We start from the raw sequence: 81,538 nt of genomic DNA, 5'->3' as shown, positions 1-81,538 counted from the left end.
CAGTATTCTGATGTGACAAAACCTGAATCCTTGTAGTTGAAGTGTTTGTTCGCACTTATATTTTAACTACTTTGGACTCAGGTTTTTTATTTAAACAAAACTATGGGACAGCAGTGGAATGTCATGTGATTAAATAAATTACGTGACAGCTCCTCCCTTTTTCAAAGGGAGGTTGGGAGGGATTGAATTGATATTCCAAAAACATGTACTTAGAATATATACATCCTTAAAAATTAAAGTAAATAATGGCAATAATTAAAAATATTGATCTTGGTAGCCTAGAAAGTATTTGTAAAATTTTGGGTGATACCAATAATGGGATTTCAGGAACTGAAATTTCCAAATATCTTGCTGAAACAAGTATCAAAGATCCACAATTAAATTCTACAAAATGGAAACGTTTGTATGATGCTCTTAGTATCAAGCAAAGTGAAGATCGCTGTTCCAACAATGTTCTAGCATTTATCAAATATGTTCTACGCCCATCCCGACACATCCATAGAAAAGAATGGTTTGAAAATATAAGAACCGAACTAAATTATGTATTGTCATTTGAGGGCTTTGAACTAACTGAAAGTGGTGATATTAGAGCAACCGATAAAGTAAAAACTTTTTCCGAAGCTGAAGAACGAGCTCAAAATTTAAGAAAAATATTATTAGACCGAAAAATTCATTCTGACGTCCTTATTTTTTGCAAAGCTGAATTACTTGTCGATAATTATTTTCATGCTGTATTTGAAGCAACTAAAAGTATTGCAGAAAAAATTAGGATAAAAACCAACTTAACTACTGACGGTTCAGAATTAGTAGATAATGCCTTTTCATATAAAGGTAAAATTCCTTATTTAGCATTAAATAACCTAACAACTGAAAGTCATGAAAGCGAGCAAAAAGGATTCATGAATTTATTAAAAGGAGTTTTTGGAACTTTTAGAAACACTACAGCGCATGCACCAAAAATAACATGGGAAATCAATGAACAAGATGCCCTTGATATTTTATCAATGATTTCTCTTATACATCGAAAACTAGATAAAGCAATAGAAGCTAAAAAAATATACGAAGGATATTTTTAATCCCTCCTAACCTCCCTTTAAAAAGAGAGGAACTTCACGAATCAAACATCTTCATCAAATTCACGGCAAGTCCCCTTTTCAAAGGTAAGAAACTACGTTTCGTAAGAGGAGGATTCCAATCTTTGCCTAGCAACACAATATATCTGTTCCACCACCGCATCTATTTCAGCCAAAACCTGTCCATTATCAAACCTCAGCACTTTCAACCCCAACTGCGCCAATGCTTCATCCCTTACTCGATCAGCTTCTAATCCTTCAACAGTAAAGTGCTGACCACCATCACACTCGATAACCAAACTCACTGATGGACAGTAAAAATCCACAATAAAATTAAGAATCGGTTTTTGTCGATAAAACTGTAGTCCTAAAATTTGCTTACGCCTTATTCTTTGCCATAACAGCATTTCAGCATCGGTCATATTGTTGCGCAAATCACGAGATGGCTGTTTTAAGCTCTTATTGTAAGGTTGCATCTAAATTCTCTTTATTTTTAAATGTAGGAAATACATGCCTAGTCTAAGCATATCGCTTGGAACAAATACTGCTCTATATATCCTAAAGAATAATCTCTATTTTTCTCATCTTCTTTTAAGAATCTTGGCATAATATCCGCCAGAGAATAACAATGCACGAAACATCCTCATGAACACAACACAACTCTTTCTCGGTGTGATCTTTAGCTCAATTGGCTTAGGCTATTTTCTGTATGGCAAAAAGCAAAAAATGACCATACCTTTAACTGTCGGTCTAGTTTTAATGATTTTCCCTTATTTTATTGAAAGTAACGCATTACTAAGTGGTATCGGCTTACTTTTGTCTATTGTTCCGTATTTTTTACGCTTTTAATGTCACTCAAAATTAAGCTGTTCGAATTGAATCTCCACCACATTCCAGTGGTGCATCATCTCTCGTAGTACAATAAAGTAAATCAAACTAGAAAGACTATCATCAGCCACTTGAGACACATAGTACTCCCTGCGCTCAACAAAGGTATTGAAAGCACTTTCAAGTTGCACACGGTCAAGTTGCTGCTGATCTGGAAAAAATAATGCTAAAACCCTTTGGAATAAGCCATCTGAAGTCACGGCAGTCTTAGGTTGGGCATACTTCATCTGAACGGATTCTAACAACTCTTCAATCACATAAATCATCGACTCAATCGCAAGCTCATCCAACAACCCATGGCGCATACTGTTTGACTGTATAAAGCTTAAACCTTGATCTAGCTGGATATGCTGTCCATCCATTTCAAATGCAAGCTGATCTAGGCCGAATGAAAACTTGAGTACACCATTCAGATCCGTCATCGCTTCAATACTCCAAAGTCAAAGCACATACATTCAATGCCGTTATTACCGATCATAATCATCAGGCCGAAATGCAATCGCGCCATCTTCGTTTGATAAGATAACGCGATTAAAACTGAAGGTCAGCAGTATTTCGTTAGTTTGCTTGCGTCTTCGGTAAAAAGAAGGTTGCTAAACCAAGTAACGGCAATAACGAACACACGCCAAACACCCATTCAATGCCTTTGACATCAGCCAAATATCCTAAGCCTGCTGCGGCGATACCACTTACACCAAACATTAAACCAAACATCAAACCTGCAATCATGCCAACCCGTCCAGGAACGGCTTCTTGAGCATAGACCACCATTGCAGCAAAGGCAGAGGACAGTACTAAACCGGTGATAATAGATAGTACAGTCGTCCAAAATAAATTGGCATGTGGCATCATCAATGCAAACGGTGCCATGCCGACAAAAGACACCCAAATTACGGCTTTACGCCCAATTCGGTCTCCAATCGGCCCACCTGCAAATGTCCCCAGAGCCACCGCCGCTAAAAAGGCAAAGAGGTGCAACTGTGCATTTTGTAAACTGAGCTGAAACTTATGCATTAAATAAAAAGTGAAATAGTTACTGATGCTGGCGATGTACGTAAATTTGGCAAACATCAACACGCAAATAGTCGACAACGCGATGACGAGTTGACGTCCGTGTAGTTTGCTTTGCACTTGATGTGCTTTGGTCGCCAACTGTTTTTTACTGTGGCTAATGCTCCAACGGCTGACACCAAACAGCACCCAAATCGCAAGTAAGGCAAATACAATTAACCATGCCACGGCATGCTGTCCGAAAGGCACAATAATCAACGCTGCCAATAAAGGCCCAATCGCGGTACCTGTATTGCCACCGACCTGAAAGGTCGATTGGGCTGTACCAAAACGTCCGCCCGAAGCCATACGCGCTACACGTGATGCTTCAGGGTGAAAGGTCGATGAACCCACACCAATCAACGCCGAAGCCATGAGCAGTACAATAAAATTTGGTGAAAATGCCAACAGCAAAATACCACTAAAAGTCACCACCATACCGAGTGGTAGCAGATAAGGTTTCGGATGTTTATCGGTATAGAGTCCAATCCAAGGTTGCAGTAGCGATGCTGTGATTTGATAAACCAATGAAATCAATCCCACTTGTGCAAAGCTTAAGGAGAAATTGGTTTTCAGCATCGGGTAAATGGCTGGCAAAACGGCTTGAATCAAGTCATTCAGTAGATGTGCAACAGCTACCGCTCCCACAATTTTAATGATCATGCCTTGTGGTTGTTCATGAACCACAGCCTCACCAATACCATCTTTCATCTGTATTGAAGACGACATACCGCACAAACTCCGTGTATTTTTCATCAGATATTGATTGTAAAATGTCATTCATAAGACTATCTTCCAATAATCATCGTATAAGTGACAAATTTAAAACACGCATGCCAAACTCACTGATTCAAACTGAAATGTCTGAACTGGTCATTGGACTTTCTTCTGAACACACTTATCGGGAGATCACTCCTGCACATACCCATTCACGGGCACAGTTTCTATATGCTTCGACAGGAATGATTCAAGTGTTTACCCCAAATCATGTCTGGATCGTGCCACCGATGTGCGCGCTATGGATTCCGACCCATGTTGAGCATAGTGTGATTTCATTAAGCCGTGTAAAGCTTAATACGGCATTGGTTCAGGCCGATGCGGCTGCACTGCTGGGACAACAATGTTTTATTATTCGGGTCAGTAAGTTATTGCATGAACTCTTGATTCGGCTCAATGCAATTGAACACATTCCCCCCTCCGAACTGATCAGCTCAGATGAACTGTCTCGATCTTTACAGATTTTAATTTTTGATGAAATTCATAAGGCCAATCTGTTGCCCATTCAAATTCCGTGGCCACAAGACAAGCGTTTAATGAATATTTGCCAAGCCCTATTAAGTCGACCCGATCAATTAAAAGATTTAAGTGCGTGGGCAGATGAAATTGGCACCAGTTCCAGAACCTTGATGCGTATGTTTCAAAAGGAAACGGGACTGTCTTATCGGGCATGGATTCAGCAAATGCATATTGCTCAAGCGCTCACAAAAATTGCCAGTGGTGAATCCGTTGCGCGAATTGCAAGAGCTCTTGGCTATAGCAATCCGAGTGCGTTTAGTAGCATGTTTAAACGTCACTTAGGACAAACCCCGCAACAGTTTAAATATAAGGATGAATAGTTGTTTTTACTTTAAGCGGTGAGTCGATCGACAAATAAAATCCCATTGAGATGATCTATTTCATGTTGCACAATCCGCGCAGGGAAACCTTCAAAAATGCTTTCTAGCACCTCTCCCGTTAAGGTGTGATACACCACTTTAATGCTTTGCGCACGCTGTACCTGACCGCGTTCATTCGGCACGCTTAAACAGCCCTCTTCCCCCAAGGACGTTGCTTGAGAAAACTCTAGAATTTCGGGATTGACCATCACCACTGCATCCATTTCAGGTGCATCTGGATAACGCAAATTTGGACGTGAAGCCACAATAATGACCCGCTTTGAAATATACACTTGCGGTGCTGCAATACCTACACCATTTCGTTCAAGCATAGTCGCCAACATGACTGACGCCAGTTGCATAAGCCAATCACTATTAAATTCTGTATCCGCAACACGGGCGGCTTTCAGTCTTAAAACCTCTTCCCCTCGTTGTGCAACAGGTAAAATGACACTCATACTCAAATCCTAAATTTTTATATCTATTTATTTCTTTTTATACCATAAGCTTTTTATTTTATTGCAGTTACTTTTACTCTTTATATTTTATGACTAAAAATGATGAACACGAACACATCTATAATTTTTAGTTAATATGCAGCAAAGAAAGATTGATTATTCATCCAAAAAAGACTTTATTAAAATCAAATACAAACTTTTATTTAACTTTGGAAATACACACATGGATGCAACACCACGACTGACCCGAGAAGACAAACGTACCCTTGGGTTATCATCATTGGGTGGTGCACTTGAGTTCTATGACTTTGTTATTTATGTTTTTTACGCCAAAATTATTTCTGAATTGTTCTTCCCCGCAGGACTCAGCCCATTTTGGGCGATGCTGAATACTTACGGTATTTTTGCCGCAGGTTACTTCTTCCGTCCACTTGGCGGTGTAGTCATGGCGCACTTTGGTGACCTCATAGGGCGCAAGCGTCTATTTAGCTTATCTATTTTGCTCATGGCTTTACCCACCCTCATAATCGGGGTCATGCCAACCTTTGAAACGATTGGTTATGCTGCGCCGCTGCTCTTACTCCTTATGCGGGTGGTACAAGGCATCGCGATTGGTGGAGAAATTCCAGCGGCATGGACATTTGTTTCTGAGCATGTTCCTGCTGAAAAAATTGGTTTTGCCAATGGCTTACTCACAGCAGGATTATCTCTTGGCATTCTTCTTGGCGCTTTAATGTCGCTGTTCATTTCTCTTCAGTTTAGTGAAGCTGCAATTCATGATTGGGCTTGGCGTATCCCGTTTATTGTGGGGGGTATTTTTGGCTTAGTGGCTTTGTATTTACGCAGTTATTTAAAAGAAACACCCGTATTCAAAGCCATGCAAGCACGCAAAGAGCTATCCAAAGAAATGCCTGTTAAACAAGTCTTAGCCAACCATAAAACAGCGGTAGTTATTGCCATGCTCCTAACATGGTTCTTAACCGCTTGCGTGGTGGTCCTGATTTTGGCCATGCCAAACTTATTAGCGGGTGCCTTTGGCTTTGCACGTGGTGATGCTTTTCAAATGCAAAGTGCTGCAATCATCATGCAAATGTTAGGTTGTATACTCGCTGGGACATTGGCAGATCGTTTGGGTGCAGCCAAGGTTTTGATTTTTGGCTCGCTCGGTGTCGCTACTATTGCAACCATTTTCTATCACAGTTTGGGTGTGGTCAGTCCAAATACGGTGTTTGCGCTGTATATGCTGTTAGGATTTTTTTCAGGCACGGTTGGACTTGTCTCCTATAGTATGGTCAAGATGTTCCCTGCACCGATCCGTTTCTCGGGGATTTCGTTTTCCTACAATGTCGCCTATGCCATTGCAGGAGGCATTACACTGCCTTTGGTTCAATGGCTCAGTCTCTATAGCAAGATTGGGGCGATGTATTATATTTGGCTGGTCTGTTTGGTTTGCTTCTTCACAGCTTGGGTTTATCGAGCTCAGTTCGAGGCAAAACACTAAAATGATAAAACCCTTCAAACGAAGGGTTTTCTTTTTATGCAAGCTACTTTGAAAACATGAGGTCAAAACCTTTAGCTTAATGTTTCTGCGTGCAGATTTTGGCGCAGTTCATCTTCCACAATATCGAGTTCGATTTGGCTAAACTTACGAATTTCACCTTCGGCATGTTTTTCTAACATGCCACCAATCAACGGCACTTTCACTTTTACCGTCCATTCCAGTTGAAAATGGATCTGTTCATCATTGCCTGACACACTACGTTGGCAACTCGCTTCAAGAGGTAAATTCGGATCTAAGCGCACTTCTGAACTCAGTGCAGTTAAATTACTTACATCGGTACGATGTAAACGAAACGCATCTTTTAAAAATTTCTTCGCAATATCTGGAATATTGACATCCAAATTATACGCACGCTTGAGGGTATAAATATCGCCGACTTTACTCGATTCCAAAATTTCCAACTTCTCACCTGGAATACGACGACAAACATTTTCATGTAAGTTGATATCGGCTGCGAGTCGACGGAAATCATCCAATGAAACACCGTTGATGGTGGCATTGACGACAAACTGATGTGCCATAGCATTAAATCCTTTATTTTTGTTTTTGTAACCATCCATGCCCAGATCAGGACTGAAAAATTGGAGCTCGTTATTCTGTAGAAAGATCAAGCATAGACGATGATCCAGCACCGACTATATCGTGATCTGGATATCAATGTGTGCCATTCTGTATGACAATATGCTCTGCTATATGAATAAAAACCACACGTTCAAAACAGGCCAAGCGAATATCAAAATGCTCTGCCCCATCATCCAATCCTGTCACAGCCCAACTGGCGCTGCTAGGCAGTTTTTTTAACCATGTCGCCTGATAAAAGTCTGCAACCGAAGTAAAGTCCAAGTATTCCTTTGGACTCGCTTTTAAACGTTCGATGACTGACTCAAATTGAGCCAATTGTGTTTGTTTAAAGTCAATCAACATGCCCAAACCTAGGTACTTTTCAACTGTTGTTTATGACGTACCTGTGTCCATTGCCACCATCCAAAAGCCGCTAAGCCAACAAAGCCTGCATATAAGCCTGCGGTCAAGAACAAGTCTTTATAAATAAACATGCCCACATAAACAATGTCGACAAAGACCCACAGCACCCATGTCGCAATATGTTTACGACTGGTCCAATAGGTCGCCAACAGACTAAATGCTGCGAGCTGTGCATCCAGTAGCGGTACAGCAGCATCTGTCAAATACTTTAAGCTCAAACCAAATACTGCACCAGCCGCAGCGGCAAGTAGCATTTGCAAAATCACTTGCCGAGCTGTAATCGGTTCAATGCGAATCTCATGATCTTGTTGTTTACCTTTGAGCCAGTGATAAAATCCATAAAAGTTCACCACTACGAAGAAAAACTGCAAAATGGTTTCGCCATATAACTTATAGGTATAAAACAAATAGGCATATAACAAGAAAGCAACAAAGTTAAACCACCAACACCACATATTGCGTTTAATGGTCAAAGTCACCCCAATCAAGCTAATGATGACGGCAAATATTTCAAGGTTGGACATAGTCAGACTGACATGAGAACAATGCTGCTATTATGAAAAAAACACCACGAAAGGCAAGATAATTTCGTCCAATCTTACCTTCTACTTATTTGCGTGTATGTCTGACCTAACTGCTGAGTCACAGAATATATACGGATACGCTTTGACAGTTTTCTAACAATCGTTTAAAAACTTATAAAACGAAAGAGGAATAATCAAAATGTCAGAACAACAAGGGCGTGTCAGTCGCGAAATTCGTGGCTCGTTATTTTTAATTGGTCTAGACCGTGCAGCTAAACGTAATGCTTTTGATAGCTATATGATTCATGACTTATCCTTAGCACTCACTGAATATGAAGATGATCCTACCCTACGCTGTGCGGTGATTTTTGCTCATGGTGAACACTTTACTGCTGGCTTAGATCTGGTTGAACTACAGCCAAAATTAAGCCAAGGTATTTTCGACTTTCCTGCGTCACAAATTAATCCTTGGGGCACCAGTTCTAGACTGCGGACTAAACCCGTTGTGGTCGCAGTACAGGGCTTTTGCTTTACCGCTGGAATTGAGCTGATGCTCAATGCCGATGTGGTGATTGCAGATGTCAATACACAGTTTGCCCAAATGGAAGTTCAGCGGGGCATTTTACCCTTTGGCGGTGCAACAGTACGTTTTGTACAAGCAGCAGGCTGGAATAAAGCTATGCGTTATCTACTCACAGGGGATGGCTTCAATGCGCATGTAGCTCTCGATCTGAACTTAATTACCGAGGTTGTAGAAACATCCACGCCAAATTCTGCACTAGACCGAGCACTTACCCTTGCCGAGTCAATTGCACAGGCTGCTCCACTTGCCGTTCAAGCCACGCTTGCTTCTGCACAACAGGCAGCACAACACGGCGCAGACTATGCCTTTAGCCATTTACAAGAACACCTAACGCCTTTGCTAAAAACTCAAGATGTTCAAGAAGGTGTCATGGCCATGTTACAACGACGTCCTGCGCAATTCTCAGGAAAATAAGCAGTGCAAAATTACCGCCATTTTTATTTTCAACTTTAAAAGAGCCTGTTATGCATGCCACAGCCCGCTTAAACACACATCAAATTGAGAAGCAAACCATTCATTTTTCCGCACGGGATGCTTATGCACTGGTGGGAACCCGCTATCGTGCTCAAGGCCCTATCAAAGCAAACTTAATTCTTGCCAGCGCAACAGGCGTACCACAGCAGTTCTATCGTCGCTTTGCCGAGTATGCAGTCACTTTAGGTTATCAAGTCCTAACTTTTGATTATCGCGGTGTGGGGCTTTCTGCACCGAAGCAGTTAAAAGGTTTTAGTATGTCCTATTTAGACTGGGGACAATTGGACTTATCCGGTGCAATTGACTTCGTCGCACAAGACGGTAAACCCATTTTTGTGGTTGGGCATTCCTATGGTGGCCAAGCCTTAGGTTTAACCGATAATCATGACCAAGTTACTGCGATGTATTGCTTCGGTACAGGTGCAGGTTGGCATGGCTACATGCCGTTTCGTGAGAAGATGAAAGTCCATGTGATGTGGAATATTATTTTCCCACCCATGGTTGCACTTAAGGGTTATTTACCTTGGAGCATACTCAAAATGGGGGCAGATTTACCTGTCGATGTTTACACGCAGTGGCGAAAGTGGTGTAAAAATCCGACCTACTTTTTTGCAGACCCTGAACAACAGCATTTACTGGAACAGTATGCTCAGGTAAAGACCCCAATCTATGCTGTTTCAGCACTGGATGATGACTGGGCTCTACCCAACTCAAGGCATGCGTTTATGCAACATTATCGACAGGCAGATCTGCACTATCTCAACATTGAAGCCAGTGAATATGGCTTGAAAGAAATTGGACACATGGGATATTTCCGTCAAGGCGCTGAAAACATTTGGGATAACATGCTGAATACTTTTGATCGCTATCTATCATCTTCACCACACACCACTACGAAACTCTAAACGGAATAACAAACACCTATGCGCCCACAAAAACTCAGTAAAGAGCAAATCCAGCTCCACTGTATGCAAACTTTTAAAACACATGGTTATGCAGGCACCAGTATGGATTTGCTGGCAAAATCTTGTGGGCTGAGTAAAGCCGCTTTTTATTATTATTATCCAAATAAAGAAGCATTACTTTTGGATATTTTAGACGTTAGCCAACAGTATTTAAAAAATCGAGTCTTTAATATTTTAAAAAATAATCAAATCGAGTATTGCGGCCGCTTTGAACACCTCCATCAACAAGCCGTAACCTTTTTTAGTACAGGTGTACAAGGCTGTTTGGTGGGTATGCTGTCTTTAGAAATTCCTCATTTATCTGAAACAATACAGCTCAAGATTCGCTCTATTTTTCAAGACTGGGAAACCTCACTTTTTGACTATTTCCACCAAGTCATGCCTACGGTAAACGCAGCTTCTTTGGCCAAAATCAGTGTTGCCGATTATCAAGGGGCGATATTAATGACACGTTTAAACCAAGATGACTTTTATTTGACTCATGTTGCCGAACGAATTCTCAAACAGTTATCTATGGCGATACTCAACATTGAGCGCGCATAAGCAAAATCGTTAATCTCGAGTCCGATGGCTTTTTTTGTGCTCTCGCCCACTACGGTCAATATGTGTATAAAACATACCATAACGGCTCACATAATATTCCAATGACTGATCGTAAAAACTCCAAAAAATCGACCATTCGTTTAAGTCCATTTTACGGATTTGAGTCTGGGTTTTTGCAGGCATTTTGACCAACAAAGTACTTTGCATCAGTTCTGCATCTTCCTCAGCACTTAACAAAATCGCTTGATCTAAAAACAAGCTTGCAACATCATCAAACAGCACTTGTTCATAGGCATCAATTTCAATCACACGTTCAACTTGAGCATCACTTTCAATTTGGGTTGTCATCTGCGCTGATTGAACTTGCAACTCAGTTTCCTTTTTTTGCCGTTTTAAAAAACGCTGCTTTTTCTGAATTTTGATAACAATAATAGATGCTGCAACCAAAGCAATGAGTATGCAAATCATCAATAAAAAAGTTGCCATTCCCTGCTCTCGTAACAGATATATTCTTTTAAAATACAGCATTATTGTTCAAATAAACATCAAAACATCTGACCCTAGCGTGTGCTATTGCATACGAATCACGCTAATTATTCAGAAATAATCTTTAAATGTACGATCAATGCTCTTCATTCAACAAATACAATATTAATGCGAACAGCATCACAAAATTAAATTTTCAGCTCACAAAAAGACTATAAAATTTAATCAAGTCAATATAATCAAACAACACAGCTACATCGCGACTAACAATAATTCAATTTAGTAATCGTGTGCTCTAGCATGAAATAGCTGTTCATATAGCTCCAAGAAGAAAACATGATACGAGCAGCTCAGATTCAGGACATCCCTGAGATATTAAATGTCGTGCATGACAGCATTCGATCTTGTATCAAAGACCACCACCGTCATGAAAGTACAATTCAAGTTTGGTTAGAAAATAAGACCCAATCCAACCTGATAATGTGGATGCATTATAATGACAGTTGGGTTTATGTGATGAATCAGCAAGTTGTAGGTTTTATTATGGTGAGCGATCAAGGTCGCATTCTTCTTAATTATATCTCATCGGCAGAACAGCACCGTGGTATAGGTAAAGCCTTATTGAACACAGTCATTGAACATTTTAAAAGCAAAAAGATCCATCAAATTAGCCTTGAAAGCACGCAAACTGCGCTAAGCTTTTACCAAAGACACGGTTTCCAAATTCGTAGCCAATACACTTCTGATACAACCTCGATCCCCATGATTAAACAACTGTCATAAAGATGATTCGATTGGCATTTTCATTTGATCACGTCCCGCCTCTTTGGCTTCATAGAGTTTTAAATCTGCGGCTTTCATGAGGTCATGAATATTGGCATACGATGTTTGATGATCCATCCACGAAACCCCCATACTCAAAGTTACATAGCCTTTTTCATCTAAGCGGTTATGATGTTCAATATGCTCACTGCGCACTGCATCTAACACAGTTTGCATAATTTGGCGAATAATAACGATGGGAACATTATATAAAACAATTGCAAACTCCTCCCCGCCATAACGTGCTAAATAAGCATTATGTGGGAGTACTGCGCTAATGACTGCGACCAAGTTTTGCAGTACTTCATCTCCCTTTAAATGCCCATAGTAGTCGTTATATTTTTTAAAATAGTCTACATCCATCATGGCAAATGCCAAAGTTGCATGACTATTTTGCTGTGTTTCCATGAACCGCTTTTGAATTTCACTATTTAACGCACGGCGATTATAGGCCCCCGTTAAAGCATCTATTTGAATTTGATATTCTAGTTTTTCATTTAAATCATGAAGTTGTGATGTTCTTTGTTGTACTTTCATATCTAAAGAGCTATTCAATTCAATCAAATTATTATTCAAGCGCTCGGTATGATAGGTCTGATGCGCATAGTTTCGTGATTGCTGAAACATCACTAAAAGTGCATAAAGGCTCGTTGAAATAAAGGACAAATGAATCGAATCAATAACATGTAGAGTTAATAAGAAGTCATGGATAAACGATAAACACAATAGAATTACAGCACAAAAATTAAGCTTTGAATATTTTTGCTTGGTCTTTAAGGTAATATAAAAACCATAGGCAAAATTGCACAGAATCACCATGCTCAATAAGGCACTATAAAAAGCCAGAGGCTCAAAAACTTCCTGTTCGGATAAAAGTGTTATAACGACATTTAACGTCAGCACCAACATAGAAGCTGTATATATCCAATGGTGCAAATATTTCTGATCGAGTAAATACATATAACTCAAAAAGAACATGATCGCTAAATAGATAAATAAATACTCTAAGCGTATGCCCCACAACCAATTGATATCTAAAAAAGTGGTATAGGCATAAGGTGCTGTGAACAAATTATGTAAGGCTAAAAACAGAATAAAAATCCCGAACACAAAAATACTTTTGCTATTCCTCTCGTTTGAGCCACGGAAAATAGAAAACATCGTGGTGAACATTCCCACGCCAAATACTGCACCACAGATCATGGCTATGCTCATCATTAACTGCTGATAATGCCGATTAACTGTTTTAGCAACCCCGATATGCATAGGACTTTCAAGACCACCGCGTAGCTTATTAAAATTTGAAGCCTGTATGCTTAAAGTAAAATAAGGGCTGTCTGGTACAAAATAGGCAATACGTGGGGCATTTTCTGTCTGCTGTTGCATTACATTATCTGCGACATCTCCTAAACGAACGAGAAAGTCGCCATTTAGATAAACTCGATAAGCAGAATTTTGATTGGGGATTTGAATAGCTAAACGTCGACCAATAAATTCATCAGGAATTTTAAAATGACCAATAAAGGTACCATAATCAATATTACTACCTGTTAGCTCCTTAAAGGAAATAGGAAGCTCCGTTGTTTTTGATGCTAATTTTTGATTGGGCTGAGTAATGAGTTCATGGTCATAATAAGACCATATTCCATTTAAATAACTGGTTGTTTGCTCAGTAAATTGAATATTATTGACATTCTTTTGATGTAAATAATACTGCGCAGGCTCTGCTTCATATTGCGCCCACGTCGAAGGTATAAGACTTAAAATTAACAAACAGCTTAGAATAAACCAGATAACATGCTGTCTGCCTAATGAGCTATACAAAAGCGACTCTTCCCTTTAATACGCTCTGCCTACGAATTAATCTACAAATGTTTTTCTTAAAAACCAAGTGATTTTTACAAATGAATCAAATACATCCTTATAATTGATTCATTATCAACAATTCTGATTAGTCTCGTGTTTTTACATCATACAATTCAATTTCAAAAATCAAATTTGAATTGGCTGGAATCACTTTGCCCATCTTACGCTCACCATAGGCCAAATGTGACGGCACGATGAGTTTACGCTTGCCGCCCACTTTCATCCCCATAATGCCTTGATCCCAACCTTTAATCACACGACCTGTTCCGATCACCGTTTCAAAGTAGTTTCCTCGGTCTACAGATGAGTCAAACTTAGTTCCGTCTTCTAACCATCCGGTATAATGTGTGGTGATTAAAGCACCTTTTACTGCTTCTTTACCTTCACCAACAACTAAATCAATAATTTCTAATTCAGCGCTCATCTATTCGCTCCACTATTACTTTATAAATAAATTTTGTTGAACTGCTTGTTTATTGCAATTGAGTCCACTCAATCGTAGCTTGTGCATTGTCACCAATTAAAGTCCACTCACCATCCATCACGTTCAACTGCAGTTGCATGGTCCGTTCACAAAGGGCCTGAACCGCTTCTGTACTTTGTGCAGACAGTTGCCAAATTTCAACATTACTCAAAGTCTTTAGTTTACTGTTGCGTTTGTACCATTCATCAACAGCAGTGCCATAGGTCACAATAGCAACTTGTTTACAACGCGCGCTGGCTTTTTTGACTTTGTCTTCGTCAGGGTTTCCCACTTCAATCCATTTCACCAACTGACCTGTTAAGTCTTTTTCCCAAAGTGCAGGTTCATTGGTTTCAAAGAGGTCTTTGGTAAACTCCAAAGCCTTATCTGCAAAGCGTGCAAAAGCCAAAAGACGAACCATCAAACGTTCTATCGTCTCTGAAGGATGCAGAGCCAAGGTAAGTTGATAATCACCATATTGGTGAACGTCCATATTGGCAATATTTAAATCTGCCTTATAAATTGTAGCTTTAAGCGCCATAAATACCGTCCTCAAATTTGCCGAATAGCATATAAGATTTCAGCTCATTTTGCTTAAAACAATTTACCTCATTACTCAATACGACATGCAAATAATGCAGTTTCAAACATCAACCAATCTCTTTCGTTCTGTACAATCAACTCGATTCGGTTATCAATGCCTTCTTCGACATCCTGATAATTAAATTGCTTGGGATTAAAGTTAAATGCTTTCCAACCCTGATTGGTATGGAAAATCCCCTTAATCCTCCGCCAATCCTGCTGCTCACACAACAAATCGAGTAAATCATAAAAATCAAAAACCCAACGTTTTGGCATTTTCCAACCTGCCACACTATAGCCCTGCGCCGATTCTACATAGTGATAAGGCAGTTGCTTAATTTCAGGAAATTCCTGTTGATTTGCTTTTAATTGTTGTTGCACTTTCAGTAAAGGTTGGTTTTGACGCTTAGTCGCAACATAGTCAAAGTCAAGTTGTTCAAGCTGGATATTCCCCTGATCTGCCATAAGCCACTGCTGAGCATAAGCTTGATATTCAGTTTGTAGCTGCTCAAGAGCCTTTAAATCTGCACTTTGCATCTGAGCATAATGCGAAACAACGACGATCTGCGCTGCCTTCAACTGATCTTGATATAAGTTTTGTGCCGTCCACGTCTGATCATGTAAGCGTGAACCATCCAGCACAGTGACTGGCGCACGCATACGCAGAGTCGAATGCCAATGTGGTTCTGTCAGTTGCTCTAATAACTGTGCAGGGTGACCCAAGCCTGTCGGTTCAATAAACAGTCGATCAGGCTTTTGTTCTGAGAGCAATCGAGACAATGCTATTTGCATCGGAAGCTGACTACTACAGCATAAACACCCGCCTAATAACTCTTTAACTGCATAACCTTCACTTTGTGGCATAAGCTGTTGGTCGACACCAATTTGCCCAAATTCGTTCATCAACACTGCCCAAACTTCATGTTCAGGTTTTTGACTCAACAAATGCATCAGTAAGGTGGTTTTACCGGCACCCAAAAAACCTGAAATAATATGCGTTGGAACCGCCTGTTGCATCGCCATCAGTTTCAAAATTGTTCCACCTAATCTGAAATACTATAAAAACAGCACAATAAAATAAGCGATTATTTTAGTTTAAATGTCTCATTTTCTCACTTTAAATCGACGGCTTTACACACGCAACATATCAAAGTATGTATTTAAACTGGGCTTATTCACTCTTAGAAACCTTTATTTACATTTTATTCAACGTCAAAATGCACGGTTTGTTCCATTTCCATCGCCTTTGTATATTTTATGTGAGTTTTCACTCAAATATTTTGATCAATTTTTCTACATTTTCAGTTTTTTGACTCACAAAAAGCTTCTACTTGTTACTTAAAGCCTACCATTTTTTCATCATCTGTAGTTTTAGGTAAAGTGCATTTTTCACATTGTTGCTTCAATTGAACCTCGCATATTCAGACGCTAGCATGAAGCTCAGTTCAAATTGATGTGATGAACAATCTGAACTGTTTCTCTATAAAATATAAGGATGCCGAAACAATGAAACTTTCACACTTATTAATTGCAACATCTTTAACTGCTGCGAGCTTTACAACTTTTGCAGCAACTCAGGAAGCTCCTGCACAGGAAGATAAAGTCGTTGTATCTACTCAAGAAACAGCTGAAACTACTGACTTAAGTGCAAATGCACCTGCTTCAGAAGCCTCAGCAGAACAACCAAACCAAGAAAAAGCAGCTAAATAATTTATTACTTGCTGTAATAAAGCGACCTACTCTCCAGCATGATTACAGCTCTTATTTAGCACAATCAGAAACCAAGACTTATCCTGTCTTGGTTTCTTTTTTGCTGATAGATTTAAATCATAGAAATTAGTGATCATTTCAAGGTGAAAGCTTATAGTAGAAAACAGAATATTTTAATAATAAACAATAAACTACAAACCATACCAAACACAAAGTCTCATTATCTTTATACCCATGACCTACTATTGACTAGCTTGTTCTGCCTCATTTTTTCACCGTTAATAACTGTAAAAGTGAATTAAATGGACATTCGCAATGCGCAACACAGCAAATTACACAACTGAAGTCGCAATTCTTGGTGCTGGCCCTGTCGGTTTGACCATTGCCAACTATTTAAGTAAGCAAGGCGTACAAGTCACAGTCATTGAACAGTTAGATAGCTTAATTGATTACCCGCGTGCAATTGGGATTGATGATGAGTCTCTACGGACGATTCAGTCTTTGGGCTTAGTCGAACAGGTCTTACCACATACCACGCCGAATCATGCTATGCGTTTTTTAACGCCAAAAGGACGTTGCTTTGCAGACATCCAACCTTTAACCCGTGAGTTTGGTTTTTCGCGTCGGAATGCCTTTATTCAACCACAAGTAGACAATGTCTTATTACAAGGTCTAAAACAGTACGAGCAGACTCATGTATTGTTTTCCCGCCAATTGATTGAATTTAGCCAAGATCAAACTGGTGTCACTTTAAAGCTACAAACCGCAGATCAAACTGAAGAAATCATTCAAGCACAATACTTAATTGCATGTGATGGCGGAAATTCCATTATTCGTCGTACATTGAATATAGATTTTGCAGGTAAAACAGCACCAAACCAGTGGATTGTGATTGATATTGAAAATGACCCACTGGCAACACCACATATTTACTTATGCTGTGACCCTGTACGTCCTTATGTTTCGGCAGCACTTCCACATGGTATTCGTCGTTTTGAGTTTATGGTGATGCCTGGTGAAACTCAAGAAGAGCTCAGTCAGCCTGAAAATATTGCCAAACTATTGTCCAAAGTACTTCCAACAACCGATGGTATTGAAGTGATTCGTCAGCGTGTCTATACCCACAATGCACGCATTGCAGAAAAATTCCGTGTCGACCGTATTTTACTGGCAGGCGATGCCGCCCACATTATGCCTGTATGGCAAGGTCAAGGTTATAATAGTGGCATGCGCGATGCTTTCAACCTTGCATGGAAAGTTGCATTGGTTGTACAAGGCAAAGCATCTGCTGAATTATTAGACTCGTACCAAGTTGAACGTAAAGACCATGCCAAAGCCATGATCGACCTTTCCGTGATGGCAGGTCATGTACTGGCACCACCGAAAAAATGGCAAGGCTTTGTGCGTGATGGCATTGCTCATGCATTGAACTACATCAAACCGATTAAACAGTATTTACTCGAAATGCGTTTCAAACCTATGCCGAAATATCATGCTGGTGCACTAATCACTGATGGCAGTAAAACCACACCTGTCGGCAAAATGTTCATTCAACCACATGTTAAACTTGAATCTGGCAAAACTGTTTTACTCGATGAGGTTCTGAGCAATGACTTTGCCATCATCGCTTGGGGGGTAGATCCAAAGTGGGGACTCACACCAGCGCACATGCAACAATGGCAAAAACTGGGCGTCAAGTTTGTTCAAGTCATTCCAGCAGTGCAACTGGACAATGAAAAACGCCAAAAGTATGACGGGGTGATCACGGTAGGCGATCTGGGCACAGACATCCGCAGTTGGTTTGGTCAAACGACTGAGTCTGTGGTCATACTTCGTCCAGACCGTTTTGTTGCAGCATTAGCGATTCCACAGACCTTAAACACGGTTAGCCAACAGCTCTTTGCCAAACTGCATGTGAGCTAATGCCATATCACAAGGTTCTGGCACAATCCAGAACATAAAAAACCACGCTAAACCATAATGCTGATCCGTTAAGGGGTTTTGTACTAAACTCCTTAACTTTTTAGTTCTTTAAAGCAGAATCTTCTATACTCTAGATCAAATATTTATAGCTCAACTACTACTTTGGTTAAGCCCGAATGCCCCATCAGAATATATATTGGGTTCGCAAGAAAAGCGGCTTGTGGCGCATACCCCCGACTACACAAATCACCAAATCCCTTGTATTGATTCATAAATCGCAAACTTTATTTTTAAATCGTTTTACCTTGAGCAAGTACAAGTGACGTTTCTGCGCATCAAATAGCATCATACGTTTAAACTTAGATTCTCAAATAAAATGCCAGTCTATTGCTTAAGACTGGCATGAGCACTAAGGCACGGTTTTATAGTACTAAGTTTATTGGACTTAAAGCGCTTGTACCCATTCAACTCCCTGTACCGCATCGCGACTTTGAATCAACTGGATAAAAGGTTTAAATTCGTCGAAATATGGGACAATTTTGAAAGAAATGGCATAGATTAACCAATAGGCCAAAAACAAATCTGCGGCACTAATTTGATTGCCCAACAAATATGGCTTCGCCTGAGCTAAACCTACTTTTATAAACCGATAAATAGATGCTTCTGTACCAAAACCCAAACTTCTTTTTCTAGTCTCTAGCTGTTGTTCAGAAATGCCTAAACTTTTCACGTCCATAAACTCAGTGAGTGGTCCATGACAAAAGAATAACCATTTCAAATATTCACCACGCTTGGGGTCATTGAAAGCAGGCGCGAAACCTTTTTCGAGATATTTATCTGCCAAATAAGCAAAAATAGCAGGAGTTTCTGAAATCACCGAACCCTGATCCACTAAAAATGGGACTTTCCCCATTGGGTTCAAAGCCAAATATTCAGCCTCCGCTAAATCTGCATATTCGATATGAATAATTTCGACCTGATCTTCAATATCTAACTCTTTTAAAAACGGCAATACCGTAATGCCGCGAGAATGAACGTTGCTATACAGCTTCATTATTTTGAGCCTCTTAGATGGCGCTTTGAGTATGTTTTAAACATCATATAGCACAACTGTATGTGTATATTTTTAAGTAAAAAAACAACGACATAATAATATGACTGATTTTATTCACTGTTTTATCCCAATCCCTTTCCTGCCTTTACCAAGAGTACATTTTTTGGACGTGTTATCAGTGTTTTTTATTGTGCTTTAAGTCCTTTTTACTCTCACCATTATTTACGACATTATAAAAATAAATTTTCATCATGCTTAAACTAAACACAATTTGGTGTTGCCTTAGGCATAGATGGTAAATCAGGAAAATTAAACCACGATATCATCATGGACTCAGTTAAAGAGACAAAATTAGAAATCGCACTGTGTATTCGCAATAAGGCATCTTGAACATTTATACCTTCTGGTTCTGCTATATCAACCCTTTAGCCAGATCTTTATAAACCTCATACACTTGAAATGTTGATTTACCTAATGACCCTTTCCCCAAGTTCCAATATTCAAAAGAATTCTGGTCAGAACATGTCCATATAAAATTGCTCTTTTAATATTTTTAAAATAAGATCAATCGCAGGGTTTTTCTGCTGTTTACGGTAATTCGCATAGAGTCCAATCATCGGTAAAGGTTCAATTGTGTTCTTCGCTACAATTTTATCGCCCAAAAGTGGAATCACATACGCAGGTACAATACTCCACCCAACCCCCATCCCGACCAAATTCACATTCAGCAAAATATTGGTCGAGTGCTGGACAATATTGACATTCAGTTTCGAGTGTTTAAAAAAGTCTTGGATCAACTTATATAACTGTGGTGAAGCGGTTTCATCACTGATCACAAAGTCACGATCATTAAAGTGCTTAATGCTAATACTGCGCTGTTCAGCAAAAGGAGAATCTTTCGGCATAATCAGAGCTAAAGGCTCCTGAAAAACTTGAACATGCTCAAACTCTCCAGACTCATCTGGATAACGCGTAAATGCAATATCAATTTCACCTTTTTTCAGAGCATCAAGCTGGGCTGAATCTGTCAGGCTATGAAAGCTAATTTTTAAGTCTGGAAAATGCGCGCGAATGTTTGGCATGATGTAAGGAAACACTTTCATTTCAGCAACAGGTACAAAGCCAATATGTAAGTGATCTTTACTCATATTGGCAATTTGGCGTGCATCATAAATTGCCTTTTCAGCATACTCCAAGCTCAGTAAAGCTTGTTTTAAAAATGCTTTTCCTTCTTCCGTAAGTTCGACCTTACGATTGGTTCGAATCAATAGCTGCGCGCCAACCTCATGTTCCAAATCCTTAATTTGCTGGCTAAGCGAAGGCTGAACCGTACACATGCGCTGTGCTGCTTTAGTAAAATTGAGTTCTTCTGCAACAGCAACAAAATAACGTAAATGACGCAATTCCATAAAACGCTCCAACTATGCTTCTGACACCCGTCGTGTCGTTTTAGCCACTTTAAATTTGTAGATACATAACGTCAGCAGCACAATGGCTGCACAGATTAAATATGTAGTTTGAAAGCCTAAATGCGCAATCACCACACCTATCACAACCGAGCCAACAGCCATTCCCAAATCAAACAAAGTAAAAAAAGTAGAAATAGCATGTCCCATACGTTGTTTCGGTACCGACTGAATGGCGACCGTTTGAAAACAAGGAAATAACGAGCCGTATCCCATACCAATCAATACAGCAGATAACCATAACATCCATGGACTATTGACGATGCTGACCAGCACTAAACCCAATGCAAAACACAAAAATGAAGGATAAATCACAGCACTGGCGCCACGGCTGTCATAAATCTTGCCGACCCACGGTCGCACCAAAATCATCGACACAGCAAAAACCACGAAAAATAAACTGGTATAAGCCAATAAAGCTTTGGACTCAGTATATGTAGCAATGAAACTCATAATGCTCGAATATGCAAAGGCCGTGAGTAATGCAATTAAACCAATCGGCACTGCCTTGAGTTCAATAATGTCATACCAGCTCAAACCTACTCGTTCTTTAGTTTCGGGCACTTGAAGAGAAACAGATTCAGTAATTGGAATCAACCAACTAAAAATCAAACCAAGACTAATCAGCACAGTCAGTAGAACAAATAAATCATTAAAACTACTGTACTGCACAACGCTCAGAGCAATAAGTGGCCCAAAAACCACAGCCAAATTGGTAGACATGACAAAATAACCCATCCCCTCACCTTTGCGTTGTTCGGGTATAAAATCATTAGCAATGGGTACAGTTACAGTTGTTAAAATACTAAACCAAATACCATGTATAAAACGAATAGCAAGCAAGCTCCACATGCTGTCCACCCAAAGATAGCTAAAGGCAAAGCAGACAAAAAGTGATGCCGAAGCACGAAAGGAAAAAGCCTTCCCGAGCCGCTCCACAATCAACCCTGAAAACGGTCGCACTGCAATAGAGGACACCAAAAATAGGGTTAAAGCGAGACCTGCTTGCTTCACCGTCCCACCGAGTTCTTGCATGATATAAACGGGCAAGATCGTGAGTAATGCAAAGTAATACGTGAACAAGAACAGATTATTACACACACAAAGTATAAAATTTCTATTCCAAAGCGACTGCTGAGGCATTATCTATTCCTCTAAAAGCGCATGTCGCTGTGCAGGTGCAATTACCAACCGAACCAAATTGTGAATATAGGCGTCATCAGGCATACGGTTAAAAAAAATAATTTGATAATGAATCGGTCCATACAAAGTATCGAGCATCAACTCAAAAGGATAATCTGCGCGTACTTCACCACGCTCAATCGCACACTGAATTAATTTACGGGTTTGGACACGACGTGGCAGTAAATACTCTTGGAAAAATAACCCTGCAGCTTCGCGATGCTCTGCCATGACCACCAACAGTGCTCGCCCCACTGGATGATTCAAGGCCACTGCCAGTTTAGATAATTGTTGTACTAAGTTGTGCTCTAAACTTTGCTCAAAATCCAATTCAAAGACGGATTCGGTATGCAATTTAAATGCTTCAAAAACCAAATCAGATTTGTGCTTCCACCATCGGTAAATGGTGGATTTTCCAACTCCTGCACGTGCAGCAATATCTTCTATAGTGAACTGTGAATAATCTGCCTCTGACAAAGCTGCCAGTACAGCATTTAAAATGCATTGTTTTCGTTTAGAACCTTTCTCAACATTCATATCACACCAAAACGATACGCTACGTATCGTTTCATTTTATACTTAAAAATGCACTTGTGCTAATTTCTTTAATAAATAAATTTTAGACATAAAAAAAGGTCTCCTATATAGGAGACCTTTTCATTGCATTTAACTATGCGATGTTTTTTTATAAATACTGCACGAAGGGTGATGGTTTTCTTGTAAGCGCGCAACTTTACGTTGCTCAGCCGCTTCAAAACGACAACGCTTCCAGTCATTATCCAAGTTCAATGCAGGAATTTGTTTTGGCTTACCATTTTCATCGACCGCCACCATAGTAAAGTAACAACTGTTGGTATGACGTACTGTACGCTTTTGAATATTCTGCGCTTCAACACGAATACCGATTTCCATCGAAGTCCGCCCCACATGGTTCACACTTGCCAAGAAAGTAACCAACTCACCTACATGAATCGGCTCTTTAAAGTTCACTTTATCCACCGATAAGGTCACTACATAACTGCCAGAAAAACGACTTGCACACGCATACGCAACTTGGTCTAACAGTTTCAAAATGGTGCCACCATGCACATTTCCTGAAAAATTCGCCATATCTGGTGTCATTAAGACCGACATAGTGAGTTCAGACTGGTCATCTGCAGCCGCAGCAATTTGATCTAATGGGGACATCGCGTTCTCTAATTCGGAAGATAATAGGATATGTGGCGCTTATTATATCGGTTTTACAGACTAAATTTGGTAACAAAACCATCATTATTATTTATAGCGATTCTCCCATCATTCAAAAAAATATATATAAAGAAGACTAAGGTGTTGAATCTATAAGCCTTCTTGGTACTTCAACCAGTTTTCTATCACATATATTTGACTGTACAATTCACATTCAGTCGCATGAACATCGCTATATACAAGAGCACAGCCCTTAATTTCACCTATTCATTTGCCAAAATATATATCTACTACTGCATGCGTGCCTGAATCGCTTGAATATTCAGTTTCTGTTTATAATTTTTTTGAGCGAACACTTTTTGAATCTGTTGCAATTGAGCAACAGTTGCATCCTGCCCTGCTTTCATCGTCATTTCACGCCCACTCACATCAAAAATATGCACTTTCTCACGTAAGTCTGGCTGAATCACAATATCGGCATTTTTCAGCTCTATTTGCGCAAGGTTCTTTTGCATAATATTGATATTTTGGTTAAATAGCCCCCATACATTCGACGTTTCGGTATACATCGGCTGCGCTAAAATATCTACAGCAATAATAATATCTGCACCTAATTTACGCGCTACATCGACAGGAACTGGGCTCACTAAACCGCCATCAACATACTCATCTTCACCAATTTTAGTCGGGATAAACATGCTCGGAATGGACACCGATGCACGCACTGCTTGCCCTGTATTTCCATAATTAAAAACGACTTTTTTACCTTCTTTTAGTTGTGTTGCAACCACATACATCGGTGTTGGTAAACGTTGAAGAGGAACATCTTTGACCTGTTCATTAACATAGTCCTCAACTTTTTGACCATCAAAAAAACCTTTCATACCCAAACGAATATCACGTACATCATTGGCTTTCATATTGAGTGCAATTTCACGCAGTTCATTTGCGTTTTTACCACTGGCATAGAGGGAGCCCACTATACTACCCGCACTGGTTCCCACGATAAAATCAGGATGTATACCTGACTGCTCCAGTACTTGTATTGCACCAATATGTGCGTAACCACGTGCACCGCCACTACCAAGGACAAGAGCAATAATTGGCCGATTTTGCTCTTTTTTAAGCTGTTTAAAATTAATGCGATCGGTTCTTTCCTGAGCTTCGTTGGAATTATTATGTGTTGCACCAAGCTGATTTGACAGGTCTTGGTCTGCTTTTGGCATGCTTTGGCAACCAGCCAAGACAAGCAATGTAAGCGACAACAGGCTAATTTTTAATTTCAACATAATTCACCAACGCTAAGGAAGAAGAAAATTTTAAGCAACATAGTGTATGAAAATCCGTAGCCGTCTGACTGTTGTTTTTCGTAAAAGTGTGCATTCTCTTATTATAATTCTTTTCACCCTTTTAGTATCATCTGGTATGTGTATTCAGCTCCTGAACCGCATATTTAAACCTAAAGTGCCTATCTTTTTGTAGTCTAGTCACCTATTGGACTCCGTTTGGTCATAAATTTTGACTCATTAGAGCTCTTAAAATAGCCAAAAAATAATCATTCACTGACAATAAAATAAGTATTGAACGTCACTTTCTCTCTTGGTGAAGAGCTTAGAATGAGGGCAGATTCTTCCTATAAATCCTCTCCCGAGCCCTCTCCTTTAAAAAGAGAAAGAACTTTCATTGTGATTTCACTAGAGCTCAAAAAACGACGTATGCACGAACTCCATTGAAGATTCATTAATGTACGACTATTAGTGCATAAAAAAGCCCCTACCTGAAGTAGAGGCTTTCTGGCGAATTACCAAATGTCTGATTTGACTTTATCTTTAAATTTAGGATGGTTGTCTAATTTAAACACTGGCTCTTTCACTCCTTGTTTGAGCTGACCGATATAGTCCTTTAACAACATCAATAAGAATGGTGTTAATAACAAAATGGCAAACAAGTTAATGGTGGCCATGATGCCCATGAACAAATCCGCAGTGTTCCAAATAAGGGGCACACTCATCACTGAACCGAGATAGACCATAATCAAAACAAAGACACGGAAGACGAACATCACCTTGGCATTGTTATTGATAAATTGCACATTGCCTTCAGCATAGGCGTAGTTACCGATGACTGATGAAAAAGCGAACAAGAATAAAATCGTTGCAAGGAAGTCATCCCCCCATGAACCAATTTGGCTCTCTAGCGCCATTTGTGTTAATGCAACACCTTCAAACCCAGCATCGTGATACAGACCAGACGCCAAAATAATAATTGCTGTACATGAACACACCACAAACGTATCCACAAATACACCGAGCATTTGTACTAAACCTTGGTTTACGGGATGTTTCACATCTGATGCAGCTGCCGCATTTGGTGCTGAACCCATACCTGCTTCATTAGAGAATAAACCACGTTTAATCCCCATCATCATTGCCATGGAAACCATCGCACCGAAGAATCCACCTGCTGCTGCCTCAAACTCAAATGCTTTCGAGAAAATAAGCTGGAAGATATCGGGCAAAATAGCATAGTTAATAATGGCAATATAAAGTGCAACAACTAAATACAATATAGCCATAAATGGAACAAAGCTTTCAGCAACCTTCGCAATACGCTTAATCCCACCAAAGATAATCACTGCAGTTAGCAAGACTAAACCGAGCCCAACCCAAGACACCACAATATGAATGCCACCGAGTTCAAAAGCCAAATTAGCTTTGTCCCAACCCCATGCATGTGCTGTTGCACCTGTAATGGCATTGGCTTGTACTGCGTTAAACACAAAACCATAGGTTGAAATTAATGCTACAGCAAAAACTACGCCCAACCATTTTTGCTTCAGGCCTTGAGTAATATAATAAGCAGGACCTCCACGAAACTGTTTATTCTCTTGGTCACGTACTTTAAACAATTGTGCTAAAGATGATTCAACAAAAGCTGAGCTCATGCCTAAAAATGCAGTCACCCACATCCAAAAAACTGCACCCGGTCCACCAATCGCAATTGCGATCGCAACACCAGCGACATTACCCACACCAACACGGCTTGCAAGCCCCGTTACAAAAGCTTGAAAAGGCGTAATGCCATGGTCATCATCACATTCCTTACGGCTTGATTTCATCACCTTGATGCTGTGTAAAAATAAGCGAACCTGCACCGCACCCGTAATTAGCGTGTAAAACACACCAACTGCAACCAGAAAAACCACTAAAAAGTCCCACAGAGGTCCATTCAGTGTATTCACCCACCCGAGTAATGTTTCATTTAACTGATCATTCATCTCGACTTCCTAATTATTGTGAAAGACTAAAAAGCAAAAAAGCCCTAGTTTCCTAGGGCAAATCGCAAATTCAATTAGCTAAAAAACTGCAAAATAGACTGAATAACAGCAACGTTAATCAAGTCTACAAAGAAGGCGCCACATAAAGGAACAATTAAGAATGCCTTATGAGAAGGACCATACATGTTGGTAATGGCTTGCATGTTTGCCACTGCTGTTGGTGTTGCACCCATACCAAAACCACAGTGTCCTGCAGACAATACAGCAGCATCGTAGTTTTTCCCCATTACACGGAAAGTTACGAAGCCCGCATACAATGCCATAGTAATTGTTTGCGCACCCAAAATAACAACCAGTGGACCAGCCAAGTCAGCCAACTGCCATAATTTCAATGATAATAATGCCATCGCAAGGTAAAGTGATAATGATGCATTACCAAATACATCAATCGCACGATCAAAGATTTGAACTTTAAAAATCCCTTCCAATACATTACGTAAAATCACACCACCAGCAAGCGCCCAAACGAATGTTGGCAACTCAAGCATTGTGCCTTTCATCTGACCTGTCATAAAGTCAGCAAAAGCCAAACAGCCTGCGAACAAACCTAATGTAGTAATTGCATTATCAGCTGTGATAAGACGAACCCGATGCGGATATTCAAATGGTACATATTCCGTTGAGCTAATCTCTGGTAAAGGCGTATTATCACTTCTTTCAATCTGCTCATTGGTACGTGGTGTCGCTAATTCATAGCGGTTAATAAGTAGTTTTGCTAAGGGGCCACCAATTAAACCACCAATAATTAGACCAAAAGTTGCACTCGCCATACCTAATGCAAGTGCACCTTGAATACCATGCTTAACTTCTAAAATTTCACCCCAAGCACCCGCAGTACCGTGACCACCAGTTAAGGTAATTGAACCCGCAATTAAACCAATCAATGGATCAATACCTAATAGGGTTGCAAGGCTAATGCCCACGAAATTTTGTACCACAATAAAGGAAGCAACAGCCATTAAGAAAATAATAAGACCGATCCCACCTTCACGTAATTTGGAGAAGTTTGCACTTAAACCAATTGAAGCGAAGAAAATCAGCATAAAACTGGTCTGTAATTCACTACTTGTAGTAATGCTATAGCCCCAAAGACTATGTACAAGCAAAGAGATAATCGCAGCGACCAAACCACCTGCTACAGGCTCAGGAATGTTGTAGCGTTTCAAGAAATCAATTTTATTAACCAAGAAGCGACCAAGTAACAAAACAATGACAGCAGCAATCAAGGTATAAAATGCGTTAAATGTAAATTCCATGACAATTGTCCATAAAGCTGATGCTTAGAGTTGTTATCTGGCTAATAAATAAGCCACTGAATCCATTGATACTTCAAGATAGATTTCGTAAATCTGAGTCAAACTCAGTCTTGCGTATGAAAATTCAGGCAATGGGTAAATTGGTAACAACTAAGCGATCTGATGCATAACATATTCAGCTCTACCGATGAGTAAACTGAAAGAACGTAATGCCCAATAATTTTTGGACACAGATACGATTTTTTGACTTAAGTCACAAAAATCGCCCCATACTGGCTTAAAATTAACCAATAAAAGCACAATACGAGTGAAAGACCGACATTATGCAGATTTTTTATAGATAATCTTTATTTTTTTACAATAATTTTTAACTATTTCCCTTATTCTTTTTCTGTCTTAATACTAAAATCTATTTTCACTCATTATTTAGCCTATATAAATTTTCTATGCTTTCTAAAAAACAAAACAGAAGCTTAAAGCTCCTGTTTTGTTACTACAGTTTTCGATTTTAGAAGTTATATTTCGCCATAAAACCAACACGGTTGTCTTTGTAGCTATTTCCTGCAAAGGTATCGCGTTTACCATTGATATATTCAACACCTAAGTCCAATGGCTTAACTGGTGAATAGATAAAGTTAATCCATGCTTGGTAAACTTCTTCATTTGCTGCTGGATTTAAAGTTGCGTAATCCGTACCATCATCCGCAAACAGTGCGCCATAAGCTAAAGTCGAACGTAATTTTTCGTTGAACTTATATGTACCACCGACCTGCACACCAAATGCTTCATTTTGCTCGATGTTACCATTTGCTGGATCTACGTAGAATGCTGTATTACTTCCATATAGGTAATTACTATTACCTTGTACATAAGATACATCTGCACTTAGTTTTAGCGGGTCAATCACTTGATAATTTACACCAGCTGCCACACCCCAACCTGTTTTATCATCGCCTGATGCATCAGACTTATATTGCTCTACTAAGCCGCGAACAGATGCATTTGCTTTACCATCTGCAAAACCTTGCGTTAATTTTGCAGTTAATACAGGTAAGCTATATTTTACATCTGAAGTAACGTTTGCTGTATTAGTCGCATTTCGAGCTGTTGCAGAACTATTACCTTCTTCAGCAGCAAGGAATAATTTGGTTGCAGGCGCTAAATTAAAGCCATAACGAACTTGTGGAATACGTGCCGTACCCCCACCCACGTTGGTCCCAAAATCAATCATTTCTGGCGCATGGTTAGACAGGAAGTTAGAAGTGGTTTGACCAAATAACCAGTTGTTATAGGTTAAATACGCATGGCGAATACGTAGTGCTTCATTTGTTCCAGCAAAGTCAACTTCAACCTTACCGCCAAGCTTATTATCACCACCAACATTGGTATTGAAATCCAAACCTAAACGCGTAGTTTTAGCAGTTGCGCGAAGCTTGTCTTTGGTTTGACCATCTGAACTAGACACTTTATTGAAGTCATCATCCGCACCCTCAATAATGTAGTTTGCATCGCCACGAACAAAACCATATAGGTTAATGTCAGCACCTGACTTAGATTTAAATGAAGACAATGCTGACTCAGGCTTCGCAGGTGGTGCTGGCTGTGCTTTGACTTGTTGAATCTGAACGGCTTGTTGTTGTTGAACTTGTTGCTGCTGTTGCATTAAAGCTTTTAACTCAGCAACTTCAGCGCGCAATTGAGCAATCTCTTGTTGTTCTTTCGTTGCTGCATGAGTCGTTGTCATCATCAACGCGGCAACACTGAGTGCTAGGCTTTGAGCGACAAATGGCTTTTTAGTGAGGGCTAAACGCATACGCAAGCTTCCTTTATTACATAGTTAGTGGTAAGTCAAAAATTCCATTTCAGTAAAATTTACTATACAAAAACCATTCCATTTCGGTCTCTTTATGTATAGAACAATCTTATAAAGATGAAAAATCGCACATTTCGATGTTTTTGGATATGATCTTTTATTACTTTTGCAACTAAAGTCTAATTAGAAACCTTCTAAACTGGAATAAGCATCACACTTCATCTGCTTTGAATTATGAAATTACAATTTAAAAATGTTTTTGCAATAATTAAGTAACAATTCTTCATATATTCTTAAATATAGACTGAGTTTTCGGTGATATCTATATTTTTTTCTTATAACTAAAGTCTTAGTTTGATTGATAACCACATGCTGCCAAATAAGTGGTCAAAACTACGTCTTTGCATAAAAAGTAGGATAATTATGACGCAGCAGATGTCCGATCTTGTCGATCAAGCAATTCGCTCACGCCATTCAGTTCGTGCCTTTACAAACCAAATGGTTGAGGTACAAACCCTTAAAGATATTTTACACGTCGCCAGCCGAGCACCATCAGGGACCAACACACAACCATGGAAAGTGTATGTGGTCACTGGGAAAAAGCGCGACGAAATAGTTGAACGTGTTTGTCATGCGCAACTTGAGCTTTTTCAACATCCTGAAAAAGCAGCACAATACCAAGAAACTTTCGCTTATTATCCTGAAAACTGGATTTCACCCTATATTGACCGTCGTCGCGAAAATGGTTGGGGGCTGTATGGATTACTCAACATTCAAAAGAATGAAAAAAGTAAAATGGCTCAACAGCAACTCCGTAATTTTCAATTTTTTGATGCACCTGTGGGCTTATTTTTTACAGTCAATAAAGTCATGGGCATTGGGTCTAAAATGGACATTGCCATGATGATGCAAAATGTGATGGTTGCAGCCAAAGCACGTGGCTTAGACACCTGCCCACAAGCAGCATGGAATCACTTTCATTCTATCGTACTGGGTATTCTTGGTGCATCATCAGATGAAGAATTAGTCGGCGCAATCGCTTTAGGTTATGCAGACCCAGAACACATTGTGAATAGCTTTATCACACCACGGGTCCCTGTAGACGAGTTTGCTGTTTTTTTAACTGACGAATAGAGATCACAGCTTTCATTTATCAAAAGAGACTGATTACAGTCTCTTTTTTATACATTTAAATGTCTCAGACTTAGGCTTTTATCCCTTCGTCTTGCCCAAGTTTGAATACATAATATAAAGCCAGTAACACAAAAATAGCCATGACAATGGCCATATTTAAAAGTGCAGACCAAACTAAGAAATTTAGAATCACGCCACAAAGTAAACCACATGCAAATTGCATACTGCCCATGATCGCACTAGCCGTTCCAGCACGAGCGCCTTGCTCAGACATTGCAATTGCCATTGCATTTGGTCCCGTAAAACCAATCGCTGCAACAGCTAAAAACATACCTGCACACACAACAGATAAAGGTGCTGTTGCCATGCTTCCTGCTATTAACAGCAAAATAACCCCTAACAATTGCAAAGCACTCCCTAATTTTAAACGTTGAAATACATTTAAACTGCGTGCTAAACGTTTATTTAAAGTTGAGAAAAGCATGATGCCAACCGCATTCGCACCAAAAGCATAGGCAAAAATTTGCTGGCTCAAACCATACCCGTCCATTAAAATGGCAGCTGAGGCACTGATATAACAAAATAAAACCGCGCCAGCAAAACAACCGACAAACATTGGTCGTCTAAAACTTGGATCTTGGAAAATCGCACTATATAAGTTGAGTACTTGATTGAAATTCAGTTTTAACCGACGCTTTGGATCTAAAGTTTCTTTAAAAAAGAAATGTACACAGCAGAGACTTCCCAAACCAACAAGCATCAATATGGCAAAAATACTGTGCCAACTACTAAAACTCAGCACCAAAGCGCCCAAACTTGGTGCAATAATTGGAGCAATGGTCGTCACAATCATCATACTGGCAAAAGCTTGTGCCGAAGCTTGCATATCCAAACGGTCACGAATTGCAGCACGTGCAATCACCACCCCGACACAACCACCTAGAGCTTGTAACACCCGCGCAGCAATTAAGCTCCATTCACTGTTTGCAAACACACACAGTAAACTGGCCACAATATAAAGGCTCAATCCAAAATACAGAGGCTTTTTACGCCCGATTCGGTCACTTACAGGCCCATAAATTAGCTGCCCAAGAGCCAAACCAAGAAAATATGCAGGCAAGCTGTTAGCAACCATTTGTGTGCTTACCCCGAAGTCATCTGCCATTTGTGGCAAAGCGGGTAAGTACATATCAATAGAAAGTGGGCCCAGTGCCGTCAGTGAAGCGAGTAAAAGAATCCAAGCGTTAGAATATTCCGCTTTTTCCTGTGTAGTTGACATAGGATTAATGTGTTTTTTAAAGGAGAGTTTGCAGACAAGTTTACACGCTCCATAGTATGATTTATACCTGAGCAAGTGAAATTTCACATATTCTCATATTTGAAAATTGTCTAACCCTAAAAGACAGATAAAGGTGCGCTTTGAAAGCATGGCTGACGAGCCTGAAACAGGCTACTTATAATACAACCTTTATGTATAACCTCCGCATGGTCATCACCTTTGCAGGAACCGCTTTTGTACCTTATTTTATGGGGTTCCAATTGGCAACTATTCCACTTACACTAGGTGCAGTTGCAGCGGGTTTAAGCGATATTGATGACCGCTTTTCCGTGCGCATCATGAACTTGATTTATACCTATATTGGTTTTTTTGTCACAGCCACCTCTATTTATTTTTTATTTCCGCACCCGATTTTATTTGCGCTAGGTCTTATTGTTTCCTGTATCGGTTTTATTTTACTGGGTTCATTGGGACGTCGTTATGCAACCATTTCATATGGTTGTTTGGTTATTTCCGTCTATTCCATGCTTGGTGTCGGTCTTTTTGACCAATGGTATATGCAGCCTTCGCTTTTAGTCATCGGTGCAATTTGGTATAGCCTGATTTCAACCATCAGTTTTTTGCTTTTCCCAGTGCGTCAAGTTCAAGATAACTTATCCAAATGTTATTCGTCTTTGGCCGATTTTCTCTTTGCCAAGTCTAATCTATTCGATGTCGATATGACGCCAAATAGTTATCAACAAAGTATGATTGAGCTGTCTCTGGAAAATGGCAAATTAATTGCGATATTCAACGACATGAAAACCGCTCTACTCACCCGTTTAAAAGGTGACCGTGGGCAGCGTGATACCCGTCGGAGCTTGCAATATTATTTTGTCGCACAAGATATCCATGAACGTGCAGATTCAGCACATATTGACTATCAGAAACTGGCTAAGATCTTTCAGCACAGTGATATCTTGTTTCGCTTTCAACGTATTTTATCCATCCAAGCCAAGGCCTGTAAGGACCTCAGTAGCAGCATATTAAACCGCCAAACCTACGTGCATAATAAACGCTTTAAACATGCGTTTGAAAACCTCCGCTTATCTTTAGAAAAGCTCAAAGATGAACAACAATATGACCAAATTTGGGTCAATGCCCTGTTTTCCTTATTTCAAAACTTAAAATCAATTGATGCACAGCTTCGTAACTTAGAAACTGAGCGCAATATCAAATTTGATAAAAGTAAGCACATTGAAAGTCAGCTCAAAGATGATGACCTCAAAGGTTGGGATGACATTGTGGTGCGGATTAAACAAAATCTCACGCCTGAATCCGTACTATTTCGACATGCAATACGGGTTTCGATTGTACTCTTGGTCGGCTATATTTTTGTTCAAGTAACCAATATTCAATATGGTTATTGGATTTTACTGACCGCTTTATTTGTCAGCCAACCCAACTTTAATGCCACCAAACGACGTTTGCGCTTGCGGATCATAGGTACATTGATGGGAATTCTTTTGGGTTATGCCATCTTGTATTTTGTCCCATCCATTGAAGGCCAATTGGTCATGTTAGTGATCAGTGGTGTCCTCTTTTTCGAACTTCGCAGTAAACAATATGCTCAAGCCACTGCATTTATTACTATTTTGGCTTTAATTAACTTTAATTTAGACGGCATGGGTTACGCCGCGGCACTTCCGCGGATGATTGACACCCTGATTGGCTGTGGGCTGGCGTGGTTGGGTGTGAGTTTTATTTTCCCCGATTGGAAATTTCGTCGTCTCCCCCGCACCATTTACCGCTCCCTTGCAGCACAATGCAATTATTTGGCTGAAGTAATTGAGCAGTATAAATCTGGACGCAACAATGGCTTGAATTATCGCGTTGTTCGTCGTGCGGCACACAATACCGATGCCGAAGTTGCTTCACTCATTTCAACTTTAGCCACCGAGCCTGACTTCGACCCCACTCAAAAAAGTTTGGCATTTGAATTTCTGTGTCTCAATCATACCTTTATCAGTTATATTGCGGCACTGGGTGCACATCGTGAGAAAATTGACGACCCACAAATTTTAGAATTGATGGATCGCGCTTTTGACAATATCCAAGGCGCACTGCTACGTGACGAAATGCCTGATTTAACTGCACAGAATATGCTTCAAACCATTCGTCAACGTTTAAGCCAAAATAATGAAGAAGATCAAAAAGCATTGATCATTTTGCAACAGCTGTCATTGATGTTTAGCATCCTAAATCAATTCAGTCGTTTGAAGCAAAGTTTGAGCCATGAACGGGATCACGAGGCTACAGAATTAGCTTCATTATAATTTGGGTGATTTTGGAACAATATACTCACTGAAATGCTCTAAATAATGCTAAACTTTTTGCAGTTTTAAATCTGTTACTTTCACTATGACCGCGAAAAATTTATACGCTTATACTTTACAGCCTGTGAACTATGAAATCACTGAGTCTGAACAACGCGATGCTCAATTAAAAATTTGGCGTAGCACAAACAAAATCAGCCTGAAAGCCTGGATCATCATGGGTGCAGTCGTTGCCCTTTCAATCCTCGGCTTAATTCTGCTTAAAAACTATTCCACAATTTTTTGTTGGGTTGCCATAGCCTGTGTTGTAGTCTATCTACTGGTCCGTAAATTCGGCCTAGAATGGTATGTAAAACGCAAAATGCATGAGTTTCCAGTACAGGAAATTAAAGGCATTCGCTTAGGTGTACAACCTCATGGTCTGGTTATGCGCCAACAAATGGGTATGCAGGAAGGTGTCGGTGCAATCAGTTGGAAAGATATTTATGAATGGTACAACACACCTGAGTTCTTATTGATTAAGTTTAAGGTGAAAGGCCAAGAAGGTGCTTACATCCTGCCAAAGCGCATGGATAGTAAAAACTTCTCATTTAATACGATCCGTACGCATTTAAAAGAAACTGTGGGTGAAGCTCAGCCGCTTTAATCGCTTTTTATTTTATAAAAAACCTCCTTATTTGGGAGGTTTTTTTATACCCTAAACCTCTAAATATAAATGATAATGAGAATAAATATTAATTGCTAAATCCATAGTATCTTCTTAATCTTCAGGTATAATTCGCGCACAACAAATCGCTCACGATCAAGTCTAGCCATGTTTAAAAAGACATTTTTCCAAGTGCATTGGTTTTTGGGAATCACTGCGGGTCTCATTCTATCTCTTATGGGTGTCACAGGTGCCATCTACTCTTATGAACAGCAAATCTTAAAGTGGATGAATCCTAGCAGCTATACCGTTCAAGCAAGTCAAAACAATAAATTAACCCCTGCTGAGTTGTATCTGCATTTCCAAAAGAATGATCCAAGCATCCAAATTAACAGTATTACCATTGCTCAAGAGCCCACTGCATCCAGTACAGTTAATATTGTGAAAGAAGGTGCACGCCGTGGCTATAACATGATGGTAAATCCATATACCGCCGAAGTTTTACCCGAAATCAAAGGTCGTGATTTTTTTAACTTTATTCAACAACTACACCGCACTTTAACAGTCGGTCCTGTGGGTAAGCAAATCACAGGTGCCTGCACCCTCATGCTCATCTTCTTTGTATTGAGTGGTCTGTACCTCCGTTGGCCCAAGCGTCACTCCATCAAACAATGGTTTTTTGTTAAGCCTAAATTGAAAGGACGCAACTTCATTTGGGATTTACATGCGGTTGTTGGCACTTGGGTGGTGATTTTTTATCTCATCTTGGCCTGTACGGGGCTGTACTGGTCCTATGATTGGTGGCGCGATGGCATGTTCAAAGTGCTTGGTGTTGAACGCCCGCAACCACAAATGCAAGAAGGCCCCCGTCCAAATGCAGGTGAAGCTCAAGGCCCACGCGGCGAACAAACGGGTGCTCGTGGTGGCGAGTCACGTGAGCAAGGTCGTGGCGGCCCACAAAGCGAGCACGCTACACATGGCGAACGTGGGCAAGGTGAGCATAAAGGCTTATCACCTCAACAAGTGCAAATTGCTTTAACCCAAACATGGACAGGCTTTAATGCACAAGTTGGTCGCGACTATTCAACACTGACCTTAAATATTCCGAAAAAGCCAGATGGCACACTTGAGCTTTCATTTGTAGATGCAATTCCACAGCATGAGCGAGCGCGAAATTCAGCAGTCTTTAATTATCAAACTTCAAAAATTGAAAAAATGGAGTTATATGAAGAAAAGAAGCTAAATGAAAAAATCATGAGCAGTATGCTTCCTGTGCACCGTGGTAGCTTCTTTGGCCCAATTTATCAATTCTTTGCCATGTTCGCATCACTAATGATGCCACTGTTCTTTATAACGGGTTGGATGCTCTATCTGAAACGTCGTAAACAAAAGAAACTCACCCAACAAGCACGTGGTGGAGCGTTGAATGTTACGGTTGATCCAAATGCGAAACCGTGGCTAATTGCCTATGCAACCCAAACTGGTGTGTCTGAGCAAATCGCTTGGCGTACTGCAACCAGCTTACAAGAAGCAAGACAGCCAGTAAGCGTAAAAGCGGTACAACACTTAACGCTTGATGACTTAAAAACTGCCGAACAAGTACTTTTTATTGCAAGTACTTATGGCACGGGTGAAGCACCTGACTTAGCTAGTAGTTTTGAAAAGAAATTTTTAAATACAACCTTGGATTTGTCACACCTGCACTATGCCGTATTGGCTTTAGGCTCTCAAGAATACCCTGACTCCTATTGTAGTTTTGGGCATCGCATTGACCATTGGTTAAAAGCCAATGGAGCGCATACTTTATTTGCAACCATTGAAGTCAATAATGCAGACAACAGCGATATTCAGCGTTGGAATAGTGCTCTTGCCTCTGCAACAAAACTTGAACTTCAAGCCATGAATATTGATAAAACCTTTGATCAATGGACTTTGGCACAACGTGAAGTACTCAATCCAAACAGTGTTGGCGCACATGCTTATAATATCGAGCTAAAAACCAACTTCGATGTTACATGGCAAGCAGGCGATATTGCTGAAATCCAACCTGGTAATAGCACAGCACGTATCCAAGCATTTATGCAAAAGCATCACATTGCAGCACAAAGTACCGTTGAATCCTTAGCTATTTCGATTGAGCAAGCACTTTGGGATAAAAACCTCAGCACAGAGATTGAGCCTTTTGCCAATTTGGAACATTTGCTAGAACAATTGAGTCTTTTACCTACACGTGAATACTCGATTGCAAGTGTACCGACCCAACAAGTGTTACGTTTGGTTGTGCGCCAACAGCAAGATTTAGAAGGTGAACTGGGCTTAGGTTCTGGTTGGTTAACCCAACATGCCGAGCTTCAGCAACCTATCGCACTGCGTATTCGTACCAATGAATCTTTCCACTTGATCAATGACAACCGTCCTATCATTTGTATTGGTAATGGCACAGGTATCGCCGGTTTAATGAGTCTACTCCATGCACGTACCCGCCTAGACTATACTCAAAACTGGTTGATCTTTGGTGAGCGTCAGCGTGAACATGATTTCTTCTATCAAAGTACGATTGAAGCATGGCAAACCACAGGCATGTTGCAACGCTTAGATTTAGCATTCTCACGAGATCAAGCAGAAAAAGTTTATGTACACCATAAACTGACTGAACAAGCCTATGAGCTTAAAATATGGGTTGAAAAGGGTGCCGTCATTTATGTCTGCGGTAGCATTAATGGGATGGCAAGTGATGTTGATACAGCATTGGTAGAAATCTTAGGCGAAGAAAAATTAGATCAACTCCGCCAAGAAGGTCGTTACCGTCGTGATGTTTATTAAACATTAAATCAAGATGAGAAAACCGAGCCACAGTGCTCGGTTTTTTTATATATAAATTTGCTAAAATCCATGCAAAGCCTAAACTCACAAGCCTACATGCAAAAATCAAAAAGAATCATTAGTTTTGTCATCGGTTCATTACTTTTCGCAGATGGCTTGTATTTTATTTTACAACTACGCTTTGATTTCGGCATTCTCCTGCCTTTGTTTATTGGATTAGGTCTGCTGATTTATGCACTCACCGCCCCTAGGCTTAGGGCTTATATTCAAACCAATAAAATCCGACAATCAATATGGCGTTACACTTGGGCTATTTTCTTGCTATGGATTTGTAGTTTAGCCATTTTCTTTCTCTTTTTAAAATTTTTAAATGAACAAAACATACCCCATGTCAATGCACCCGCCGTTTTAGTTCTTGGCAGTGGGCTAAAGCACGGTAAACCGAGTCCAACTTTAGCCAGTCGCTTAGATCAGGCAGCTCATTACGTAAAACAATATCCAGAAACTATTATTGTTGTAAGTGGTGGGCTATCTCCACAGCAAAACATCAGCGAGGCCAACGCAATGCGTCAATATTTGGTGGATCAACACCATATTCCAGCCCATCGCATCTACACCGAAGAACAAAGTACCAGTACAGAGTTAAACCTGTTCAATAGCAAAAAGATTTTAGCTCAACAACATATCTCTATTGAACAACCGATTGCGATTGTCACCAGCGATTTCCACATTCCACGTAGTCGTGCGATTGCAATTCGCCAAGGTTATCAATCACCCATCATGATCGGTGCTAGAACACCACTTGAAACTCGCTATAACGCATGGCTACGAGAGTATTTTGCCTTTATTAGCGGTTGGTTACTCAACGAATACTAAAAACAATATATTAATGCAGACGAATATGACGTGGTGAAGGCAATTGTAATTGCTTGAATAAATCAGGCTTTTGTATCGAAAACTGATACAGATAATTTTTAATATCTAATAATAATTTTTCAGGAGCAACCAAAACATTCTGCCCTTCTGGTGTTAAATTCATCGACACTGTCGTATTTTCAACACGTAAAAAAGGAATCACTTTTTCAACCAAGTCCGTTATACCAATACTCTGAATTTCATAACCCGCCCAATTATCTTTCACTAAAAGCTGTGCTAAGCCTTTACTCTGCCACATCGCAAATGAACGCTGTCCAGTTGGTGTAGCACAGAGTGCCCACCCATCATGATACAACGCCAAAACATGGCCCTGATGCACAATAGTTTCAATAAAAAGGCGATAAACTTGGAGAGGATCGTAAGCAGTATTTTGATTTTTAGATGCAGCTTTGCGTTGATATGGATTTCTCATAAATCTGTCATGTTTTAAAATTATTATTGCACAGAAGTGTATGAAAACAGCTTGATATAAGCAAGGTTTTTACGACTAGGGAATATGGTGGGCGCTGACGGGATCGAACCGCCGACATTCTGCTTGTAAGGCAGACGCTCTACCAACTGAGCTAAGCGCCCTTGAGAAGTAAAAATAGCATTGCTATTTTTATGATGCAAGAAAGAAATCTTGCTTGATTCCATTTACTAGCACAAGGGATCTAGGAAATGGCGCAGCGGACGGGGCTCGAACCCGCGACCCCCGGCGTGACAGGCCGGTATTCTAACCAACTGAACTACCGCTGCAACGGTAATTGCGAATGCAATTAGGGTCATTAAGCTTTACAGCTTGAATATGGTGGGCGCTGACGGGATCGAACCGCCGACATTCTGCTTGTAAGGCAGACGCTCTACCAACTGAGCTAAGCGCCCTGATTTAAGATTGTCAGTCTTAGATTTCAAATTTAAGCTCAGGAACTTAAATTTATATTTAAATGGCGCAGCGGACGGGGCTCGAACCCGCGACCCCCGGCGTGACAGGCCGGTATTCTAACCAACTGAACTACCGCTGCGTCGTAAATATGGTGGGCGCTGACGGGATCGAACCGCCGACATTCTGCTTGTAAGGCAGACGCTCTACCAACTGAGCTAAGCGCCCTGATTAAGATTGTCAGTCTTAGATTTTAAACTTAAGTTCAGGAACTTAAATTTAATTGATTTTTTGAATGGCGCAGCGGACGGGGCTCGAACCCGCGACCCCCGGCGTGACAGGCCGGTATTCTAACCAACTGAACTACCGCTGCATCGCAAAAAATCTGGTGGGCGCTGACGGGATCGAACCGCCGACATTCTGCTTGTAAGGCAGACGCTCTACCAACTGAGCTAAGCGCCCTCATTAAGGATTTTGTATAAATGGCGCAGCGGACGGGGCTCGAACCCGCGACCCCCGGCGTGACAGGCCGGTATTCTAACCAACTGAACTACCGCTGCACTTACACAAAGTCACTAATGTGGTACAAACAATATTAAAAATCTTAAGTGGCGCAGCGGACGGGGCTCGAACCCGCGACCCCCGGCGTGACAGGCCGGTATTCTAACCAACTGAACTACCGCTGCACGTAAGATCTTTAACGTAAAGGCTTGGTGGGCGCTGACGGGATCGAACCGCCGACATTCTGCTTGTAAGGCAGACGCTCTACCAACTGAGCTAAGCGCCCTTAACGTCTTTATCGTTTGTGAGGTGCATTATAGAGAATCTTTACAGGCTGTCAAACGCTTTTCGGCCTGTTTTCGTTTTTTTACAATCGAGTGATTAAAAAATAGGTCAAATGGTATAAAAACAAGGATTTTCTGTATGTTATTTAACAGATTCGTCTAATTTATTTTCTTAAACATGCCAGTCATTTTGGCTAAATCACGCAGTTTTGTTAAGTTTTAGCCTTTTGAATTAAGCCTAATAGTATTCAGTAAAATCACTTTGTTTATTTTTAATCCACATTTTAAATTTCAAGTTTATGTTCGGAAATATAAACCAATGCATTGCAATCAATCAGCTCAAATAATTCCATAACATCAGCATTACGCATACGAATACAGCCATGTGACATCGGCATCCCCATTGGCTCGGTATCAGGTGTTCCATGAATATAAATATAACGTTGATAGGTATCGCATCCTTCGCCGCGATTAAAGCCCTCTTCTAAGCCACTCAACCATAAAATCCGAGATAAAATCCAATCCCGTTCTGGAAACTGAGCCGCCAAATTGGGATCATAAACCTCCCCTGTCGGCTTTCGAGCAATAAAAACAGCATTTTGTGGTTGCTCAGCGCCATGCTTTTCAGCAATGCAATGCCACCCCCGTGGGGTTTTACCACTATTTTCAGTTTCGCCAATGCCATTTTTCCCCGATGAGATCAGATAAAATTTATTCTTTTTAGGCAGTGTTAAAGTCTGTTCAGCTAGATCAATCAAGACGTCTGCATCAGCAATCACATAAGACATCAGTTGTCCTCTATTTGTTTTTTATCTATCGACGTATTTGGTTCAGGGCGTAGCCATAGCCATATTGCAACAATTAACATAGTGGTATTGGTAAATAATTTGACTAAAAATGGCGCATTGGTAAAGAGCATAATCACCCCACTGATCAACATCATGATACTGGCAAACCATTTCGCCTTACGTGGTACAGTCCCATTGGCACGCCATGCCCTTAATGTTGCTCCGTATTTCGGATGATTCAGCAACCAAGCATCCATTTGTGGCCAACCTTTGGATGCAGCCCATGCAGCTAAGATTAAAAAAACAGTTGTTGGCATACCCGGCAAAAGCGCGCCGATAAAGCCTAGGATGACAAAGATCACCACTAAACAACGCCAAAACAACGTTTTCATACCACTTTCCTAAACACTGAATTGCGGTAGTATAAAGTGTTTTTTGGATTTATCCGTTGTCCTTCTGCATATTTCGCTTCTTTTTTAAGGCTCACACATGCATCTCATTTCACAGCATCAATTGTTTGAACCGTGGCTCCAATTTAAACATCCATTGGTTCGTCAGTTGGCTTTTGCTGTAGCAAGTCCAAACATTTTGTCTACGTTGCCGTTAGAACTCGATATACAACATACTTTTCATTTTCATCCCTCACAGATCTGGCAACAGCACTTTCAAACCTATTTACCTCGCCTTAAACAGCTCGATCAAGACCCGAAAGAACTTGAAGACTTTATGGTTCAACTGAAAAGTACCCGTCTAGGTCTGCGCTTTGAAATGTTCATGTGGTTTTGGTTACTGGATCATCGCTATCATGCATACGTGTTATTGGGGCATAGTATTCAAATCATTGATGGTTCACGTACTACGGGTGAGCTGGACTTTTTAATTAAAAATACCGAAACCAATCAAATCGAGCACTGGGAAGTCGCATTGAAATATTATTTAGGTGAAACAGATCTGAGCCTAATCACATGGTACGGTTTAAATCGTACTGATACTTTAAACCGCAAACTAAAACACTTTACTCAAAAACAGTTCCAATTCCAGCAAGCTTTAGATACTGACATTCAGATGCGCTATGCTGTTTTAAAAGGACAACTCTTTCTACCCTTAAAAAATAGTTTCGCGGATGTTGGTGATTTTAACCAATACTCTCTTCCGCATTGGCTCAATCCTGACCGGCGCTTGGGAATTTGGGGGACTACCATTCCCAAGGCCGATTTAAATTTTTTCCGCCTACAACGTCAAGAATGGATTTGCCCAAATGCTGTGCCAAGTAGTCTCACTGCCCACTGGTGGACCAATGGATTGTATTTACAAAATCAACACAATCAGTTTTATATGTACCGAAATTCGAGTTTGATTTTTACTTGATTTTGCAGAAGTTACTTTATACAAATATACATAAGACTACATATAGTTACCTATTTCATGTAAAACACTGCTACATTTTAATATGTTTATTTTTTAACCTTATAAAACATCAGAACAGAATCATTTGATGACAACACCAAAAATTTTGGAGATAAACATGAAGAAAATTATTGCTGGTTCACTTGTGATGCTTTTTGTTTTAACGGGCTGTAATACAGTTGCTGGCGTGGGTAAAGATGTATCCAAAGTGGGAGATGCTGTGACCAACTCTGCAGACAAGACTGCCGATAAATTATAATCTGTTCTAAACCCACATAGACCTTATCGTTTCGATAAGGTTTTTTTATTGCTAAGTTTCGCATTCTAGACATTAATCGCCTATTATAGTGCCGACTGTTTTATTGACTCTGAAATCCGCATGACCTCTTCTGCTACTCTCGATTTAAGCCTCCAACTTTTACGCCAGCCATCGGTTACTCCAGTTGACCACAACTGTCAAAATATTATGGCTGAACGCTTAGAAAAAATTGGCTTCAATATTGAATCTATGCGTTTTGATGATGTTGATAATTTATGGGCGCGCAAAGGCACTGAGTCTCCTGTATTTTGTTTTGCAGGACATACTGATGTCGTTCCTACAGGCAATTTAGACGCATGGAACTCCGATCCATTTGCCCCTGAAATTCGTGATGGTAAACTCTACGGACGTGGTAGTGCAGACATGAAAACGGCTTTAGCAGCTATGGTGGTTGCCTCTGAACGTTTTGTTGCAAAGCACCCTGACCACAAAGGGTCGATTGCATTTCTGATTACTTCTGATGAGGAAGGTCCATCTATTAACGGTACAGTTAAAGTGATTGAAACATTAGAAGCACGCAATGAAAAAATGACATGGTGCTTGGTCGGTGAACCATCAAGTACCCATCAATTAGGTGATATTGTCAAAAATGGTCGTCGTGGTTCATTAAATGCCGTCTTGACAGTCAAAGGAAAGCAAGGTCACGTGGCTTACCCACACCTTGCGATTAACCCGATTCATATGGCATCTAAAGCCGTTGCAGAACTTTGCGATACCGTATGGGATCAAGGTAACGAATACTTCCCTGCAACTTCTTTTCAAGTATCTAATATTCAAGCAGGTACAGGTGCAACCAATGTTGTTCCTGGAACGATGACCGTAACTTTCAATTTCCGCTATTCAACAGAAGTAACCGCAGAAGAGTTGAAAGCACGTGTTTTAGAGCTTTTAGACCGTCATGGTTTAGATTACGACATCAAATGGACACATTCAGGTTTACCTTTCCTCACCCCTGTTGGTGAACTGGTCAACTCTGCGAAAAATGCCATACGTAATGTAACTGGAGTTGAAACGGAACTTTCGACCTCTGGTGGTACATCTGATGGTCGTTTTATTGCTCCTACAGGCGCACAAGTTCTTGAACTTGGCGTTTTAAATGCCAGCATCCACCAAATTGATGAACATGTGAATGTCGCGGACCTAGAACCACTTGCTGAAATTTACGAACAAATTTTAGAAGGGCTTTTAGCATAAGACTTTCAATAAAAAAGGAACTCATCTGAGTTCCTTTTTTATTGAGTACAGATTTAAGTAGATAAACCTAAACTTGCCTGAATTTGATTTAAATTCGGGATGTGATACAACTCTTCACCCATACGTACCAGTTGAAACACTGTAGGGTCATTCGCTGGCGTTTCATCATCTACAATTTCAGAAATACGTAAACGAATCGACTTCGGCATCTCATTACACATTAAAGCAAAACGTTGAGACGCATCATCTCCTTCAATCACCAATGCCACACCTTCCGTCTGTTCAGGACGATTCACGGCATAGACGGGTAGATGTAGATCATGCCACTCTACAGTTTTAACCTGCGTATCACTATCGAGTGCAGACAGTACAATATTTTGTGGTAATAACATGGAATTTTTTCCATGGCATTCAATGATATAAGCATCAATAAAACCTGTTGATACCGTAATCAGATATTGCAACTCTTGCTGGCTGATTTGCTCATTCATGGTCTTTGAAACATTTGCATTCATTTATTTACCCCTGCTTTTCAGCAAGTAACTGCTGAATGTTGGCAAGTAATTCTGCTTCTTGGAATGGTTTGCCCATGTAGTGCGTCACACCCAAGCTGAAAGCACGTTCACGGTGTTTTTCACCCGTACGTGATGTAATCATAATGATTGGTAAGTTCTGATGAATTTCATGGTGACGTACCAAGTTGGTCACTTCGAAACCATCCATACGCGGCATCTCAATATCTAGTAACATCAAGTCCGGTTTAACATTCTCGAGTTGCTCCATAGCATCGACACCGTCTTTTGCCGTCACAATATCAAAGCCTTGTCGCTCCAATAAACGTGACGTTACCTTACGCACCGTCACTGAGTCATCCACAATCATGACTAATCGGCGTGTATCTTGATGGCGACCAAAATCACGTTGATCTGTTGCATGCGTGACACGCTTAGTACTGAGGATCTGACGTGCAATATTCTGACCGTCTAGAATCAAGCAAACATGTCCATCACCAAGAATCGTCGCACCCGCAATTGCACCGATACTTGCAAACTGTTGACCGATTGGTTTTACAACAATTTGTGCACGCGAACCAATCAACTGATCAACCAATAATGCAATCGTTTGTCCACTGTTCCCTTTAATTAAAAGTACTGGTAGTGAATGACCAATATTACTCAAACGAGGAATCGGCTGATTAGACAAGAACTCAGAGAGATAACGTAGTTTATAATTTACGCCATCAATTTTGAATTGGTCATCTTTACTATGGAAATAAGTATCTAAAGCCGTTGGAGCAATACGTACAATACGGTCAATCTGTGCCAATGGAATCGCATATTGTTGATCACCTGCTTTCACCATCAAGGCATCGCTCACCGCAACCGTGGTCGGTACGCGAATAATGAAGGTTGTGCCAGAGCCAATTTCCGATTCAACAGTAACATGCCCACCTAGCGCCTTAATTTCACTTTGTACAACATCAAGACCTACACCACGGCCAGAAATTTGCGTCACTTCTTTAGCCGTACTGAATCCAGGGTGGAAGATAAACTGTAAAATCTCCTGTTTATCTAGTACTTGGTCGGCTTTAATTAGGCCTAAGTTTAATGCTTTGGCTTTGATCGTACTTTCATCAATACCCTTACCATCATCTTTGAAGGTAACGATAACATCTGTTCCTTGGCGGCTAATGTTGAGTTCAATTTGACCAGTCACTGATTTTTTCGCAGCAATACGCTGTTCCGCATCTTCAATACCGTGGTCAATCGCGTTACGCAACATGTGCTCAAAAGGCGTAACCAACCGCTCAAGAATAGTACGGTCTAATTCACCTTCTGTATTGTGTACGATCAAGTCTGTCGGACGGTTCAAAGTCGATGCCGTCTGACGCACAATACGTTGTAAGCGCGGCAGCATACGTGAGAATGGAACCAAACGCGTACGCATTAAACTTTCTTGGATTTCTGCCTGAATGCGTGACTGTTGTAATAACAAGCCTTCAGCATCACGAATTTTCTCAGCCAAAGTGCTCTTAAAGTCAACCAAATCCGAAGCTGACTCAGCGAGAGATTTAGATAATTGATTCAACGATGAATATTGGTCCATTTCCAATGGGTCAAAGTCTGTATAACGCGAATTCTCAGAACCATGCTTCGCGATAATTTGGCTCTCAAGCTCACCTTCCATTCGACGCAACTGATCGGCCAAACGTTTAATGGCAAGTTCCATCTCGTTTAAGGTATTGCCAAGTTGACCTAAGTCCATCTCAATACGCGAACGGTTAATCGCATTTTCACCTGATAAATCAATCATTTTCTCAACCAAATCGGCTGAGATACGAATCATCTCATTACCACTATCCAAGTGAGTTGTTTCTTTCCACTCACCCATCATAGCTGGCGGTTCAGTGCCATCACCCTGTACAAACTCAAAACTTGGCGCTGCATTGAGCAAATCTATTTGCGTTACACGCGTCGGCAATTGGGCAATAACATCGACATAGTCAACAGATGCCAAACTATTTTTCAAACCATCATAATTACTAAAATCACGTTTGAATATGGCTTGCTTCAACCAGACAAACGCAGTTTGCAATAATGGGTCATAAACATTAGAACTAAAATTATGTACCGCAAATTGCTCAAAAATTGTTTCAAGTTCATAAGCAATTGCAGCAACTGGTTCGTTCTCTGCCATACGTGCGCCACCTTTTAAACTGTGGGCAGCACGTTGTAATTGAAGTAACACACTACGGTCACTACGCTGTTCAGTCCATTGCTTCAGTAAGCCATCGGTGGACGCTAAAATTTCTTCAGCCTCTTCCAAGAAAGTTTCTTCAACAATTGATGAAATACTTGTATCGTCAGTTTCATCCGTAGTTACAGCAACAAATTGCTCAGATGCGAGCAATTCACCTGATTCAACTGGCACAGACAAGTCTGCATCAAGTGTAATTGACTCACCCAAAGGAAGTGCTTCGTTCCCAGGGAAAGTTTGTGCATCAAAATCTATCGTCGATGAAGTCTCATCATCGCTGGTCTGTACAGCCACATCCTCAACCGATGCAATTGCCTCAGCTAGAGGTTCAGCAGCCGTCGCAGCCGTACCATCAACCAAAGTTTGTATATTGTGTAAGACATTGATGGTTGCTGTGGCTGGATAATCGACTTTCTCTGTTCGAATAACTTGAATACGGTCTGCGACATCATCCTGCACCAAACGAATGATGCTAATCAACTGTGGTGTTGTTTGAATTTGCTGACGAATCACACGCTCATAAATAGATTCTAATTCATGTGCAATTGAACCAATAAATGATGCAGAAATCATATTTGCACCACCTTTTAAGGTATGCAAATAACGCATTAAATTATTGAGTGCAGTTGTATCATTGCCATTTTTAGACCAAGTATTGAGATCTTGGTCCATACCCATCAATAATTCTTCGGCTTCTTCTAAGAAGATATCCAGCAAATCATCATCAAAGTCAGTATTTGAAGTGTTCGATTGTTTGTACTGATGATCGGACGCAATCTGTTGCGAAATTTGTGCAAGATCAAGACTTGGTTGAGATGTATTGCTCGCTACAATGCCTTCATCAACTGGCTCTACCGTTGCAGCTTCTACAGATTCGATATCTTGTTGTACAAAGGCTGTTAAGTCACTCAACACTTTATGAACATCATCGGTAAGGATGACACGTTGACCAGCAGCTAAGGTATCGAATAAGTGGATAAACTCTTGATGTGCCTGACCAAATAACTCATACGCATAATCCACATTGAGTAATTCTGGTTTTTCCAGTAAGGCTTGATAACTTGCATACAACTCAGAGGTAAACTCATGAATCCCTTGCGCAGCACGGTTATTTGTAAATTCTACCAGTTGTTTCGCTTGTTCACTCAAGTGCTGAATATATTCTGGATACTCTGCTTTTGCACGCTGATCAAACTCAAATTCTGTATCCAGTAAAAGATCAATATTTAATTCGATTAATTTTGAAACCATCCCTTGAGGGTTCAGTTCATTATCTATCTCTTCAAGACTAAAGCCATAGTTATCCCAAGCCGTACTAAAAGTTGAATAAATGACTTCAAGCTGCTCGTTACTACCACGCCCAAGAACATGTAAATAATCACGTACAAATTCGGCATACTGGGTGAGTAACGAAATTTCCTTAGAGGTTGAAACAATTTCTTCTTGCACCAGTGTTTTAAATAGATTTTCAACTTTTGAGCTAGCATTAAATACATGCTCAATTTGCGCCATAGACGAGCTACCACGCAAAGTATGTAAGGCACGGATTAACCCATTGTAATCTTGTACTTTAGTTTCATCAGCATTTAGGAATTGATCAATCGTCTCTAAGTGATCTTCCGCTTCTTCAATGAAGATCGACAATGTTTCCTCAAGAACTTCGTGTTCCGGATGATCAGAATTGATTGCAGCTTCTTCAAATTCAACGACACGCTCAATGCCTTCAGCATCACCAAGCTCCAACCCTGTTAATACATCATAATCATTTAAATGATTAGATAACTGTAGGAGCTCTTCTAGGGCAGGTTCTAAACTCTGATTTTGCTGTAACTGTTGACCAATTAAGACGAGAGGTCGCAAATCTAGCTCAGTTTGTTCGACATTCTTAAAAATGGGATACAGTTTATATTGATAAATTTTAAATACTGTTTTAGCAAATTTCTGAATTGTGGCAGAGATGGGTACTACACCTGAAATCACACGATTCAAGGTATCTTCAACTGCCCATGCGGTTTCGCCAGCTGACTTTGCTCCCACCATCCGACCAGACCCTTTTAAGGTATGGAAATGACGACGAATACTCACCAATGTCTCTTGATGTGTTGGTTCAGCGTACCACTTTTCGAATAATGGATCTAATTCAACGAAAATTTCTTCAATTTCTTCAACAAAAATTTCAAGAATTTCTGCATCTTGATCTAGATAACTATCTTCCGGAAGCGTTGTCGTTTCAACTAAATGTTTTAATATTTCTTTCATAGCTAGGCTTCTTGCGTTGTCAGCTACCCAAAACAGGTGCATAAACTTCATTATAACCATCACCAGAAACCTGACTTTGTAGACAAAGCCGGTTTAAGCTGATGTGATATCCTGATTTCGGCATGCCACTCAAATTTTGAGTCACATGCCTCCCCCAAAGCAAATGCTTAATCAGGTAATTTAAAGTCAGTTACAGACTCACGTAATGCTTCTGCCATGTTGGCAAGTTCGGATACCGAACGTGCTGTATCGAAAGTCGCACTCGTTGTTTGTGAGGTAATTTCTTGTACGACATTCATCGTCGTTGCAATATGACCTGCAGACGCTGACTGAAGTTTTGCAGCATCAGAAATGCTTGCAATCAATTTCGCCAAGTTACCTGATACGTTCTGAATCTCATCCAGTGCAACACCAGCATCTTTAGACAAGTTGGCACCGCGTACAACCTCAGACGTGGTTTGCTCCATTGAAATTACAGCTTCGTTGGTATCGGTCTGAATCGTTTTTACCAGTGTTTCAATTTGCTTTGTCGCTGAAGCTGAACGTTCTGCAAGACGCTGTACTTCATCTGCAACCACGGCGAAACCACGGCCTGCTTCACCAGCCATAGATGCTTGGATCGCTGCGTTTAAAGCCAAGATGTTCGTTTGGTCTGCAATATCGTTAATTAAGGCAACGATGTTACCAATTTCTTGAGAAGACTCACCCAAACGCTTAATACGTTTAGAGGTTTCTTGAATCTGTTCACGAATGATATCCATACCTTCAATTGAACGGTTTACAACATCAGCACCATTTGCTGCAATTTGTACAGAACGTTCTGCTACCACGGCTGACTCTTCAGCATTCGAAGATACTTGGTCAATGGACATTGCCATTTCATTAATCGCAGCAGATGCGCCCGCAATTTCTTGCGCTTGGTGTTCTGATGCTTCTGCCAACTGGTTAGTAATACCTTGTGTACTTGCCGTATATTGCGCAACCTCTTGAGAAGTTTCTGTAATACGAGATACTAGGTCACGTAACTGGTCAATCGCAAAGTTGATGGAGTCAGCAATGGCACCTGTAAAGTCTTCAGATACTGTCGCATGCGAACGTAAGTCACCATCTGCAAGGTCGGCAATCTCATCCAGCAAACGTAGAATCGCGTTTTGGTTACGGTCATATTCATCTTGAAGACGTGATACACGTTTTTTATCTGACTCGCCACGAAGTACAAGTAATTTGAATACACAGAACAAGAATGCGATCAGCGCTAAAATTAGACCCAATGCAGGAATCGCAATCGCTAAACCAGTACCACCTGATAACTTATTCAAATTGGTTAGTAACGTGTCTGATTGTTCAAAAATAGATGATGATGCTTGACGTACTTTAACGATTTGAGATGAGTTTTTTAGTACTGTTGCCGCTGCAGATTTCAATACATCATCATATTCAGACTGAATACTGGTTAGAGAGTCGCGCATTTCAGGATCATTAATCCGTTCCACACCTAAGTCAGCACTGCCATTTAACTGTGCTTTTAGGTAAGAAGCGAAAGTTTCTGTATCTGAGCTAAAGTCATCTGCAGATTCACGTGAGTTGTCTGAACCCGTCAATACCGAACCAATCGAACGAAGAATACGTTCAGCAATGAATACTTGGTTCTTTGCAATCACGACTTGGTTGGCTGGCACATTTTGACGTGCCATTTGGTCAACCATTAAGTTATATTCGGCCTGAATACCAGGAATTGTTTCACTAATTGCGATGTTGGTATCATACAATTGATTAATAATTTTTTGTTGTGATGCAATTAAATCAATATTTGCAGAAACATTCGTCCACTGCGCATCCACTTCACGTAATGCATCTGTACTTGCATGAATATCTTTAACAATTTCTAGGTTTTCAGCAAACGACTTTTGCGATTCGGTCAATTTTTTAATCGCTTCAGGCGTACCTGATGCTGTAGCTTCTGTCGCTTGACGTGAAATGGTTTGAGATAAAAGTCGTAACTCACCCACACTACGGGTAAATTCGTTATTTCGCGGTACGCTATAGAATAGGTACAACAGTAGGAAAATTGCTAAAACAATACAAAATGCTGCACCCAAAATTAATGGCTTGGACTTTTCACTATCACCAAATACACGTGAAAACTGTTCCGTCTGCGATTGAATTTTTGCTACTAAAGCATTTCCACCTGAGCGGTTCGTGCTTCCATCTGTATTTTTCTTTTTAAGTTTAAAGCCCATGCAGCTTCTCCCCGATTTACGCCCTTATATTTTCGTGCGCGACAATGATATTAATTTATAAATTTTATAGATGCGTTCATATACTTTGGATTGTCTAATAAGCGACTGAATAAGAAAACATGCCATTGTTGGTTATGTTGATGGAAATACCCTTGGCAATATTCTTTTAAGTTTTGATCTAAATCATCATGCTTAGAAAAAAAACTCTTCTTATTAAAGTGCTGAATCCCCAGAACCTGATCTACAACTAAACCGACATAGTGGTCATTGTGACTTATACAGAGTACTTTTTGAGTTGGTGAATACGTACTACGATGCCCCGACATGTAATGCGCCAAGTCAGCAACAGAGAGTAAACGTCCTCGAATATTTGCCAAACCGACAACCCAAGGTTGGGTATTTGGCACTAAAGTATATTTCGGAGGATAAATAACCTCTGCCACCTCACCTAATGGAGCAACAAAATATTGCCCCATCATTTCAAAAGCAATGCCCGACCAGCGGTTTACCTCATTTTCGTTTGAAACGTAGTTTTTATTGCCACGTTTAGCAAGTCGAAGTAATTCGATAAATCCATTTGCTGCCATAGAGCTTATCCTGCATTCAGGTGTTGCTTAATCACATCAATCAATTGGTTTTCATCAACAGGCTTAGTCAAATAATCACATGCCCCCTGACGCTTACCCCATACACGGTCAGTTGCCTGATCTTTAGTACTGACAATCACCACAGGAATGTGCTTTGTGGTTGCACCACGCGCAATTTGACGTGTTGCCTGAAAACCATTGACGCCTGGCATCACCACATCCATCAACACTAGATCAGGAAGTTCTGCCTGTGCCATGGTCACACCATCTGCACCATTTGACGCTTCAATCACCTCAAAACCGTGCTTCCCCAAAATTTCTTTAAAGCGGAATGTTTCAGTAGGTGAGTCATCCACAATTAAAATACGTGCCATAAATTTCCCCAATTACACTTATATTATTTATGCTGAAACGTGGTTACGAATCGCATTTAATAATTCATCTTTACTAAATGGCTTTGTTAAATATTCATCTGAACCTACGACACGCCCTTTGGCTTGGTCAAATAGACCATCTTTGCTAGAGAGCATCACGACAGGAATGTTTTGATAATTCTGTGAATTCTTGATTAATGCACATGTTTGATAGCCATCTAGACGCGGCATCATGATGTCGACAAATACAATATCAGGATTTGCTTCTGCAATTTTTGACAATGCCTCAAAACCATCTACAGCAGTCACAACCTCACAACCTTCGCGTTGTAATAATGTTTCGGCTGTGCGACGAATAGTTTTTGAATCATCAATGACCATCACTTTAAGATTCTGGAATTTATCGTCCATTTAATATGACCCTTCCCATTTTTAGAATGTTTGTAGAAACAGATTCGTAGACGTTTTACAAGTTACGTACACTTTTAACATATATTTACTTATATTTTCAACGAACAGTTTCAGCATAAAACCACACTTCATCTCCTTTTTAAGAACGGCTTCACACTTTCCGACACACGTCGATTTTTTTTTGACTGATTATATTTTTTATTCCTAAATTTAGGACTAATATAGCACCATTTATTGCTTTTAAATAAGTAATTTAGTCAACTTTAAATGGGGGTATCAATGCTTAGGGAGTTTAATTACAAACTTGCTTTGATCGTGAAAAAAATGATGACTGCAAAAGTCATTTTACTGACTTTGCTTAGTGTACAAAGCATCGTGGTCATGGCCGATCCGCCTAAAGCAGTCTGGTATCGTTATTACGATAGTAAAGGTATCGCCAATGTTAGTAGTACGGTGACACCGGATCATATTAGATATGGATATGAAGCACTCGATACGAATATGCAAGTGATTCAACGGGCACGGCCATACAACGCCAAAAAAGATGCACAATACGCACCCCAAGGAGCTATCGCTGCAAAGCAACGGGATGCTGATCTAAAACTAAAACGTGCTTATACCAACAGTCAAGTAGCAACAGAAAAACGAAATACGGCACTTTCTTATATTTTAAAACAAATTAAATTTCAACAAGATGAACTAAAGCAATTACAAAATGACCGAATTGGTTTTTTACGCCAAGAAAAAGAAAATATGCGTAAAGGTAAAAGTAATCCAAAACCACTACAAGATATGCTTGATTATAATTCAAAAAATATTGTGATGAAAAAAGAGCAAATACAGTCATTACAAAGTAACTACCGTAGTACAAAAGCCGAATACGACAGAATTATTGCTCGCTTAAAAACATTTGAATAATTGCACTTGATATAAGGACTTTATTTAATAAAGACAATATTGTGGTAAAAGGATCATAAGCTATAAAAGTATCTCTATTTTTCATTCCAACTCAGGCATGATTATACTTATTGCTCAATGTTTACCCTGCTGATCTCTTTACTCTACCAACTCAAAAATTGAACTTATGATTAATAAACGGTCAATCATTGCGTTCACGATGACTACAGCACAAATACTCTTAAAAGCCTCTCCCAATGAACGATAGTCGAAGTGAATCCTCCTCTCACGTTCAGGTTAAGGCCAAATACTGAATCATATATCAATGGCATATCCAGTGATTGGCCGTATCATTCCACTCTTGCTATTTACCTCAGTAATCGTTTCTATGATCTGCACTTCTTTAGATAACTTTAAGAACCTTATGCTGCGTCAAGTACATAAAATCATGTCATAATAATCCGCATTTCTCTGAGGTGACATCAACATGTCGCTTTATTTTTCATTGTATACTCTTTGACTTTCAAAGTTTAAAATTTTAGGACAGTTTCCATGCGCGCGAGTCGCTTTTTATTTGCAACGTTAAGAGAAACCCCAAATGACGCAGAAGTGATTTCACATCAACTGATGCTACGTGCTGGGATGATTCGTAAATTGGCTTCAGGTTTATATACTTGGCTGCCGATGGGCGTTCGCGTATTAAATAAAGTTGCAGCGATCGTTCGTGAAGAAATGAACAAAGCGGGTTCACTGGAAGTTTTCATGCCCGTAACGCAACCTGCTGCATTATGGGAAGAATCAGGTCGTTATGTCCAATACGGCCCTGAGCTCTTACGTTTTAACGACCGTCATGGCAACCCGTTTGTTCTTGGTCCGACACACGAAGAAGTGATTACCGATCTTGCGCGTAATGAACTCAAAAGCTACAAACAATTACCAGCAAACTTCTATCAAGTCCAAACCAAATTTCGTGATGAAATTCGTCCACGTTTTGGTGTAATGCGTTCACGTGAATTCATCATGAAAGATGCTTATTCTTTCCATGCAAACCAAGAATCACTGCAAGAAACCTATGACATCATGTATGATGCATACTGTAAAATCTTTACCCGTTTAGGTTTAGATTTTCGCCCAGTCCAAGCCGATACAGGCTCTATTGGCGGTTCAGGCTCTCATGAGTTCCACGTGTTGGCATCAAGTGGTGAAGATGATATCGCTTTCTCAACTGAATCTGACTATGCTGCAAACATTGAAATGGCTGAAGCCGTTTTAGTCGGTGAACGTGCAGCTCCAACTAAAGCTTTGGAAGTGGTTGATACACCAAATCAAAAAACCATTGCAGACGTCTCTAACTTCTTAAAATCTGATCCAGCTCACTCCGTTAAAGCCTTACTCGTTCAAGGGATCGTAACTGAAGAAGGCCAAGCAACACCAGTTGTAGCCTTGTTCTTACGTGGTGATCACGAGTTAAATGAAATTAAAGCTGAGAAACACCCGCGCATTGCCTCTCCATTAACTTTCGCAACTGAAGAACAACTTGCTACACTTGGTTTAACAGCAGGTTTCTGTGGACCACAAGGTTTAGTTGAAAAAGGCTTAACTGTAATTGTTGACCGTGCTGCATCTGTTCTTTCTGACTTCGTTGCAGGTGCAAATGAATTGGATAAACACGTTACAGGTCTCAATTGGGAGCGTGACGCACAGTTTACTGAAGTTTATGACCTCCGTAATGTAGTTGAAGGCGATCCATCACCAGATGGTCAAGGTACGCTACAAATCAAACGTGGTATCGAAGTAGGTCATATCTTCCAATTAGGTCAAAAATATTCAGAAGCTTTAGGCTGTAAAGTTCTAGGCGAAGATGGTAAACCATTCACTGTAACCATGGGGTGTTACGGTATTGGAGTTACGCGCGTAGTTGCTTCAGCAATTGAGCAAAATTTTGATGAAAAAGGGATTATTTGGCCTATAGCCATTGCACCATTTGAAATTGCGATTGTGCCAATGAACGCCCATAAATCTCCACGGACGCTGGAAGCAGCTGAAGCTTTATACACTGAACTTACAGCAGCAGGTTTCGATGTTTTACTGGATGACCGTAACGAACGTCCAGGCGTAAAATTCTCCGATCTTGAGCTTACAGGCATTCCTCATCGCATTGTAATTGGTGAAAAAGGCCTAGATGCAGGTACTTTTGAATATAAAGGCCGTCGTGATGCAGACTCTGTAAATATTTCGAAAGAAGAATTACTCGAAAAAATTGCAAAATAATTTCGAAATTAGAAATCCCGCACAGGTTGCGGGATTTTTTTGCAATTTAGTTTTTAGCAAAACTTTAATCCGCCATAACAGTTTGGCCTAAAATTTTGCCCCTGCAAGGTTAAGTTAGTCAATGGAAAATCCAATGTAGTCGTCATAGGCACATTACCAACAACAAGCGCAGAACCACCAACACATCCTGTCAAAAGATTGCCACAATTTCGTGGATTATCAGTCAAGTCTTTATTAATTCCCGCAATGGTTTGTTTTAGAACTTCATTGGTGATCGCCACTTTAGTCGTTGGGCTTAAACTGCCTAGTTCCACTTCATCTTCCATCGCTAACCACCAACCCTTATTTGCTCCGACGGCAGCTCCAGTCCATAAAACATCTTGAGATTGTAAGGACAATGAAGCAGGATTATTTAAATATAATGCATGAATTAAACCCAGACTTTGATTTACAGTAATGTCCGTTTTCAGGCCTGTAATATTACCTGAGACTTGTTTATCTAAATTTAATAGACCTAATACCTTCGCGGTTAGTTGTCCGCTAAAGTCAATTTGACCAACTGTACCACTGCCCTTCAAAGTCACGTCTTTCATTCGAGTTCCAGATACAATTGTAGAGTTAATAGTAAAAGGCGCCGAAGTAGAAGATAAGTTTAAATTATAATTATTAGAGGTATAGGAAATACTTTGACACGGATCTAAGAAGCCATCTTGGCATGTAGTCCCCGAACTGCTACCAAAGAGTCGTCCTTCAACGACCCCATTTATTGTTAAATTGGTATCTGCATAGGTCATACTGCGGGCTTCAGTCACAGCTGTGCCTGTTGCAGTTTTGGTTTTCATATAGCCACTAAATGTATTAATGCCATTCGGTGTCGCACTATTTTCCGTGCCAAGTGTCATTAAACCTTTAATCTTTTCAGCACTCAAACGAAAACCCAGTACTTCACGTGTGGCAGCAGAAGTCGGGTTTTTAATAGCGAATTGAATAAATGGATTTGTAATTAAGGCAGAAGTTGCTGCACGCTTATCAGCGGTATAGTTTGAGTTATCAGGAAGTCCACTCAGTGAAATATGATCTATATCAATATCACAGCTACTCGCGCGAATTGCATTATTATCACCACCACAGCCCAATTGTAGCTTTTTAATATTGGCATTCAATTCCATTTCTGCACTAAGAGCCAACTTATAAAAACCAATGTTTGATTGATTATATGTTTTCCCTTGTGCATCTGTTGTATTTGTCCCCTGCTGAAACTCGAGATTAATCAAAGATTGGCCTTCAATTTCTGAAAGTTCCTCATCATTTAAAGCAGTCATCGCATAACTTTGACTCAAACCCAAAGTTGCAGTAATCAAAACTGAGATTAAAGACTTATTCATCTTACTTATTCCTTGTCTTTCTTTTTATCGAGGAGTAATACCCAATGTGCTACGCATAGCTCCACCCGTAATGGCAATATCTGCAACTTTCTGCATTGTTCCTGTTGGAGACAGTGCAACTTCTGCTCTAAAGGCAGCCCCTTGTCCACCCACTAATGCCTTATGGTTAAATTGCACTTGGTTGTCGATGACAACTGAATCCTTTTGCATGTGAATTTTTCCATTAAAACCTAAGTGACCTTGCATTTTATTCAAGTTAATACTAGAGGTTTTAGAGGTTGTCCCATTACTGTCCGTATTGCTTAAACTAATAAAACTCCCTTTCTTACTTTCATTACTCTGATCTAAGCTACTTAAAGTATTAAATTCAAAATTTGATTTAAATGACAAATAATTGGTCTGAGGAGTTCCACCTATCGCCTCAAGCCCCGGAATAATGAAAAGCTCACCTTTACCATCCAACATAAATGCAATAGACGTCAGTACATCTTCTTTTCGAGAAAAATTATTAATCGGAACGACTTCTTTAGCACAAGTGCTTACACCTGCTGGACAGTTATATAAGGACCCAGGGAGTTGACCGATTGCTATTTCTGCACTGGCAGCAAATAATAAATTATCTGCTTTGATATAGATCTCATTCTCATTAAAACCAATAACACCATTGGCTTTAAAATATGAATCAATATTTCTTAAGCCTGCATAGTAGTTCACTTCTTCGCCATGCTGACTCATGGCACCATCAATCACAATAATAGACGTTGTTTTCGGATTACCTTGACTATCTTCCCCATAACCGTCTGTCGATACCGCAATGTCGTATCCTAAGCCGTCCTTAACAGTTCCAGCAGTATTGGTATATTTCTTTGCAAAAAAAGCAGCATTAGCATTCAAGTTGTAAATCGGAATACCTAAGCCCCATGTTCCCTCATTAGTGTTATTCACCGCGATTGAATTATCTGAAATAAACCGTGCTTTACGGGCAATCGCTTGAAAATCCATCCCACGCACGGCAATAAATGCCATGTTTGATGCATTCGCTGTCGGTGAAGGGTTGTATGTCAGCTCATAATTTTGTGCGCCCAATATATTCTTGATTTGATCATTAATCACAAAGCCCATAGCATTAGAACGAATGTTATTAATATAAATCTGACCAAAATCAATATAAGCATTTTGACTCGTTAAAGCTGAGTTAGGATCAGTAGATGTACGTACATTGAGTGGCGCTAAGTTTGAAAACTCAATAGCATAACTACCAGTTCCCGTATGTCCCAATTCAAATGTGGTTGGTGCTACAGCTCCAAGTAAACTATTTCCCGTACGCGTAAAATCGGCTGCAACGTTTAAATGCACACCACCCGCATTTTTAAAAGCATAACCCGTAGATGCTGTAGTTTCACTTTCTTGAACATTGCCATTAATCCGATTGACCGTATTAAACTTAGCAATCCCAGTCTGATCTGCATTGAACGCAATCTTGCCATTCGTTAATGCCCCCGATGCTCCGATTCGAATTAAATTTCGTTGAGTTGAGTTTTCTGAACCATAGCGCATATCAACATTTAAACCAGGGTTTGTTGCAGTACCACTGCGACTCCCATGCACATCGGTCTTATCTTCAACACGCCCAAGCACAATAAGATTATCACCAAGACTCCCTTTGGATGTGAGTACAATACCTTCAGCGTCATCAATATATAAATAGCCATCTGCCGATAAATTAAAGTTCAAATCTTTCAAAGTTAAATTTTGATCACCCTGCCCATAACTGATACTGGCATTTTGTAATTTAAAATCTAAATGTGCTTTCGAATCACGGTTGAATAAGCCATTTGTCGTGGTTAAATACACTTCAAAAGGTGAAATGGTTGATAACTTCAAGCTTCCTAAATTTTGATCGGTTTCACCTGTTGCACAATTCGGCGAACATACCAACATAATTTGAGCAGCAGTTGCGGTAAATGGCGATACACTGGCAGAAAGCTGTATGCCCACACCTTGTGTACCATTGGCTAATTGTGTAGTTCCAACATCGAAATCAAGTTTAGATTGAATATTGTTATAACCATTAGCAGCTTTAATCTCTATATTGTGTAAGCCTGTTTTGACGGGCATCTGGCCAACTTCTGCTGGGTCAACCCAATTTAGTTGCTTAATCTGAATTTTTGATGCTTCATGCGTAATAGAAATGCCATCTTGACCAGTCACATCACTTAAAGTTTGGTCATTTAAAGCCTGTAATGCATAGCTTTGATTCGCCGCGCAAATGCATAGTGTCAGAAGGTTTAATTTTATTATTTTATGCATTTCAATATCCTTTTGAAACTTTATGACTAGCAGCGACTACTCGCAGTACCTGAACAGTTATAGCTAAAGATTTTTAGATTTCCATCTAGGTGCAAATTCCCATGTACATTAAGCCCCATAAACCCTTGCTCTTGGCCTTTGTCGAAGTTGGGTACTGATTTGGTTGTGCCATAGCCATTGTAGGTTGCGGTATTAAAATAGCCCTGATCACCACTTTCAACTGAAAGACTAGCAAAGCCCAAATTACGGATTTTTAATGGTTTATCATCAAAAAACTTGAGTAGCATCGCAGTTTGTGGTTTTCCATCTCTATTCAGAAGTGTAGTCCCTTCCAGTGAAAATTTATCAATTTGCATCGTCCCTTGAAATTGCTTAAATACCAGCCATTTTTGCTGCCCATTTTCTTTATGATTATTTGGGGAAATCGCTATACGGCAGAGTTCTAATAAAGCACAGTCTTGGTTTGCTCGCATTTGATAATATGCTTCAGTCACAATTGCTCGCCCATTCGCATCAACTCCATTAGTCTTAGAGATAGAATTAAGACTCATGTCATTGGCATATTGATGGTTAATCGAGAGTGTTAAGCTTAAATCCGCCCCTCCCTGACCAGTAACACCCACCAATTCAGTATTATCCAGGTCAACCAAGCCAGCTTGAGATAACATCGGACTAGAGATCAACATGGCTATACATATTTTTTTAATCATGTCAGTCCCCTACAAACCTGTGGTCTTAATTTTAAAATGCTGAATCAACACACCATCAATAGCCACAGAACCCAAGTTCACAGGTGTTGCTGTTCCTGTTCCACGAAATACCACACCTGTAGAATTGGTCGCTGTATTGGCTTTTAAGGTGTTGCTGGTTGGATCACGTGTCACGCTACCGATTGAAATACTGCTGTGTGTTGCATTATTCCCTTGATAATTGACAGCTGTAGAGCCTGCACCTGTTTGTACGATATTTGAACCACAATACGCTACATTACAAGTTGAGCCTTTATATTCAGTACTGGTTCCACCTTCCACATCTGGATAATAGGTATAAATCTGTTTATATATCTCTGGAACTTTGGGTATACGGGTAACTTCAAGAATAATATTTCGCCCTTCAGAACCAACAACAAAAGGTTGGTACATATTCCCCAAAACCAAATTAATGTTAGGACTGTATAAATAAAGCCCCTCACTCGCATCAAAGATAGGAGCCAGTGAACGATCTAAAGCAGGAGTAACAGCAGTACCATCATTGGTTGTAGCTGTGCTGATTCGAAATGCTTTGGAGTTTAACAACGATTTATTCGCATCGGTATTTGCATAAACCAGCCCTGATGGATCATCATTCGTATTAATCCGAAGTAAGCTCGCCATCCCAAAAGTCTTGTTTTGTTGATCTAGGGCAGATGCTTGTGTCTGAAATAAACGTATTTGTGAACCATTTAGACTTAACCCATTGGCAACCGCTTGCAAACGAATGCGTTGGTCTACCCTCAAATCAGGATCTGCTGCCGCATTTGTTGTCGTTGGCGCACCAGTAATCGGATCGACTTTATTTTGAGAATTCCAACTCCGAGAAAAGGCATCTAACCATAAGCCTAATTTAATATTGTTATCTGTTTCACTGGCCAAAACTGTCGCCAAAGGGGCCTCTAGCCCCAGAAAACTCACATCAGCACTTGCATTTGACTGTTGAAATTGTTTAATACCCGTAGCAGTTCCTGCACGAAATAACCAAGGGTTAACGTCACTTCCCCATGTGAAGCCCTGATTGCTAAAACGGCTGTTGGCATTATTATCAGATTTTGAAAGAGCTAAACCATAAATGAAAATATCAGCCTTGGTTCGCTTCGTGGTCAGATCATCGGCATTTGTATACTTTGAATAATTTTCACCGATCGGGATAATCCGAATAAAGCCTGTATCATACTGTTGTGGATTAGCAACGCCTCGATTATAACTCGAAGCTGTCGACATATCATTAGGTCCCTGAAAGACCATTTTAAAATTTTCAGGAAGTAATGCAATGCCCTCACCTGTAGTATCCGCTAGATGTTCATCTGAGAGTGACTCAAGCGCAAAAGTAGACTGCGTCAGCATAAGTCCGACAAGACTAGCTAAACAGGATTTTTTAAGCCCTGTAGAATAAATACGATTCGTCATCTCGACCATCCTTATTATTTGATGCTCCGCATCTTTTATGTACTGCATCCTTTGCTTGGCATTCTACTCTGCGCACTATAATTTTTATTTGCGTCAACCAAAGCACCTTAAATTCTTAATTTATTATGCTGAAACTCACACTAAATGCAAAACCAACTGTCCGATAATATTTATTTTCCGATGAATGAATTGACATAAAAAAAGCGGATCAATGATCCGCTTTCTTATATATCAAAAACTTAGGTCTTCGGCAAAGTCACACCTGTTTGCCCTTGGTACTTACCACCACGGTCTTTATACGACGTTTCACACACTTCGTCAGATTCGAAGAACAACATCTGTGCAACACCCTCACCCGCGTATATACGTGCAGGTAGATTCGTTGTGTTCGAGAATTCTAAAGTAACATGACCTTCCCACTCAGGCTCAAGCGGTGTCACGTTTACGATAATACCACAACGTGCATAGGTTGATTTACCCAAACACACGGTCAACACATTACGTGGAATACGGAAATACTCAACGGTACGTGCTAAAGCAAATGAGTTCGGTGGAATAATACAAACATCAGCTTCAATGTCGATAAAACTTTTATCATCAAAGTTTTTTGGATCTACAATTGCCGAGTGAACATTGGTAAAAACTTTAAATTCACGTGCACAACGAACATCATAACCATAGCTTGATACGCCATAAGAAATGAGTTTTTGACCATTTTCATCTAAACGAACTTGGTTTTCTGCATACGGTTCGATCATGCCGTGTTTTTCGCTCATTTCGCGAATCCAACGATCAGACTTAATAGCCATTTATTCTTTCCAAAAATCTTAATTTCAATAATTGCGTTGTACTTTAACTGAAATCGCTTTCAATGAAAATAAGCACATCTATGTTCGCAAAGTTTCTGTCTTTAATCTTCAAATTAGAGGCTTAAAATCGCAGAATATCCCAATGGAATTGAAAAGGTCATCAATACAATCGACGCAGTTTTTTGTAAGTTGCATTGATTCAGCCAACGAATTTTATTGGTTGCTAAAATTGAGCCAATAAATGTCCAAAAAAAGGCAATCGGTATAATCAAAATCAAAAAAATCGACATGTGCGACAAATAATAATCCATATTTGTCCAAGCAATCGTTGGAAAAATGGCTGAAGCAAATAATAAGGCTTTCGGGTTAAGCAAAGTTGCGCAAAAGAGCTCTCGTGCACGAATGGTCGGCTGATTAAAGCTAACCTCGACATCTGCTGTACGCCATAATTTGATGGCCAAATAGATAATATAGCTCGCACTAAACAGCTTTAAAATAGTGGGTAACAATGGTAAGTGTGTAGACACTTTTCCAATGAGAAACCCCCATGCTGTGATTGAGATGAGATAGCCAAAAGCTTCTGCAGGAATAAGCCGCAATGACTTACGGATACCCACTTGAATGCCAGATGAAGCAAGTAAGGTATTAGTCGGTCCTGGGGTCAAAAGAATGGTTATGACTAAACCAATAAAAAACCAAGTGATCATATTCACAGACCCACAGATGTATTCTTATAAGATTAATAAGTCCCCTCAATGAAAGCAATCGAATTTAGTGAACCGAGATAACACTTTTTTTAATTTTTATTCAACAATTAGCACAAATGAGGCCTAAAACCTTTACCAAATCTAGCTTTCATAAATATGAAGTCATAGATTCTATTCTTTTTTTGAATCAATGGTTTTATAAATCAAATGGACATGACTAATGAAAAAAAACTATTCAAATGATTTTTAATCAATTACTTTTTAAATAATGCGTATTTTTATTCATCAATCTGATCACGTGAAGTCAAGGATAAAAGAGCCAAGTGAATGGCGTTGAAGATAATAAAACGAGGAAATTGTATAAAAGACAAACTCAGCTCATGCTATTCTCGACTGTCCTTATAAGTCTCGAAACACGCTCAAAAACAATAAAACCATTCCAGTACGTTCCACTACAACAGAAACCAGTGCACAAGCTTCGAGCAAATTACAAAACAAATTAGTCAACATCGCGACAGGTGGTGCATCTGCTCCATGTAATGTAATTAATATCAACTTGTTGTTTGAAATTTATAATAAAACTTATACTTTATATCCAAACTATGGGCAAATTTTGACATCAAAACCTCAGGCATAAAACCTTGACGGTTTAAAAGGAAAATACCTTACAGTGGGCACATAAAACTCTGGAGGCGACACGTCCAGACACATGAGTTTATATTCCCTGTATGGACCACGATTGTGAGTATTGTCTTTATCTCTGTGGTCGGTATTTTAGCGCTGGGGGTTACAGTTGAAAGTTCCTTTAAAATTGGTTTGAACTGGTTTTAGCGGATGTTCTTAGGTGCAGGTGCTTTATGTATGATTATCCCTGAAACTGTGACTGATATTATTGGGATTTTGATGGTGACTAGCATTAATATTTTGTAAGCCAAAAAACAAAATCAGCCCTATTCACTATCCTAAAAAGCAAAAAAGCCCAACTCATCAGGTTGGGCTTTTTTTATTGAGGCTTAATTTAAAAAATACGGGTTTGGTCTTTTTCAGCTTTCGGCAATGCTGCTACAATTTTTTCAGCAATTTGCATATAGCTGTCTGCTGCACTGTCTTCAACTAGAACCGAAGGCTTCCCTGCATCTGCATTTTCACGGATTTGTACATTTAAAGGCAAACGTCCCAAAAGCGGAATAGCATATTGCTCAGACAGTTTATCACCGCCACCCGTACCAAAAATTTGCTCTTCAAATCCACAATTTGAGCAAATATGGGTCGACATATTTTCCACTACACCCATGACTGGTATGTGTACGCGGTTAAATAATTCAATGCCTTTGGTGGCATCCATAAGTGCCACGTTTTGAGGTGTAGTCACAATCACCGCACCTGTCACAGGAATACGCTGCGCAAGGGTCAACTGAATATCACCTGTACCCGGTGGCATATCAATCATTAAGACATCTAAGTCAGGCCATAAGGTTTGATTGAACAGTTGCATCAATGCCCCTGTCGCTTTTGGCCCACGCCAAGCCACAGGAGTATTATGATCACCTGTTAAATGCCCAATTGATAACACTGCTAAACCATAGGCATCTAAGGGTACAAAGTTTTCCGCTTCAATCATCGGCGTTTTGCCCGCATTGCCCAACATGGTCGGAATACTCGGACCATAAATATCAGCATCCAAGACCCCCACTTTTAAACCTAGCTTTTGCAAAGCAAGTGCAAGGTTTACGGTGGTGGTCGATTTACCTACGCCCCCCTTGCCTGAGGATACCAAAATCACATTTTGAATACGTGGATGCTTCGGCACATCACGTTGTTGTGGCGCTGCTTTTTGAATGGGTGGATTGTTTGGGTCAGCTTCAACCGATGGTGCAGCGGCTTTGTTTGTTGAACCTGAAGCATCAATCACTGGGGGTAAATTGCTTTTCGGCGCAGCCTCTTTTGCTTGGCTTGAACAGCTCTCACCTTCAGCGTGTTGATGTCCGCAGCCACCAGATTTTTCTTTATGCCCCGTTTTTTGCTGAATCACATGCATATTTAATTCTTTGATACCACACGCTTCGAGTGCAATTGCCAAGTCATCATGGATCTGCTGTAAATCATCTGCTTCAGCAGGAAAAGTATTCAGGGTAATTTGCAGGATATTGCCTTGCACATTCACTTGAGTAATGCGGTCTTTCAACGCATGGTTTGAATTGGGCAAGATATAGTTTTGCAGTACTGTTTGGATTTCTTCTTCCTTTACCTCCTGCGCAGGAGAAAAAACTGATTTAAGAGAAGAAAGCCACGACATATATGTACTCCAAATTCGAGTATTCAGCTGAATGCTATAGTTTAACCACAAAACGAACTTAGGTTAAGTTAAGTCTTCATAGAATATGCAATGAAAACCGATATTCCTACCAAATCAGTTGGTTTTTTATTAGTAATCTTGTCAAACGCTAATATTTAGCTCTAGAACATTCAAAGTGAAATCAGTGAATTGTTTCAAACTTGAACGTAAAGAATTGTAATTTTCGACTCATCTCACCATTTAAGGTGATGTTTTTGCATAGCAAAATACCTATATTCTGTGGGTCTATAATGAAGCTATATGGAGAAAAACAATGAAATGGGGGATCGCTTTTATTTTCGCTTATTTGCTGTCGGGCCTAAGTTTTGCCGATACATCAACCAACTCGTTTAGAACTCCTACGGGTCAAACCGTGACCATAGGCGACCAAGTTCAGGACATGCAGAAAAAAATCAACTTGTCACCGACTTCAATGGTATCTAAACCGCTAAGCACTGCTCCCGACAGCCCTATGGAAACAGTATATATCTATGAAATACAAAACTTTCGCTATACCATTCGTACCGTGAATAACCAAATTCAAAGTATTACATGGTTTAATTTAGACACAGACCCTGCATCATATACACAGCCTGTGCAGTAACATTTAGGTTATAACAGTCGGCTAGCTAGTTAACATTAAGCTTGGTCGTCTTTTTTAAACTTTTGCAGTGTTTCTGTGGCTTTCTTTTTCAATTCGTCAAACTTTTCAGTGGCTTGCACCTTAAACTCTTCCAGTTTAATTTCAGCCTCATGCTTTAACTCTGTAGCTTTAAGTTTAGCCTCATCCAGTTTATGTCCTGCTTCAACTTTAAAATGATCCAATTTCTCCTGCGCGACTTGTTTCGCATGCTCAGCTTTGGCTTGTGCAGACTCCAACTTTTGCTCAAAGGCTGCATTAGCTTCAGCTTTACTTTCTTCTACATTCTCTTTTAAGTCAGTCAGTTGCTTTTCAGCATCAAGCTTGGCTTCAGTGGCGTGATGCTTAACATCTTCCAGCACTTTCTCACCTTCAAGTTTTGCCGCTTCAGCTTTTAACTTTAAGTCTTCACTCAGTTCAGTCGCTTTGGTTTTTAAATCATCGAGTTTATTATCATTCGTCATGTCACAGCCCTCTTTCGTATTTAAAATTTTGCTTAACTCAGAGTTATACCTTGCTTTTTAAGTGCTGACGTCATTTGCATCATTTAGAAACAATAGATGTACAGGATGCATCAATTTTAGATCCATCCTATACTTTTATACGGAACAAACTAACGCTTTAAAGTACTGATAAAACTGATGACTGCAAACAGCCAAATAAACAAAATGAAACTGCGTGCTTGAGTGAAATGGGTCACGTCCGCACCGTGTACCATATTATGACGGCTGGCGGTGACACTAGAACTCGCATCCATTTTCAATGCTTCAAGGCTCAAGAAATACGGATTGATTTCACTGGCAATTTTGACTTTATGCCACAGGCTTTTGACTTCATGGCCTTTCAAGCCCGGCACGATTTTATAGACATCGACAAACTTGGTTTGATTTTGCTGTAAATAACCATGCTCAACTAGGGCATCCGTCAAAATCCCTTCAATTTGACCATAAAGAACCGTAATACAACCGGCATAACACTGCTGTTGATACAGTTTTAAAGTTTCTTCAATCACGCTGCGGCGTTGGGCTTGGAATGCCCCCAACTCCATTGCATCATAAGCTTCAAGCAAAGTCGCTTGGAAATAGCCCGTTTGGATTAAATCGGGCAAGTGAAACTCAGTCATATCCGCTTCTTTTTCATTGGCCATTTGCCAGAAAAACAACAGATTGAGCACGTCATTGGCGATTGGTTCATCACTTTCATACTCAAGTTGATCGGCCATGATTGCAAAGTACGGATCTTCAGACTCGAGCTGACGGAGTGACTCGACCAATTGTGCATGTGGTCGACTGCCCATTGAAGCAAGGTAGTGTTCAGCTTGGTGTAAAAGTTGATTGCCCAGTAATTTAGTCGCTTGTGGATTTTGCGGAATTCGGGTCACGGCTTGGTCGAAATCAAAATCATCGTCAATCATGGACGGCATACTCTTAAAAACGGGCTGAATCCACGTATTATCGCTGTTATTGGCGCATGAATATAGAGAAAATACACATTAGTTTTAAGCTGCATAATTTGAGTTTTTAACAATCCATTCAATCTTTCATGAAAAGATCAACAAACTATTTTATGTCGTTTTAAACCATGTATTTCCGATTATTTTTTCACTGTCTTGCTCAAATTAATGATTGCTGCTCAATCTAGCACTCAATTCATACAAGCTTTAGCCTCATTTGAAAACTTTTCACCGATTCACTTGTGCAAGTCGTGGCTATCTAAGGTAAAATCGTTGACCTTATATAAAATACGAATGAGAGAGTCATATCCGTGCGTAATATTTTAGTCACTAACGCCCTACCATACGCCAATGGCCCCATCCATATGGGACACTTACTCGGTTATATCCAAGCAGATATTTGGGTTCGTGCCATGCGTGCAATGGGACACGATGTGACTTATGTATGTGCGGATGATGCTCACGGTACAGCCATCATGCTACGTGCCGAAGCCAATGGCATCAGCCCAGAAGCACAAATCGCCAATGTTCAGAAAGAACACATTCGTGATTTTGATGGTTTTGGTGTGCATTTCGATCACTATGATTCAACCAATAGTGATGAAAACAAAGCACGCTCTTCCGAGATTTATATTAAGAACCGTGAAGCAGGCAATATTGCCATCCGTCCTGTCAATCAGCTGTTTGATCCTGAAAAAGGCATGTTCCTGTCTGACCGTTTCATTAAAGGCACATGCCCAAAATGTAAGTCGGAAGATCAATATGGCGATGCGTGTGAAGTCTGCGGTACAACCTACAATGCGACTGAGCTTTTAAATCCGAAATCGACTTTGAGTGGTGCGACGCCTGTAGAGAAATCTTCAGATCATTACTTCTTTAAACTGCCGAATTTCTCAGAATACCTACAGAAATGGACGCGTGACCAAGGTCGTTTACCTGTTTCGATTGCCAACAAACTAGATGAATGGTTTGAAGCAGGTTTATCAGACTGGGATATTTCACGTGATGCACCGTATTTCGGTTTTGAAATTCCAGATGCGCCGAACAAATATTTCTATGTTTGGGTCGATGCGCCGATTGGTTATATGTCGAGTTTTGAAAACTACATCAAGACTAAACGTCCTGATTTAAGTTTTGACGACTTTTGGAAGAAAGACTCTGACAAAGAAGTCTATCACTTCATTGGTAAAGACATCGTTTACTTCCATGCACTGTTCTGGCCTGCAATGCTTGAAGGTGCAAACTACCGTACGCCATCGGGTTTATTCGTCAATGGTTTCTTGACTGTAAACGGTCAGAAGATGTCGAAGTCTCGCGGTACATTCATCAAGGCTGAAACGTATTTAGAGCACTTAAACCCTGAGTACTTACGTTATTACTTCGCATCTAAACTGTCAGATAAAGTTGAAGACTCTGATTTAAACTTGGATGATTTCGTTCAGAAAGTAAACTCTGACTTAGTTGGTAAAGTGGTGAATATTGCGAGCCGTTGTGCAAAATTCATCAATACCAAGTTTGATAATAAATTATCACCAACTTGTGCAGAGCCTGAATTGGTACAAAGCTTTATTGATGCGGGTGACTCAATTGCGAAAGCATACGAAGCACGTGAGTTCTCTGCTGCGATTCGTGAAATCATGGCACTTGCAGATAAAGCCAACCAATATATTGATGAGAAAAAACCTTGGGCTTTAGCGAAAATTGAAGGCGAAGAGCAACAGGTTCATGACGTGTGTTCTGTCGGTATTAACCTATTCCGTCAATTGGCTGTGTACCTTGCGCCTGTACTTCCAACCTTAGCGGCTCAAGTACAAGAGTTCTTAAAACTAGACCGCTTTGACTTTGCTTCTGCCCAAACGGCATTGGTTGATCATGAAATTGCATTGTTCCAACCTTTAATGCAACGTGTAGACCCGAAAGCAGTTTCGGCAATGGTCGATGCTTCTAAAGACTCTTTAGCGGCTGCAGCTGAACCTGTCAAAGTAGAAAAGAAAAAAGAGAAGAAAGCCGAGAAAAAACCAGAACCCAAAGTTGGCGAGGCAGAAGTGATTGGCATTGAAGACTTTATGAAAGTTGACCTTCGTGTTGCTGAAGTTGTAGAAGCTTCAACGGTCGAAGGCTCGGACAAGTTGCTTCAACTCACTTTAAATATTGGTGAAGCTGAACCACGTAACGTGTTTAGCGGTATTCGTGAGTTCTACCAACCAGAAGATTTAAAAGGTAAATTAGTGGTGATGGTTGCGAACCTTGCACCTCGTAAAATGCGTTTTGGTATTTCAAACGGTATGGTGCTTGCAGCGGGTAATGGCGAAGGTGTTTGGGTGATTTCTCCTGAATCTGGTGCTAAACCGGGTGATAAAGTGTCTTAAGGTTTATTTCTTAGATAAGAAAAAGCCTCTACTGATATAGGGGCTTTTTCTTTAGGCATAATTATAATTTCTTTAAGATAGGATCACAGAGCATAGGCACAAAACTATATTTATCATCGTTTTTAGTGACAAGTATAATTTCATCGCTTGAAACTGTTATTACCTTGGTTCCATCTGGAGTAACACATCTTGAATGCTTTTTTGCTTCAAAGTCATAAATATATGACTTCGCCTTTTCTGATATGAAATTTATATATTTATCTTTATATTTATCTCCAAATGTAAATAAAAGAATAAATATAAATGGATAAATTAGGAATCTAGCAGCACAAGTCCAACCCGAGTAATTTTCCTTCGTATTGCCTTTTTCCTTAGTCCAAATAACGTATACGACATAAAATTGGCATAGCAGTATGAGAAGCAGGAATACAATAAAAGTGACTAAAACAAATACTATTGGAATTATCATTATAGCCACGAAATTAGTGACTCTATTTAACCCACTAGATTCATATCCAATAATAAGATTAACGAGCTGATCCGCAAAACCATATGTAATATTTGTTAATAAGGCATATAAAGTAACAAGTACAACTTTCCCTAATGTTGTCCCCCAAACTTTATGATAAAAATATAAAAAATCAGATGTTATCCCTCCAGCCCAAAATAAGCTTAAAAGAACTAGACTAGTTTTAAATAAATCATTAAACGGAGTCAAATTCCAAAATAAAGTATTCAAAGCTAATACACAGCCGATCAAATATAATTTTTGACTTCTATTCAATTGCTTATAAATGTTCCAAATTTTTTGTTGTGTTTGAGCAATCATTTTTAAATACCTTCTTATTTGTTAGCTTATTATGAAGATAGGAAAATCAATTTGAATACATCTTAATCAATCATACGTCTTAAGTTGTCGTTCAAAATTTATAGGTATTATGGTAAAAAGAAATATCCCTTTAAAACTTATAAGAATTCTATGAACACTTTAAACCCCCTATTCATAGCACTAACCCTAAGCACAGCAACCATTACCACCACCCAAGCTGCCGAATCCTCCATTCCCCAACAAAAACAGGTTTCAGGTTATTACCAATACCAAATGGGTGATGTACAAATCACTGCCCTGCTCGATGGCACCAACTTCATGTCACCGAAGCTATTTCAAAACATTCCAGAAAAAGAAGTACATGAAATTTTAAAGAAATACGCTGCCGACCAAGCCAAAGGCGTACAAACCTCTGTCAATGCCTTCCTCGTGAATACAGGTCATTCGCTGGTTTTGGTGGATAGTGGCGCTGCGAGCTGTTTTGGCACACATTTGGGTTCAGTATTAAGCAACTTAAAAGCATCAGGCTATCAACCAGAGCAAGTCGATACCATCTTACTGACGCACCTGCACCCAGACCATGTGTGTGGTATTAGCCAAAATGGCGTGGCAAACTTTCCAAATGCAACGGTTTATGTTTCGAGCGATGAAGCGAACTATTGGCTAAACCCGAAACAAGTCAGCCAACTCCCGAAAGAAAAACAAGCAGGCTACTTAGGAACTGTTGAAAAAATTAAACAAGCCATTGCACCCTACCAAACCAAAAACCGCTTCAAAACGTATCAATTGGGAGATCAAGTTCAGGGCTTTAAAGTGATTAATACTGCGGGGCATACACCCGGACATTTTAGCTATGAGTTAAAAACCAAAGATGAAACGGTAGTCTTTATTGGTGACATTGTGCACTCACATACCGTGCAATTTGATAAACCTACAACGGCAATTGATTATGATATCGACCCGAAAAAAGCGGTACAAACCCGCTTAAAGCAATTTGCAGAATATGCGAAAGGCGGGCAAACCATTGCAGCACCACACTTGCCATTCCCCGGCATTGGGCATATCTATTCAGCAGATGGTAAAAGCTATCAATGGATTCCTGTGCATTTTAAGGATTGATGAAATATAAAAAAACCCTCTCATTTTTGGAGAGGGTTAGCCTGAGCTCAAACAGTTACTTCATTCCAAAAATAAGTTTTAAACCCAATCCCGTCATCACAGCCCCAGCAACACGATCAAATACTTTCTTAAACTTTAAATATACACGACGTGGCTTTTCCGCAGACAAGGCAACCGCCACAAGCGAATACCAACCTGCATCAATAAAAAAGCACAGCATCGGCAATACCACATAGAAATAAGTTGGAATTTCTTTGGGTAAAAGTGCAGTAAAAATACTGGCAAGAATAATGGCAATTTTAGGATTACTGAGCTGAGTAATCAGCCCCAACCGAAAAGCCTGTACATAACTCATCGTCTTTACAGAACCATTTACAGTTTCCATCGGTTCTTTAGCATGTTTAATGATTTTATACGCCAGCCAAAGTAAGTACAAACCGCCAAAGACTTTCAAGGCAATATAAGCGGACGGTACAGCCAACAAAATTGCTTGTAACCCCATGACTGCAAGCAAACCAAACAATGCAGCGCCTGTGCCTGTACCTAAAGCAGTAAATAAACCATGTTTACGTGAAATCGCAATTGAATTTTTGGCGACATAAATAAATGTTGGACCAGGACTAATAGCACCTAACATTAATGCCAAAGTAATAGAGCCTAAAATCAATAATGATTCCAAGAGTGACCTCTAAGTTGAGAGAATTTGATCAGCAACGATTTTACGCTAAACAAGGTTGTTACGATATTCACTTTATCAATTATTTTTCACGTTTATATTTCAATGTATAGGCTTTACGCCATTCGATTATATCTTTTAATGATCAATAAAAAGCCTATTTCTAAAGAAATTTAGGCATAGGCAATCGTAAAAACAACAATAGAGCAATTACTCCATAAAAAATAATAACATCAATTATTTAGATCATATTCAATTTTAATAAAAAGACAAATGTGTATTAAAAATAACCATTATCTACATATTTTTGATTACAAAATATAATGAGTGGATTGCTTCCCATTTCATACATTTTTCATATATAAAAAGACATACTATTTTTAAGGTTTTTCTAAACCAATTTTTTTACTTCATAATTTTTAACATCATAATTAAAGGTGAACCATGCAAAATAAGAAGCGCACCCCATTAGACGCACAACAGTCCCATCTTTGGATTATTGGTGGTGGTATCGCAGGTATGGCTGCTGCTGCATTTGCAATCCGTGATGCCAAAGTCCCTGCCAAAAATATCCATATTTTAGAAGAACTCGATATTTCAGGTGGCTCGATGGACGGTGGACATACCCCGCATGCCGCACAAGCTTGGGTAACACGTGGTGGGCGAATGCTCACTGATGAAACGTATCTATGCCTGTGGGATTTATTTTCCAGTATTCCATCTTTGGAAAACCCAGACATTTCGGTGCGTGAAGAGTGTCGTGAGTTTAATGAAAAAGTGAAAACCCATGCCAATGCACGTTTGATTGATGCGGAACATGTCATTGCAGATGCTGCAAAACTTGGGTTGAATACGCTACATCGTGCACAAATGCTACGCTTATTGGCTTCAAAAGAAGAAAAAATTGGCAGCCGCCGCATAGATGAGTTTTTTGATGAGGCCTTTTTTGAAACCAATTTCTGGCGCATGTGGCGCACAACTTTCGCTTTTCAAAAATGGCACAGCGCAGCAGAATTAAGACGCTATTTCTTACGTTTTATTCAAGAACTACCGCGTATTCATACTTTAGCAGGTGTGAAACGCACCAAGTACAACCAATATGATTCAATGATTCTGCCCTTACAGCGTTGGCTAGTCGCACAAGGTGTCGATGTGCGTTTTGGACACTATGTCACAGATGCGGACTTCATTACCAATGCTGAAACCCAAGAGCACCATGCCTCGCGTCTATATGTACAATTGCCTGAAGGCACAGAGCAAATTAATCTGAAAGCCAATGATTTAGCCATTTTCACTTTAGGCTCTATTACCGCAGACTCGCGTTATGGTGGTAATCATGACGTACCTGCCCTCATTCGTAATCGAGAAGATCATGGCTGGACGCTTTGGGAAACGCTGGCACAAAAAGCCCCAGACTTTGGCCGTCCAATGACTTTTTATGGCAATGTCGATGAACATAAGTGGGAGTCATTTACACTGACCATGAAAGATGACGTGCTACTTAAACGTATTATTGACTATACAGGCAATGAACCGGGTACAGGCGCACTGATGACTTGGTATGATTCGGGTTGGCATTTATCCATCGTGGTTCCTGCACAGCCACACTTTGCCGACTTACCTGAAGGTTTATATACCTTATGGGGCTACGGTTTCCAAATTGACCATATAGGCGATTACATCAAAAAACCAATGTCCGAAGCCACGGGGCAAGAAATTCTAACAGAGCTGATCAAACAACTCGGTTTTGAGGACATTTTAGATCATGTTTTGGCAACGACTGATGTTACTACCGCTATGATGCCATACGCCTCTGCCCTGTTTGCCTGCCGTAAACCGGGGGATCGTCCACAAGTGATTCCGCAAGGCTCACAAAACTTTGCTTTCCTTGGACAGTTTGTGGAAATTGAAGATGACGTGGTCTTTACTGTGGAATATTCAGTTCGTGGAGCGATGCTTGCCATTTATGAATTCTTTGGGGTGGAACGTGAAATCCCTGAAATTTACAATGGTCTACTTGATCCAAAAGTGGGTTTAAAAGCTTTAGAAACAGTGTTCCACTAAGTTTTTAATCTATAGCGATAAGAGCACGCTTCTGTGCTCTTATCACTTTTAAGCAAAATGTCACTTCTTTGAATTACAAAACTCATTTGAAGCTTTGATCGCACAGATGCAGTATAAGATTCATCTAAAATTTTAAAAATAAAACTATGAAACTCGCCGAAGCACTTTTATTGCGTAGTGATTTACAAACCAAGCTCGCCTCTTTACAGCAACGGATCAACAATAATGTTTTGATCCAAGAAGGCGATGAACTGAGTGAAGACCCCAATGCGCTGATGGGTGAGGCCTTTAGTGTAAATACAGAGTTACATCATCTGATTGAAAAAATTCATGCGACCAATGCTCAAGCTAAAACCAGCACGGGCCAATCCATGCTCAGTGTTTTAAACACACGTGACTTGCTCACGCAACAGCATCGTATTATCCAACAGGCCATCGACAGTTCACGTCGTGAAAATGGTCGTTATAGTTCGAGTGAAATTCGCTGGGTTAAAACCATTACGGTTGCAGACTTGCAAAAACAAGCCGATGCAATTAGCCAACAACTCAGGCAAAATAACTTAGAGATTCAAGCTTCAAATTGGCAAATCGAACTGATCTAACCAATTTGAGCCACAACAGTTTGGGCATATTGGGCGAGTACAAGGCCTTTTATACGTTTGTAAGGCTTTAATTCAACAAACGTTTGCAGGAAGTAAGACGTCTACTTCATATCTTCACAAATCTGACGTAGCACAATGCATCTTTTATACTGCACATCGCACCTTGCACCACCATGTACTGACAATATGCCTTCCTATTTTACATCTTAGTAGGCATCAGCCTGTGTAGGCATTTTCTGATTAAAAGCCATTTCTTGTGATGGAAGTTTATAGTCACGATCATGCACAGGAACACCACCAATAATCATGGTACGAGCCTCAGTTCTAGGCTGGTTCAAATCCTTTTTTGCATCACACGCGGTTAGCTGAGTGAGCAATAAAACCAAAACTAGGGTAGATAAGGTTTTCATCATAGCCCCTCATTTATCATTATTGTGCTTTCAGCATAGCACTTTTATTTTTCCAATCCTATCGACTTTGTTACAACTCTTATCTAGCCAAATGAGGGTTCTGTATGTATTTTTTTATTTATAATAAATATCAATCATTCGTTTATAAAACAATAATATAAATGATTTAAGTTAACCAAAATTCGATTTAAATATTTATCCGACGTATTGAAAAACTATCTTGGCGGAGTCTTATCTTGTTTTATTCAATTTCTTCATCAGCCTGCGGCTCGCCCTACTTTTATTTCAATAAAAGTAGGCAAAACCATTGTGATCTGCAAAACCTGTTCATTCCTTGGATTTATTCAAATATAGCGAATAAAACATTATCTTATTTACACCATGCAGGTTGCAGATGACGTTTCCGAGTCGCCTATTTCTTATCGAAATTAGATTAAATTAGAAAAAGACAAACCGATTTACAAAATCTTACAGGATTAAATATTTACAACGGACACTTTTGTCCGTTAAATAATAGCACTCCCAAATCAAATGAAATAATCACCATGACCAGTCGTCAACAGCGTGCTGCACAAAACCGTGAGGAATTGCTGGAAGCTGCAGTTCAGGTTTTTCGTACACACGGAATCAATGCTCCCTTACAAATGATCATTGATGCAGCCAATGTCGGGCGGGCGACGTTTTATCGTAATTTTGATGACCGTCGTGCCTTGGTGATTGCACTCATGGAACAAGCTTTGGAACGTCTCGCTGTTCGTGCGGCAGCGTTTTCTCAGTATGAAGATGGTTTTATTCGTTTAATTGAAAACCATGTTTATAACTTGCCCTATTTAACCGCACTGATGGAATATTGGCGGGTGATTGAGCGTGATGATCCCGTCATGGTCGATATCTACGCGCGCCGCAATGCGATTTTACAACCGTTAATTGATCAAGCCATACAGCACGGCGTATGCCGCCCCGATTTGACTACCCAAGATTACGCCATGATTACAGCGATTTTAAGGACTTCATTTCAAGGGCTAACCGATCTAGAGCAACAACAACTTGCACAACGTGCAATTGAACTCTTACTCAATGGTATTCGGGCATAAAGGTCACCACTCATGACACAGCCACCGCGTTTACTCGAACCTGCACCAAACTGGACAGCCGAAGAAAAGCCAACCCTGCCTGGCTCTCCTGCCGTGATCGCACACTCCACGCCTAAGCGCTTCATATATTTTTTTATTGGTTTATTTGTCGCACTGTCTGCAAGTCTCAGTAACGGTTTTATTACCGCGAATTTACCCTTAATTCAGAGTGAATATGGACTCACACCCTCTGAGGTGGCATGGATTCCTGCAGCTTATGTCATGGCCAATGTCAGTGCGAATCTGATTTTGTTTAAAGCCCGCCAACAATACGGTCTGCGTCTATTTTCTGAAATAGGCCTGCTGATTTTTATTGTAGTTTTAGTTTTACACGTCTTTGTACATACCTTTGAAATGGCTGTACTGGTGCGTTTTATTAGTGGCATGGTTGCAGCACCGCTCAGCTCTTTAGGCATGTATTACATTATGCAGGCTTTTAAGCGAGAAAATTTTGGTCGAAGTATCTATTTGGCTTTAGGCTTCCAACAGCTTGGTATTCCCTTAGCATGGATCATTTCTCCGTACCTTATTGATGTCAATAACTGGAATGTCCTATATACCTTTGAAATTGGTTTAGCCCTGTGCTGTTTTGCAATGGTGGTGTCGCTTAAATTACCCCGCAGTTTAAGAATTGCTGTTTTTGAAAAGCAGGACTTTTTCACCTTTGCCTTGCTTGCGCCCGGTTTTGCCTTTTTGTGTATTGTACTGACCCAAGGGCCAATCTTGTGGTGGTTTGAAGTGAAATGGTTGGCATACCTTTTAATTGCAGGGTTCAGTCTGATTGTGATTGGTTTGGTCTACGAACATTATCGGGTCAATCCACTGATTATGACGCGTTGGCTGGGGACATCATCTACGCTTCGTTTTATCATCGGTGCCTTTGCAATTCGCTTCTTAATGTCAGAGCAAAGTTATGCTGCCGTGAGTTTTCTCAAAACGATGGGTATGGGCCCCGATCAATTTGTCCCGCTCTATGTGGTGATCTTTTTAGGCATTGTGTCTGGAACCTTATTTAGTGCCATCACTTTTTCACGTGAACGGATTATTTGGCACCTACTGTTAGCAGAAGCTTTGGTATTAATTGCTTGCGGGCTAGATTTTCACCTCACCAGCGATATTCGCCCTTCCAACTTCTACGGCAGTCAGTTTTTGGTAGGCTTTGCCAGTGGTGTATTTATTGGTCCACTCTTAATCACGGGTATCTTAAATGCTATGCAAAAAGGCCCTACCCATATTGTCACGTTCATTGTTTTATTTTCAGCGACTCAAACATTTGGTGGCTTAGTCGGTTCATCGTTTTACTCCACCTATCAACAAGTCCGAACCCAGAACTATCGTGCTGAAATGATTCAACAACTCCCCGAAACCAATCCGTTGATTGCACAGCGTCTTTTAGCGTATCAACAAAGTTCGCATAGTTACACGCTCGATCAGCAGTTAGAGCAACAACAAGCCTTAAAAAATTTAAATCAAGTGGTGACTCGAGAAGCTCAAGTACGTGCCTATAACGATGTGATTAGCTTCAATGGCGTTGTTGCCATGCTGCTGTTGCTATGGGGGACATTCCTGATTGTACGGAATCAATATCAACTGCGACAACAGGCGAAAATCGGTCCTGCCTAATGCCACTGCTCCCTATTTACTGAGAAATTGTTATGTCTGAAGATCAAAAACCAGTAGCACCCGCTGAAACAGCTGCAACGACTGAAAATACAGCTCAGCCTGAACAGCCCGTGACAGCAACAACACCGATGACGCCCATTACGCCACCGTCGAGTAAATTGATTCCAACAGCAAAACGTACGCTGATTTTGATGTTTTTAGTACTCATCATCGGGATCGGCATCATTTTATGGGCATGGAAAATTGGACCATTTGACAGTGCCGTTGAGTCCACTGACAACAGCTATGTCAAAGGCAAAACCACAGTACTTTCTTCTCAAATTAATGGCTATGTCAAAGATGTGTTGGTCAGTGATTTTGATCACGTCAAAAAAGGACAGATGTTGATGCATATTGATGCCACCACCTATGACCAAAAAGTCACACAGGCTGAAGCAGGCGTGGATCAAGCCCAAAATAACCTCTCCAATCAAAGCCAAAATATTGCTCAACGTAAAGCCGACATTGTCGCGGCAGAAGCCAAAGTGGAACAAGCGCGAACAGCCTACCAACTGTCATTGACACAACAGCATCGCTTTCAACAGTTAGGCGACTCTGGTGCAGCGTCTAAATCAGAACAAGACAAAGCCTTTGCCGATACCCAAAATAATTTAGCCTTACTGCAACAAGCACAGGCCAATGTCCTAGTGGCGAAAGAAGCCCTCAAAACTGCACAAGTCGCTGAAACTGGGCTCAAAGCACAAGTGACCAATGCCGCTGCACAACTAGATCAAGCCAAAACCACCAAAAATTACAGCAGTATTATCGCCCCGATGGATGGACAACTGGGTGAAGTCAATCCACGTGTGGGACAATATGTGGCAGCAGGCACACAGTTGCTCTATCTGATTCCACAGCAAACTTGGGTCACGGCAAACTTTAAAGAAACTCAAATTGCCAATATGAAAATTGGACAAAAAGCATGGTTCACGGTGGACGCCCTTAATCATCAGAAATTTACAGGTCATGTCGAGCAAATTTCTCCAGCGGCAGGCTCAGAGTTTAGTGTGCTTAAAGCCGATAATGCGACGGGCAACTTTACCAAAGTAGTGCAACGCATTGCGGTACGGATTGCAATTGATCCGAATCAAACAGGCATTGAAAATTTACGCCCTGGCATGTCGGTGATTAGTTCGGTTGATACCCGATCTGCACAGCATTAATCTTGTGCAGAAACTACGACTTTTCACTTACACTATGCACTCAGCCAAATTCACAAGCGCCCTATGTTTGAAACAATTGCCCAAACCATTCCTTATCAACACATCAGTGTTGGCGGGATCAATATCAGCATCAAACGTTTAGACCTGGTCCATCCATACATTTCAGGCAATAAATTTTTTAAACTGAAATACAACCTGTTAGTGGCACAGCAACAAGGCTATAAAAAACTGCTGACTTTTGGTGGTGCCTATTCCAATCATATTGCCGCGACAGCCTATGCAGCGCAGTTATTGGGTTTTGAGAGTCTGGGCATTATTCGAGGTGAAGAACTGGCTAGTAAAGCTTTGAATGCAACTTTAAGTACAGCACAGCAATTCGGCATGCAATTGCAATTTGTGACGCGAGAAGCCTATCGGCAAAAGCAAAGTTCAGCCTACTTAGCACAGTTACAACAAGATTATCCTGATTATTATGTGATTCCTGAAGGGGGCACCAATCCCCTTGCCATTCAAGGCTGTACAGAAATTCTCTCTGATGCGGATCGACAAAATTTCGATCTGATTTGCTGTGCTGTGGGTACAGGTGGCACCATTGCGGGTCTGATTGAAGCCAGTCATTCGCAGCAGCAAGTTTTGGGCTTCTCCGCACTCAAAGGTGTTTTTTTGAGTACCGAGGTCGAGCAGCTCACCCCAAAACGGAATTGGCAAATTACCGATCAATATTGCTGTGGCGGTTATGCCAAAACCACGGCTGAACTCCTGCAATTTATTCAAGACTTTGAGCAGCAATATGACATTCCACTGGAACAAATTTACACAGGCAAAATGCTGTTGGGCTTAAGCGATTTAATTCAACAAGGTACATTTCCACGAGACCATCGTATTTTAGTGATTCATTCAGGTGGACTGCAAGGTCGTTTAGCCGCGCTTTAGATAGTCCTGAAAAAGCAAAAAAGATGGTCTATAATGCCCTGCTTTATTCTCCCGTGAGTGTGTCATGTCCACAAATCAATATGATGTCTTAGTTTTAGGTGCAGGTGCATCTGGCTTAATGACAGCCTATATGGCAGCTCAACGCGGACGTAAAGTGGTGGTGGTAGAAAAAGCCAATAAAGTTGGCAAAAAAATTCTCATGTCAGGTGGGGGTAAATGTAACTTTACCAATCTCTATGTCGAACCCAGCAACTTTATTTCACATAATCCACACTTTGTGATTTCAGCCCTCACTCGCTATACCAATTGGGACTTTATAGGCATGGTCTGTGAGTACGGGATTGAATATGAAGAGCGTAAACACGGTCAGCTGTTCACCCTAAAAGGTGCCAAAGAAATTTTAGCCATGCTGTTGGCCGAATGTGAAAAAACAGGTTTGGTCGAGATTAAAACCAACTGTGAAGTGAAAGCTATCACTGCACTCGCTGAACAAGGTTTTCAAATTGCCACGACGCTGGGGTATTTTGAAACCGAATCTGTAGTCATTGCATCGGGTGGTTTATCTATACCGACCTTAGGGGGGTCAG

General features: G+C 40.2%; 74 protein-coding genes and 10 tRNA genes (1 of these 84 only partly in view). 30 read left to right on the top strand and 54 right to left on the bottom strand.

Annotation, left to right across the window (positions count from 1 at the left end):
• The first annotated feature begins 245 nt into the window (after positions 1-245).
• A complete protein-coding gene (locus tag ACE01U_RS06145) occupies positions 246-1,076 on the top strand; it encodes a TIGR02391 family protein (protein ID WP_395578954.1) in 831 nt (276 codons plus the stop codon).
• 92 nt (positions 1,077-1,168) lie between these two features.
• Here the strand turns inward: ACE01U_RS06145 and ACE01U_RS06140 are convergent, their stop codons facing one another.
• Positions 1,169-1,549, bottom strand: coding sequence for an endonuclease domain-containing protein (locus ACE01U_RS06140; RefSeq protein ID WP_395578953.1), 381 nt, complete (start codon positions 1,547-1,549; stop codon positions 1,169-1,171).
• Between the two features lie 169 nt (positions 1,550-1,718).
• Here ACE01U_RS06140 and ACE01U_RS06135 point away from each other — a divergent pair, with 169 nt between their 5' ends.
• Positions 1,719-1,922 carry an amino acid transport protein gene (locus tag ACE01U_RS06135; protein WP_119063548.1) on the top strand — a complete coding sequence of 68 codons (204 nt, stop codon included), beginning with the start codon at positions 1,719-1,721 and terminating at the stop codon, positions 1,920-1,922.
• A gap of 2 nt (positions 1,923-1,924) precedes the next feature.
• Here ACE01U_RS06135 and ACE01U_RS06130 read toward each other — a convergent pair whose 3' ends face one another.
• Complete coding sequence (locus tag ACE01U_RS06130) at positions 1,925-2,383, bottom strand: hypothetical protein (protein ID WP_395578952.1); 459 nt, start codon at positions 2,381-2,383, stop codon at positions 1,925-1,927.
• A gap of 136 nt (positions 2,384-2,519) precedes the next feature.
• Positions 2,520-3,740, bottom strand: coding sequence for an MFS transporter (locus tag ACE01U_RS06125; RefSeq protein WP_395578951.1), 1,221 nt, complete (start codon positions 3,738-3,740; stop codon positions 2,520-2,522).
• 104 nt (positions 3,741-3,844) lie between these two features.
• On the opposite strand from ACE01U_RS06125, the gene ACE01U_RS06120 reads away from it, so the two are divergent.
• Positions 3,845-4,627: an AraC family transcriptional regulator gene (locus tag ACE01U_RS06120; protein ID WP_395578959.1), complete on the top strand. Its 783-nt coding sequence runs from the start codon at positions 3,845-3,847 to the stop codon at positions 4,625-4,627.
• A gap of 11 nt (positions 4,628-4,638) precedes the next feature.
• Here the strand turns inward: ACE01U_RS06120 and def are convergent, their stop codons facing one another.
• The gene (def, locus tag ACE01U_RS06115; RefSeq protein ID WP_086208481.1) at positions 4,639-5,124 is read right to left on the bottom strand and encodes a peptide deformylase; all 486 of its coding nucleotides are present in this window, start codon (positions 5,122-5,124) and stop codon (positions 4,639-4,641) included.
• Positions 5,125-5,347: 223 nt separating this feature from the next.
• On the opposite strand from def, the gene ACE01U_RS06110 reads away from it, so the two are divergent.
• Positions 5,348-6,625, top strand: a complete 1,278-nt coding sequence (locus ACE01U_RS06110; protein ID WP_119063586.1) for an MFS transporter — start codon at positions 5,348-5,350, stop codon at positions 6,623-6,625.
• A 71-nt stretch (positions 6,626-6,696) separates the two neighbouring features.
• Here the strand turns inward: ACE01U_RS06110 and ACE01U_RS06105 are convergent, their stop codons facing one another.
• The 3 genes from ACE01U_RS06105 to pnuC form a co-directional block, all read right to left on the bottom strand.
• Positions 6,697-7,206, bottom strand: coding sequence for a DUF2505 family protein (locus ACE01U_RS06105; protein ID WP_395578950.1), 510 nt, complete (start codon positions 7,204-7,206; stop codon positions 6,697-6,699).
• Positions 7,207-7,339: 133 nt separating this feature from the next.
• Positions 7,340-7,609 (bottom strand): hypothetical protein, encoded by a 270-nt coding sequence (locus ACE01U_RS06100; protein WP_395578949.1) that lies wholly within the window; start codon positions 7,607-7,609, stop codon positions 7,340-7,342.
• An 8-nt stretch (positions 7,610-7,617) separates the two neighbouring features.
• Positions 7,618-8,193, bottom strand: a complete 576-nt coding sequence (pnuC, locus tag ACE01U_RS06095) for a nicotinamide riboside transporter PnuC (RefSeq protein WP_395578948.1) — start codon at positions 8,191-8,193, stop codon at positions 7,618-7,620.
• Between the two features lie 199 nt (positions 8,194-8,392).
• Between pnuC and ACE01U_RS06090 the strand changes: the two genes are divergently transcribed.
• The 3 genes from ACE01U_RS06090 to ACE01U_RS06080 are packed head-to-tail and all read left to right on the top strand — an operon-like array spanning position 8,393 to position 10,758.
• On the top strand, positions 8,393-9,190 hold the full coding sequence (locus ACE01U_RS06090; RefSeq protein WP_395578947.1) for a crotonase/enoyl-CoA hydratase family protein: 798 nt from the start codon (positions 8,393-8,395) through the stop codon (positions 9,188-9,190).
• Positions 9,191-9,240: 50 nt separating this feature from the next.
• On the top strand, positions 9,241-10,155 hold the full coding sequence (locus ACE01U_RS06085; protein WP_151706746.1) for an alpha/beta hydrolase family protein: 915 nt from the start codon (positions 9,241-9,243) through the stop codon (positions 10,153-10,155).
• An 18-nt stretch (positions 10,156-10,173) separates the two neighbouring features.
• Positions 10,174-10,758, top strand: coding sequence for a TetR/AcrR family transcriptional regulator (locus ACE01U_RS06080; protein ID WP_395578946.1), 585 nt, complete (start codon positions 10,174-10,176; stop codon positions 10,756-10,758).
• 9 nt (positions 10,759-10,767) lie between these two features.
• On the opposite strand, the gene ACE01U_RS06075 is transcribed toward ACE01U_RS06080, so the two are convergent.
• Entirely contained in the window at positions 10,768-11,244 is a 477-nt protein-coding gene (locus ACE01U_RS06075; RefSeq protein WP_171405793.1) for a hypothetical protein, read from the bottom strand.
• Between the two features lie 336 nt (positions 11,245-11,580).
• Here ACE01U_RS06075 and ACE01U_RS06070 point away from each other — a divergent pair, with 336 nt between their 5' ends.
• The gene (locus ACE01U_RS06070; protein ID WP_291372475.1) at positions 11,581-12,027 is read left to right on the top strand and encodes a GNAT family N-acetyltransferase; all 447 of its coding nucleotides are present in this window, start codon (positions 11,581-11,583) and stop codon (positions 12,025-12,027) included.
• Here ACE01U_RS06070 and ACE01U_RS06065 read toward each other — a convergent pair.
• The 4 genes from ACE01U_RS06065 to ACE01U_RS06050 form a co-directional block, all read right to left on the bottom strand.
• Entirely contained in the window at positions 12,022-13,890 is a 1,869-nt protein-coding gene (locus ACE01U_RS06065; protein ID WP_395578945.1) for a sensor domain-containing diguanylate cyclase, read from the bottom strand. The two genes, ACE01U_RS06070 and ACE01U_RS06065, sit on opposite strands and share 6 nt — an antisense overlap.
• Positions 13,891-14,017: 127 nt before the next feature.
• Entirely contained in the window at positions 14,018-14,356 is a 339-nt protein-coding gene (locus ACE01U_RS06060; protein ID WP_395578944.1) for an FKBP-type peptidyl-prolyl cis-trans isomerase, read from the bottom strand.
• A 49-nt stretch (positions 14,357-14,405) separates the two neighbouring features.
• Positions 14,406-14,936 carry a YaeQ family protein gene (locus tag ACE01U_RS06055; protein ID WP_395578943.1) on the bottom strand — a complete coding sequence of 177 codons (531 nt, stop codon included), beginning with the start codon at positions 14,934-14,936 and terminating at the stop codon, positions 14,406-14,408.
• A 71-nt stretch (positions 14,937-15,007) separates the two neighbouring features.
• A complete protein-coding gene (locus ACE01U_RS06050) occupies positions 15,008-16,009 on the bottom strand; it encodes a CobW family GTP-binding protein (protein ID WP_213066000.1) in 1,002 nt (333 codons plus the stop codon).
• A gap of 474 nt (positions 16,010-16,483) precedes the next feature.
• On the opposite strand from ACE01U_RS06050, the gene ACE01U_RS06045 reads away from it, so the two are divergent.
• Together ACE01U_RS06045 and ACE01U_RS06040 are read left to right on the top strand one after the other, a co-directional pair.
• On the top strand, positions 16,484-16,687 hold the full coding sequence (locus ACE01U_RS06045; protein ID WP_086208493.1) for a hypothetical protein: 204 nt from the start codon (positions 16,484-16,486) through the stop codon (positions 16,685-16,687).
• 315 nt (positions 16,688-17,002) lie between these two features.
• Positions 17,003-18,610: a bifunctional 3-(3-hydroxy-phenyl)propionate/3-hydroxycinnamic acid hydroxylase gene (locus tag ACE01U_RS06040; protein WP_110975088.1), complete on the top strand. Its 1,608-nt coding sequence runs from the start codon at positions 17,003-17,005 to the stop codon at positions 18,608-18,610.
• A 143-nt stretch (positions 18,611-18,753) separates the two neighbouring features.
• On the opposite strand, the gene ACE01U_RS06035 is transcribed toward ACE01U_RS06040, so the two are convergent.
• From ACE01U_RS06035 to ACE01U_RS05990, 10 genes are all read right to left on the bottom strand, one after another.
• A complete protein-coding gene (locus tag ACE01U_RS06035) occupies positions 18,754-18,882 on the bottom strand; it encodes a hypothetical protein (protein ID WP_265733397.1) in 129 nt (42 codons plus the stop codon).
• A gap of 173 nt (positions 18,883-19,055) precedes the next feature.
• Positions 19,056-19,664 (bottom strand): glutathione S-transferase family protein, encoded by a 609-nt coding sequence (locus tag ACE01U_RS06030; protein WP_395578942.1) that lies wholly within the window; start codon positions 19,662-19,664, stop codon positions 19,056-19,058.
• Positions 19,665-20,179: 515 nt separating this feature from the next.
• Positions 20,180-21,073, bottom strand: coding sequence for a LysR substrate-binding domain-containing protein (locus ACE01U_RS06025; protein WP_086208496.1), 894 nt, complete (start codon positions 21,071-21,073; stop codon positions 20,180-20,182).
• A gap of 12 nt (positions 21,074-21,085) precedes the next feature.
• Positions 21,086-22,273 (bottom strand): MFS transporter, encoded by a 1,188-nt coding sequence (locus ACE01U_RS06020; RefSeq protein ID WP_291372465.1) that lies wholly within the window; start codon positions 22,271-22,273, stop codon positions 21,086-21,088.
• Between the two features lie 3 nt (positions 22,274-22,276).
• Positions 22,277-22,849: a TetR/AcrR family transcriptional regulator gene (locus ACE01U_RS06015; protein WP_086208498.1), complete on the bottom strand. Its 573-nt coding sequence runs from the start codon at positions 22,847-22,849 to the stop codon at positions 22,277-22,279.
• Between the two features lie 129 nt (positions 22,850-22,978).
• Positions 22,979-23,500 carry an acyl-CoA thioesterase gene (locus tag ACE01U_RS06010; protein WP_058869179.1) on the bottom strand — a complete coding sequence of 174 codons (522 nt, stop codon included), beginning with the start codon at positions 23,498-23,500 and terminating at the stop codon, positions 22,979-22,981.
• Positions 23,501-23,790: 290 nt separating this feature from the next.
• Complete coding sequence (locus ACE01U_RS06005) at positions 23,791-24,789, bottom strand: patatin-like phospholipase family protein (protein ID WP_086208499.1); 999 nt, start codon at positions 24,787-24,789, stop codon at positions 23,791-23,793.
• Positions 24,790-25,301: 512 nt separating this feature from the next.
• Positions 25,302-26,777: an alanine/glycine:cation symporter family protein gene (locus ACE01U_RS06000; protein WP_395578941.1), complete on the bottom strand. Its 1,476-nt coding sequence runs from the start codon at positions 26,775-26,777 to the stop codon at positions 25,302-25,304.
• Between the two features lie 74 nt (positions 26,778-26,851).
• Positions 26,852-28,093, bottom strand: coding sequence for a sodium/glutamate symporter (gene gltS, locus ACE01U_RS05995; RefSeq protein WP_086208501.1), 1,242 nt, complete (start codon positions 28,091-28,093; stop codon positions 26,852-26,854).
• Between the two features lie 508 nt (positions 28,094-28,601).
• Positions 28,602-29,906: a DcaP family trimeric outer membrane transporter gene (locus ACE01U_RS05990; protein WP_086208502.1), complete on the bottom strand. Its 1,305-nt coding sequence runs from the start codon at positions 29,904-29,906 to the stop codon at positions 28,602-28,604.
• Between the two features lie 423 nt (positions 29,907-30,329).
• Here ACE01U_RS05990 and ACE01U_RS05985 point away from each other — a divergent pair, with 423 nt between their 5' ends.
• Positions 30,330-31,040 (top strand): nitroreductase, encoded by a 711-nt coding sequence (locus tag ACE01U_RS05985; RefSeq protein WP_086208503.1) that lies wholly within the window; start codon positions 30,330-30,332, stop codon positions 31,038-31,040.
• Between the two features lie 70 nt (positions 31,041-31,110).
• On the opposite strand, the gene ACE01U_RS05980 is transcribed toward ACE01U_RS05985, so the two are convergent.
• Positions 31,111-32,319 carry a multidrug effflux MFS transporter gene (locus tag ACE01U_RS05980; RefSeq protein ID WP_086208504.1) on the bottom strand — a complete coding sequence of 403 codons (1,209 nt, stop codon included), beginning with the start codon at positions 32,317-32,319 and terminating at the stop codon, positions 31,111-31,113.
• Positions 32,320-32,459: 140 nt separating this feature from the next.
• On the opposite strand from ACE01U_RS05980, the gene yccS reads away from it, so the two are divergent.
• The 4 genes from yccS to ACE01U_RS05960 all read left to right on the top strand — a co-directional run bounded on the left by yccS (position 32,460) and on the right by ACE01U_RS05960 (position 38,979).
• A complete protein-coding gene (gene yccS / locus ACE01U_RS05975; protein WP_119063568.1) occupies positions 32,460-34,634 on the top strand; it encodes a YccS family putative transporter in 2,175 nt (724 codons plus the stop codon).
• An 85-nt stretch (positions 34,635-34,719) separates the two neighbouring features.
• A complete protein-coding gene (locus tag ACE01U_RS05970; RefSeq protein WP_395578940.1) occupies positions 34,720-35,280 on the top strand; it encodes a YcxB family protein in 561 nt (186 codons plus the stop codon).
• Positions 35,281-35,448: 168 nt separating this feature from the next.
• Complete coding sequence (locus tag ACE01U_RS05965; RefSeq protein WP_395578939.1) at positions 35,449-38,103, top strand: PepSY domain-containing protein; 2,655 nt, start codon at positions 35,449-35,451, stop codon at positions 38,101-38,103.
• A 69-nt stretch (positions 38,104-38,172) separates the two neighbouring features.
• Positions 38,173-38,979 carry a YdcF family protein gene (locus ACE01U_RS05960; RefSeq protein WP_395578938.1) on the top strand — a complete coding sequence of 269 codons (807 nt, stop codon included), beginning with the start codon at positions 38,173-38,175 and terminating at the stop codon, positions 38,977-38,979.
• Positions 38,980-38,989: 10 nt separating this feature from the next.
• Here the strand turns inward: ACE01U_RS05960 and ACE01U_RS05955 are convergent, their stop codons facing one another.
• The 13 genes from ACE01U_RS05955 to ACE01U_RS05895 all read right to left on the bottom strand — a co-directional run bounded on the left by ACE01U_RS05955 (position 38,990) and on the right by ACE01U_RS05895 (position 41,866).
• Positions 38,990-39,451 (bottom strand): DUF2750 domain-containing protein, encoded by a 462-nt coding sequence (locus ACE01U_RS05955; protein ID WP_395578937.1) that lies wholly within the window; start codon positions 39,449-39,451, stop codon positions 38,990-38,992.
• 85 nt (positions 39,452-39,536) lie between these two features.
• Positions 39,537-39,612: transfer RNA gene (locus ACE01U_RS05950), tRNA-Val, on the bottom strand.
• A gap of 88 nt (positions 39,613-39,700) precedes the next feature.
• Positions 39,701-39,777 (bottom strand) — tRNA-Asp (locus tag ACE01U_RS05945).
• Positions 39,778-39,827: 50 nt separating this feature from the next.
• A tRNA-Val gene (locus ACE01U_RS05940) sits at positions 39,828-39,903 on the bottom strand.
• Positions 39,904-39,966: 63 nt separating this feature from the next.
• A tRNA-Asp gene (locus ACE01U_RS05935) sits at positions 39,967-40,043 on the bottom strand.
• A gap of 10 nt (positions 40,044-40,053) precedes the next feature.
• Positions 40,054-40,129 (bottom strand) — tRNA-Val (locus ACE01U_RS05930).
• A 68-nt stretch (positions 40,130-40,197) separates the two neighbouring features.
• Positions 40,198-40,274 (bottom strand) — tRNA-Asp (locus ACE01U_RS05925).
• A 13-nt stretch (positions 40,275-40,287) separates the two neighbouring features.
• Positions 40,288-40,363: transfer RNA gene (locus tag ACE01U_RS05920), tRNA-Val, on the bottom strand.
• Positions 40,364-40,384: 21 nt separating this feature from the next.
• Positions 40,385-40,461 (bottom strand) — tRNA-Asp (locus tag ACE01U_RS05915).
• A 49-nt stretch (positions 40,462-40,510) separates the two neighbouring features.
• Positions 40,511-40,587: transfer RNA gene (locus ACE01U_RS05910), tRNA-Asp, on the bottom strand.
• A gap of 25 nt (positions 40,588-40,612) precedes the next feature.
• Positions 40,613-40,688: transfer RNA gene (locus ACE01U_RS05905), tRNA-Val, on the bottom strand.
• A gap of 282 nt (positions 40,689-40,970) precedes the next feature.
• Positions 40,971-41,474 carry a cell wall-recycling L,D-carboxypeptidase ElsL gene (gene elsL / locus ACE01U_RS05900; protein WP_395578936.1) on the bottom strand — a complete coding sequence of 168 codons (504 nt, stop codon included), beginning with the start codon at positions 41,472-41,474 and terminating at the stop codon, positions 40,971-40,973.
• Complete coding sequence (locus tag ACE01U_RS05895) at positions 41,474-41,866, bottom strand: YbaN family protein (RefSeq protein WP_119063571.1); 393 nt, start codon at positions 41,864-41,866, stop codon at positions 41,474-41,476. Before ACE01U_RS05895 ends, elsL begins: the two co-directional genes overlap by 1 nt.
• Before the next feature lie 97 nt (positions 41,867-41,963).
• On the opposite strand from ACE01U_RS05895, the gene ACE01U_RS05890 reads away from it, so the two are divergent.
• The 3 genes from ACE01U_RS05890 to dapE all read left to right on the top strand — a co-directional run bounded on the left by ACE01U_RS05890 (position 41,964) and on the right by dapE (position 44,394).
• The gene (locus ACE01U_RS05890) at positions 41,964-42,842 is read left to right on the top strand and encodes a DUF1853 family protein (protein ID WP_395578935.1); all 879 of its coding nucleotides are present in this window, start codon (positions 41,964-41,966) and stop codon (positions 42,840-42,842) included.
• Positions 42,843-42,999: 157 nt separating this feature from the next.
• Complete coding sequence (locus ACE01U_RS05885; RefSeq protein ID WP_086208511.1) at positions 43,000-43,140, top strand: entericidin A/B family lipoprotein; 141 nt, start codon at positions 43,000-43,002, stop codon at positions 43,138-43,140.
• Positions 43,141-43,260: 120 nt separating this feature from the next.
• A complete protein-coding gene (gene dapE, locus ACE01U_RS05880) occupies positions 43,261-44,394 on the top strand; it encodes a succinyl-diaminopimelate desuccinylase (protein ID WP_110974349.1) in 1,134 nt (377 codons plus the stop codon).
• A 53-nt stretch (positions 44,395-44,447) separates the two neighbouring features.
• On the opposite strand, the gene ACE01U_RS05875 is transcribed toward dapE, so the two are convergent.
• The 6 genes from ACE01U_RS05875 to pilG form a co-directional block, all read right to left on the bottom strand.
• Positions 44,448-44,909 (bottom strand): hypothetical protein, encoded by a 462-nt coding sequence (locus tag ACE01U_RS05875; RefSeq protein WP_151707167.1) that lies wholly within the window; start codon positions 44,907-44,909, stop codon positions 44,448-44,450.
• Positions 44,910-44,913: 4 nt separating this feature from the next.
• A complete protein-coding gene (locus ACE01U_RS05870) occupies positions 44,914-49,410 on the bottom strand; it encodes a hybrid sensor histidine kinase/response regulator (protein WP_395578934.1) in 4,497 nt (1,498 codons plus the stop codon).
• Between the two features lie 167 nt (positions 49,411-49,577).
• Positions 49,578-51,650 (bottom strand): methyl-accepting chemotaxis protein, encoded by a 2,073-nt coding sequence (locus ACE01U_RS05865; RefSeq protein ID WP_395578933.1) that lies wholly within the window; start codon positions 51,648-51,650, stop codon positions 49,578-49,580.
• Positions 51,651-51,700: 50 nt separating this feature from the next.
• The gene (locus ACE01U_RS05860) at positions 51,701-52,237 is read right to left on the bottom strand and encodes a chemotaxis protein CheW (protein ID WP_086208515.1); all 537 of its coding nucleotides are present in this window, start codon (positions 52,235-52,237) and stop codon (positions 51,701-51,703) included.
• Between the two features lie 5 nt (positions 52,238-52,242).
• Positions 52,243-52,611, bottom strand: coding sequence for a response regulator (locus ACE01U_RS05855; RefSeq protein ID WP_004694491.1), 369 nt, complete (start codon positions 52,609-52,611; stop codon positions 52,243-52,245).
• A gap of 27 nt (positions 52,612-52,638) precedes the next feature.
• Positions 52,639-53,022, bottom strand: a complete 384-nt coding sequence (gene pilG / locus ACE01U_RS05850; RefSeq protein WP_086208516.1) for a twitching motility response regulator PilG — start codon at positions 53,020-53,022, stop codon at positions 52,639-52,641.
• Between the two features lie 279 nt (positions 53,023-53,301).
• On the opposite strand from pilG, the gene ACE01U_RS05845 reads away from it, so the two are divergent.
• Together ACE01U_RS05845 and ACE01U_RS05840 are read left to right on the top strand one after the other, a co-directional pair.
• Positions 53,302-53,940, top strand: a complete 639-nt coding sequence (locus tag ACE01U_RS05845) for a hypothetical protein (protein ID WP_395578932.1) — start codon at positions 53,302-53,304, stop codon at positions 53,938-53,940.
• A gap of 531 nt (positions 53,941-54,471) precedes the next feature.
• Positions 54,472-56,190, top strand: a complete 1,719-nt coding sequence (locus ACE01U_RS05840) for a proline--tRNA ligase (RefSeq protein ID WP_395578931.1) — start codon at positions 54,472-54,474, stop codon at positions 56,188-56,190.
• Between the two features lie 53 nt (positions 56,191-56,243).
• Here ACE01U_RS05840 and ACE01U_RS05835 read toward each other — a convergent pair whose 3' ends face one another.
• The 7 genes from ACE01U_RS05835 to apbC all read right to left on the bottom strand — a co-directional run bounded on the left by ACE01U_RS05835 (position 56,244) and on the right by apbC (position 65,859).
• Positions 56,244-57,575 (bottom strand): hypothetical protein, encoded by a 1,332-nt coding sequence (locus ACE01U_RS05835; RefSeq protein ID WP_395578930.1) that lies wholly within the window; start codon positions 57,573-57,575, stop codon positions 56,244-56,246.
• Between the two features lie 24 nt (positions 57,576-57,599).
• The gene (locus ACE01U_RS05830; RefSeq protein WP_119063575.1) at positions 57,600-59,885 is read right to left on the bottom strand and encodes a DUF6160 family protein; all 2,286 of its coding nucleotides are present in this window, start codon (positions 59,883-59,885) and stop codon (positions 57,600-57,602) included.
• A 26-nt stretch (positions 59,886-59,911) separates the two neighbouring features.
• Positions 59,912-60,595 carry a hypothetical protein gene (locus ACE01U_RS05825; RefSeq protein WP_086208521.1) on the bottom strand — a complete coding sequence of 228 codons (684 nt, stop codon included), beginning with the start codon at positions 60,593-60,595 and terminating at the stop codon, positions 59,912-59,914.
• A gap of 9 nt (positions 60,596-60,604) precedes the next feature.
• Positions 60,605-62,047: a hypothetical protein gene (locus ACE01U_RS05820; protein WP_086208522.1), complete on the bottom strand. Its 1,443-nt coding sequence runs from the start codon at positions 62,045-62,047 to the stop codon at positions 60,605-60,607.
• A gap of 239 nt (positions 62,048-62,286) precedes the next feature.
• Positions 62,287-62,856 carry a dCTP deaminase gene (gene dcd / locus ACE01U_RS05815; RefSeq protein ID WP_004694514.1) on the bottom strand — a complete coding sequence of 190 codons (570 nt, stop codon included), beginning with the start codon at positions 62,854-62,856 and terminating at the stop codon, positions 62,287-62,289.
• A 113-nt stretch (positions 62,857-62,969) separates the two neighbouring features.
• Positions 62,970-63,563, bottom strand: coding sequence for a LysE family translocator (locus ACE01U_RS05810; RefSeq protein WP_086208523.1), 594 nt, complete (start codon positions 63,561-63,563; stop codon positions 62,970-62,972).
• 1,018 nt (positions 63,564-64,581) lie between these two features.
• Positions 64,582-65,859, bottom strand: coding sequence for an iron-sulfur cluster carrier protein ApbC (gene apbC / locus ACE01U_RS05805; protein ID WP_395578929.1), 1,278 nt, complete (start codon positions 65,857-65,859; stop codon positions 64,582-64,584).
• A 313-nt stretch (positions 65,860-66,172) separates the two neighbouring features.
• On the opposite strand from apbC, the gene ACE01U_RS05800 reads away from it, so the two are divergent.
• Complete coding sequence (locus tag ACE01U_RS05800; protein WP_395578928.1) at positions 66,173-66,502, top strand: hypothetical protein; 330 nt, start codon at positions 66,173-66,175, stop codon at positions 66,500-66,502.
• Between the two features lie 35 nt (positions 66,503-66,537).
• Here the strand turns inward: ACE01U_RS05800 and ACE01U_RS05795 are convergent, their stop codons facing one another.
• Complete coding sequence (locus ACE01U_RS05795; protein ID WP_110974314.1) at positions 66,538-67,002, bottom strand: hypothetical protein; 465 nt, start codon at positions 67,000-67,002, stop codon at positions 66,538-66,540.
• A gap of 149 nt (positions 67,003-67,151) precedes the next feature.
• On the bottom strand, positions 67,152-67,952 hold the full coding sequence (locus ACE01U_RS05790) for a hypothetical protein (protein WP_395578927.1): 801 nt from the start codon (positions 67,950-67,952) through the stop codon (positions 67,152-67,154).
• A 350-nt stretch (positions 67,953-68,302) separates the two neighbouring features.
• On the opposite strand from ACE01U_RS05790, the gene metG reads away from it, so the two are divergent.
• A complete protein-coding gene (metG, locus tag ACE01U_RS05785; RefSeq protein ID WP_395578926.1) occupies positions 68,303-70,360 on the top strand; it encodes a methionine--tRNA ligase in 2,058 nt (685 codons plus the stop codon).
• Between the two features lie 61 nt (positions 70,361-70,421).
• Here metG and ACE01U_RS05780 read toward each other — a convergent pair whose 3' ends face one another.
• On the bottom strand, positions 70,422-71,189 hold the full coding sequence (locus ACE01U_RS05780) for a hypothetical protein (protein ID WP_395578925.1): 768 nt from the start codon (positions 71,187-71,189) through the stop codon (positions 70,422-70,424).
• A 150-nt stretch (positions 71,190-71,339) separates the two neighbouring features.
• Between ACE01U_RS05780 and ACE01U_RS05775 the strand changes: the two genes are divergently transcribed.
• The gene (locus tag ACE01U_RS05775) at positions 71,340-72,308 is read left to right on the top strand and encodes an MBL fold metallo-hydrolase (RefSeq protein WP_395578924.1); all 969 of its coding nucleotides are present in this window, start codon (positions 71,340-71,342) and stop codon (positions 72,306-72,308) included.
• Positions 72,309-72,363: 55 nt separating this feature from the next.
• Here the strand turns inward: ACE01U_RS05775 and ACE01U_RS05770 are convergent, their stop codons facing one another.
• Positions 72,364-72,987, bottom strand: a complete 624-nt coding sequence (locus ACE01U_RS05770; RefSeq protein ID WP_395578923.1) for a LysE family translocator — start codon at positions 72,985-72,987, stop codon at positions 72,364-72,366.
• A gap of 441 nt (positions 72,988-73,428) precedes the next feature.
• Between ACE01U_RS05770 and ACE01U_RS05765 the strand changes: the two genes are divergently transcribed.
• The gene (locus ACE01U_RS05765) at positions 73,429-75,048 is read left to right on the top strand and encodes an oleate hydratase (RefSeq protein WP_395578922.1); all 1,620 of its coding nucleotides are present in this window, start codon (positions 73,429-73,431) and stop codon (positions 75,046-75,048) included.
• Positions 75,049-75,194: 146 nt separating this feature from the next.
• On the top strand, positions 75,195-75,650 hold the full coding sequence (locus ACE01U_RS05760; protein WP_086208533.1) for a DIP1984 family protein: 456 nt from the start codon (positions 75,195-75,197) through the stop codon (positions 75,648-75,650).
• Positions 75,651-75,856: 206 nt separating this feature from the next.
• On the opposite strand, the gene ACE01U_RS05755 is transcribed toward ACE01U_RS05760, so the two are convergent.
• Positions 75,857-76,060: an NF038215 family lipoprotein gene (locus ACE01U_RS05755; protein ID WP_395578958.1), complete on the bottom strand. Its 204-nt coding sequence runs from the start codon at positions 76,058-76,060 to the stop codon at positions 75,857-75,859.
• 545 nt (positions 76,061-76,605) lie between these two features.
• Between ACE01U_RS05755 and ACE01U_RS05750 the strand changes: the two genes are divergently transcribed.
• The 5 genes from ACE01U_RS05750 to ACE01U_RS05730 all read left to right on the top strand — a co-directional run.
• Positions 76,606-77,154: a TetR/AcrR family transcriptional regulator gene (locus ACE01U_RS05750; protein ID WP_395578921.1), complete on the top strand. Its 549-nt coding sequence runs from the start codon at positions 76,606-76,608 to the stop codon at positions 77,152-77,154.
• Positions 77,155-77,166: 12 nt separating this feature from the next.
• On the top strand, positions 77,167-78,816 hold the full coding sequence (locus ACE01U_RS05745; protein ID WP_395578920.1) for an MFS transporter: 1,650 nt from the start codon (positions 77,167-77,169) through the stop codon (positions 78,814-78,816).
• Positions 78,817-78,944: 128 nt separating this feature from the next.
• Positions 78,945-80,018 (top strand): HlyD family secretion protein, encoded by a 1,074-nt coding sequence (locus ACE01U_RS05740; RefSeq protein ID WP_395578957.1) that lies wholly within the window; start codon positions 78,945-78,947, stop codon positions 80,016-80,018.
• A 63-nt stretch (positions 80,019-80,081) separates the two neighbouring features.
• On the top strand, positions 80,082-80,951 hold the full coding sequence (locus ACE01U_RS05735; protein ID WP_395578919.1) for a 1-aminocyclopropane-1-carboxylate deaminase/D-cysteine desulfhydrase: 870 nt from the start codon (positions 80,082-80,084) through the stop codon (positions 80,949-80,951).
• Positions 80,952-81,015: 64 nt separating this feature from the next.
• On the top strand, positions 81,016-81,538 hold the 5' portion of the coding sequence (locus tag ACE01U_RS05730; protein ID WP_395578918.1) for a BaiN/RdsA family NAD(P)/FAD-dependent oxidoreductase. It continues 677 nt past the right edge of the window; the window shows 523 of its 1,200 coding nt (coding positions 1-523); its start codon is at positions 81,016-81,018; the stop codon falls past the right edge of the window.

It is taken from the genome of Acinetobacter halobius (assembly GCF_044130335.1).
Classification (GTDB): domain Bacteria; phylum Pseudomonadota; class Gammaproteobacteria; order Pseudomonadales; family Moraxellaceae; genus Acinetobacter.
Note: the sequence above shows the minus strand (reverse complement) of the source record. Positions and strands in the feature narration are given on the sequence as shown.

Excerpts from the sequence above, each read along its gene's own strand:
- ACE01U_RS05790 (WP_395578927.1), bottom strand. The coding sequence starts at position 67,952 with ATGATTGACGATGATTTTGATTTCGACCAAGCCGTGACCCGAATTCCG.
- ACE01U_RS06025 (WP_086208496.1), bottom strand. The coding sequence starts at position 21,073 with ATGGAATTGCGTCATTTACGTTATTTTGTTGCTGTTGCAGAAGAACTC.
- ACE01U_RS05800 (WP_395578928.1), top strand. The coding sequence starts at position 66,173 with ATGAAATGGGGGATCGCTTTTATTTTCGCTTATTTGCTGTCGGGCCTA.
- ACE01U_RS05735 (WP_395578919.1), top strand. The coding sequence starts at position 80,082 with ATGTTTGAAACAATTGCCCAAACCATTCCTTATCAACACATCAGTGTT.
- ACE01U_RS06130 (WP_395578952.1), bottom strand. The coding sequence starts at position 2,383 with ATGACGGATCTGAATGGTGTACTCAAGTTTTCATTCGGCCTAGATCAG.
- ACE01U_RS06005 (WP_086208499.1), bottom strand. The coding sequence starts at position 24,789 with ATGTTGAAATTAAAAATTAGCCTGTTGTCGCTTACATTGCTTGTCTTG.
- ACE01U_RS05985 (WP_086208503.1), top strand. The coding sequence starts at position 30,330 with ATGACGCAGCAGATGTCCGATCTTGTCGATCAAGCAATTCGCTCACGC.
- ACE01U_RS05860 (WP_086208515.1), bottom strand. The coding sequence starts at position 52,237 with ATGGCAGCAAATGGATTTATCGAATTACTTCGACTTGCTAAACGTGGC.
- apbC (WP_395578929.1), bottom strand. The coding sequence starts at position 65,859 with ATGTCGTGGCTTTCTTCTCTTAAATCAGTTTTTTCTCCTGCGCAGGAG.
- ACE01U_RS05810 (WP_086208523.1), bottom strand. The coding sequence starts at position 63,563 with ATGATCACTTGGTTTTTTATTGGTTTAGTCATAACCATTCTTTTGACC.
- ACE01U_RS05885 (WP_086208511.1), top strand. The coding sequence starts at position 43,000 with ATGAAGAAAATTATTGCTGGTTCACTTGTGATGCTTTTTGTTTTAACG.
- ACE01U_RS05755 (WP_395578958.1), bottom strand. The coding sequence starts at position 76,060 with ATGAAAACCTTATCTACCCTAGTTTTGGTTTTATTGCTCACTCAGCTA.
- ACE01U_RS06100 (WP_395578949.1), bottom strand. The coding sequence starts at position 7,609 with ATGTTGATTGACTTTAAACAAACACAATTGGCTCAATTTGAGTCAGTC.
- ACE01U_RS05820 (WP_086208522.1), bottom strand. The coding sequence starts at position 62,047 with ATGACGAATCGTATTTATTCTACAGGGCTTAAAAAATCCTGTTTAGCT.
- ACE01U_RS06045 (WP_086208493.1), top strand. The coding sequence starts at position 16,484 with ATGAAACTTTCACACTTATTAATTGCAACATCTTTAACTGCTGCGAGC.
- ACE01U_RS05970 (WP_395578940.1), top strand. The coding sequence starts at position 34,720 with ATGACCGCGAAAAATTTATACGCTTATACTTTACAGCCTGTGAACTAT.
- ACE01U_RS06120 (WP_395578959.1), top strand. The coding sequence starts at position 3,845 with ATGCCAAACTCACTGATTCAAACTGAAATGTCTGAACTGGTCATTGGA.
- ACE01U_RS06040 (WP_110975088.1), top strand. The coding sequence starts at position 17,003 with ATGCGCAACACAGCAAATTACACAACTGAAGTCGCAATTCTTGGTGCT.
- ACE01U_RS06015 (WP_086208498.1), bottom strand. The coding sequence starts at position 22,849 with ATGAATGTTGAGAAAGGTTCTAAACGAAAACAATGCATTTTAAATGCT.
- ACE01U_RS05875 (WP_151707167.1), bottom strand. The coding sequence starts at position 44,909 with ATGAATGCAAATGTTTCAAAGACCATGAATGAGCAAATCAGCCAGCAA.
- ACE01U_RS06125 (WP_395578951.1), bottom strand. The coding sequence starts at position 3,740 with ATGTCGTCTTCAATACAGATGAAAGATGGTATTGGTGAGGCTGTGGTT.
- dapE (WP_110974349.1), top strand. The coding sequence starts at position 43,261 with ATGACCTCTTCTGCTACTCTCGATTTAAGCCTCCAACTTTTACGCCAG.
- ACE01U_RS05760 (WP_086208533.1), top strand. The coding sequence starts at position 75,195 with ATGAAACTCGCCGAAGCACTTTTATTGCGTAGTGATTTACAAACCAAG.
- pilG (WP_086208516.1), bottom strand. The coding sequence starts at position 53,022 with ATGGACGATAAATTCCAGAATCTTAAAGTGATGGTCATTGATGATTCA.
- ACE01U_RS05765 (WP_395578922.1), top strand. The coding sequence starts at position 73,429 with ATGCAAAATAAGAAGCGCACCCCATTAGACGCACAACAGTCCCATCTT.
- ACE01U_RS05855 (WP_004694491.1), bottom strand. The coding sequence starts at position 52,611 with ATGGCACGTATTTTAATTGTGGATGACTCACCTACTGAAACATTCCGC.
- ACE01U_RS06145 (WP_395578954.1), top strand. The coding sequence starts at position 246 with ATGGCAATAATTAAAAATATTGATCTTGGTAGCCTAGAAAGTATTTGT.
- ACE01U_RS06110 (WP_119063586.1), top strand. The coding sequence starts at position 5,348 with ATGGATGCAACACCACGACTGACCCGAGAAGACAAACGTACCCTTGGG.
- ACE01U_RS06080 (WP_395578946.1), top strand. The coding sequence starts at position 10,174 with ATGCGCCCACAAAAACTCAGTAAAGAGCAAATCCAGCTCCACTGTATG.
- pnuC (WP_395578948.1), bottom strand. The coding sequence starts at position 8,193 with ATGTCCAACCTTGAAATATTTGCCGTCATCATTAGCTTGATTGGGGTG.
- ACE01U_RS05840 (WP_395578931.1), top strand. The coding sequence starts at position 54,472 with ATGCGCGCGAGTCGCTTTTTATTTGCAACGTTAAGAGAAACCCCAAAT.
- ACE01U_RS05960 (WP_395578938.1), top strand. The coding sequence starts at position 38,173 with ATGCAAAGCCTAAACTCACAAGCCTACATGCAAAAATCAAAAAGAATC.
- ACE01U_RS05835 (WP_395578930.1), bottom strand. The coding sequence starts at position 57,575 with ATGAATAAGTCTTTAATCTCAGTTTTGATTACTGCAACTTTGGGTTTG.
- ACE01U_RS05740 (WP_395578957.1), top strand. The coding sequence starts at position 78,945 with ATGACGCCCATTACGCCACCGTCGAGTAAATTGATTCCAACAGCAAAA.
- ACE01U_RS05750 (WP_395578921.1), top strand. The coding sequence starts at position 76,606 with ATGACCAGTCGTCAACAGCGTGCTGCACAAAACCGTGAGGAATTGCTG.
- ACE01U_RS05865 (WP_395578933.1), bottom strand. The coding sequence starts at position 51,650 with ATGGGCTTTAAACTTAAAAAGAAAAATACAGATGGAAGCACGAACCGC.
- ACE01U_RS06020 (WP_291372465.1), bottom strand. The coding sequence starts at position 22,273 with ATGCCTCAGCAGTCGCTTTGGAATAGAAATTTTATACTTTGTGTGTGT.
- ACE01U_RS05870 (WP_395578934.1), bottom strand. The coding sequence starts at position 49,410 with ATGAAAGAAATATTAAAACATTTAGTTGAAACGACAACGCTTCCGGAA.
- ACE01U_RS05825 (WP_086208521.1), bottom strand. The coding sequence starts at position 60,595 with ATGATTAAAAAAATATGTATAGCCATGTTGATCTCTAGTCCGATGTTA.
- ACE01U_RS06030 (WP_395578942.1), bottom strand. The coding sequence starts at position 19,664 with ATGAAGCTGTATAGCAACGTTCATTCTCGCGGCATTACGGTATTGCCG.
- ACE01U_RS06000 (WP_395578941.1), bottom strand. The coding sequence starts at position 26,777 with ATGAATGATCAGTTAAATGAAACATTACTCGGGTGGGTGAATACACTG.
- dcd (WP_004694514.1), bottom strand. The coding sequence starts at position 62,856 with ATGGCTATTAAGTCTGATCGTTGGATTCGCGAAATGAGCGAAAAACAC.
- ACE01U_RS06060 (WP_395578944.1), bottom strand. The coding sequence starts at position 14,356 with ATGAGCGCTGAATTAGAAATTATTGATTTAGTTGTTGGTGAAGGTAAA.
- ACE01U_RS05965 (WP_395578939.1), top strand. The coding sequence starts at position 35,449 with ATGTTTAAAAAGACATTTTTCCAAGTGCATTGGTTTTTGGGAATCACT.
- ACE01U_RS05890 (WP_395578935.1), top strand. The coding sequence starts at position 41,964 with ATGCATCTCATTTCACAGCATCAATTGTTTGAACCGTGGCTCCAATTT.
- ACE01U_RS05780 (WP_395578925.1), bottom strand. The coding sequence starts at position 71,189 with ATGATTGCTCAAACACAACAAAAAATTTGGAACATTTATAAGCAATTG.
- ACE01U_RS05795 (WP_110974314.1), bottom strand. The coding sequence starts at position 67,002 with ATGACGAATGATAATAAACTCGATGATTTAAAAACCAAAGCGACTGAA.
- ACE01U_RS06135 (WP_119063548.1), top strand. The coding sequence starts at position 1,719 with ATGAACACAACACAACTCTTTCTCGGTGTGATCTTTAGCTCAATTGGC.
- ACE01U_RS05980 (WP_086208504.1), bottom strand. The coding sequence starts at position 32,319 with ATGTCAACTACACAGGAAAAAGCGGAATATTCTAACGCTTGGATTCTT.
- ACE01U_RS05895 (WP_119063571.1), bottom strand. The coding sequence starts at position 41,866 with ATGAAAACGTTGTTTTGGCGTTGTTTAGTGGTGATCTTTGTCATCCTA.
- ACE01U_RS06075 (WP_171405793.1), bottom strand. The coding sequence starts at position 11,244 with ATGGCAACTTTTTTATTGATGATTTGCATACTCATTGCTTTGGTTGCA.
- ACE01U_RS05845 (WP_395578932.1), top strand. The coding sequence starts at position 53,302 with ATGCTTAGGGAGTTTAATTACAAACTTGCTTTGATCGTGAAAAAAATG.
- ACE01U_RS06140 (WP_395578953.1), bottom strand. The coding sequence starts at position 1,549 with ATGCAACCTTACAATAAGAGCTTAAAACAGCCATCTCGTGATTTGCGC.
- ACE01U_RS05745 (WP_395578920.1), top strand. The coding sequence starts at position 77,167 with ATGACACAGCCACCGCGTTTACTCGAACCTGCACCAAACTGGACAGCC.
- gltS (WP_086208501.1), bottom strand. The coding sequence starts at position 28,093 with ATGGAATTTACATTTAACGCATTTTATACCTTGATTGCTGCTGTCATT.
- ACE01U_RS05775 (WP_395578924.1), top strand. The coding sequence starts at position 71,340 with ATGAACACTTTAAACCCCCTATTCATAGCACTAACCCTAAGCACAGCA.
- ACE01U_RS06055 (WP_395578943.1), bottom strand. The coding sequence starts at position 14,936 with ATGGCGCTTAAAGCTACAATTTATAAGGCAGATTTAAATATTGCCAAT.
- ACE01U_RS06070 (WP_291372475.1), top strand. The coding sequence starts at position 11,581 with ATGATACGAGCAGCTCAGATTCAGGACATCCCTGAGATATTAAATGTC.
- ACE01U_RS06085 (WP_151706746.1), top strand. The coding sequence starts at position 9,241 with ATGCATGCCACAGCCCGCTTAAACACACATCAAATTGAGAAGCAAACC.
- ACE01U_RS05830 (WP_119063575.1), bottom strand. The coding sequence starts at position 59,885 with ATGCATAAAATAATAAAATTAAACCTTCTGACACTATGCATTTGCGCG.
- ACE01U_RS06010 (WP_058869179.1), bottom strand. The coding sequence starts at position 23,500 with ATGTCCCCATTAGATCAAATTGCTGCGGCTGCAGATGACCAGTCTGAA.
- elsL (WP_395578936.1), bottom strand. The coding sequence starts at position 41,474 with ATGTCTTATGTGATTGCTGATGCAGACGTCTTGATTGATCTAGCTGAA.
- ACE01U_RS06090 (WP_395578947.1), top strand. The coding sequence starts at position 8,393 with ATGTCAGAACAACAAGGGCGTGTCAGTCGCGAAATTCGTGGCTCGTTA.
- ACE01U_RS05990 (WP_086208502.1), bottom strand. The coding sequence starts at position 29,906 with ATGCGTTTAGCCCTCACTAAAAAGCCATTTGTCGCTCAAAGCCTAGCA.
- ACE01U_RS06035 (WP_265733397.1), bottom strand. The coding sequence starts at position 18,882 with ATGAATCAATACAAGGGATTTGGTGATTTGTGTAGTCGGGGGTATGCG.
- ACE01U_RS05955 (WP_395578937.1), bottom strand. The coding sequence starts at position 39,451 with ATGAGAAATCCATATCAACGCAAAGCTGCATCTAAAAATCAAAATACT.
- def (WP_086208481.1), bottom strand. The coding sequence starts at position 5,124 with ATGAGTGTCATTTTACCTGTTGCACAACGAGGGGAAGAGGTTTTAAGA.
- ACE01U_RS06105 (WP_395578950.1), bottom strand. The coding sequence starts at position 7,206 with ATGGCACATCAGTTTGTCGTCAATGCCACCATCAACGGTGTTTCATTG.